116 protein-coding genes, 2 tRNA genes, 7 pseudogenes and 1 CRISPR repeat array (1 of these 126 only partly in view) are annotated in these 114,093 nt (G+C 53.2%); of the genes and pseudogenes, 76 read left to right on the top strand and 49 right to left on the bottom strand.

Going from position 1 to position 114,093, the window contains the following annotated elements; all coding sequences use genetic code 11:
* On the top strand, positions 1–696 hold the 3' portion of the coding sequence (locus tag Q9J80_RS00615) for a YicC/YloC family endoribonuclease (protein WP_101122177.1). Its footprint begins 189 nt before the window's first position; 696 of the gene's 885 nt are visible here — the last part of the coding sequence; its start codon lies beyond the left edge, outside the window; the stop codon is at positions 694–696.
* An 83-nt stretch (positions 697–779) separates the two neighbouring features.
* On the opposite strand, the gene Q9J80_RS00610 is transcribed toward Q9J80_RS00615, so the two are convergent.
* From Q9J80_RS00610 to pgeF, 5 genes are all read right to left on the bottom strand, one after another.
* Positions 780–1,295 carry an RDD family protein gene (locus Q9J80_RS00610; protein WP_012221432.1) on the bottom strand — a complete coding sequence of 172 codons (516 nt, stop codon included), beginning with the start codon at positions 1,293–1,295 and terminating at the stop codon, positions 780–782.
* Positions 1,296–1,370: 75 nt separating this feature from the next.
* Positions 1,371–1,790, bottom strand: a complete 420-nt coding sequence (locus tag Q9J80_RS00605) for a hypothetical protein (protein ID WP_300906125.1) — start codon at positions 1,788–1,790, stop codon at positions 1,371–1,373.
* Positions 1,791–1,910: 120 nt separating this feature from the next.
* Positions 1,911–2,909, bottom strand: coding sequence for a DNA polymerase III subunit delta (holA, locus tag Q9J80_RS00600; protein WP_301673537.1), 999 nt, complete (start codon positions 2,907–2,909; stop codon positions 1,911–1,913).
* A gap of 1 nt (position 2,910) precedes the next feature.
* The gene (locus Q9J80_RS00595; RefSeq protein WP_061693184.1) at positions 2,911–3,390 is read right to left on the bottom strand and encodes an LPS-assembly lipoprotein LptE; all 480 of its coding nucleotides are present in this window, start codon (positions 3,388–3,390) and stop codon (positions 2,911–2,913) included.
* A 51-nt stretch (positions 3,391–3,441) separates the two neighbouring features.
* Positions 3,442–4,218 (bottom strand): peptidoglycan editing factor PgeF, encoded by a 777-nt coding sequence (gene pgeF / locus Q9J80_RS00590; RefSeq protein WP_301673536.1) that lies wholly within the window; start codon positions 4,216–4,218, stop codon positions 3,442–3,444.
* A gap of 173 nt (positions 4,219–4,391) precedes the next feature.
* Between pgeF and Q9J80_RS10945 the strand changes: the two are divergent.
* Positions 4,392–4,615, top strand: a pseudogene (locus Q9J80_RS10945) (hypothetical protein); the annotation flags it as partial.
* Between the two features lie 218 nt (positions 4,616–4,833).
* Positions 4,834–5,799 carry a bile acid:sodium symporter family protein gene (locus Q9J80_RS00585; protein WP_301673535.1) on the top strand — a complete coding sequence of 322 codons (966 nt, stop codon included), beginning with the start codon at positions 4,834–4,836 and terminating at the stop codon, positions 5,797–5,799.
* A 136-nt stretch (positions 5,800–5,935) separates the two neighbouring features.
* Here the strand turns inward: Q9J80_RS00585 and rluD are convergent, their stop codons facing one another.
* A complete protein-coding gene (rluD, locus tag Q9J80_RS00580; RefSeq protein ID WP_301673534.1) occupies positions 5,936–7,060 on the bottom strand; it encodes a 23S rRNA pseudouridine(1911/1915/1917) synthase RluD in 1,125 nt (374 codons plus the stop codon).
* On the opposite strand from rluD, the gene Q9J80_RS00575 reads away from it, so the two are divergent.
* Entirely contained in the window at positions 7,059–7,862 is an 804-nt protein-coding gene (locus Q9J80_RS00575) for an outer membrane protein assembly factor BamD (protein WP_301669000.1), read from the top strand. The two genes, rluD and Q9J80_RS00575, sit on opposite strands and share 2 nt — an antisense overlap.
* Positions 7,863–7,931: 69 nt before the next feature.
* On the opposite strand, the gene Q9J80_RS00570 is transcribed toward Q9J80_RS00575, so the two are convergent.
* From Q9J80_RS00570 to Q9J80_RS00560, 3 genes are all read right to left on the bottom strand, one after another.
* Complete coding sequence (locus Q9J80_RS00570; protein ID WP_304671325.1) at positions 7,932–10,151, bottom strand: DNA internalization-related competence protein ComEC/Rec2; 2,220 nt, start codon at positions 10,149–10,151, stop codon at positions 7,932–7,934.
* Between the two features lie 139 nt (positions 10,152–10,290).
* Positions 10,291–11,493, bottom strand: coding sequence for a tryptophan synthase subunit beta (gene trpB, locus Q9J80_RS00565; protein ID WP_304672663.1), 1,203 nt, complete (start codon positions 11,491–11,493; stop codon positions 10,291–10,293).
* Between the two features lie 183 nt (positions 11,494–11,676).
* On the bottom strand, positions 11,677–12,237 hold the full coding sequence (locus Q9J80_RS00560) for a uracil-DNA glycosylase family protein (RefSeq protein WP_304672695.1): 561 nt from the start codon (positions 12,235–12,237) through the stop codon (positions 11,677–11,679).
* Between the two features lie 345 nt (positions 12,238–12,582).
* Here Q9J80_RS00560 and rsmA point away from each other — a divergent pair, with 345 nt between their 5' ends.
* From rsmA to Q9J80_RS00495, 13 genes are all read left to right on the top strand, one after another.
* Positions 12,583–13,362: a 16S rRNA (adenine(1518)-N(6)/adenine(1519)-N(6))-dimethyltransferase RsmA gene (rsmA, locus tag Q9J80_RS00555; protein WP_118782910.1), complete on the top strand. Its 780-nt coding sequence runs from the start codon at positions 12,583–12,585 to the stop codon at positions 13,360–13,362.
* 15 nt (positions 13,363–13,377) lie between these two features.
* Positions 13,378–13,947, top strand: a complete 570-nt coding sequence (locus Q9J80_RS00550; RefSeq protein ID WP_304672666.1) for a RelA/SpoT-related domain-containing protein — start codon at positions 13,378–13,380, stop codon at positions 13,945–13,947.
* Between the two features lie 112 nt (positions 13,948–14,059).
* Positions 14,060–14,515 carry a hypothetical protein gene (locus Q9J80_RS00545; protein WP_301673527.1) on the top strand — a complete coding sequence of 152 codons (456 nt, stop codon included), beginning with the start codon at positions 14,060–14,062 and terminating at the stop codon, positions 14,513–14,515.
* Positions 14,516–14,556: 41 nt separating this feature from the next.
* Positions 14,557–15,285 carry an amino acid ABC transporter ATP-binding protein gene (locus Q9J80_RS00540; RefSeq protein WP_107859268.1) on the top strand — a complete coding sequence of 243 codons (729 nt, stop codon included), beginning with the start codon at positions 14,557–14,559 and terminating at the stop codon, positions 15,283–15,285.
* 72 nt (positions 15,286–15,357) lie between these two features.
* Positions 15,358–15,717, top strand: a complete 360-nt coding sequence (locus Q9J80_RS00535; protein WP_301673526.1) for a hypothetical protein — start codon at positions 15,358–15,360, stop codon at positions 15,715–15,717.
* 4 nt (positions 15,718–15,721) lie between these two features.
* Complete coding sequence (locus Q9J80_RS00530; RefSeq protein ID WP_304672667.1) at positions 15,722–16,162, top strand: protein YgfX; 441 nt, start codon at positions 15,722–15,724, stop codon at positions 16,160–16,162.
* 29 nt (positions 16,163–16,191) lie between these two features.
* Positions 16,192–17,466, top strand: a complete 1,275-nt coding sequence (gene folC, locus Q9J80_RS00525) for a bifunctional tetrahydrofolate synthase/dihydrofolate synthase (protein ID WP_304672669.1) — start codon at positions 16,192–16,194, stop codon at positions 17,464–17,466.
* A 12-nt stretch (positions 17,467–17,478) separates the two neighbouring features.
* Positions 17,479–18,513, top strand: coding sequence for a cell division protein FtsN (gene ftsN, locus Q9J80_RS00520; RefSeq protein ID WP_304672671.1), 1,035 nt, complete (start codon positions 17,479–17,481; stop codon positions 18,511–18,513).
* Positions 18,506–19,003 carry a CvpA family protein gene (locus tag Q9J80_RS00515; protein ID WP_304672673.1) on the top strand — a complete coding sequence of 166 codons (498 nt, stop codon included), beginning with the start codon at positions 18,506–18,508 and terminating at the stop codon, positions 19,001–19,003. Before ftsN ends, Q9J80_RS00515 begins: the two co-directional genes overlap by 8 nt.
* A complete protein-coding gene (locus Q9J80_RS00510) occupies positions 19,004–19,249 on the top strand; it encodes a hypothetical protein (RefSeq protein ID WP_301673521.1) in 246 nt (81 codons plus the stop codon).
* Between the two features lie 207 nt (positions 19,250–19,456).
* The gene (purF, locus tag Q9J80_RS00505) at positions 19,457–21,001 is read left to right on the top strand and encodes an amidophosphoribosyltransferase (protein ID WP_301673520.1); all 1,545 of its coding nucleotides are present in this window, start codon (positions 19,457–19,459) and stop codon (positions 20,999–21,001) included.
* A 99-nt stretch (positions 21,002–21,100) separates the two neighbouring features.
* Positions 21,101–21,592 carry a transcription elongation factor GreB gene (gene greB / locus Q9J80_RS00500; RefSeq protein WP_301673519.1) on the top strand — a complete coding sequence of 164 codons (492 nt, stop codon included), beginning with the start codon at positions 21,101–21,103 and terminating at the stop codon, positions 21,590–21,592.
* 58 nt (positions 21,593–21,650) lie between these two features.
* Positions 21,651–22,277, top strand: a complete 627-nt coding sequence (locus Q9J80_RS00495; protein ID WP_301673518.1) for a phosphoribosylanthranilate isomerase — start codon at positions 21,651–21,653, stop codon at positions 22,275–22,277.
* Positions 22,278–23,064: 787 nt separating this feature from the next.
* Here the strand turns inward: Q9J80_RS00495 and Q9J80_RS00490 are convergent.
* From Q9J80_RS00490 to cas1c, 4 genes and pseudogenes are all read right to left on the bottom strand, one after another.
* Positions 23,065–25,890, bottom strand: a complete 2,826-nt coding sequence (locus Q9J80_RS00490) for a lactoferrin/transferrin family TonB-dependent receptor (protein ID WP_301673516.1) — start codon at positions 25,888–25,890, stop codon at positions 23,065–23,067.
* Positions 25,887–28,101 (bottom strand): annotated as a pseudogene (locus Q9J80_RS00485) (transferrin-binding protein-like solute binding protein). Before Q9J80_RS00485 ends, Q9J80_RS00490 begins: the two are co-directional and overlap by 4 nt.
* A gap of 233 nt (positions 28,102–28,334) precedes the next feature.
* A CRISPR array of direct repeats spans positions 28,335–29,897; the repeat unit is 32 nt; unit sequence GTTTCAACACACAGCCGCCTGAAGGCGGCTGA.
* Between the two features lie 189 nt (positions 29,898–30,086).
* The gene (gene cas2 / locus Q9J80_RS00480) at positions 30,087–30,380 is read right to left on the bottom strand and encodes a CRISPR-associated endonuclease Cas2 (protein WP_196428457.1); all 294 of its coding nucleotides are present in this window, start codon (positions 30,378–30,380) and stop codon (positions 30,087–30,089) included.
* Positions 30,381–30,434: 54 nt separating this feature from the next.
* Positions 30,435–31,448, bottom strand: a complete 1,014-nt coding sequence (gene cas1c, locus Q9J80_RS00475) for a type I-C CRISPR-associated endonuclease Cas1c (protein WP_304674131.1) — start codon at positions 31,446–31,448, stop codon at positions 30,435–30,437.
* A 433-nt stretch (positions 31,449–31,881) separates the two neighbouring features.
* On the opposite strand from cas1c, the pseudogene Q9J80_RS00470 reads away from it, so the two are divergent.
* Positions 31,882–32,274 (top strand): annotated as a pseudogene (locus Q9J80_RS00470) (heme anaerobic degradation radical SAM methyltransferase ChuW/HutW); the annotation flags it as partial.
* A gap of 224 nt (positions 32,275–32,498) precedes the next feature.
* On the opposite strand, the gene era reads toward Q9J80_RS00470, so the two are convergent.
* Positions 32,499–33,422, bottom strand: coding sequence for a GTPase Era (gene era, locus Q9J80_RS00465; protein WP_002235591.1), 924 nt, complete (start codon positions 33,420–33,422; stop codon positions 32,499–32,501).
* Between the two features lie 46 nt (positions 33,423–33,468).
* On the bottom strand, positions 33,469–34,188 hold the full coding sequence (gene rnc / locus Q9J80_RS00460; protein ID WP_019272792.1) for a ribonuclease III: 720 nt from the start codon (positions 34,186–34,188) through the stop codon (positions 33,469–33,471).
* Between the two features lie 166 nt (positions 34,189–34,354).
* Here rnc and Q9J80_RS00455 point away from each other — a divergent pair, with 166 nt between their 5' ends.
* From Q9J80_RS00455 to nusB, 3 genes are all read left to right on the top strand, one after another.
* On the top strand, positions 34,355–34,678 hold the full coding sequence (locus Q9J80_RS00455; RefSeq protein ID WP_304671330.1) for a DUF2185 domain-containing protein: 324 nt from the start codon (positions 34,355–34,357) through the stop codon (positions 34,676–34,678).
* Positions 34,679–34,724: 46 nt separating this feature from the next.
* Complete coding sequence (ribH, locus tag Q9J80_RS00450; protein WP_003714718.1) at positions 34,725–35,201, top strand: 6,7-dimethyl-8-ribityllumazine synthase; 477 nt, start codon at positions 34,725–34,727, stop codon at positions 35,199–35,201.
* A 77-nt stretch (positions 35,202–35,278) separates the two neighbouring features.
* Positions 35,279–35,704, top strand: coding sequence for a transcription antitermination factor NusB (gene nusB, locus Q9J80_RS00445; protein WP_002229182.1), 426 nt, complete (start codon positions 35,279–35,281; stop codon positions 35,702–35,704).
* Positions 35,705–35,779: 75 nt separating this feature from the next.
* Here the strand turns inward: nusB and pyrC are convergent, their stop codons facing one another.
* Genes pyrC through Q9J80_RS00430 form a run of 3 tightly spaced genes read right to left on the bottom strand, consistent with a single transcriptional unit; the run spans position 35,780 to position 37,704 of the window.
* On the bottom strand, positions 35,780–36,814 hold the full coding sequence (gene pyrC / locus Q9J80_RS00440; protein ID WP_301673512.1) for a dihydroorotase: 1,035 nt from the start codon (positions 36,812–36,814) through the stop codon (positions 35,780–35,782).
* A 59-nt stretch (positions 36,815–36,873) separates the two neighbouring features.
* A complete protein-coding gene (locus Q9J80_RS00435; protein WP_439652346.1) occupies positions 36,874–37,467 on the bottom strand; it encodes an NMCC_0638 family (lipo)protein in 594 nt (197 codons plus the stop codon).
* Between the two features lie 12 nt (positions 37,468–37,479).
* On the bottom strand, positions 37,480–37,704 hold the full coding sequence (locus tag Q9J80_RS00430) for a sulfurtransferase TusA family protein (protein WP_107818588.1): 225 nt from the start codon (positions 37,702–37,704) through the stop codon (positions 37,480–37,482).
* A 107-nt stretch (positions 37,705–37,811) separates the two neighbouring features.
* On the opposite strand from Q9J80_RS00430, the gene Q9J80_RS00425 reads away from it, so the two are divergent.
* Positions 37,812–38,423, top strand: coding sequence for a CNP1-like family protein (locus Q9J80_RS00425; protein WP_301673510.1), 612 nt, complete (start codon positions 37,812–37,814; stop codon positions 38,421–38,423).
* A 59-nt stretch (positions 38,424–38,482) separates the two neighbouring features.
* On the opposite strand, the gene accD is transcribed toward Q9J80_RS00425, so the two are convergent.
* The 13 genes from accD to mltG form a co-directional block, all read right to left on the bottom strand.
* Entirely contained in the window at positions 38,483–39,355 is an 873-nt protein-coding gene (gene accD, locus Q9J80_RS00420) for an acetyl-CoA carboxylase, carboxyltransferase subunit beta (protein WP_107818586.1), read from the bottom strand.
* 36 nt (positions 39,356–39,391) lie between these two features.
* Entirely contained in the window at positions 39,392–40,177 is a 786-nt protein-coding gene (trpA, locus tag Q9J80_RS00415) for a tryptophan synthase subunit alpha (RefSeq protein ID WP_301673509.1), read from the bottom strand.
* 397 nt (positions 40,178–40,574) lie between these two features.
* Complete coding sequence (locus Q9J80_RS00410) at positions 40,575–41,078, bottom strand: c-type cytochrome (RefSeq protein ID WP_301673508.1); 504 nt, start codon at positions 41,076–41,078, stop codon at positions 40,575–40,577.
* Between the two features lie 494 nt (positions 41,079–41,572).
* Positions 41,573–41,665 (bottom strand) — tRNA-Ser (locus Q9J80_RS00405).
* 156 nt (positions 41,666–41,821) lie between these two features.
* Positions 41,822–42,337: a 3-deoxy-manno-octulosonate cytidylyltransferase gene (locus Q9J80_RS00400; protein WP_301673507.1), complete on the bottom strand. Its 516-nt coding sequence runs from the start codon at positions 42,335–42,337 to the stop codon at positions 41,822–41,824.
* Between the two features lie 22 nt (positions 42,338–42,359).
* A complete protein-coding gene (gene kdsB, locus Q9J80_RS00395) occupies positions 42,360–43,121 on the bottom strand; it encodes a 3-deoxy-manno-octulosonate cytidylyltransferase (RefSeq protein ID WP_301673506.1) in 762 nt (253 codons plus the stop codon).
* Entirely contained in the window at positions 43,118–43,300 is a 183-nt protein-coding gene (locus tag Q9J80_RS00390) for a Trm112 family protein (protein WP_002238882.1), read from the bottom strand. The genes kdsB and Q9J80_RS00390 overlap by 4 nt, the downstream gene beginning before the upstream one ends.
* Positions 43,301–43,456: 156 nt before the next feature.
* A complete protein-coding gene (locus Q9J80_RS00385; protein WP_301673505.1) occupies positions 43,457–44,038 on the bottom strand; it encodes a DUF2059 domain-containing protein in 582 nt (193 codons plus the stop codon).
* A 194-nt stretch (positions 44,039–44,232) separates the two neighbouring features.
* The gene (gene lpxK, locus Q9J80_RS00380) at positions 44,233–45,267 is read right to left on the bottom strand and encodes a tetraacyldisaccharide 4'-kinase (RefSeq protein WP_304671331.1); all 1,035 of its coding nucleotides are present in this window, start codon (positions 45,265–45,267) and stop codon (positions 44,233–44,235) included.
* Between the two features lie 85 nt (positions 45,268–45,352).
* Positions 45,353–45,649: a hypothetical protein gene (locus tag Q9J80_RS00375; RefSeq protein WP_301673503.1), complete on the bottom strand. Its 297-nt coding sequence runs from the start codon at positions 45,647–45,649 to the stop codon at positions 45,353–45,355.
* A gap of 16 nt (positions 45,650–45,665) precedes the next feature.
* Positions 45,666–46,946, bottom strand: a complete 1,281-nt coding sequence (locus tag Q9J80_RS00370; protein WP_304672676.1) for a malic enzyme-like NAD(P)-binding protein — start codon at positions 46,944–46,946, stop codon at positions 45,666–45,668.
* A gap of 221 nt (positions 46,947–47,167) precedes the next feature.
* The gene (tmk, locus tag Q9J80_RS00365; protein WP_127231218.1) at positions 47,168–47,788 is read right to left on the bottom strand and encodes a dTMP kinase; all 621 of its coding nucleotides are present in this window, start codon (positions 47,786–47,788) and stop codon (positions 47,168–47,170) included.
* A gap of 59 nt (positions 47,789–47,847) precedes the next feature.
* Entirely contained in the window at positions 47,848–48,843 is a 996-nt protein-coding gene (mltG, locus tag Q9J80_RS00360) for an endolytic transglycosylase MltG (protein ID WP_304672678.1), read from the bottom strand.
* Positions 48,844–48,927: 84 nt separating this feature from the next.
* Here mltG and ampD point away from each other — a divergent pair, with 84 nt between their 5' ends.
* From ampD to Q9J80_RS00315, 9 genes are all read left to right on the top strand, one after another.
* Positions 48,928–49,500 carry a 1,6-anhydro-N-acetylmuramyl-L-alanine amidase AmpD gene (ampD, locus tag Q9J80_RS00355; protein WP_304671333.1) on the top strand — a complete coding sequence of 191 codons (573 nt, stop codon included), beginning with the start codon at positions 48,928–48,930 and terminating at the stop codon, positions 49,498–49,500.
* Between the two features lie 193 nt (positions 49,501–49,693).
* On the top strand, positions 49,694–50,980 hold the full coding sequence (locus Q9J80_RS00350) for a cell division protein ZipA C-terminal FtsZ-binding domain-containing protein (RefSeq protein ID WP_304671334.1): 1,287 nt from the start codon (positions 49,694–49,696) through the stop codon (positions 50,978–50,980).
* Between the two features lie 133 nt (positions 50,981–51,113).
* On the top strand, positions 51,114–53,609 hold the full coding sequence (gene ligA, locus Q9J80_RS00345; RefSeq protein ID WP_301673743.1) for an NAD-dependent DNA ligase LigA: 2,496 nt from the start codon (positions 51,114–51,116) through the stop codon (positions 53,607–53,609).
* A gap of 56 nt (positions 53,610–53,665) precedes the next feature.
* On the top strand, positions 53,666–54,841 hold the full coding sequence (hemW, locus tag Q9J80_RS00340) for a radical SAM family heme chaperone HemW (protein WP_301673498.1): 1,176 nt from the start codon (positions 53,666–53,668) through the stop codon (positions 54,839–54,841).
* Between the two features lie 596 nt (positions 54,842–55,437).
* Positions 55,438–55,962: an outer membrane beta-barrel protein NspA gene (gene nspA / locus Q9J80_RS00335; RefSeq protein WP_301673497.1), complete on the top strand. Its 525-nt coding sequence runs from the start codon at positions 55,438–55,440 to the stop codon at positions 55,960–55,962.
* Positions 55,963–56,108: 146 nt separating this feature from the next.
* On the top strand, positions 56,109–56,498 hold the full coding sequence (locus tag Q9J80_RS00330; RefSeq protein WP_301673496.1) for a RidA family protein: 390 nt from the start codon (positions 56,109–56,111) through the stop codon (positions 56,496–56,498).
* Between the two features lie 76 nt (positions 56,499–56,574).
* Entirely contained in the window at positions 56,575–57,405 is an 831-nt protein-coding gene (locus Q9J80_RS00325; RefSeq protein ID WP_301673495.1) for a symmetrical bis(5'-nucleosyl)-tetraphosphatase, read from the top strand.
* Positions 57,406–57,419: 14 nt separating this feature from the next.
* On the top strand, positions 57,420–58,877 hold the full coding sequence (locus Q9J80_RS00320) for a TrkH family potassium uptake protein (RefSeq protein WP_301673494.1): 1,458 nt from the start codon (positions 57,420–57,422) through the stop codon (positions 58,875–58,877).
* 3 nt (positions 58,878–58,880) lie between these two features.
* A complete protein-coding gene (locus tag Q9J80_RS00315; protein WP_301668351.1) occupies positions 58,881–59,006 on the top strand; it encodes a hypothetical protein in 126 nt (41 codons plus the stop codon).
* Positions 59,007–59,185: 179 nt separating this feature from the next.
* On the opposite strand, the gene mafI is transcribed toward Q9J80_RS00315, so the two are convergent.
* The 3 genes and pseudogenes from mafI to Q9J80_RS00300 form a co-directional block, all read right to left on the bottom strand.
* Entirely contained in the window at positions 59,186–59,605 is a 420-nt protein-coding gene (mafI, locus tag Q9J80_RS00310; protein WP_002214231.1) for a protein MafI, read from the bottom strand.
* A gap of 26 nt (positions 59,606–59,631) precedes the next feature.
* Positions 59,632–60,042: pseudogene (locus Q9J80_RS00305) on the bottom strand (EndoU domain-containing protein); the annotation flags it as partial.
* A gap of 441 nt (positions 60,043–60,483) precedes the next feature.
* Positions 60,484–60,560 (bottom strand) — tRNA-Pro (locus Q9J80_RS00300).
* A gap of 208 nt (positions 60,561–60,768) precedes the next feature.
* Here Q9J80_RS00300 and nudB point away from each other — a divergent pair.
* The 17 genes from nudB to copM all read left to right on the top strand — a co-directional run bounded on the left by nudB (position 60,769) and on the right by copM (position 76,343).
* The gene (gene nudB, locus Q9J80_RS00295; RefSeq protein WP_002248263.1) at positions 60,769–61,227 is read left to right on the top strand and encodes a dihydroneopterin triphosphate diphosphatase; all 459 of its coding nucleotides are present in this window, start codon (positions 60,769–60,771) and stop codon (positions 61,225–61,227) included.
* 101 nt (positions 61,228–61,328) lie between these two features.
* Complete coding sequence (locus tag Q9J80_RS00290; RefSeq protein ID WP_002248262.1) at positions 61,329–61,862, top strand: inorganic diphosphatase; 534 nt, start codon at positions 61,329–61,331, stop codon at positions 61,860–61,862.
* A gap of 107 nt (positions 61,863–61,969) precedes the next feature.
* A complete protein-coding gene (locus Q9J80_RS00285) occupies positions 61,970–62,203 on the top strand; it encodes an NGO_0222 family membrane protein (protein WP_002248261.1) in 234 nt (77 codons plus the stop codon).
* Positions 62,196–62,795 carry an RdgB/HAM1 family non-canonical purine NTP pyrophosphatase gene (gene rdgB / locus Q9J80_RS00280; RefSeq protein ID WP_002248260.1) on the top strand — a complete coding sequence of 200 codons (600 nt, stop codon included), beginning with the start codon at positions 62,196–62,198 and terminating at the stop codon, positions 62,793–62,795. The genes Q9J80_RS00285 and rdgB overlap by 8 nt, the downstream gene beginning before the upstream one ends.
* Before the next feature lie 27 nt (positions 62,796–62,822).
* Entirely contained in the window at positions 62,823–63,692 is an 870-nt protein-coding gene (gene galU, locus Q9J80_RS00275) for a UTP--glucose-1-phosphate uridylyltransferase GalU (protein ID WP_002217750.1), read from the top strand.
* An 18-nt stretch (positions 63,693–63,710) separates the two neighbouring features.
* Entirely contained in the window at positions 63,711–65,087 is a 1,377-nt protein-coding gene (gene argH / locus Q9J80_RS00270) for an argininosuccinate lyase (RefSeq protein WP_301673493.1), read from the top strand.
* 56 nt (positions 65,088–65,143) lie between these two features.
* Complete coding sequence (locus Q9J80_RS00265) at positions 65,144–65,614, top strand: DMP19 family protein (RefSeq protein WP_301673492.1); 471 nt, start codon at positions 65,144–65,146, stop codon at positions 65,612–65,614.
* Between the two features lie 251 nt (positions 65,615–65,865).
* Positions 65,866–66,861: an iron ABC transporter substrate-binding protein gene (locus Q9J80_RS00260; protein ID WP_301673491.1), complete on the top strand. Its 996-nt coding sequence runs from the start codon at positions 65,866–65,868 to the stop codon at positions 66,859–66,861.
* A gap of 64 nt (positions 66,862–66,925) precedes the next feature.
* Positions 66,926–68,443, top strand: a complete 1,518-nt coding sequence (locus Q9J80_RS00255; RefSeq protein WP_301673490.1) for an ABC transporter permease — start codon at positions 66,926–66,928, stop codon at positions 68,441–68,443.
* Between the two features lie 21 nt (positions 68,444–68,464).
* Positions 68,465–69,529 (top strand): ABC transporter ATP-binding protein, encoded by a 1,065-nt coding sequence (locus Q9J80_RS00250; protein ID WP_301668359.1) that lies wholly within the window; start codon positions 68,465–68,467, stop codon positions 69,527–69,529.
* Between the two features lie 240 nt (positions 69,530–69,769).
* Positions 69,770–71,272 (top strand): phosphate acetyltransferase, encoded by a 1,503-nt coding sequence (pta, locus tag Q9J80_RS00245; protein ID WP_301673489.1) that lies wholly within the window; start codon positions 69,770–69,772, stop codon positions 71,270–71,272.
* A gap of 129 nt (positions 71,273–71,401) precedes the next feature.
* The gene (hisH, locus tag Q9J80_RS00240) at positions 71,402–72,040 is read left to right on the top strand and encodes an imidazole glycerol phosphate synthase subunit HisH (protein WP_301673488.1); all 639 of its coding nucleotides are present in this window, start codon (positions 71,402–71,404) and stop codon (positions 72,038–72,040) included.
* A gap of 32 nt (positions 72,041–72,072) precedes the next feature.
* On the top strand, positions 72,073–72,810 hold the full coding sequence (gene hisA, locus Q9J80_RS00235; protein ID WP_301673487.1) for a 1-(5-phosphoribosyl)-5-[(5-phosphoribosylamino)methylideneamino]imidazole-4-carboxamide isomerase: 738 nt from the start codon (positions 72,073–72,075) through the stop codon (positions 72,808–72,810).
* A 12-nt stretch (positions 72,811–72,822) separates the two neighbouring features.
* The gene (gene hisF, locus Q9J80_RS00230) at positions 72,823–73,590 is read left to right on the top strand and encodes an imidazole glycerol phosphate synthase subunit HisF (RefSeq protein ID WP_301673486.1); all 768 of its coding nucleotides are present in this window, start codon (positions 72,823–72,825) and stop codon (positions 73,588–73,590) included.
* 30 nt (positions 73,591–73,620) lie between these two features.
* On the top strand, positions 73,621–74,016 hold the full coding sequence (gene hisI, locus Q9J80_RS00225) for a phosphoribosyl-AMP cyclohydrolase (protein WP_301673485.1): 396 nt from the start codon (positions 73,621–73,623) through the stop codon (positions 74,014–74,016).
* A gap of 106 nt (positions 74,017–74,122) precedes the next feature.
* Complete coding sequence (locus Q9J80_RS00220) at positions 74,123–75,718, top strand: peptide chain release factor 3 (RefSeq protein ID WP_301673484.1); 1,596 nt, start codon at positions 74,123–74,125, stop codon at positions 75,716–75,718.
* A 241-nt stretch (positions 75,719–75,959) separates the two neighbouring features.
* Positions 75,960–76,343 (top strand): CopM family metallochaperone, encoded by a 384-nt coding sequence (gene copM, locus Q9J80_RS00215; protein WP_003754005.1) that lies wholly within the window; start codon positions 75,960–75,962, stop codon positions 76,341–76,343.
* A 24-nt stretch (positions 76,344–76,367) separates the two neighbouring features.
* Here the strand turns inward: copM and Q9J80_RS00210 are convergent.
* Positions 76,368–76,559 (bottom strand): annotated as a pseudogene (locus tag Q9J80_RS00210) (IS3 family transposase); the annotation flags it as partial.
* A 159-nt stretch (positions 76,560–76,718) separates the two neighbouring features.
* Between Q9J80_RS00210 and Q9J80_RS00205 the strand changes: the two are divergent.
* Both Q9J80_RS00205 and Q9J80_RS10940 read left to right on the top strand, forming a co-directional pair.
* Positions 76,719–76,904 (top strand): annotated as a pseudogene (locus Q9J80_RS00205) (gamma carbonic anhydrase family protein); the annotation flags it as partial.
* Between the two features lie 3 nt (positions 76,905–76,907).
* Positions 76,908–77,006: pseudogene (locus Q9J80_RS10940) on the top strand (gamma carbonic anhydrase family protein); the annotation flags it as partial.
* A gap of 69 nt (positions 77,007–77,075) precedes the next feature.
* On the opposite strand, the gene Q9J80_RS00200 reads toward Q9J80_RS10940, so the two are convergent.
* From Q9J80_RS00200 to lolA, 3 genes are all read right to left on the bottom strand, one after another.
* Positions 77,076–77,612, bottom strand: coding sequence for a gamma carbonic anhydrase family protein (locus tag Q9J80_RS00200; protein WP_301673483.1), 537 nt, complete (start codon positions 77,610–77,612; stop codon positions 77,076–77,078).
* Positions 77,613–77,683: 71 nt separating this feature from the next.
* A complete protein-coding gene (locus Q9J80_RS00195; RefSeq protein WP_301673482.1) occupies positions 77,684–78,823 on the bottom strand; it encodes a polyamine ABC transporter substrate-binding protein in 1,140 nt (379 codons plus the stop codon).
* A gap of 278 nt (positions 78,824–79,101) precedes the next feature.
* Positions 79,102–79,725, bottom strand: a complete 624-nt coding sequence (gene lolA, locus Q9J80_RS00190) for an outer membrane lipoprotein periplasmic chaperone LolA (RefSeq protein ID WP_301673481.1) — start codon at positions 79,723–79,725, stop codon at positions 79,102–79,104.
* A gap of 430 nt (positions 79,726–80,155) precedes the next feature.
* On the opposite strand from lolA, the gene Q9J80_RS00185 reads away from it, so the two are divergent.
* Genes Q9J80_RS00185 through Q9J80_RS00175 form a run of 3 tightly spaced genes read left to right on the top strand, consistent with a single transcriptional unit; the run spans position 80,156 to position 81,881 of the window.
* Complete coding sequence (locus Q9J80_RS00185; RefSeq protein WP_301673480.1) at positions 80,156–80,983, top strand: ferritin-like domain-containing protein; 828 nt, start codon at positions 80,156–80,158, stop codon at positions 80,981–80,983.
* A gap of 37 nt (positions 80,984–81,020) precedes the next feature.
* On the top strand, positions 81,021–81,683 hold the full coding sequence (locus Q9J80_RS00180; protein WP_301673742.1) for an HAD family hydrolase: 663 nt from the start codon (positions 81,021–81,023) through the stop codon (positions 81,681–81,683).
* A 3-nt stretch (positions 81,684–81,686) separates the two neighbouring features.
* Positions 81,687–81,881 carry a hypothetical protein gene (locus Q9J80_RS00175; protein ID WP_301673479.1) on the top strand — a complete coding sequence of 65 codons (195 nt, stop codon included), beginning with the start codon at positions 81,687–81,689 and terminating at the stop codon, positions 81,879–81,881.
* Positions 81,882–81,998: 117 nt separating this feature from the next.
* Here the strand turns inward: Q9J80_RS00175 and Q9J80_RS00170 are convergent, their stop codons facing one another.
* Entirely contained in the window at positions 81,999–82,304 is a 306-nt protein-coding gene (locus Q9J80_RS00170) for a hypothetical protein (RefSeq protein ID WP_301673478.1), read from the bottom strand.
* Positions 82,305–82,618: 314 nt separating this feature from the next.
* On the bottom strand, positions 82,619–83,440 hold the full coding sequence (gene ppsR, locus Q9J80_RS00165; protein WP_118997682.1) for a posphoenolpyruvate synthetase regulatory kinase/phosphorylase PpsR: 822 nt from the start codon (positions 83,438–83,440) through the stop codon (positions 82,619–82,621).
* A gap of 411 nt (positions 83,441–83,851) precedes the next feature.
* On the opposite strand from ppsR, the gene ppsA reads away from it, so the two are divergent.
* A complete protein-coding gene (gene ppsA / locus Q9J80_RS00160) occupies positions 83,852–86,236 on the top strand; it encodes a phosphoenolpyruvate synthase (protein ID WP_301673477.1) in 2,385 nt (794 codons plus the stop codon).
* A 219-nt stretch (positions 86,237–86,455) separates the two neighbouring features.
* The gene (gene rho, locus Q9J80_RS00155; protein ID WP_002221329.1) at positions 86,456–87,715 is read left to right on the top strand and encodes a transcription termination factor Rho; all 1,260 of its coding nucleotides are present in this window, start codon (positions 86,456–86,458) and stop codon (positions 87,713–87,715) included.
* Positions 87,716–87,804: 89 nt separating this feature from the next.
* Here rho and Q9J80_RS00150 read toward each other — a convergent pair whose 3' ends face one another.
* The 9 genes from Q9J80_RS00150 to yajC form a co-directional block, all read right to left on the bottom strand.
* Positions 87,805–89,100 (bottom strand): NAD(P)/FAD-dependent oxidoreductase, encoded by a 1,296-nt coding sequence (locus Q9J80_RS00150; protein ID WP_301673741.1) that lies wholly within the window; start codon positions 89,098–89,100, stop codon positions 87,805–87,807.
* Positions 89,101–89,225: 125 nt separating this feature from the next.
* On the bottom strand, positions 89,226–90,113 hold the full coding sequence (locus tag Q9J80_RS00145; protein WP_025457917.1) for an ABC transporter permease subunit: 888 nt from the start codon (positions 90,111–90,113) through the stop codon (positions 89,226–89,228).
* Positions 90,113–91,078, bottom strand: coding sequence for an ABC transporter permease subunit (locus tag Q9J80_RS00140; RefSeq protein WP_301673476.1), 966 nt, complete (start codon positions 91,076–91,078; stop codon positions 90,113–90,115). Before Q9J80_RS00140 ends, Q9J80_RS00145 begins: the two co-directional genes overlap by 1 nt.
* A gap of 15 nt (positions 91,079–91,093) precedes the next feature.
* Positions 91,094–92,218, bottom strand: coding sequence for an ABC transporter ATP-binding protein (locus tag Q9J80_RS00135; RefSeq protein WP_304671336.1), 1,125 nt, complete (start codon positions 92,216–92,218; stop codon positions 91,094–91,096).
* A 276-nt stretch (positions 92,219–92,494) separates the two neighbouring features.
* A complete protein-coding gene (rpsO, locus tag Q9J80_RS00130) occupies positions 92,495–92,764 on the bottom strand; it encodes a 30S ribosomal protein S15 (RefSeq protein ID WP_002217790.1) in 270 nt (89 codons plus the stop codon).
* Positions 92,727–92,981, bottom strand: a complete 255-nt coding sequence (locus tag Q9J80_RS00125) for a hypothetical protein (RefSeq protein WP_304671337.1) — start codon at positions 92,979–92,981, stop codon at positions 92,727–92,729. Before Q9J80_RS00125 ends, rpsO begins: the two co-directional genes overlap by 38 nt.
* Before the next feature lie 7 nt (positions 92,982–92,988).
* The gene (gene secF, locus Q9J80_RS00120) at positions 92,989–93,924 is read right to left on the bottom strand and encodes a protein translocase subunit SecF (protein WP_304671338.1); all 936 of its coding nucleotides are present in this window, start codon (positions 93,922–93,924) and stop codon (positions 92,989–92,991) included.
* Between the two features lie 3 nt (positions 93,925–93,927).
* Positions 93,928–95,781, bottom strand: coding sequence for a protein translocase subunit SecD (secD, locus tag Q9J80_RS00115; protein WP_301673473.1), 1,854 nt, complete (start codon positions 95,779–95,781; stop codon positions 93,928–93,930).
* Positions 95,782–95,992: 211 nt separating this feature from the next.
* Positions 95,993–96,259 carry a preprotein translocase subunit YajC gene (gene yajC, locus Q9J80_RS00110; protein ID WP_003687494.1) on the bottom strand — a complete coding sequence of 89 codons (267 nt, stop codon included), beginning with the start codon at positions 96,257–96,259 and terminating at the stop codon, positions 95,993–95,995.
* A 130-nt stretch (positions 96,260–96,389) separates the two neighbouring features.
* On the opposite strand from yajC, the gene Q9J80_RS00105 reads away from it, so the two are divergent.
* From Q9J80_RS00105 to Q9J80_RS00005, 21 genes are all read left to right on the top strand, one after another.
* Entirely contained in the window at positions 96,390–97,508 is a 1,119-nt protein-coding gene (locus tag Q9J80_RS00105) for a histone deacetylase family protein (RefSeq protein ID WP_301673472.1), read from the top strand.
* Between the two features lie 204 nt (positions 97,509–97,712).
* Complete coding sequence (locus tag Q9J80_RS00100) at positions 97,713–98,777, top strand: 2,3-butanediol dehydrogenase (protein WP_301669191.1); 1,065 nt, start codon at positions 97,713–97,715, stop codon at positions 98,775–98,777.
* 141 nt (positions 98,778–98,918) lie between these two features.
* On the top strand, positions 98,919–99,242 hold the full coding sequence (locus Q9J80_RS00095) for a phosphoribosyl-ATP diphosphatase (protein WP_304671339.1): 324 nt from the start codon (positions 98,919–98,921) through the stop codon (positions 99,240–99,242).
* Positions 99,243–99,313: 71 nt separating this feature from the next.
* Complete coding sequence (locus tag Q9J80_RS00090; RefSeq protein WP_003753957.1) at positions 99,314–99,637, top strand: histidine triad nucleotide-binding protein; 324 nt, start codon at positions 99,314–99,316, stop codon at positions 99,635–99,637.
* Between the two features lie 46 nt (positions 99,638–99,683).
* Complete coding sequence (tatA, locus tag Q9J80_RS00085) at positions 99,684–99,887, top strand: Sec-independent protein translocase subunit TatA (protein ID WP_304671340.1); 204 nt, start codon at positions 99,684–99,686, stop codon at positions 99,885–99,887.
* A gap of 3 nt (positions 99,888–99,890) precedes the next feature.
* Positions 99,891–100,577, top strand: coding sequence for a Sec-independent protein translocase protein TatB (tatB, locus tag Q9J80_RS00080; protein WP_304672680.1), 687 nt, complete (start codon positions 99,891–99,893; stop codon positions 100,575–100,577).
* Between the two features lie 13 nt (positions 100,578–100,590).
* The gene (tatC, locus tag Q9J80_RS00075; RefSeq protein WP_304672682.1) at positions 100,591–101,361 is read left to right on the top strand and encodes a twin-arginine translocase subunit TatC; all 771 of its coding nucleotides are present in this window, start codon (positions 100,591–100,593) and stop codon (positions 101,359–101,361) included.
* 43 nt (positions 101,362–101,404) lie between these two features.
* Complete coding sequence (locus tag Q9J80_RS00070) at positions 101,405–102,013, top strand: Maf family nucleotide pyrophosphatase (RefSeq protein WP_301818658.1); 609 nt, start codon at positions 101,405–101,407, stop codon at positions 102,011–102,013.
* Positions 102,014–102,021: 8 nt separating this feature from the next.
* Positions 102,022–102,375, top strand: a complete 354-nt coding sequence (locus Q9J80_RS00065) for a DUF2069 domain-containing protein (protein WP_107818535.1) — start codon at positions 102,022–102,024, stop codon at positions 102,373–102,375.
* Complete coding sequence (locus Q9J80_RS00060; protein WP_304672685.1) at positions 102,365–104,179, top strand: PglL family O-oligosaccharyltransferase; 1,815 nt, start codon at positions 102,365–102,367, stop codon at positions 104,177–104,179. Before Q9J80_RS00065 ends, Q9J80_RS00060 begins: the two co-directional genes overlap by 11 nt.
* Before the next feature lie 189 nt (positions 104,180–104,368).
* Positions 104,369–105,046 (top strand): two-component system response regulator MisR, encoded by a 678-nt coding sequence (gene misR, locus Q9J80_RS00055; protein WP_304672687.1) that lies wholly within the window; start codon positions 104,369–104,371, stop codon positions 105,044–105,046.
* A 12-nt stretch (positions 105,047–105,058) separates the two neighbouring features.
* Positions 105,059–106,465: a two-component system sensor histidine kinase MisS gene (gene misS / locus Q9J80_RS00050; RefSeq protein ID WP_304672689.1), complete on the top strand. Its 1,407-nt coding sequence runs from the start codon at positions 105,059–105,061 to the stop codon at positions 106,463–106,465.
* A 117-nt stretch (positions 106,466–106,582) separates the two neighbouring features.
* Entirely contained in the window at positions 106,583–109,012 is a 2,430-nt protein-coding gene (locus Q9J80_RS00045) for a bifunctional acetate--CoA ligase family protein/GNAT family N-acetyltransferase (protein ID WP_304672690.1), read from the top strand.
* A 45-nt stretch (positions 109,013–109,057) separates the two neighbouring features.
* The gene (rpsP, locus tag Q9J80_RS00040; protein WP_301673468.1) at positions 109,058–109,303 is read left to right on the top strand and encodes a 30S ribosomal protein S16; all 246 of its coding nucleotides are present in this window, start codon (positions 109,058–109,060) and stop codon (positions 109,301–109,303) included.
* 15 nt (positions 109,304–109,318) lie between these two features.
* Positions 109,319–109,828 (top strand): ribosome maturation factor RimM, encoded by a 510-nt coding sequence (gene rimM / locus Q9J80_RS00035; protein WP_301673467.1) that lies wholly within the window; start codon positions 109,319–109,321, stop codon positions 109,826–109,828.
* Positions 109,828–110,577, top strand: a complete 750-nt coding sequence (trmD, locus tag Q9J80_RS00030; RefSeq protein ID WP_301673466.1) for a tRNA (guanosine(37)-N1)-methyltransferase TrmD — start codon at positions 109,828–109,830, stop codon at positions 110,575–110,577. Before rimM ends, trmD begins: the two co-directional genes overlap by 1 nt.
* Positions 110,578–110,592: 15 nt before the next feature.
* Positions 110,593–110,958, top strand: a complete 366-nt coding sequence (rplS, locus tag Q9J80_RS00025; RefSeq protein WP_002217809.1) for a 50S ribosomal protein L19 — start codon at positions 110,593–110,595, stop codon at positions 110,956–110,958.
* 19 nt (positions 110,959–110,977) lie between these two features.
* Complete coding sequence (locus Q9J80_RS00020) at positions 110,978–111,283, top strand: hypothetical protein (protein WP_304671346.1); 306 nt, start codon at positions 110,978–110,980, stop codon at positions 111,281–111,283.
* A complete protein-coding gene (locus Q9J80_RS00015; RefSeq protein WP_304671347.1) occupies positions 111,280–112,005 on the top strand; it encodes a metal ABC transporter ATP-binding protein in 726 nt (241 codons plus the stop codon). Before Q9J80_RS00020 ends, Q9J80_RS00015 begins: the two co-directional genes overlap by 4 nt.
* 23 nt (positions 112,006–112,028) lie before the next feature.
* A complete protein-coding gene (locus Q9J80_RS00010) occupies positions 112,029–112,904 on the top strand; it encodes a metal ABC transporter permease (protein ID WP_002219667.1) in 876 nt (291 codons plus the stop codon).
* Between the two features lie 76 nt (positions 112,905–112,980).
* On the top strand, positions 112,981–113,901 hold the full coding sequence (locus Q9J80_RS00005) for a metal ABC transporter substrate-binding protein (protein WP_304672692.1): 921 nt from the start codon (positions 112,981–112,983) through the stop codon (positions 113,899–113,901).
* The last annotated feature ends 192 nt before the right edge of the window (positions 113,902–114,093 follow it).

The following is a 114,093-nucleotide window of genomic DNA, read 5'->3' as shown; positions in this document are numbered from 1 at the left end:
GCGCGCGGCAAAGTCGAATGCAAAATCCAAATTCAAGATACGGAAAACAGAAACCAATCTTTGGAACTGAATCACGACTTGGTCGGACAACTTGCAGAAATCAACCAAACCCTCCGTAAACATCATGACCTGGCAAAATTGGGGGTTGCCGATATTTTACGTTTTCCTGGCGTATTGGCAAGCCAAAGGGAAAGTACGGAAGAATTGGCAAAAAGCATTACCGAACTGACCGAAAAAGCGTTAAAAGACTTCACTGCCGCACGCAAGCGGGAAGGTAAGAAATTAGGCGAACACCTGTTACAACGCCTCGAAAGCATGGAAGAAATCATCGGGGCATTGAGCGAAATCTTCCCCGCGCTGGTGGAAGCGCATAAAGAAAAAATCCGTGCCCGCCTTGCCGAAGCGGTCGGCAGCATCGACAACGACCGCCTGCAACAGGAATTTGCCCTCTTTATCCAAAAATCCGACATCGACGAAGAGTTCAGCCGCCTACGCACCCACATTGCCGAAGTGCGCCGTATCGTTACCGAACACAAAGGCAGCAGCGGCAAACGGCTGGACTTCCTGATGCAGGAATTAAACCGCGAAGCCAACACTTTGGGCAGCAAATCCATCGCTACCGAATGCACCCAAGCCTCGGTCGAGCTGAAAGTCCTGATCGAACAGATGCGCGAACAGGTGCAGAATATCGAATAATCGGTTTCCCCGATAAGCAAATACCGTCTGAAAGCCCTTTCAGACGGCATTTTTTCAGGTTGAAACCTTTGCGGTATAAAGGCTTAAGGCTTTCCTTTGACCGCCACCAATCTTGTTCCTGCAAGAAAATCATACAGAAACTGCCGATCGGGATTCAGCAGTGCGAACCCCCACGGTAAAATCAGCCAAATCAATGCCGCACCGGCCGCGCCCTTGGGCGGAATGCCGAGGAAGTGGCGCAATCCGGCATAAGCAAGCATAGGAATGAAGACGATGAATATGCACGCCCAAATAAAGCGCAGGCGCAGCAGGTGCAAAGACGGCTGTATGCCGTTAAGGTCGCACAAGCCGATTTTCCATGTCCTCATCGCCAAGGTCTGCCCCTGACCGTGCCAGTTGGCGCGGAAATAAAGCCACCATGCTCCCATTATCAGGATACTCGTTACCAATGCAGAAACCGCGATAGAAACGGGATTCAGAAAAATGGCGGCGATACCGGCAATCAATGCTGCCAAACAGGTTGCCGCACCGACCAGCAGCATTTCGTACAGCATGGCGGCAAAGCGGCGTTTGAGCGGGGCGGTTTTCAGTGTCATCATCTTTTCAATCGGAATATGCCATCTGAAACGCCAACAGGCTTCAGACGGCATTTGTGCAAAGATGCCTTGCGGCGGTTAACGGTGCGGACGTTTCTGACCGCGCGACTGTTTTGCCGCCATTTGATTGATTTCCTGACGTGTCGGGCGTTTTTTGAACATGGCGTGCGCCTCGTCCACCGAACATTTTTGCGACAGGCAGATTAGGGTAATCGCATCTTTCTGGTGTTGTCCGCCGCTGTGGTACATACGGCGCAGGTTTGCCTCGTTGATTCTGCCTTTTTCGGGATCGATGTCGAATTTTTTCAGACGTTCGATAAACTGGCGTTGCTGTCGGCGGGATGTCCAAACAAAGCCGCCCGCAGCGGCGGCGACGATGACGGTGGCAAGCAGGATGGCAAGCGGCCAGGAATCGACAATCAATACGATAATGAGGCTTAAAACGGCGGTGGTCAGTAAAATCAGGCCGCCCAAGCGCAGTTTGGTCTTATTGTCCATAGGGTTAATGTTCCTTTATTGAGGTGGTCGTGCCGTCTGAAATGTTTTCGGACGGATTGGTGAATACTTTTCAGGATTAACGGTATTTTACAGTATTTTCGGATTTTGGGGATTACCGCTTTATTCCGCCAGCGACACGACAAGCCGTTTGAATACCGTCCATGCGTCGCCGTCTTCCGCACCTTTGATGATTCGGTCGATTTGGGCGCAGGTTTTGAGCGCGTCAAGCAGGCGGACGACGGAAATCCGCTTGACCGCAAGCGGTGCGAGCGTCTGCTTGTCGCCCCAAAGCCTGAGGCTGTTGCGGACGGATTGGATGCTCTGCCCCTGCTTCAGGGCGGCGGCAAGCCGGATCAGCGTCCGCACGTCTTCGGCAACCGCCCACAGAAGCAGCACCGGTTCTTCGCCTTCCTCCTGCAATCCGTCCAACAATCTGCATACGCGGGGGACATCGCCCTTCATCCACGCGCCTGCCAGTTGGAACGCGTCAAAGCGGGCAACATTGGCAACGGCGGTTTGCGCCTCATCGATATTGACGGTATGCCCTTTCGGATACAGTAACGCGAGCTTGTCGATTTCCTGACGCGCCGCCAACAGATTGCCTTCCACGCGCTCGGCAAACAGTGCCAATGCGTCTGCCTCGATACCCAAACCGATTTTGTCCAGCCGTCCGCGTATCCATTGGGGCAAAGCCGCCGCGCCGACCGGTTTGGCTTCCCACACTTCCCCCTTTGCCGCCAATGCGGCAAACCATTTGGACTGGAGCTGGGTTTTCTCCAGTTTGGGCAGCAAAACCAGCGTTACCGTATCTTCCGGCAGGTGGGCGGCAAAATCCTGCAACGCCTCGCCGCCGGTTTTGCCGGGCTTGCCGTTAGGGATATGCAGTTCCAACAGCTTCAAATCGGCAAACAGACCCGCACTGCCTGCGGTTTGCAGCAGTTCGTTCCAATCGAAAGACGCGTCGGCGGTATAGGCTTCGCGGTTGAGATAACCCTGCTTCTTCGCCGCCGCCCTCAATGCGTCCAATGCCTCGATACGCAACAGTTCTTCCTCGCCGTGGATGACGTACAGAGATTTCAAAGGCGCGTCCGTATCGATGCGTCCGATATGTGCCGCCACGTCATTCCGCCTTCAGAAAGGTCAGGCGGCGGACAATTTGTTCGGCGGCATCCTGCCGCATTTCCGCCCACAGGGTTTCTTCTTCTTCCTGTTTGCCCAAAATTTCGTTGTCGGCATAAGCAAGAACGCGGCGGACGGACACGGTCATCGGTTTACCGACCGGCTCGCCGCGTTTCAATACCTGCGCTTCAACCGTCAATATCAAAAGATATTCGTTGATGACTGCCGCACGGGTAATGGTATAGGTTTCCTTGTTTTGGGAAACGCTGTCTATACGCAGGGTCATCTGCGCGCCGGCAGCATCGTCCACCCTGCCCGAAGCCTGATACAGCGCGGTTTCCAAAGGAAACTGCAATGCCTGTCCGCCTTCGATGTGCCAGCTCCGGTAGGTCAGCGGCGGAGAAATGCCGTCTGCACCTTTCAGGTGGAAACCGCACGCGCCCAGCATCAGCACTGCGGCAGTAAGAAACAGTTTGTTCATGGCTTGCCTTTCTCAAAAGCACAAAGTCGGTAGATTATATCAGCGGCGTGTTCAGACAGCATTGCCGTCCAGCCAAATCAGGCTCGCCATACGCCCTGTCGCTCCGTCGCGGCGGTAGGAAAAGAAAGTATCCCGTTCCAAAACCGTACAATGCGTGCCGCCGTACACGCCGCCCACGCCTTCGCGCTTCAGAATCAGGCGTGCCAGCGCGTAAAGGTCGGCAAGGAATTTGCCGCCGCCTATGCCTTCAAATGCGGCGGCTTCGGGCATGGGCGTGCAGAACGCATCAAACACGTCCTGCCCGACTTCAAACGCATCCGCACTGATGGCGGGGCCGAGATACGCCATGATTTCAACAGGCGGAACCTTCATCGCGGCAATGGTGTTTTGCAATACGCCGCCCGCCAAACCGCGCCAGCCCGCGTGTGCGGCGGCAACCGCCGTACCTGCCCTGTCGCAAAATAGAACGGGCAGACAGTCTGCGGTCATCACGGCACAGGCAGCCTTGCCCGTGTCGTCCACGGAAGCGTCGGCATCGGGCGTGCCGTCCAATGCTTCGGCAGCGTTGACGACGACGGTACTGTGGATTTGATTGAGGTAGGCAACGGGCAATCCGACCTGCTGTTGCACGATTTCGCGGTTGCGGCGCACGGCTTCAGGGTCGTCGCCGACGTGCGTACCGAGGTTCAAACTCTGATACGCACCTTGGCTCACGCCGCCGTTGCGCGTGGTAATCAGGGTTTTCACATTGGCGGGCGCGGGCCAATCGGCGGTCAGGAAGTTTTTGCCTTTCGGGGCAAGATTTAGGGTTTCTGTGATGGTTTTCATTGGATATTGAATAGGTGTGTGGCGGAAAGGGTTGATTAACTGCCTTCGGGGCAAATGGATGCTTGTTTTTTCGTCATTCCCGCACAGGCGGGAATCCGGAGATTCGGGATTGCTTTCAATTGTTCAAACGTTCGGATTCGGATTCTTGCCGGTGCGGGAATGATGCCCTTATATATAGTGGATTAAATTTAAATCAGGACAAGACGACGAAGCCGCAGACAGTACAAATAGTACGGAACCGATTCACTTGGTGCTTCAGCACCTTAGAGAATCGTTCTCTTTGAGCTAAGGCGAGGCAACGCCGTACTGGTTTAAATTTAATCCACTATACTTTCTCCAAGCTTTATATGTTTCAACAGAGGACGGCACATCAAGCACCGCACTGCGTGTTGCCCGAACGAGGCTGCCCTCCGATTAGATTCTATCGCTATAAACAGACGGGTTTCAACCGAAAAGGAATGGGGATAAAGTCCGTTTCCGACACCTCTCGGGCGATGCCGTCTGAAAACCAATCTCTATTTTCAGGCAGCATTGTTTAGGCGCGGTCATTTTGCAAATTAAGGTTAAGGCGTGTATGCTTGCCTTCCCTTAAAAACAAACACGCAACACATTATTATGAATATCCTCAGTAAAATCAGCAGCTTTATCGGAAAAACATTTTCCCTCTGGGCCGCGCTCTTTGCCGCCGCCGCTTTTTTCGCGCCCGACACCTTCAAATGGGCGGGGCCTTATATTCCTTGGCTGCTGGGCATTATTATGTTCGGTATGGGTTTGACGCTCAAACCTTCCGACTTCGATATTTTGTTCAAACATCCCAAAGCCGTCATCATCGGCGTAATCGCACAATTCGCCATTATGCCGGCAACCGCCTGGCTGCTGGCCAAACTGTTGAACCTGCCTGCCGAAATCGCGGTCGGCGTGATTTTGGTCGGCTGCTGCCCGGGCGGTACGGCTTCCAATGTGATGACCTATCTGGCGCGTGGCAATGTGGCTTTGTCGGTTGCCGTTACGTCTGTTTCCACCCTGATTTCCCCATTGCTGACTCCCGCCATCTTCCTGATGCTTGCCGGTGAAATGCTGGAAATCCAAGCGGCCGGTATGTTGATGTCCATCGTCAAAATGGTTTTGCTCCCCATTGTTTTGGGTTTGATTGTCCATAAGGTTTTGGGCAGTAAAACCGAAAAGCTGACCGATGCGCTACCGCTGGTTTCCGTTGCCGCCATCGTGCTGATTATCGGCGCGGTTGTCGGGGCAAGCAAAGGCAAGATTATGGAAAGCGGCCTGCTGATTTTTGCCGTTGTCGCACTCCACAACGGCATCGGCTACCTGCTCGGCTTCTTTGCCGCCAAATGGACCGGTCTGCCTTATGATGCACAAAAAACGCTGGCCATCGAAGTCGGTATGCAAAACTCGGGCCTGGCCGCCGCGCTTGCCGCCGCACACTTTGCCGCCGCGCCGGTCGTTGCCGTTCCGGGCGCATTGTTCAGCGTGTGGCACAATATCTCCGGCTCGCTGCTGGCAACTTATTGGGCGGCCAAAGCCGGTAAACATAAAAAAACCCCTAAACGCCTTTCATCATAATGCCGTCTGAACGGGGCAAACGAAACCGGCGGTTTCTGCCCGGCCCCTTCAGACAGCCTTTGTTTGAAATCGGCGGGGACGATTGCCCTGCTGCTCCGATTCGGCTGCCTGCGTTCGCCCCGCCTTTCAAGCCGCCTCACTCCCTTACATAAACCACTTCGACATCATAGTCGTCTTCGTTCCAATCATCGTCGTCATCCGCGCCGAATTTGTCCTGCCATTCCTCTTCATTGCTCAAAGACGAATCCAAACCGGCTTCAAGACGGAGGACGGATAACAAATGATATATGTCGTCCGGAATCGGTGCTTCAAACGAAACGGTTTCGCCGCTTTCCGGATGGGTGAAACTCAAGCGGTAGGCATGCAATGCCTGACGCGCCCCCAAACTTTTAACGGCTTCTTTCACCGTGTCGCCGCACGGGTGGCGCAGGTTGCCGTACACGGGATCGCCGGCAAGCGGATGGTTGGCTTCGCGCATATGTACGCGGATTTGGTGCGTCCTGCCCGTTTCGAGCGAACACTCGATATAGCTGTGGGCAAGATAGCGTTCCAACACTTTGACGTGGGTAACGGCTGGTTTGCCGCCGAATTTGACGACTGCCATTTTCAGGCGGTTGTGCGGATCGCGTCCGATTTGGGTTTCGATTTTACCGTCAAAGGGAACGATGCCGTTGGCGACGGCGCGGTAAATGCGTTTGACCGTGCGCTCTTGAAGCTGTTGCACAAGGGAATTTTGCGCGGGCAGGGTTTTGGCAACCACCATCAGCCCGCTGGTTTCCTTGTCGAGGCGGTGGACGATGCCCGCGCGCGGTACTTGGCTCAATTCGGGGCAATGCGCCAAGAGGCCGTTGAGCAGCGTCCCCGTCCAGTTGCCCGCCGCCGGATGCACCACCAGTCCGGCCGGTTTGTTGACAACAATGACGGTATCGTCTTCGTAAACAATATCCAAAGCCATAGGCTCCGGCATGAATGCCAGATTCTCCTCACTCGGACGGACGGTTACACAAATTTGCTCGCCGCCTATCATTTTGTCTTTGGGTTGCGAAGGTTTATCGTTTACAATAACCGCGCCTTCTTTAATCCATGATGTCAGGCGGCTGCGCGAGTAGTCGGGCAAAAGTTTCGCCAACACCGCATCCAGCCGCCCGCCGGCAAGCTCGAGCGGAACGGTCAGACCGATACGGTTTTCAGTTTCGGAAGCTGACGCAAAGTCTGAATCGTCGCTATAATCGGATTCATTATCAAAGGAAGTATTCTGCATGAAAAAAATTCTTTTAACGGTTTCATTAGGTTTGGCACTGAGTGCCTGTGCCACCAAAGGTACGGTCGATAAAGATGCCCAGATTACCCAAGACTGGAGTGTGGAAAAACTCTATGCCGAAGCCCAGGACGAATTGAACAGTAGCAATTATACGCGGGCTGTCAAGTTATACGAAATCTTGGAATCGCGCTTCCCCACCAGCCGACATGCCCGGCAGTCGCAACTGGATACCGCATACGCCTACTATAAAGATGATGAGAAGGATAAGGCACTGGCCGCCATTGACCGCTTCCGCCGACTTCACCCTCAACACCCGAATATGGACTACGCGCTGTACCTGCGCGGCTTGGTGCTGTTCAACGAAGACCAGTCCTTCTTGAACAAACTGGCCTCGCAAGACTGGTCCGACCGCGACCCGAAAGCCAACCGCGAAGCGTATCAGGCCTTTGCAGAACTCGTCCAACGCTTCCCCAACAGCAAATACGCCGCCGATGCGACCGCACGCATGATCAAACTGGTCGATGCTTTGGGCGGCAATGAAATGTCGGTAGCGCGTTACTACATGAAACGCGGCGCATATATCGCCGCCGCCAACCGCGCCCAAAAAATCATCGGCAGCTATCAAAATACACGCTATGTCGAAGAATCACTGGCCATATTGGAACTTGCCTACAAGAAGTTGGACAAGCCCCAGCTTGCCGCCGACACACACCGCGTTTTGGAAGCCAACTTTCCAAAAAGCCCGTTTTTGACGCACGCTTGGCAGCCCGACGATATGCCCTGGTGGCGTTACTGGCATTAAGCCCATCTTCGTAATGCCGTCTGAAGCCCTTTCAGACGGCATTTTCCGTTCCGGCGCAAGCCTTTTCGTTCACTCAAACGGTTTTTTCTGCCAATAGAATTTATACCCTCTCAAACGTTGAGCCTTCACGCCGCCGCGCCCCAAGCCGAATTGCAGTGCGCCCGACAAATCGGTACGCAGCAGTTTGATGCCGTGTGCGCGGACACGGTTCTGCACCGCCTCGGTCGGATGTTTGTAGGCGTTGGCATAACCGCTTGAAGCAACGGCATATTCGGGCGAGACGGCATTGAGGAACACGCCCGACGAGGACGTATTGCTGCCGTGATGCCCCAACACCAACACCTGGCTGTACAGGTTGCCTCCATACTTGCCGACCAGGCTTTCCTCGCCCTTCGTATCCAAATCGCCCGTTACCAGTAGTGCCGCACCACCAGCCACAACACGCAAAACACAACTTTTCCCATTATCATCGATGTTTTTGCGTTCAGACGGCATCAAAAACTCGAAATCTACGCCGTCCCATTGCCAACGCTGTTCCGCACAATGCCGCGCCCCCTCATAAAATTCCGGCTGTCCGGCATAAATCCCGCCGTTCGGTATCTTGCCGACTGCCTGAAAACCGCCGTCGTGGTCGCTGTCGTGATGCGACAGAACCAGCTTGTCCAAACGGCGGACACCCGCCGCATTCAAACTCGGCACAATCCCCGTCTGTGCCGCCGATGCAGTTCCGGTGTCAAACAAAAGATGATGATTTGCCGTCTGAACCGACACCGACAAACCCTGCCCCGCATCCCAAACCGTAACCGCAGCCTCATTTTCCGGCACGCTGGGCGGACGGTAAAACACAAACCCTGCCAACAGCAACACCGCCCACGGACGCAAACCCAAGCCGCGCGGCAGCAACAACAGCAAAGCGGAACACACCGCCAACACCAGCAGCGGCAAAGGTGCGGAAGCAACGGCAAACTCGGGCGACACATCGGCAAGCCACACCAAAAACCGCAAAGTGTATTCCGCCAAAAATGCCCCCAACTGTTGCAAAGGCGCAAACGGCACGACCGAACCCAGCAACGCCAGCGGCGTCAATACCCAAGAAAACCACGGAATCGCCACCGCATTGACCAAAGGGCTGATTAAAGGCAGCGAAGCAAACAGATAACCGAGCAAAACCAACGACAACACCGAAGCCGCCCACTGCCCGCGCAAAGCGGTTTGCCGTTTCCCTTCGTGCAAACGCCCTGCACACGCCCATATCAGGGCCGCCACCAAACCAAAAGACAGCCAAGTTCCCACACCCAAGACCGCCAAAGGGTCGAACAGCAGCACCGCCGCCAACGCCTGCCACCACGTTGCCCACGCCGACAGTCTTCCCCTGCGCCACGCCCACGCAAACGCCGCCAACATCAAAACACTGCGCTGCGTCGGCACGGAAAAACCGGCAAGCAGCGCGTAAAACAGCGCGCCTGCACACCCCGCCGCCAAAACCCACACGCGCGGCTGGGTGGGAAGGCTCGGGGAACAGGCAAGCAGCCGCTTCGCCAGCCACGCAAACAACACCGCCACCATCGTAACGTGCAAACCCGAAATACTGACCAAATGCGTCAGCCCCAACGGTCGGAACGCCTGCCACAATTCGGGGCGCAATGCCGACTGTTCGCCCACGCTCAACGCGCGCATCAGCCCGATGCCGTCTGAAAGCCCGCCGTCCTCATCCGCCTGCCGCCAATTACGACTGATACGGCTGCGCCAAACCGCAATCCCCCAACCGCTTCCGTCATGCAGCAAAACCCTGTCCGCACCGACCGTCCCCGCGCCGCCTATCCCGTTGGATAATGCCCACGCCTCACGGTTCAAACCGCGCAGGTTCAACTCCCCGACGACGGGGTGCACACGTGCCGTTATCCGCCACCTGCTCCCGACCGCCCATTCGCGCCGTTTGTAGTCCGACAGCAGCAAATCAAACGTCCGACCACTGCTGTCCACAGCCTTTGCCGCAAACTGCACGCGCCGCCCGTCCGACCTCTGCATATCCGCCACTTCCACCGTCAACGGCACGCCTGAAACCGCCTCCGCCCGCCATTGCGAAGACAGTGCCGCTTCCGTTCTGAATACGCCGTAAGCCGCACCCGCCAACACGCACAGCATCAGACCGGCAAACGCAAACCGCCTTGCAAACACAGCAAAAACCGCAAAAGCCGCCAGCCAAAACAGCCAATGCGGCACGACCGGCAGCGCAAACGAAGCCGCCACGCCGACGACCCAACACGGCAAAAACCAACGACGGAACACGTCTCCCCACTCCCGATATTTCAAAAATAAACAGATAATAAAGCAAATCCGAAAAGCCGTCATAAAGGAAAGTTCGTAAAAATGCCGTCTGAACTCAGGCTTCAGACGGCATTTTTATCAGACGACCTTCACATCATCCCTACAACTCAATCCCTTTGAGCTTCGCCACGGTGTTGATGTCTTTGTCGCCGCGGCCGGACAGGTTGACCAAAATCACCTGGTCTTTGCCCATTTTCGGCGCATTTTTCACCGCCCAAGCAACGGCGTGGCTGGATTCGAGCGCGGGGATGATGCCCTCGAAGCGGCAGAGCAAGTCAAAGGCTTCGAGTGCTTCGTCGTCTTTGGCGGCGGTGTATTCGACGCGGTTGATGTCGTTCAAATGGCTGTGTTCCGGGCCGATGCCGGGATAGTCCAAGCCTGCGGAAACAGAATGCGTACCCAAGACTTGACCGTTTTCGTCCTGCATCAGGTAGCTGCGGAAGCCGTGCAGTACGCCAATCGGTGCGCCCGAAGTAATCGGTGCGGCGTGGTCAGGCGTATCCACACCCAAACCGCCTGCTTCTACGCCGACCAAACGTACGTTTTCTTCTTCGATATAAGGGTAGAACAAACCAATGGCGTTCGAGCCGCCGCCCACACAGGCAACGGCAACATCAGGCTGGCGGCCGATGGCTTCCTGCATCTGCGCTTTGGCTTCGTTGCCGATAACGCATTGGAAATCGCGCACCATTTCGGGATACGGCGCGGGGCCGGCGGCGGTGCCGATGATGTAGAACGTGTCGTCCACGCGGGCGACCCATTCGCGCATCGCTTCGTTCATCGCGTCTTTCAGCGTGCGGCTGCCGCTTTCTACGCTAACCACGTTCGCGCCCAACAATTTCATGCGGAACACGTTGGGCATTTGGCGTTGGATGTCGTCCGCACCCATATACACGTCGCAAGTCATTCCGAAGCGTGCGGCAACGGTGGCACTCGCCACGCCGTGCTGACCCGCGCCGGTTTCGGCAATCACGCGTTTTTTACCCATACGGCGGGCGAGCAATGCCTGACCGATGGTGTTGTTGACTTTGTGCGCGCCGGTGTGGTTCAAATCTTCGCGTTTCAACCAGATTTGCGCGCCGCCCAGATGTTCGGACAACCGCGCGGCGTGATAAACGGGACTGGGCCTGCCGACATAATGTTTCAAATCGCGGTGGAACTCTTCCCAAAATGAAGGATCTTCTTTCGCTGCCTTATAGGCATCCGCCAGCTCTTGCAAGGCGGGAATCAGGGTCTCGGAGACATAAAGCCCGCCGTGTTCGCCGAAAAAGCCCTTCTCGTCGGGCGCGTGGTAGTTTTTCATCGGATTTCTTCCTTGTGCTTCAAATTTTCAGACGGCAATTTATAGTGGATTAACAAAAACCAGTACGGCGTTGTCTCGCCTTGCCGTACTATTTGTACTGTCTGCGGCTTCGTCGCCTTGTCCTTATTTTTGTTAATCCACTATATTTTTCAAAATGCCGTCTGAACGGGAAATTGTCGGCAATTATAACTGTTTTTCACACAAACCCGCCATTTCGAAAAACGCCCGATACGCCGCCGCCTTTTTCGCCAAACTCAAAGGATAAGCGCGCGAAGTCGAAGGCAGGCGGGTCAGGGTCAAATCCCGTCCGGCAAACGGAAACGGCACGGTTTCGCCCGTTTTCGGCATTTTGATACCGCCGCCCTGAATATCGAGCAGGATTTCCGTCGCCTTGCCGCCTGTCGTACAAATATGGCGGCACTCGGGTATTTTTGCCAACACCGCCGCCAAATCGACGGTTTCAACTACCTTTAAAAACTTGTCGGACGCATTGCCGTGCTGACGTACCGCCTTCAACACGGTCGGACAGGACGCAATCCCCCGTTCGTGCAAAAACGCCTTAATTTTCTCCGCGTCAAACGCCTTTTCAGAGTGCGCAGCCTCCCCGTGGGACGGCATCCGGAAATGCGCCGCATCGTTAAAAAACACCAGCCCGTAAACGCGCCACATATCGTTTTGGAAATTCGGATAATGAAACTGCATCGCGCGTTTGTCTTCCTTGGGTGGAAACGTCCCCATCATCATGACCGCAGCCTTCGGCGGCAACACGGGATCGAAGGGATGGGTTTCGATTTCAAGCAGATTTTCAGACACGTTCAATCCTCCGACAGGCAAACGGCAGACAGCCGGTTTTTGCACCAAACCGCCAAACACGGCAAGCCTTCAAACAGCATTATCACGCCCTGCCGTTTTCGGTTACAATGCCGACATCAAACAGATACTGTAAACACATTTATGTTCCAACACACAGGACGACACATAAAGCACCGCCCTATGTGCCGTCCTGATTTGGAAAGGGTTACGCCCCTCCCAAATAGGGTCTGATTCTACCGCCCTAAAGGGTGTGGTTTCAACCGAAAAGGAAACCCGATGAAAGAACACAAAGCCCGCAAGCGTTTCGGGCAGAATTTTTTGCAGGACACGCGGATTATCGGCGATATCGTCAACGCCGTGCGCCCGCAGGCGGATGATGTCGTGATTGAAATCGGTCCGGGTTTGGCGGCGATTACCGAACCTTTGGCGAAAAAACTGAACTGCCTGCACGTTGTCGAAATCGACCGCGACATCGTATGCCGTCTGAAAACGCTGCCGTTTGCGGATAAGCTGGTGATTCACGAAGGCGATGTGTTGCAGTTTGATTTCAACAGTATCGCAGGCAAAAAGAAAATCGTCGGCAACCTGCCGTACAATATTTCCACCCCGCTTTTGTTCAAGCTGGCGGAGGTGGCGGACGATGTCGTCGATATGCACTTTATGCTGCAAAAAGAAGTGGTCGAGCGTATGGTTGCCGCGCCGAAAAGCAACGACTACGGGCGTTTGGGCGTGATGCTGCAATATTTTTTCGATATGGAGCTGCTGATCGACGTGCCGCCCGAATCGTTCGACCCCGCGCCGAAAGTGGATTCGGCAGTGGTGCGCATGATTCCGGTAAAACACCGTATCGGCAAGGCGGACGATTTCGAGCATTTTGCCAAACTCGTGAAACTCGCCTTCCACCAACGCCGCAAAACCATACGCAACAATCTGAAAGAACTGGCAACAGACGAAGATTTGCAGGCAGCCGGCATCAATCCGCAAGACCGCGCCGAACATATCGAGCCGGAGAAATACGTGGCGTTGAGCAATTATTTGGCGGGCAAGGCCGTCTGAAAAAAGAGGGCGGCAATGGAAGGCAACCTGCAAAAAACCGAACGTTTAATCCGCGAAATCAACCGCCTGCATGCACAATATTCGCAGGATTATTTTGAAACCGGCAAAGTGCGGAAAATCAATTTGAGCCACACGCTCAAAAACGTTCCAACCGAACATATTTTGTCTTACCGCCTTAATTTGCACGAAGCGGTTAACGATTACCTAGCCTTTGCCGACACACGCGGCATAGACTTTTTCTACCGCGTGAAAACCGCAGAAAGCATACATGATAAAATCAGCCGCTATCTGGCGCGCGACAACCAATATCCGGCTAACAACATCCTGAACGATATTTTCGGCGCGCGGCTGATTTGGCCGTCTGAAACAGTTGTCGGAATTTTGGAAAAACTTGACGGCTGGAAAACAGAACACGGCTTGAAAAACCGGTATTTGCGCGATGCCGGCGGCTATATCGGCATACACGTTTATTTCAAAAACAGCAGCAATTTCTACTATCCGTGGGAATTACAAATTTGGGATGAAAAAGATGCCAAAGCCAATATTGAAAACCATATGATGTACAAACGGAATTTCGTGCGTTGAATTACCGGCAAGCCGCCTTGAAACCGTTTATAACTGTTTATAAGAAAATAAACCATAAAATATACACAGCCGCACTCCTGACTTTTCTTTTAACTGCCTGAAGGAATAAACCATGAAATACACAGCCGCACTCCTGACTTTTCTTTTAACTGCCTGCATGAACCCGAACGATGCGTTTTTCCAAAACCGGCGTTATCAAATGCTGGAGGCGCAATTAAACGGTTCAAATGCCATTTTCCATTACGGTTATTCCCAAAATCCCGATCATGATTTATTTGTCGACCAAGTCCGCGTGCCAGACGCGTACAGGGCTTCATTTGAGCGGGATTGGATAGCGAAGGAGCAAGGCTACCGCAAAAACGACTGCGTACTGGAAAAAGCGGAAAGCGGGGGTGTGACGTACTACACCTGCGATGCAGAAAAAGGATTCAACGGCACACGTTTCGTCATCTATGTCGTGAATATGAAAAACGACAAAGGCTACGTCAAAGTTTACCGGAGCATGAATAAGCCGAATCAGGAAGAGTTAACCAAATTGGTTGCCGATTTGAATAAGTTTTACCCTTAATCAGTCAGACAGATTCAGACTGCCTGAAAAGAATGGACACTATGATCAAATTCAAAAACGTACACAAACATTTCAAAGACCTGCACGTCATCAACGGCGTGAACTTGGAAATCAAAAAAGGCGAAGTGGTCGTCGTCTGCGGGCCTTCGGGCAGCGGCAAATCCACACTCATCCGCACCGTCAACCAGCTTGAAAGCATCGAAAGCGGCGAGATTTGGGTGGACGGTGTCAACGTTGCCGACCCCAAAACCGATTTGAACAAAATCCGCGAAGAAGTCGGCTTCGTATTCCAAGGCTTCAACCTCTACCCCCACCTGACCGTATTGGAAAACATCATCCTCGCACCGATGAAGGTTAAAGGTCAAAATGCGGAACAGGCGGAGAAAAAAGCGATGGAACTTTTGGAACGCGTCGGACTGGCACACAAAAAAGACGCCTTCCCGTCCCAACTTTCCGGCGGCCAGCAGCAACGCGTGGCGATTGCGCGCGGGTTGGCGATGGAACCGCGCGTGATGCTGTTTGACGAACCGACCTCCGCACTCGACCCCGAAATGGTCGGCGAGGTATTAAAAGTCATGAAAGACTTGGCAGAAAGCGGCATGACCATGATGTGCGTAACCCACGAAATGGGTTTTGCCCGCGAAGTTGCCGACCGGGTGCTTTTTGTCGATAAAGGGCAAATCCTCGAAGACGAAACGCCCGAAGCGTTTTTTACCAACCCAAAACACGAACGCGCCAAGCAGTTCCTGCAACAGGTCATGACCCATTGATGCTATGCCGTCTGAAAACCGAACGTTCAGACGGCATAGCCCGACACCGTAAGATGATTGAGAAAGAAAACCATGTATTTTGTTGACCGCACCGCCGTCGTCCTCAAGCCGACCGCGCACTTTTTGGAATGGCTCAAAAGCACCGACGAAAATATGCCCGACCTAACCATAGAGCAGCTTCGTGCCAACTGTTCCGTCTTCCTCGTTCCGCAGTTCGACGAACCGGAAGCCGTCGTTTCCTACTTCGACGAACGCTACCGCCAGATTTTTGAAGCGGAGCTGGCAGGTTGGGACATCGATAAAGACAAATGGCCGCAAGACATGAGCCTGAAAGCGTTTTGGGAGTTTTTCGATACCGAAATCCACGATATGGTGTTGGACATGGAAGAAGCGGATTTGAACATTACCCCCGTGTTCGACAATATGATGTAACGCCATGCGCGCCTTTCAGACGGCATTAAAGCCGTCCCGCATTCTGAACATCCTGACCATATTGCTCCACTCGGCTTCCATTGCCGTCTGCCTGACCTGGTTTTACGGCCGGATGATGTGGTTCGGTTTGGCGGCTTTGGCGGCAAGTTACGCATACTCGCTCAGGATAACGAACCTGAAACACCGCCATGCCATAACCGCCATTACCATAGACCGCGACGGACAGGCGGAAATCGTATCCGGCAAAGACAAAACAGCGGCAACACTTGCGGGCAGCAGTATGGTTACGCCTTATGCCTTATTCTTACAATGGGACACCGGCGGCAAAACCGTCAGCCAATGCATCATGCCCGACATGACGGACAAAGAATCCTACCGGCGACTGAAAGTCTGGGTGCTTTGGCGGCAGCCGAAAAAAACCGCCGAAACCGATACGCCAAACTGATTTCAGACGGCATTTAAAACGGAACACACATGAAAACATTACAAGACTGGCTCTCGCATTTGGAAACCGCCCACAGCGGCGGTTTGATCGACATGGGTTTGGAGCGCGTAGGCGAAGTGAAAAAGCGCATGAACCTGACACCGCAATGCCCCGTCGTCGTCGTCGCGGGAACAAACGGCAAAGGTTCGGTCTGCGCCTACCTGACACAGATTTACAAACAGGCAGGCTTCAAAGTCGGTACGCTGACCAGCCCGCATTTATTGCGTTACAACGAACGCATCGCCGTCAACGCCGAACCCGTTTCGGACGATACAATCACCGCTTCCTTCGAACGCATCGAAACCGCGCGCGGTGAAATATCACTAACTTATTTTGAATTCAATGCCTTGGCGGCTGTCGACATCTTCATGCGCGAACAGGTTGACGTGATGATATTGGAAGTCGGCTTGGGCGGACGCTTGGACGCGGTCAACGTGTTCGACTGCGATTGCGCGGTAGTTACCAGCGTGGATTTGGACCATCAGGCGTTTTTGGGCGATACGGTCGAGCAGGTCGGCTTTGAAAAAGCAGGCGTGTTCCGCAGCGGCAAACCCGCCATCTACGGTCAAAACCCCGCACCCGAATCGTTGCTTTCACACGCCGAATCCATAGGCGCGAAACTGCTGATGGTGCAGCGCGATTTCGAGTTTCACGCGATGGAAAACATCCAATGGAACTACCGCTTCCGGCCGCAGCATTCAGACGGTCCCGCACGCAACCGCAATGCCCTGCCTTTCCCCGCATTGCGCGGCGCATACCAACTTTCCAATGCCGCCTGCGCGCTGACCGTGTTGGAATGTTTGAACGACAAATTGCCGGTGGACATCGGCGCCATCAAGCGCGGTTTGTTGCTGGTTGAAAACCCCGGCCGCTTCCAAGTCCTGCCCGGCCGTCCGCTGACCGTGTTGGATGTCGGACACAATCCCCACGCCGCCCGCGCCCTGCGCCGCAGCCTGATGAATCTGGCGTTTGCGCAAAAGCGCACCGCCGTGTTCAGTATGCTGTCCGACAAAGACATAGACGGCGTGTTGGAAATTGTCAAAGACCAGTTTGACGAATGGTATATCGCACCTTTGGACGTGCCGCGCGGAATGACGCTCGAGAGCCTGCAAGACAAACTGCACGAACACGGCATCGAAAACATACAGACATTCGCCGCCGTCCGCGAAGCATACCGGGCGGCAGCCTCAAAAGCGGGCGAAAACGACAGAATCGTCGTATTCGGCTCATTTCATACCGTTGCCGATGTCATGTCGGTACTGTAAAAGGAATCTTCCATGTCCGAAAACAAACAAAACGAAGTCCTGAGCGGTTACGAACAACTCAAACGGCGAAACCGCCGCCGCCTCGTAACGGCAAGCTGCCTGGTTGCCGCCTCCTGCATCCTGCTGGCAGCCGCACTCAGTTCCGGTCCTGCCGAAAATGATCCTGCCGAACAGACTGCCGGCGAAACAAGCAGCGTAGAAAACAAAGCGACAGGTGCGGCACAAACCCCTGCCTTGAAATCCGCCGCCAAAAACGGGGAAACCGCCGCCGACAAACCGCAGGACTTGGCAGGCGAAGACAAGCCTTCTGCCGCCGACAGCGAAATCAGCGAGCCTGAAAACGTAGGCGCGCCGCTGGTGCTGATTAACGACCGCCTCGAAGACAGCAACATCAAAGGTTTGGAAGCATCCGAGAAACTGCAACAGGCAGAAACTGCCCAAACCGCACCGAAGCAGGCAAAACAACGCGCTGCCGAAAAAGTGCCGGCAACTGCCGACAGTACGGATACGGTAGCGGTTGAAAAACCGAAACGCACTGCCGAAACAAAACCGCAAAAAGCGGAACGCACTGCCGAAGCCAAGCCCAAAGCCAAAGAAACCAAAACCGCCGAAAAAGTTGCCGACAAACCGAAAACTGCCGCCGAAAAAACCAAACCGGATACGGCAAAATCCGACAGCGCGGTAAAAGAAGCGAAAAAAGCCGACAAGGCTGAAAGCAAAAAAACAGCCGAAAAAGACCGTTCGGACGGCAAAAAACACGAAACGGCACAAAAAACCGACAAAGCGGACAAGACCAAAACCGCCGAGAAGGAAAAATCCGGTAAAAAAGCCGCCATTCAGGCAGGTTATGCCGAAAAAGAACGCGCCTTGAGCCTCCAGCGCAAAATGAAGGCGGCGGGTATCGATTCGACCATCACCGAAATTATGACCGACAACGGCAAAGTTTACCGCGTCAAATCAAGCAACTATAAAAACGCAAGGGATGCCGAGCGCGATTTGAACAAATTGCGCGTACACGGCATCGCCGGTCAGGTAACGAATGAATAACCTCCCCGTTGCCGACATCCTCATCTTCGCCATCATCGCCGCCTGCATCGTGCTATCCGCGATGCGCGGCGTGATTGCGGAGGCAGGCTCAATGGCGGCATGGGTGGTTTCCTTTTTTTTTGCCAAACTCTTTGCCGCACCCTTCGCCGACATCGCCTTTGCATCGTTCCAACCCCGCCTGTTTGCATTGGCTCTGTCGTTCATTTCCCTGTTCGTCATTGCCTGTCTGATCCAGAAAATGCTCCGTTCGCTGCTGACCGGCGCAGTTTCGGCGGTCGGTTTGGGCTTTGCCAACCGCATTTTGGGCGGTATATTCGGTGCATTGGAAGGCGTTTTGATTGTTACCCTGCTGGTCATGCTTGCTTCAAAAACCGACCTGCCCGATACGGACGAATGGCGGCAGTCCTATACCGTACCGTTTTTCGTTTCGCTTTCCGAAGCAGTGTTAAACCATAGCGGCAGCACAGCGGAAACTCCGGAAGGCGATTGATTGCCCTGCGGGCGTTTCAGACGGCATCAAGCCGATTCCGATTTCCAAGGGCATCGCCGAAAACGGGGTTTTAAACATCAAAAACGTTACCGCCCAAGATATGCCACAGTACACAGCATCCCGCCCGCCCTGACGGGGGTCGTGCCGACGGCGGCAGGCGGTTTGGGCGACGCGCACACGGCGGCGGAAGCGTCCCGCTTCAATCCCTACGCGTTGTCGGAGGAATACGCGCAAAATCGGTTGTGAGGCAAATGCCGTCTGAAGCCTTCAGACGGCATTTTTGTGGGAAATATTTTCCCCTGCCGCACACGCCGCCCGCATAACCGGCCCGGCTTTATCCGCCATACCGCGCCTGCCCGCCCCTCATCGGGCATTGTCAACAATTCGGGCAAAAAGCCGCCGTTTGCTTTATAATTCCGTTTTACCCTTAAACCTCGAATCGGAGAAGACGATATGTGCGGCGTATTAGGTTTGGTCAGTCATGAACCCGTGAACCAGCTTCTGTACGACGGTTTGCAGATGTTGCAGCACAGGGGGCAGGATGCGGCGGGCATTGCAACGGCGGAAGGCGGCACGTTCCATATGCACAAAGGCAAAGGCATGGTGCGCGAAGTGTTCCGTACACGCAATATGCGCGATTTGACCGGCAATGCCGGCATCGCCCACGTCCGTTATCCCACGGCGGGCAACGCGGGCAGCAGCGCGGAGGCGCAGCCTTTCTACGTCAGCTCGCCGTTCGGCATCGTTTTGGCGCACAACGGCAACCTCACCAACACTGCCGAACTGTATGAAAACGTGTGCAACAAACACCTGCGCCACATCAACACCGGCTCCGATTCCGAAGTCTTGCTCAACGTATTCGCGCACGAATTGCGCCGCGAAGTCTCTAAAAACGCCGACCCGCACCGGCTCAATGCCGACAATATTTTCAACGCCGTTGCCGAAGTCCACCGCCTGGTGCGCGGCGCATACGGCGTGGTTGCCATGATTGCGGGCTACGGTATGCTCGCCTTCCGCGACCCTTACGGCATCCGCCCGCTGGTATTGGGTTCGCAAACCGACGAATCAGGCAGGAAATCCTATGCCGTCGCCTCCGAATCCGTCGCCTTCAACGCGCTTGCCTACGATTTGGAACGCGACATCCGGCCGGGCGAAGCAGTGTTCGTCGGCTTTGACGGCACAATCATCGCCCGACAATGCAGCGACCGCGCCAAACTCAGCCCCTGCCTTTTTGAATATGTTTATTTTGCCCGCCCCGACTCCGTGATTGACGGCGTATCGGTTTACCAATCGCGCTTGGATATGGGCGTGTCCTTGGCGGAAAAAATCAAACGCGAGCTGCCCGTGGACGACATCGACGTCGTGATGCCCATCCCCGACACCAGCCGCCCCAGCGCGATGGAGCTTGCCGTCCACCTCAAAAAGCCCTACCGCGAAGGCTTGATTAAAAACCGCTATATCGGCCGCACCTTTATCATGCCCGGTCAGGCGACGCGCAAAAAATCCGTGCGCCAAAAACTCAGCCCGATGGAAACCGAATTTGCAGGCAAAAACGTGTTGCTGGTGGACGACTCCATCGTGCGCGGGACGACCAGCCGCGAAATCGTCGAAATGGTACGCGCGGCGGGCGCGCGCAAAGTCTATATCGCCTCCGCCGCGCCCGAAGTGCGCTATCCCAATGTGTACGGCATCGATATGCCCACGCGCGAAGAGTTGATTGCCAACGGGCGCAGCGCGGCGGAAATCGCCGCCGAAATCGGCGCGGACGGCATCGTGTTTCAAGACTTGGGCGATTTGGAAATCGTCGTCAAAGCACTCAATCCGAAAATCGAATCCTTCGATTCGTCCTGTTTCAACGGCATTTATCAAACCGGCGACATCGATGATGCCTACCTCGACCGCCTGTCCGCCGAGAAATCCGGCTGCGGCGGCCTGAAAATCCACCCGAGCAGGATGGAACACAGCATCAGCATCAGCGATGCGGGCGACGAAGAATAAGACTTCCCAAACCGCGATGCCGTCTGAAATCCGAACGCCGGGTTTTCAGACGGCATTTCCCATATCGGCATCACATTTCCCGTTTCATCCGCACGCAATATGAGTACCGAAACCAAAAACTACATCACGCCCGCCGGCTGGCAGGCATTGAAAGACGAGCTTTATCAACTAGTCAATAAAGAACGCCCCGAAATCGTCCAAATCGTCAACTGGGCGGCAGGCAACGGCGACCGCAGCGAAAACGGCGACTATCTTTACGGCAAACGCCGTATGCGCGAAATCGACCGCCGCATCCGTTTCCTGACCAAACGTTTGGAAGCCGCCGTCGTCGTCGATCCCGAATTGCGCGAAGCGACCGACCAAGTGTTTTTCGGCGCAACCGTCGATCTGTTGCGCGGCGATGGGCGCGAGCAAACCGTCAAAATCGTCGGCATCGATGAAATCGATACCGCGCAAAACAAAATTTCTTGGATTTCGCCGCTGGCTCGTTGCCTGATTAAAGCGCACGAAGGCGACGAAGTGGTTTTGAACACGCCGGAAGGGCGTGAGGAAATTGAAATCCTTTCTGTCGAATACATCAAAATCGACTGATCGGGAATGCCGTCTGAAACGGCACAAACGCACCGTTTCCCAAATAAAGGAATACCGAATGAGGAAAATCCGCACCAAAATCTGCGGCATCACCACACCGGAAGACGCATCGAACGCCGCAGCGGCAGGTGCAGATGCCGTCGGGCTGGTCTTTTTCCAAGGCAGCAGCCGGGCCGTCGATATTGCCCGCGCAAAAGAAATCGCCGCCGCACTGCCGCCGTTTGTCAGCGTTGTCGCCCTTTTCGTCAACGAAAGCGCGCAAAACATCCGCCGCATCCTTGCCGAAGTGCCGATACACATCATCCAATTCCACGGCGACGAAGACGACGCATTCTGCCGCCAGTTCCACCGCCCCTATATCAAGGCCATTCGTGTTCAGACGGCATCAGACATCCGAAACGCCGCCGACCGCTTCCCCGACGCTCAGGCACTGCTGTTCGATGCCTATCACCCTTCGGAATACGGCGGCACCGGACACCGCTTCGACTGGACGCTGTTGGCGGAATATTCGGGCAAACCGTGGGTGCTTGCCGGCGGGCTGACCCCTGAAAACGTCGGCGAAGCCGTCCGCATCACCGGAGCGGAAGCGGTCGATGTATCCGGCGGCGTGGAAGCGTCTAAAGGCAAAAAAGACCCCGCCAAAGTTGCCGTCTTTATCGCAACCGCCAACCGCCTATTCCGTTAAAGCAACAAAAATTGCCGCCGGAATGACTTATAGTGGATTAACAAAAACCAGTACGGCGTTGCCTCGCCTTAGCTCAAAGAGAACGATTCTCTAAGGTGCTGAAGCACCAAGTGAATCGGTTCCGTACTATCTGTACTGTCTGCAGCTTCGTCGCCTTGTCCTGATTTTTGTTAATCCACTATAATCTAAAAAATTTATGTTATTAAATCAGTAATTTCTGATGAATTTTGAAAACTTAATCCCGTCATTCCCGCGCAAGCGGGAATCCGGTTCGTTCGGTTTCGCTTGTTTTAAGTTTCGGGTAACTTCCACTTCGTCATTCCCACGAAAGTGGGAATCCGGTTCGTTCGGTCTCGCTTGTTTTAAGTTTCGGGTAACTTCCACTTCGTCATTCCCGCGCAGGCGGGAATCCAGTGCGTTGAGCTTCAGCTATTTAGAATAAATTTTGAAGCTCTAATCGCATCATTCCCACGAAAGTGGGAATCCAGTTTTTTGAGTTTCAGTCATTTCCGATAAATTGCCTTAGCATTGAATGTCTAGATTCCCTCCTTCGCGGGAATGACGGGATTTGAGGTTTCTGTTTTTGATTTTCCGCTTTCGAGGAAATGACGGTTTAGAGTTAACCGAAACCTCAAAAAGCCGAAACCGAACGGCCTAGATTCCCACCTGCGCGGGAATGATGGCGGAAATCTTGTTTATATTGAATCAAAAAAACCTGCACCTTAATCAGTTGGTGGTTTAGTCCGACTTTTGGGGTGCAGATCAAGCTTTCAGACGGCATTTTTCTCTAAAACTTCATTTCGAGCGCGAGGCTGAAGTTTCTGCCCGGTGCGGCATACCTTCCATAGTTGCTGTCTTCGCTGCGTCGGTTTGCCGTGCTTTCCGCAGTCTGGCGCAAGGATTCCCAAGTAACGTAGCGGTAGTTGCCGATATTGTAGATAGCCGCCCTCAAGGTCAGCCGTTTTTTCAGATTCAGATAAGCGGAAACATCTGCCGTTTTCCAAGAAGACGTAACCCTTCCTGCCGAATATCGTTTTTGATCGCCTGCCAGATAAGCAAGTTCATCAGGGTTTTTCCCTTTGGAATAGGTCAGCATAATATTTGCCCCCCATTTCCCCTCGGGCTGGTCGTATCCGAACCCCAAAACATAACGCGATGGCTGTACCGCATCCAAAGCATAGCTGCGGAGGGACAGTCCCTGCCGGTTGGATACCGATTTCGGTTTGATGCGGTTGTACGCCAAAGTCGTGTACAAACCTTCGGGCAGTTTCTGATACACGCCGTTCCAGTCGATTTTTCCCAAGATGTTGATGCCTTGAAGCGACATATTTTGGGCATTGTAATAATCGCGTATATCAATCTCCGTCAATCGTCCTGTTGAATCCGGCAATTTGGTTTTTTGATCGGCAACGGCAATCATATCGGTATAACGGTTGCGGAAGCTGCTGATTTCCAAAAAGCCGAAGTCGCCCTTCCACTGCAAACCGATTTCGCGGTTGGCTGCCTTTTCCGATTTCAGGGCGGGACGCTGCCAGCCTTTCGGATAATCGTGATAAATGTCTATCCCGAAAAGTTCTTGGAAGGAGGGCGTTCTGAAGCCGCTGGAGGCGCGGTAAGACAAAGAAAAATGCCGGTTCGGTTTGAACACGATGCCGCTGTTCCACGAACGGTCAACATATCGCCCGCTGCGGACGAGTTCTTCCGACGTGGTGAAGTTTTGCCGGTCATACCTGCCGCCCAAGCTGAAATCGAAATATTTGCCGATTGAAAAACGATCGTTCAAAGAAATGTGGATATTGCTGCCGTTGATTTTTCTTGGCACGCATTTGCGGGAACGCAGGGTTTCGATGTAGCCGCAGACCGACCCTTCGACGACTTCGGGCTTACCCAAACGGTACTTGTCTTTGCCGTCGTCGGTGTACTCCCCCGTGTGTTCCGAAATCCTTGCCGCATTGTGGGAAAGCTGTTCGGGGCGGGAGATCGCTTTGGAAGCATCGTAACCGAAGCCCAAAGTCAGATGGTGTTTCGTCCATTTGTTTTTCAGCGATTTCTCAAACGAGGCATTCAAAACATTGTGCTGTTCGCGGTAGTGGAAACGGTCGCTGCTGTCGTAGGAATACGGTTTGTCCGCCGACGCGCGGCAGGATTTGTCCACGGCAGGATACACGGCACAATTCAGCTTCAGCGTGTTGTTGTCGGTTGCCACGCCCTGTTTGTCAAACGACAACACCGCCTTGTCCGCCCAGTTGTCAGAATACGCTTCGTTTTCATAACGGTACAGCAAACCCATACGGCGGCGGCGGTGATGTTCGTCAATAAATTTGGTGCGGGAATATTTCAAACCTATGCCCTTGACCAAATTTTTATCGCCCTTCCACTCTTCTATATTCGGCACAAAATACAAGCCGTCGCGGAAATCGTTGCCGTCGTACACCCCGCTCTTGTCACTAAACTTTTTCGCCTCATCCGTACCGTAATACTGTTTTTCCGTCATATCGCGGATATCGTAACGCTGTTTGGTATCCTCAAACACGCCGCCGACATAATGCCTGCCACCGAAGCGGTAGCCCAGCTTGGCAAGCCACGAACCGCTGCGGTAATCCATCGGATCGGGCAATATCCTGCCGCCGCCCGTGTACGATTGGGCGGACAGGTTTTCGTGGCGCGCCTGCGCCTCCCGCACCATCACTTCTTCTTCGGCACTTAAAGGCTGATTGTTTTTCTTACGTTCTTCCACCCAGCGGTTGAGCTGGTTTTTCAAATAGTTTCCGTTACCCGCCAATTTTGCCACGGGCTTGGGTTCACTCTCGCCCTCCGCCAGGAAATATTCCGCCTTTTTATTCGGATTCTGAATATCGTATGTCTGGCGGAACGCGTCCAAACGGTCTATGCCGTATTCCACCCCGTCCGCAATATCGCCGTGCGGGCGCGTTTCCCGCCCTTGGCGTTCGGTTCGGATTAGCAGCCCTTCCCAACCGTCCTTACTGAAACCCGCGCCGAGCGACTTCATAAATTGGCGGTTTTTACTGCCGTAGGCGGTTTTTGCCTGTATCCCCCAGCTTTTGCCGTCTGAAATCAAATCCGCCGCCTCTTTGGTGCGGAAAGCGACCGCGCCGCCGAGCGCGCCGCTGCCGTGATCGGACGAACCGGCACCTTTGTCGATTTCCACCGTGCTGATGTTTTCATATTCGATTTCGTTGATTGCACCGCTGCCGCCGCGTCCGCCGTATCCGCTCAACGATCCCTGCACGGTAAACGCCTGTATTTGGGCAACGCCGTCAACCGAAACCGCCACACGGTTTTTATCCACGCCGCGTATCGAATAACCGCCGCTCGCGCCGTTGCCCTGTTCGACAACCGCCACGCCCGGATCGTAGCGCGTCAGGTCGCGGATACCGAGTACCTGTTCTTTGTTCAACGTTTCCGACGTTTTGACGATTTTGCCCAAACCGGTCGCCTCTTTCGATCGCCGTCCCACTTTGGCGGCACGGACGGTAACCTCTTTTAGGGATTGGGTCTGCGCCGCCGTTTCGGAGTTTGCCGCATATGACGGAAAAGCGGTTGCAATGGCCAAGGCAGTCAGGGTAAGCGGAAAACCGTGTTTCTTATTCATTTTTCCACCTCTTTATTATCTTTCTTCGCACCGAATACCACGCCGAATTGGGGTTTAGCTTCAGGTTTTAACGGTTCGCCAACACCAGCTTCAGCTTCATTTTCAACTTCAGCTTCATGTTCAGTATCTTCAGTTATATCAAGAGATTTCCCATCCTTATTGAAAATAGTACCGCCCAATTCCTCCGCCTGCGGGCCGTAAAAGCCGCCTGTTACAAGAAGATTATTGGCTTTGAAACTTTGAGGATTAGTCGAATCATTTCCCGAAAGATTGATGCCGTTATCCCGAGTGCGCGCTGTCGCGTGGAAACCGTTGCCATCAATCACACCTTTTTCAATATGGAAAGCAGGTTCTACACCGTTTTTCTCCGTCAGCTTTCCGGAAATCGATTTCCCGCCGAAATCAACGGTAAATTCTGCTTTTGCCGCTTTATCCGCCTGATTGTCCCATTGAATGGGTTTGCTGATACGCGCTTCCCAAGTGCCGGTATAATGCGCCGTTCCGGTTTTTGGAATGTCGGCTTCCACCGTGCGGATACCTTTCAGGAAAAGGTCGATGTCCCTGCCTTTAGGGGCTTCCGGAGCGGGCGAGATGCCGTCTGAACCGCCACCGCCGCCTTCTTCCGGCGATTCTTCTTCGGGTTCTTCAGGTTCTTCAGCTTCGTCTTCTTCGCCGCCTTCGTTTTCTGCGGCTTCGTTTTCTTCGCTGCCTTCATCTCCTACGGCTTCATCTCCCGTGCCTTCTCCATCGCCGATTTCGTCTTCGCCTTCTTCGCCGTTATCAACGCCTGTATCCTCTTCATCCTTCCCTTTATCTTCCGCCTTTGGTTTACTTGCCGGGCGTTCGGTTTGCATCCGTCCGAGTTTCACATAGGTCAGAAAATCGCAACAAGCACGGACGGTCATTTTCCTGCCGTCGGCAAGATCGATGGTTTGTTCTTGGTTTACCAAAGGAATTTCACGCCCTTCGACAAGAAGTTTGTCGGGATGACCAAGATCGGGCATAGAGGAAATGGCAAACTGGCGGGCATTGTTATCACTTGCCTCGTCAACGGAAATTTTCAGAGAATCCAAGATTTTGGTGTGTTTTCCAGACGGCATAGCAGGATTTGTGCCTGATGCGTCTGTTTTTTGTTTGCCTGCGAATACGCCAAATACGCTGTTGTCGTTACTGATAAACCGTCCGGCAAGCTCTTCTCCGTTATCGCCGAAAAAACCACCCTCAAGCCGCTGATCAGCATCGGTATGGAAAAACAAATGCTCCTTCTTGGCATGGTTTTTCGCTAAATCAGGATTGACCCTGGCACTGCCGGTAAAGCGGTTGCCGTCCAATGTTGCAGTAATGTTGTAAATGGTCAGTGGTTTCTTTTCATCGGTTTTCTTTTGCACATACTGATTTTTAATTAATTGACCTGTCAAAGTTTTCTTATCGAAATCAACCGTATATTCGGCAGGATGTTTTTCCTCCCGGTCGTCAGCAGTCGCAGCATAAGAAGTTGCTCCGACATTTTGACCGTAATAAACGAGATAACCCAAATCTTCGCTAGGATCTCCTGCTTTTCCTGTTCGATGACGTATGGCATCGGTCATATATTGCCAGTTACCGGAATATTTCACCGTTCCCGCGCTCGGTAAAGATTGGGAAGGATGTTCTCCGGAATAATATACAAAACCGTCATGACCAAACCGGTAGGTAAACTGCTTGTGATTTGAAGTCCACTCAATTTCATCTTTTCCGTTTTTAGTATATACATAACCTGCATCTACAAATTTATAATCATATTTTTTATTTTTCTTTTCCGATGTGGTAATGCTTGCCGTAGGATTTGGTTGACGAATTTTATCTTCAAGCTGCTGACGTTGATCTTTTTTGGAACCGTATAAAAACAGGATATCTTCCTCTTTAAACGACAGCTTTTCTTCTGCTTGTTTGCTATTTGGAAAATCATTGCCATCCTTATCAGAAGTTGCAATATTCCGTCTCAACAGCCGCATTGCCGCACCAACGGCGGGTCGGTTGACCGGCGTGATTTCTATAGAAGGTTTGGCAGGGGGCGGAGTGGGAACGTCCTCAGGTTTGGACGGTTTGGAATCTGACGGGGGTTTGCGCGGTCGGCGTTGGTTTGGCAACAGGCTGCACGCCGAAATTACCGCCACAGGCTGCCAGCATCAACGGCAGCAAGGCAATACCGAAATAATTCAGTTTACGCATCCCTACTTTCCCCCTATTTGATTAATAATAATTATCATTATATTAATATGTGCAGATAATATCAACCCGTTTTTTAACAAAGATATTCCCGATTAAAACAAAATGCCGTCTGAAACCTGTTCAGACGGCATTTTTGCGTCGGCTCCGACAGGATTTGAAGCTGTCGGGGAATCGGATTGTCCTTTAAGGGTTTACAAACCCGGTTCGCGCAGGAAGCGGATATCGTCCGCGCCGTTTCAACACACAGCCGCCTGAAGGCGGCTGAGCCGACTACCAAAGCGAAAACATCTGCTACGTCGTGGTTTCAACACACAGCCGCCTGAAGGCGGCTGACAACGGCCGCTATTACGAGCCGCCCGTCAATCAGGTTTCAACACACAGCCGCCTGAAGGCGGCTGAAGCGGTACGCGCCTGAAAAACCCAATCAGAAATAGTTTCAACACACAGCCGCCTGAAGGCGGCTGATCGTGTTCTTTGATACTACTCAATTTCACAAACAAGTTTCAACACACAGCCGCCTGAAGGCGGCTGAGGGAATGGCGGTAATAACGCTTCAACGGCACAAGGTTTCAACACACAGCCGCCTGAAGGCGGCTGATCCGTCGGCGGGGGAAGCACCGCCACCCAGTGTTGTTTCAACACACAGCCGCCTGAAGGCGGCTGAGATGCCATATTGAAATATTTTCAAAACGCCTATGGGTTTCAACACACAGCCGCCTGAAGGCGGCTGATTCATCGGTAAGCGCACCTTCCAGCCACACCGCCATGTTTCAACACACAGCCGCCTGAAGGCGGCTGAGCCTGATGATTTTTCCGTCCTGGGTAACGGTAGGGGTTTCAACACACAGCCGCCTGAAGGCGGCTGAATAATTAACTTTTTTAAACTTTTTGTTATAATAATAGTTTCAACACACAGCCGCCTGAAGGCGGCTGAACACGCCGTAGGTATAACAGTAAATATGCTATATAGTTTCAACACACAGCCGCCTGAAGGCGGCTGAATTATTTCTTTGCAGTTTTTGCCCCATAGTAATCGTTTCAACACACAGCCGCCTGAAGGCGGCTGACATTTCTTCTTTGTATTTTGGATTTCTACTAAGGGTTTCAACACACAGCCGCCTGAAGGCGGCTGAACCTTTTTAATTTTTATAAATAACCTTATGAAATGTTTCAACACACAGCCGCCTGAAGGCGGCTGAGTGATTTACGTTTTCCATCTGTTCCTCCTTGGTTCGTTTCAACACACAGCCGCCTGAAGGCGGCTGACTTTCTTTGCCTTCTAAAATGCAGTTAATTCCATGTTTCAACACACAGCCGCCTGAAGGCGGCTGATCGACAGGAATATTGTATGTTGCTGAATATTCAGTTTCAACACACAGCCGCCTGAAGGCGGCTGAGTTCTTGATATTTTTCATTTATGCTTAATACAAAAGTTTCAACACACAGCCGCCTGAAGGCGGCTGACTTCATCGCTAAACCAACATTCAGCATCATCAAAGGTTTCAACACACAGCCGCCTGAAGGCGGCTGATTGTTCGGGTTTGTCAAGCATTTTTTGACAAGCTAGTTTCAACACACAGCCGCCTGAAGGCGGCTGAGGCTACAAGCTATTATTGGGGCTGGGTAATAACGGTTTCAACACACAGCCGCCTGAAGGCGGCTGACAAAACTAGGCACAAGAGCGGTTCCCTATGTCGGGTTTCAACACACAGCCGCCTGAAGGCGGCTGACTTTATCCGTCGTTTCAGATTTGGCGAAAAAAATGTTTCAACACACAGCCGCCTGAAGGCGGCTGAAGCTCCTTCCGAAAGCCTTACTACATCAGGCTTTGCAGCCCCGACTTCGCCAAACTCCCGAAAAAAGCACAAGCATGAGTATAGCACAGCCTTATCCGCCATATCCACATTTGCAATATCCTGATTGTTAAAGAACAATCCAAATTCGCCAACCCTGCCGCATTTTTATGGGAACAACAGGTTGGCGATTCACACAATCAGCGTGTCCTTGAATATATCGACCGCAGGTTTTGCGCCGTGATGTTCCACTTTGCGCCGCCATTTGCTGCCCAAGTGGTAAAAGCGCAGGCTGTCTGTTTCGGGGTTGTAGGTTTTTAAAAGTTTGTCTTTTAAAACTACCCATTGGTCGGGTGAGATGTCGCATTCGAACACGGAATACTGCACGCGCACGCCGTAGTCTTGGCACAGTTTCGCTACGCGCCGCAGCCTTGCCTGCCCTTCGGCATTTTCCAGCGAAATATCATAAGTTATCAACATCAGCATTTTCTTGTCTCTCCATGCCGTCTGAAGCCGGTTGCGTTCAGACGGCATACCCGGCTACCTCATCAAAAACGGCGGATATGCCGCCAAATCTCCGCGCAGATGCCGCGCCAAAAGCATAGCCTGAATATAAGGCAGCAAACCGATTTCCACTTCTTCACCCAAAAACGGATGGGTGATTTTTTCCTGCTTTTTCGCCTGCAAAGACTGGAACAAAAGTTTGCGCGCATCGGCTTTTAAGCTCACCGCCCCGCTTGCCCCGACGACAAAATCCTGCGGCTTGATTTGCCTACGGTTAATCAGCGACAGCACCAGCCTGTCCGCCCACCACGCGCGGAACTCTTCCAAAATATCCTGTGCCAGGCTGTCTCGCCCGGGTCGGTCGGCGTGCAGAAAACCCACCTGCGGATCCAGCCCCACGCCTTGCAACGCACCGCTGATGTCCTTGCCCAAAATACTGTATAGAAAAGAAAGCAGCGCATTGACACTGTCTCTTGGCGGGCGACGGTTTCTTCCGTCAAAAGCAAACCCGCTTTCCGCCTTAACCAACTGCCCGAACACGCCGAAATAACGCGCCGCCGCATCTCCTTCAATCCCGCGTATCAAATCCAAACTGTCTGCCCGTTTCAACTGCTGCAAAGAGAAATTCAGCGCGGCAACCGCCGTCTGAATGTCCGCATTGTCGCCGTGGTTGCGAACCTGCCGCTGAAGCACCCGTCTGCCTGCCTGAATCTTTGCCGCGATGATATTGCGCGCAATCGGCACGGGATTTTGTTCCGACATCCGATACTGCGCCCGACGCAGCAGCACATTGCCGCTTTGCCGCCCCTGCAACCGCCCCAAGAAACGTCTGTTTTCGGTAAAAAACGCCAGATTCACATTATTCTCGCCGCAAAACCCCAGCAAAAACGGCGACACCAGCACGTTGCCGAAACAGAAAATATGCCCGATGGAATGCACCGGCAATTGCGCCACCTTCTTACGTTCCTGCTCCACCACCAGCGTTTCCCGCTCCTTATGCAGATAGCTGCCTTGCGTGGTGATATACAGCGTGTTTTGCAGTTTGCGCATAAGGTACTCCTTCGTTTTTATTGCATTTTTGAACAGGCGGTTTGGGACGGGTGAAATCTATTGGTGCAATATTGAAGCACCGACAACTGATAATATTTTATTGAAACCGATAAGGAAAGCACCTTCGAACTGCATTTTAAGAAAATCTGAAGGACAACAAAATCCCATTATAGGCAAAACATCTTTCAGAAGGCTGATTATGATCAGGCCTGATTGTTTTTATCAACAAGACATCAAAATACGGAATATATGGGAAGTACGATTTGCCTTATTCCTGTCCTTGTATGAACAGAAATAACGGCGGCTTTGTATTTCCTATTCCGGATTGACCACCCGATTGACAACCGTATCCGCCCCCCATCCCGTCAAACGTAATGTTTATTTGAAAATAAAATTTTCACTCAATCAATATGAATTAGAAATTAATCTAGGGATGAAGCTGAACGTCAGCCAAGCCGTACCGGATATTTTTCCCGAACGCCGGACGTTGATGCCGATATGGGGCGGATTGCCCGTGCCCTCCGTGCATTGGCAGCAGCTTTGGCCGGAACAGGCGGAAACGGTTTTGCGGGAAGCTGCTTCAGCTTATCCGCATATTCCGTTTTGCGCCAACCACCGCGTATTCTGCGGCTTCTGCCGCAATGCTTGGAAAGGCGGCTACAGCCGGGTTTGCACCGACAAAATCATTGCGGAGCCGGAACAGGAAGCCGAAATCCGTCAAGGAAGCGGCAAAATCCGTGCCGTCTATTTCGGCGGCGGTACGCCTACCGCTTTGCCGACCGGAGATTTGGTGCGCCTGATACGCGCGTGTTACCGCCATCTGCCGACGTTTGGGACGGAGGCGCGGCGGCAGCGACACCCTGCACACTGCCGTCGATGAAATCCCGCGCGACCATATGGACAGGAAGGACTTGCCGCCGCCGTTTTGATTTCCGACCGGAACACGCCGTCAAAACAGATATTTTCCGTAACCGGCCGAACCCGTCCCAATACGCAGATGCCGTCTGAAACCTGTTCGGACGGCATTTGCGTAAAGTTCAGCAAGAAAAACTACAAACCCAGCTCGCGCAGGAAGCGGATGTCGTCCGCCCAACCGGATTTGACTTTAACCCATACCTTCAAAAATACTTTGGTATCAAACAGTTTTTCCATATCCAACCGCGCTTCGGTGGAAATTTTCTTCAAACGTTCTCCGCCTTTACCGATCAAAATCGCCTTTTGGCTTTCCTTATCGACCAAAACCGCGATATAGATGCGGTTCAAACCGTCTTCCTCTTCAAACTGCTCCACTTCGACATTCATCGCATAAGGCAATTCCTCGCCCAAATAGCGGAACAATTTTTCACGCACGATTTCCATCGCTAAAAAACGCGCCGATTTGTCCGTAACCATGTCTTCGGGATACATCGGCACGCTTTCGGGCAGATACGGCTTAATCAGCTCCAACAGGTTGGCAATCCGCAAACCGTGTTTCGCGCTGACCGCCTCCGCCGCCGCAAATTCAAATTCGGCGCGCACTTGGGCAACAAACGCCTCCAACGCGTAACGGTCTTTCGCCTTGTCCTTGTCGATTTTGTTGACCACTAAAATGACCGGCGTGTGCTTGGGCAATTGTTTCAACACGACACGGTCGGCATCGGTAAAACGCATCGCTTCCACGACGAAAACCACCACATCCACGCCGCCGAGTGCCTCGGTAACATTTTGATTCAGCCTATCGTTGAGCGCGTTGCGGTGGTCGGTTTGAAAGCCCGGCGTATCGACAAACACGAACTGCGCGGTATCGTCGGTATAAATCCCCGTTACGCGGTTGCGCGTCGTCTGCGCCTTTTTGCTGGTGATGCTGATTTTCTGACCGATGAGATGGTTCATCAGCGTTGATTTGCCCACGTTCGGACGGCCGACAATCGCTACGAAGCCGCAACGGTATCCGTCGGCGGCGCGTTCCCCTGCAAGGAAGGTTTCAATATCCATATTCGCTTTCATATCCATATTTCAGACGGCATATTCACGCGCCGCCTCATTTCTTTTTCTTCTTCAGCGGCAGCTTCTCTTCCAGCCATTTCAAAGCCTCTTTCGCCGCCTCCTGTTCCGCCGCCTTGCGGCTCGTCCCTTTGGCACGGCACACGAAACCCAGTTCGCCCAAATCGCAGGAAACCACAAACATACTGTCGTTGGCATAACCGATTTGCTCTTCGATACGGTATTTCGGCAAGGCGAAACGGCGCGCCTGCAACGCCTCCTGCAAAGCAGTTTTGCCGTCTTTTGCCTGATTTTGGAAATCGGCTCGCCGGACGCGATCGGCAAACAAATGGCGCACCACCTTTTCCGCTGTGTTGAAATCGGCATCGAAGCTGACCGCCGCAAACATCGCCTCCATCGCGTCCGCCAGTATCGAAGGCCGTCTGAAGCCGCCGCTTTTCAACTCGCCCGCCCCCAAGTACAGGCCGTCGCCGACATTCATTTCCGCCGCCATTTCCGCCAGCACGCCCTCATTGACCAGACTTGCCCGCAACCGCGACAACTCGCCCTCGGTCAACTTCGGAAACGCGTCAAACAGCATCCGCGCTACCGTATAATTCAAAATCGAATCGCCGACAAACTCAAACCGCTCGTTGTGCTTCGCATGATGGCTTCTGTGCGTCAAAGCCTGCCGCAAAAGCGAAATATCGCGGAACGCGTAGCCCAGTCTCTTCTGTATCGCCGCGTGTGCCTGCTGTTTCAAAACATCGTCTTTCATTACCGTCTTCCGCAAAAAACAGCCCGAATGCGTTTCCATACTTCAAAAATACAGAAACACCTTAAGGCTGCAAACGGCGCACATTGTACCACCAAACCGCCGCCGTCTGCCGACAACGCAAGAATCGTGGTAAAATCCGTAAGTTTCCCCCCAACGTATTCCCGCAATGAACGCATTTGCACAAGCACTTTCCTCGGCACTCGACCGCTGTATCGCCACCAACACCGTCACCAAACAAAACCAGCCCGTCGGCTTCCTCTACCGCGAAGCCCCCGTTTTCGAAAATGACAGCGGCTGGCGTTTCTTCAGCGGCGACGAGACCGACGAATATACCGACGATCCGGACAACTTCAGCATCCTCAGCATTGCCGAAATCACCAAAACCAACCCTGAAACCGCCGCACTGCTTTCCCAACCCGAAGGCAGCGCGTGGGAATTGGCAGAAGACGGCACATTCCAAACCGTTGCCGACTGGCAGCCGCAAGACTGAAACCTTCAGACGGCATTCCGAAACCCCGAATACCAAAGGACACCCAATGAACACCATCGCCCCCAACCTTGACGGAAAACACCTCCGCATCGGCATCGTACAGGCACGCTTCACCAACGAAATCGGCAGCGAAATGCTCAAAGTCTGCTGCCGCACCCTCCAAGAATTGGGCGTGGCAGACGAAAACATCACCGTCGCCACCGTACCCGGCGCACTTGAAATCCCCATCGCGCTGATGAACTTTGCCTCTTCCGAAAAGTTTGACGCACTGATTGCCATCGGCGTCGTCATCCGTGGCGAAACCTACCATTTCGAGCTGGTTTCCAACGAATCCGGAGCAGGGATCGGCCGCGTCGCACTCGACTACAACATCCCGATTGCCAATGCCGTCCTGACCACCGAAAACGACGCGCAGGCAATCGAACGGATTGAAGAAAAAGCCTCGGATGCCGCCAAAGTTGCCGTCGAATGCGCCAACCTCGTCAACCTGCTGCTCGAAGAACAGTTTGAAGACGAAGAATAACAAACAGGGCGTACACCAATACGCCCTTTCCGTTTCAGACGGCATACCGTGCCGCCCAACCGTTTCAAGGAAAAATCATGAAAACAGCCCGCCGCCGTTCCCGCGAGCTTGCCGTACAAGCCGTTTACCAATCCCTTATCAACCGCACCGCCGCGCCCGAGATTGCTAAAAACATCCGCGAAATGCCCGACTTTGCCAAAGCGGACGAAGAATTGTTCAACAAACTCTTCTTCGGCACGCAAACCAATGCGGCAGAGTACATCCGACAAATCCGCCCCCTGCTCGACCGCGACGAAAAAGACCTCAACCCCATCGAACGCGCCGTTTTGCTGACCGCCTGCCACGAGCTTTCCGCCATGCCCGAAACACCCTACCCCGTCATTATCAACGAAGCCATCGAAGTTACCAAAACCTTCGGCGGCACGGACGGGCACAAATTCGTCAACGGCATCCTCGACAAACTCGCCGCTCAAATCCGCCCCGACGAGCCCAAACGCCGTTGATATGTCGGATTAAAATCAGAAATACACAAATGCCGTCTGAAAGCCCTTCAGACGGCATTTTGCTTGACCGTTCAATCAATACTGCACCGTCCAGCCGATTTCGCCGCCCGCGCACATCGGGACAAGTTCGCCGTCTCCGTAGGGGACGCTTGCGGGGACGGTTTGGTTTTGTTTGACAAGGGTGATCGTGTCGGTGTTTTCCGGAATGCCGTAAAACCTTGCGCCGTTTTTCGAGGCGAAGGCTTCGAGTTTGTCCAACGCGCCTGCTTTCTCAAACACTTCGGCGTAAAGCTCGATGGCGGTCATCGCGCTGAACATACCGGCGCAGCCGCAGGCGTTTTCTTTGGCGGACTTGGCGTGCGGCGCGGAATCTGTGCCGAGGAAGAATTTGTGCGCCTTCTCGCCGGTAACGGCGGCAACCAGAGCCTGACGGTGGATTTCGCGTTTGAGTACGGGCAGGCAGAAATGATGGGGGCGCACGCCGCCGACCAAGAGGTCGTTGCGGTTGAGCAGAAGGTGTTGCGGGGTAACGGTGGCGGCAACGTTGTCGCCTGCTTCCAAAACCAGGCGTGCGGCTTCGGCGGTGGTGATGTGTTCAAACACGACTTTGAGATTCGGCACTTGCGCCAAAACGGGTTTCATCACGCGCCCGATAAAGGCGGCTTCGCGGTCGAAGATGTCGATTTCGGGGTCGGTTACTTCGCCGTGAACGAGGAACAGGATGTCCTGTTTTGCCATTTCTTCCAACACGGGGATGAGCTTGAATAGGTCGGTTACGCCGGAATCAGAATTGGTCGTCGCGCCAGCGGGGTAGAGTTTGAAGGCGACGATGCCGGCGGCTTTGGCTTCGCGCACCAGCTCGGGCGTGGCTTGGTCGGTGAGATAAAGCGTCATCAGCGGCTCAAACGCGCTGCCTTCGGGCAATGCCGCCATGATGCGCGCCTTGTAGGCAAGCGCGTCGGCTACACTGACGACGGGCGGCTTGAGGTTGGGCATAATGACGGCGCGCCCCATTTGGCGGGCGGTATAAGGGGCAACGGCTTTAAGCGCGTCGCCGTCGCGCAGGTGCAGGTGCATATCGTCGGGGCGGATAATGATCAGGGTTTGCATGGTTTTCCTTTGTTTTATTTGAATGTTCGGACGGCATGCCGACTTTATGCCGTCTGAAGTCAGGGGAGAATTAGGGGTTTCCCGTTGTGGGAACGATGCGTCAGGTTCAATACTGCCTGTACGGGTAAATACGGGGAATCGGCGGTTTGTGCGGTCAATACGGTTTCTTCAGGGCTGCCCGCTTCCCGCCAGGCATAGCTGACTTGGCGGATTTCAAACGGTGCCTGCACCGACTGTTCTGCCCTTAATTCCAAATTTTTATTTTGCGGCGGATGTCGGACAAGTCCGTCAAAATGTTCCAAAAGTGCGGCACTGTCTGCCCGCTCGGCTTTCACACTGCAACTGTCGCGCGTCAGGCTCAAATAATAAATGCCGCCATCGCGTTCAAGCGTCCACAACGCCTGTACATCGGGTTCCGCAACAGCGGGCGGCAGACGGGACAGGTCTTCCTTTCCGACAGGGACAAAATGTCCGACAGTGGCAAACTTGGAAACCGGTTCGAAACTGCCTTGAGTCAGGACGCAGGCATTCCGAAACAAATCGACGGCTACGCGTGCGAAATCCTGATGCCGTACACCGGATTGCCGGTTTTGGGCATGACACGCAGCAAGCACAAATGCCGGCAGCAATAACATCAATCGGGACATCCGTATTTCAGACGGCATTTATTTGTGCTTGACGACCAGCGTGAACACGCCGTCCTGTTCGGAAGAATCCAACAGCACATGACCGGTTTGGCGGCAAAAAGCCTCAAAGTCCCCCGGCGCGCCACCGTCGGTTGCCAGAACGGTCAACACGTCGCCCTGCCGCATTTGCGCCAAAGCCTTTTTTGCCCGCAAAATCGGCAGGGGACATTTCAATCCGGTTACGTCTAAAGTTTCGCTGTTCATCGTTTATACCGTTTAAAAATGGGAATCGGGGGGAGATTATACCCCAGTTGCTTGCAGCCCCCTTTGCCAACCCATAAAATAATGCCGTTTTCAATTTGGAGAAACTTATGCGCCGTACCGCCCTCCTGCTGCTCGCACTCGCCGCCGGCACATCCCTTGCTGCCGGCTTCAGCCAAAAAGACACGCCGATCAACACCCGCTACCGCGAAACGCCCGAAGAAGCCGCCGCCCGCGAATTTAAAGAACATACCGCCGAACTGCCGCCGCTGCCCGATGCGCACTCGGACAGCTGGTTTGACATTTATGTGGATGAAAATTACGGCAAACAGCCGAAAATCCTGCTCGACAGCCTGCAAATCATGCCCGCGCCCGACGGCAGCATCCGCTACATTCTCAATATCCGTTCCGACAAAGGCTACGACAACCTGACTGCCGAAGGCATATTCTGCGCCCGCTCCTCCATCGGGTTCGGTAACGGCAAACTTTCCTCCTACAAAATGTTCGGCTACGGGGACACGGTCAACCGCCGCTGGATACAGCCCCGAAACGCCGAATGGAAACCGATAGGCGGTGCATTAAGCCGCAACGACGCACTGCGCGCCGTCCTATATCAGGCATTCTGCGAAGGCGGCGTACCCGCCGACACGCAAGGTTTGGTACAACGCCTGAAAGAACGTGCCGGACGCTATACCCCATCAATGAAGCCGCACGACAAATAACCAGACACAAAAATGCCGTCTGAAACATCGGTTTCAGACGGCATTCGATTCATCAGCCATCAGGCGGCGGAAACTTTGTCCTGACGACACAACAGCGTAATCAAATCACTGATGCGCCGCTTCATATCGCGGCGGTCGACAATCTGGTCGATTGCGCCTTTTTCCAGCAGGAACTCGGCACGCTGGAAGCCTTCCGGCAGCGTTTCGCGCACCGTCTGCTCAATCACGCGCGGGCCGGCAAAACCGATCAGCGCGTTCGGTTCGGCAAGCACGACATCGCCCAAAAATGCAAAACTGGCAGATACGCCGCCCATAGTCGGATCGGTCAATACTGATATAAACGGCAGGCGTTTTTCCGTCAACAAGTGCAGCGCGGCACTGGTTTTCGTCATCTGCATCAATGAGTTCACACCCTCCTGCATACGCGCACCGCCGGAAGCCGCCACACAGACGAACGGACAATTGTCGGCAACCGCACGGCGGACACCCTGTACGAAACGCTCGCCCACAACCGAACCCATCGAACCGCCGATAAAGCGGAATTCAAACGCGGCAACGACGACGGGCAGGCCGTTCATCATCCCCTTCATCACCACCAGCGCGTCATCTTCCCCGGTCAGCTTGCGTGCCGCCCCCAAACGGTCGGGATATTTTTTACTGTCTTTAAATTTCAAAGGATCGGTCGGTTTGACATTACCCGCAACTTCCTCCCTGCCTTCCTCATCCAAAAGCAGGCTCAAACGCTGGCGCGCCGATAACGGGTTGTGGTGGTTGCATTTCGGGCAGACCTGATTGTTCTGCTGCAACTCGGTCGAATAGATGGTTGCCGAACAAGACGGGCATTTGTGCCACAAACCCTCGGGAACATTGGAAGAACCGTCTTTACCACGATTCTTGATTTTGGGTGGCAGGATTTTATCTAACCAGCTCATGGACAACTCCTAAAACATTTAGAATGCGCGACAGAATCAGCGCACGGCATCCTTCAACTCTTTGACCAAAGCACCGACGGCCGCAGCCTCGTTGCCCGCATTGTTTTCAATCTCTTTCACAATCCGGCTGCCGACAATGACCGCATCGGCAACCCGGCCGATTTTGCGCGCGCTTTCGGCATTGCCGATGCCGAAGCCGACACCGATGGGAATATCGATATACTGACGCAAATACTCTATTTTACGCGAAACCTCATCCGTATCCAAACTTGCCGCGCCCGTTACGCCCTTGAGAGAAACATAATAGACAAATCCGCCTGCCAGCTCGGCAATGGTTTTAATACGGTCTTCCGTCGTCGTCGGCGCAATCAGGAAAATACAGTCGACCCCGTTGCCCTTCAGCTCGCGATAGAGCGAATCGATGGTTTCAATGGGGGAATCCACCGTCAACACACCATCCACCCCCGCCTTTGCGGCTTCCTGAGCAAACTCCCGATAACCCATCTTATGTATGGGATTCAAATACCCCATCAAAACAACCGGCGTTTGCGTGTCGGTTTCACGAAACTTTCCGACGACATCCAAGACATCGCGCAGCGAAACCCCGTTTGCCAACGCCCGCCCTACCGCACGCTGAATAGTCGGACCGTCCGCCATCGGGTCGGAAAAAGGCACACCCAACTCTAAAATATCCGCACCATTTTCCACCATACTGTGCATTATTGCCAAAGTCGCCCCAATGTCCGGGTCTCCAACCGTAATATAAGGAATCAATGCCTTCTTATTACCCAATGCGGCAAAAGTCTGTTGGATTCTACTCATTTCTCTTACACTCCCAATACCGGCGAGGCTCCGGCAAACAATCGATAAATCTTTTTAAGTATAACATCTGACGCGCAGATAGGCGAATAGGCATACCACTCCGATTGTGCGACAGATTGCCGTAACCTTCTCACCGGAAACGGGCCGTTTTCCAACTGACGGTTTTTATGAACCAATACCAAACAAACCATCAGAGCAATCCGCAAAAGGGGAAAGGTATTGGGCTGATTGGCCAGCCGTAAAAAATCTTGAATGCGCAACCGTGCATATAGACTGGCGCACCCTTAAATAGCTTAGTTTGGAATTAAAAAAACCGGATTCCATATATTGCATGGAATCCGGTTTCATCAAATATCCGAACAGGCTTTATCACAATATCGTAGATATTGTAAATAATTCAGAATGTTGCACCGGACTGATTAGCCATGTAATCGACTGCGGCCTTCACTTCATCATCACTCAAACTGGCATTGCCGCCCTTGGCAGGCATCGCATTAAAACCTTCGATTGCATGTTTGTGCAAGGTTTCCTTGCCTTTTGCGATACGTGGTGCCCAATCGTCTTTTTTACCCACTGCAGGTGCCCCGGGAATGGTGCCGCCATGACACATTTTACAGCTGGCTTCAAATACTTTCTGACCATCGACAGCAACGGAAGCTTCTGCTTTTGCTTCCGGTTTAGCTTCCGCCGCGGGGGCTTCCGCCTTCTCATCAGGTTTAGCTTCGGCTGAAGCCGCTTCTGCAGACGGAGCAGCCTCCTGTGCGGCCGCCTGAACCGAAGATGCCTCGGTCTGAACTTCAGAAGCAACGGCTGGAGCCGCCTCTTGCGCCTCTTGTTTGCTTTCTTGCGAACAAGCTGCCAAACCTGCCGCCATCATTAAAGTAATCAGTAGTTTGTTCATATTGTGTCTTTCTAGAATTTTATCTTTAGATTACCGCTTTATCCAAACGGTTGGGGAATTCTAACATATGATTCCAATAATCTAGTTCTTTATAATTAGAGTTTTTAGCATAAGTCATATTTTGTGCAAAAAATATGGCAGATAACCATAATCAAACACTTTCACAAAATATATCTCATTGTTTTATAATTATAATTCATATATCTAAATACCTTAAACGAAGTTATCCCATCTGAAAATTTATCAAGCCCGTCTTTCAACTTTGCATTTTTAACCCAATCCGCCGTATTAGGAATAATAACTTTAGTCATTATGGTAAGTTGCCATTCAAAATTACCACACACTATCATAATGACTTATTGATAAAAGTTTTTATAGGATTATATTTATGGCGTAAATTACACAAAACAAAATGAATATAATTCAATGATTCTTAATGTATATTCAGTTTTTACGCAAAAAATAACGCCCCATTTCGGGGCGTTTGTATTCTGTGGCGGAGTAAGAGGGATTCGAACCCTCGATGCAGGTTGACCCCACATGCTTCCTTAGCAGGGAAGTGCCTTCAGCCTCTCAGCCATTACTCCTAAGGAAGCCGTAACTATAATCAACTTTTCCGATACCGTCAAGGAGAAACAGAAAACAAATATTAATCTTTTGAAATAAAATAAGATTTACCCTGATTATACCCAATCAGGCACTTCTTTTCTTCCTGAATGGAAATATTCCTGACCGCCACGTCCTCAAGCAAAATGCTTTTGTGCATCCTGTTTGATTTCCTGAAACCACGCGTCTTCAGGAAAACGTGCAAGTGCGGCATCCAATGTTGACAGCAGGTTTTGCGACAGGGCTTTGGTCAGGTATTCCTCCTCGTTGGCTTCTGCCGCTTTGTCGGGCTGTTGTGCCAAACCGTCGGCACGGGCTTTGTGTCCGTGTGCCAAATAGTTGAGGGCGGTAATTTTTTGCGCCCAAAGCTGCGGTATGTCGGGATTGTCCTCAATCATCACCGATAGGATGGATACGGCGGTCGCCAGCCTGCCGCCGTTCATTCTAAGGTCGAGGGAACGGTTGGGCGGCAGGGTGCTGAGTGTTTCTGCCATTCTGAACCAAAACTCACCGCTGGCTTCGTCGGGTGCATTCAATTTGAGCATTTCATAGTGAACCTCCTGATCGTCGTTTTGCACGAGACCCCATACTTCGGCAAGGATTTTCTGTTCTTCCCGGCTCAGGTGCTGCCATTGTCCGGCTTGCTGCTGCATATTGTTTTCCTTTGCGAATGTGTTATGCCGTCTGAAATACGGCGTGGACCCTGTCCAAATCTTCCTGCGTGTCCACACCGGCGGCGGGGGCTTCTTTGGCGATTTCGACGGCGATGGGATAACCGTGCCACAGGACGCGCAGTTGTTCCAGCGATTCGATGGTTTCCAACGGCGAAACGCTCATTTCGGCGTAGCGTTGCAGGAAGCCGGCACGGTAGGCGTAGATGCCGATATGGCGCAGGACGGCGGTTTCAGACGGCATTTCGCGTTTTCCGGCACGCATCGCATCACGCGGATAGGGAATCGGGGCGCGGCTGAAGTAGATGGCGTTGCGGTTTTTGTCGAGGACAACTTTGACAGCATTGGGATTCATCAATTCGTCAAAATCGTGCAATTCGTGGGCGGCGGTCGCCATTTGGACGTTGTTTTCCACCAAGACTTCGGCGGTGCGGTTGATGAGTTCGGGGGCAATCAGCGGCTCGTCGCCCTGTACGTTGACAACGACCAGATGTTGCGGCAGCTTCAGCGCGGCGGCGGCTTCGGCAAGGCGGGTCGTGCCGCTTTCGTGCCGGTTTGAAGTCATGACGACTTCGACGCCGTGCGCCTGACAGGCCGTCTGAATATCGGGATGGTCGGTGGCAACAACGACGCGCGCGGCTTTGCTTTTTGCCGCCTGTTCGGCAACGCGCACGACCATCGGTTTGCCGTGGATGTCCGCCAAGGCTTTTCCGGGCAGGCGCGATGAATCCAGCCGCGCCGGAATCAATACGACGAATTCGGTCATGCTTTGAGTTCCTCTTCGCTCAACGGACGCGCTTCGTTTTCCAGCATATAGGGAATGCCGTCTTTAATCGGATACGCCAGCTTCGCCTGACGGCTCCACAATTCCTGTTTGTCCTGATGATATTCCAGCCTGCCTTTGGTAACGGGGCAGACGAGGATGTCTAAGAATTTTTTTTCCATAGGGTCTCTTTCGAGTTTATAGTGGATTAACAAAAATCAGGACAAGGCGACGAAGCCGCAGACAGTACAAATAGCAACGCCGTACTGGTTTTTGTTAATCCACTATAATAGTTTAATCAATCGGATGCCCTCTGCAACATTTCAGACGGCTATCATTTATTTCTGATGCCTTTTCCCAAGCTGTCCGGCCTGCTTGCAGCCTGCATCGGGATTTTTACCGCCGCAGATGATGCGTCGCAACTCTTCCGTAAACTCGGGCAGATGATGTCGCGCGATTTTCCCTGACAATGCAGTCCAAGATACTGCTATTTCACTCATCGATTTCTTGATTAAGCGCGGATTTTTGGCAACGACGGACTGACCGACAGGCGAACCGTAAAAGGCAATCATGCCGTCAATTTCTTCTTGCGTGTATATCTCACGGGCATTCTTCAATAAAGTATTGCGGACAGCCTGTTTCACTTCGGGCGTGATCAAATCTTTCAAAACATTCTCACGATAGTGGTTAAAGGCTTTTGCCGCCTGATCTTTTTTCTCTTCCGGCATTTCGGCAAGGGCTTTGTCCGCATACGGTTTAAATCCGGCATTAAAGCCCTCAATCATATTTTTTTCTATATCCCGGTCAAAATTCTGCGTATCCAGCCAACGCTCCAACGACGCGTCGCTGGGCGGGGCGGCAAATGCGTCGGCGCACAATGCCAGCGCGGCGAAGGGCAATAACAAGGTTTTCAGCTTCATATCCGCTCCTTTGGCGAATGATTAATACAGATAAAAAATACAACCGGCTTCCGTCATTCCTGCTCAGGTGGAAATCCAGGGATTTGGGATTTCTGAAGCCTCCTAGTCATTCCTGAAAATTCGAGACTTAGATTCCCGCCTGCGCGGGAATGACGGCGTGAGGCGTTTTTAATAATTTCGCCCAAACCGTGCTTTCAGACGGCCTTTAGCACTCCTTCCAGCCGCTCAAACACAAACGCCGCCAAATCAGGTTCGATTATCGCACAAACCGGCAGCACCCAAACATTATCGGCGCAAATGCCGTCTGAAAACTTGACCGCATCTTTTTCAGTTACCAGCACCACATCGGCAGGCGGCAAATCCCGATTGGAAATATCGGCATGGTCGGGCAGAGCAACCGTTTGGTCAAGGAGGATGCCCATGTGTGTCAGAGTATCGAAGAAACGCTGAGGTCTGGCGATACCGGCAACCGCTGCGACGCGCTTCCCTGACAATGTCGAAATATCCAGTTTTTCAGATGGACGGTTCAAGCGGTAAACCGCACCCGCCTCAATACGGCTGCCGAACAAATGTTCAGACGGCATAAACGACGTATCCGCCTTGCCGCCGCTGACGACAACCGCATCCGCCGAATCCAGCCGCGACAAAGGTTCGCGCAAATTGCCGTTGGGCAGCAAGTCCAAATCCGTACGCCCCGTATCCGCCGCCGGAAACACCGCGATTTCCACATCCCGCCGCAGGGCGTAATGCTGCAAACCGTCGTCCGCCACAATCAGCCCGATGTCGGGATGCGCCGACAGCAACGCCCTGCCCGCTTCCGCTCGGCTGCTGCCCACAGCCGTCGGCGCACCGGTTTTGCGGAACAGCAGCAAAGGCTCATCGCCCGCATCTTCCGCTCGGCTCTCAGCATTCAATACATGAACCGCCTTGCTCTTGCGCCCGTAGCCTCGGCTGATGATGCCGACCTTGACGCCCTTTTCCTGCAAACCCGACACCAGCGCGGCAACAATCGGCGTTTTCCCCGTCCCACCCGCGTGAATATTGCCGACCACAACCACAGGCACGGGCAGCTTTTCGCTTTGCCGTTTTCCCGATAAAAAATCCGCACGCCGTTTCGCCGCAATTTTGGCAAACAGCCCGGAGAGCGGCTTGAGCAGAAAAGACAAAACCGGATAAGGTTTTTGCCAATGCCGTTCGATAACGGTATGAAATTTGAAACAATTTGGCATATTCGATACAAATCTTCGAAGCAGAATCAGCCGACACATTAATAATGCGTACCCGATGCAGACCCACCTATAAGCAATATGAAAATCAAACCGATAAGTGAACCAACAAGGTAAATAAGAACAGTGCTTTACAGAAATTGGCACGGTTCGGGTTGCCTCTGCCGAATGCCCAAACAAAAAGCATAATGATGTTGACCAAAGGAATCATGAAAACAATCATCGTCAACACCCATTGTCCTGTCGTCATGACGGGGGCGTTGTCGTTTTGGATTTCAGGCGTGTTGTTGATGTTGTAACGGACGGATTCCATATTTTTCCTTTTTGGGACAGGTTTCAAATCGTCGGACAACAAAATACCGCCTGAAAACAGTTCAGACGGCATTTTTACACTCAGCGTATTACAGCTTCCATTCGCCCAGCTTGGCGGCGTAGGCTTCCAAGTCTGCAATCGGACGGGTTGCCACGCCGCTTTCCATCGCTGCTTTGGCGGCAGCCGTAGCGACGCGCGGCAGCAAGCGGGAGTCGAACGGGGTCGGAATCAGGTATTCCGCGCCGAATTCGAATTTCTTACCGTAAGCAGCAACCACTTCTTCGGTTACTTCTTCCATCGCCAAATCTGCCAAAGCATACACGCAAGCGCGTTTCATTTCTTCGTTGATGGTGGTCGCGCCGACATCCAACGCACCGCGGAAGATGAACGGGAAGCACAATACGTTGTTGACTTGGTTCGGGAAGTCGGATCGGCCGGTGCCGATAACCACGTCCGAACGAGTTTCTTTCGCCAGCGGCGGCAGGATTTCCGGATTCGGGTTGGCCATAGCGAACACGATGGGTTTGGCATTCATGGTGTTCAACATTTCAGGAGTCAGCAGATTTGCACCGGACAGACCCAAGAAGATGTCTTTACCTTTAACGGCATCGGCAAGCACGCGTTGACCGTTGTCTTCAATGGCGTAGAACTGTTTGGACTCATCCATGCGGTCTTTGTCTTCACGGGTTTGGTAAATCACGCCTTTGGAGTCGCAAACGGTTACGTTTTCACGTTTCAAGCCCAAATCCAGCAGTTGGTTCAGGCAGGCAATCGCGGCGGCACCCGCACCGGAGCAAACCAAGGTCGCTTCTTCGATTTTACGGCCGATAAAACGCAGGGCGTTCAATACGGCGGCGGCGGTAATGATAGCCGTGCCGTGCTGGTCGTCGTGGAATACGGGGATTTTGCAGCGTTTGCGTAATTCGCGTTCGATGTAGAAACACTCGGGTGCTTTGATGTCTTCGAGGTTGATGCCGCCGAAGGTCGGCTCTAAAGCGGCGATGATGTCCACGAGTTTTTGCGGGTCTTTTTCATCGATTTCGATGTCGAACACGTCCACACCGGCGAATTTTTTGAACAATACGCCTTTGCCTTCCATCACGGGTTTGCCCGCCAGCGCGCCGATGTCGCCCAAGCCCAAAACGGCCGTACCGTTAGAAATGACGGCGACCAAGTTGCCTTTGGCGGTGTATTTGTAGGCATTTTGCGGATCGGCATGGATTTCCATACAAGGAGCGGCTACGCCAGGAGAGTACGCCAACGCCAAATCTTTAGAAGTGGCCAGAGATTTGGTTGGGGTAACGGAGATTTTGCCCGGCACGGGGAATTCGTGGAACTGCAGGGCGGCTTCTTTCAATGAGTTTTCCATGTGTCAATCCTGTTGCGAGAAAAAGATTTGAATCGAACTGTCCGAAACACTTTCGAGACATTGGGTTACGGGCGGTTCGTTAATATTGCCGACGCATCCTGCCTTGTAACTGAACGTAATTCTATCATGCCGAAAGTTTGGCGCATACCGCCATTTTCACCTGCGGCACTGCCGTTTGATTTTCGGCGCGGGCGGATGCGCTTATTTCAATATTTGCCGCATCAACAGCCAAAATGTCCATCCAACACTTTTTCTATGCTGTTTCTGACTTCATCCAAGCCGAGGTTACTGTCGATAACGGCGTAACGTTCCGGACAGGCGGCGGCACGGTTCAGATAAACGCTGCGCACACGCATGAAGAAATCCGCCTGCTCCTGCTCGAAACGGTCTTTCTCGCGCGACTGTCCGATACGCGCCATCGATACTTCCAGCGGCACATCCAACAGCAGGGTCAAATCGGGGCGCAAACCGCCCTGCACCCAATGTTCCAAAATTTCAATGTCTTCAGACGGCATCCCCCGCCCGCCGCCCTGATAGGCGAAGGTCGCATCGGTAAAACGGTCGGACACGACATGGATGCCGTCTGAAAGCGCGGGCAATATCACGTCTTCAATATGCTGCATTCTGGCGGCGAACATCATCAGTGTTTCCGCACGCAAACCTGCTTTGGTTTCAGGGTTGAGCAGGATTTCGCGCAAGGCCTCACCGACCGGCGTTCCGCCCGGCTCGCGCGTGAACAGCACGGGCAGCCCCCTCCGTTCAAACCATGCCTTGATGACGGCAAGGTTGGTGGATTTGCCGGCGCCGTCTATGCCGTCCAAAGTGATGAATTGCGGTTTCATGCTTGTAGTTCCGGTAAGGGTATGCCGTCTGAAAACACAAACTTTTCAGACGGCATGGTTTATTTTTTCAAAATATATTTGCGGACGGCGGCATTGTGTTCGGTCAAATCATGGCTGAACTGGCTCAAGCCCGTGCCGTCCATTTTGGACACGAAATACAGGTATTTTTCGCCGGACGGATGGGCGGCGGCATCAAGCGCGGCCTTGCCGGGCAGCGCAATCGGGGTTGGCGGCAGACCGCCGCGCGTGTAGGTGTTGTACGGCGTGTCGCGGCGCAGGTCGACTTTACGGATTTTGCCCTTGTATGCCGTACCCATGCCGTAAATCACGGACGGGTCGGTTTGCAGGCGCATACCGATTTTCAGGCGGTTGACGAAGACGGAAGCGACATGGTCGCGGTCGGCTTCATGCCCTGTTTCCTTTTCGATCAGGCTCGCCATAATCAGCATTTCATAAGGGTTTTTATAAGGCAGCCCGTCCTGCCTGCCTGCCCATGCCTCATTCAGACGGCGTTGCATCGCCTTGTAGGCGGTTTGGTAAATCTGCAAATCGCTGCCGCCCGCATCAATTTCGTAGCTGTCAGGAAAAAACTGCCCTTCAGGATTGCCGCTGAAGGCATCGGGCGCAACTTCCGCCATCAGTTTTTCATTGCTCCAGCCTTTGGTGTCGTGTCCGATGTCGGGCGTTGCGTCGATGACTTTCCTCATATGCGAAAAACGCGACCCTTCAATAATCTGTACAGTAACCAAATCCGGCCTGCCGCCGCGCATTTTCTGCAAGATATCCCAAGCAGACACTTCCGAAGGCAGTCTGTACGTACCTGTGTGCAACCTGTTATGCACACCCAAGGCATAGGCTGCCGCCGTCAAAACATGTCTGCTGTACACGATGCGGTCTTCGGCAAGTTTCCTGCCGACCGACGAAATACCCTGATTTTTGGCAATTTTGATTCGGTATGCCCTGCCGTTGTCTTTAGGGACAAAAAGCAGCGCGGCGAAAATGGCTGCCGACACGGTCAAAAAAACGGCAGACCATTTCAACAATTTTCTCAACATGGTAGGATTCCCAGCATTCGGAATACATCTTAAAATTCGGGCGACAGTATAACCCAAATTACCCCATAAGACAGGAAGGACATCATGGACAATCACGCCGAAGCACACTGGCAAAACGGCTGGCTTCAAAGCATACGCCATACCCCGTCGCCCAATTTCAGCCCGAGGGAAACGGGGGAAACGGTTTCCCTGATCGTGTTGCACAATATCTCGCTGCCGCCATTCGAATATGGTACGGATGCGGTTGAGAAGCTTTTTACCAACCGCCTAGACCCGAACGACCACCCGTTTTTCGGATTGATACACACTTTGCGCGTATCCAGCCATTTCCTGATTGCACGCGACGGAGAAACGGTGCAGTTCGTATCATGCGGTGATATGGCGTACCACGCGGGCGTATCCTCGTTTCGCGGACGGGAAAAATGCAACGCGTTTTCCATCGGCATCGAAATGGAAGGCTGCGATTTCGAACCCTTTACCGAAGCGCAATACCGTTCGCTCGAAGCCTTGTTGGACGCAATCTGCCGCCGCTACCCCATCACGGCGGTAACGGGGCACCAAGACATCGCGCCCGGACGCAAAACCGACCCCGGCCATTTTTTCGACTGGCAAAGAATCCGGCAAAAAGGATTTCCCGTAAACAGAAATGCCGTCTGAAGACCACAGATTTCAGACGGCATTTCGGAAAATTTCCGCTTATTTCGACACACTGCTGTCAGACCCTGCAATTTTCGTTATAATTCAAACGTTATAACCGGCCGTTCCGTCAGACTGCCGGAAACGCAAGCCCGATTTAACCGCAGTACCCGCACTTCGCGCATCCTGCATCCCGAAATTTAAAGTGATTGCCATGATTTACATCGTACTGTTCCTCGCCGCCGTCCTCGCCGTTGTCGCCTACAACATGTATCAGGAAAACCAATACCGCAAAAAAGTACGCGACCAGTTCGGACACTCCGACAAAGATGCCCTGCTCAACAGCAAAACCAGCCATGTCCGCGACGGCAAACCGTCCGGCGGGCCGGTCATGATGCCGAAACCCCAACCGGCGGTCAGAAAAACGGCAAAACCCCAAGACCCCGCCATGCGCAACCTGCAAGAACAGGATGCCGTCTACATTGCCAAGCAGAAACAGACAAAAGCCTCCCCGTTCAAAACCGAAATCGAAACCGTCTTGGAAGAAAGCGGCATTATCGGCAACTCCGCCCACACCGTTTCCGAACCCCAAACCAGACATTCCGCACCGAAACCTGCCGACGCGCCGGCAAAACCCGTTCCCGTTCCGCAAACGCCGGTAAAACCGCTGATTACGCTCCAAGAATTGTCAAAAGTCGAACTGCCGTGGTTTGACGTGCGCTTCGATTTCATCTCCTATATCGCGCTGACCGAAGCCAAAGAACTGCACGCACTGCCGCGCCTTTCCAACCGCTGCCGCTACCAGATTGTCGGCTGCACCATGGACGACCATTTCCAGATTGCCGAACCCATCCCGGGCATCCGCTATCAGGCATTTATCGTGGGTATTCAGGCAGTCAGCCGCAACGGACTTGCCTCGCAGGAAGAACTCTCCGCATTCAACCGCCAGGTGGACGCATTCGCACAAAGCATGGGCGGTCAGACGCTGCACACCGACATCGCCGCCTTTATCGAAGTGGCTTCCGCACTGGACGCATTCTGCGCGCGCGTCGACCAGACCATTGCCATCCATTTGGTTTCCCCGACCAGCATCAGCGGCGTAGAACTGCGTTCCGCCGTAACGGGCGTAGGTTTCGTCTTGGAAGACGACGGCGCGTTCCACTATACCGACACGTCGGGTTCGACCATGTTCTCCATCTGCACGCTCAACAACGAGCCGTTTACCAACGCCCTTTTGGACAACCAGTCCTACAAAGGCTTCAGTATGCTGCTCGACATCCCGCACTCTCCGGCAGGCGAAAAAACCTTCGACGACCTCTTTATGGATTTGGCGGTGCGCCTGTCCGGCCAGTTGAACCTGAATCTGGTCAACGACAAAATGGAAGAAGTTTCGACCCAATGGCTCAAAGACGTACGCACTTATGTATTGGCGCGTCAGTCCGAGATGCTCAAAGTCGGTATCGAACCGGGCGGCAAAACCGCATTGCGCCTGTTCTCATAAATCCGAAACCTCAAAGGCGGATGCATCGGCAACGGTGTATCCGCCTTTTGTTTTCAGGTAAAATCTGACCGTTTCCAACCTGTTTCCCGTTCAGACGGCATCTTTAAAAATGCCGTCTGAAAACCTATCCGCCATGAATCCGACCGCACAACACATCCGCCGCCTCACCGACCTGCTCAACCGCTACGCCTACGAATACTACACCCTCGACGCACCCGGCGTACCCGATGCCGAATACGACAAATTATTCCGCGAACTCGAAGCATTGGAGCTGAACCATCCCGAACTCAAACTGCCCGACAGCCCGACCCAGCGCGTCGGCGGCGAACCTTTGGCAGGCTTTGCCGAAGTACGCCACGAAGTGCCGATGCTGTCGCTGACCAACGCCTTCTCCCCGCAAGATGAAAACGGCGTGTTCGACCATGCCGAAATGTACGCTTTCGACCAACGCGTGCACGACGGTTTGAACGGCAGCCATCCCGAATACGTTATCGAACCCAAATTCGACGGACTCGCCATCAGCCTGCTCTACCGCGACGGCGTATTGATTCAAGCAGCAACGCGCGGCGACGGCGCGACGGGCGAAGACGTTACCCAAAACGTCAAAACCGTCGCCAACATCCCCCTTCGGCTGCACGGCGAAAACGCGCCCGAACTCATCGAAGTGCGCGGCGAAGTGCTGATGCTCAAAGCCGATTTTGCCGCTTTAAACCAACGTCAAGCCGAAAACGGGCAAAAACCCTTTGCCAACCCGCGCAACGCCGCCGCCGGCAGCCTGCGCCAACTCGATTCGCGCATCACCGCGCAACGCAAACTACATTTCTTCCCCTACTCCATCGCCCGTCAGCAAGGCGGTTTCGTCGCGGAAGAACACATCCAAGAACTCACCTATTTCCAAGAACTCGGCTTCAGCCTGCCCGACGGCAATTTCGGCTGTTTCAAAAATATCGACGAAGTATTGGCGTTTTACGAACAAATGCAACAAAAACGCCCCTCCCTGCCCTACGAAATCGACGGCATGGTCGTCAAAGTCAACAGCTTGGCACAACAGCGCGAACTCGGCTTCATCTCCCGTGCGCCGCGCTGGGCGATTGCCCACAAATTCCCCGCCGAAGAAGCCCTGACCATCGTCGAAGCCATAGACGTACAAATCGGGCGCACCGGCGCGGTTACCCCCGTCGCCCGCCTACAACCCGTATTCGTCGGCGGCGTAACCGTAACCAACGCCACCCTGCACAATCAGGACGAAGTATCGCGCAAAGACGTGCGCGTCGGCGATACCGTCGTCGTGCGCCGCGCCGGAGACGTGATTCCCGAAGTCGTGCGCGTGATTTTCGAACGCCGCCCGATGCAGGAAACCGCCGTTACGGGACTTTCAGACGGCATCAAATACCAACAAGACGACCTGTTTGCCGAAACACCGTCCGCCAAGCAAACCCAATCCGTTCCGCTCAACAAGCCCTACCGCCTGCCGACCCACTGCCCCATCTGCCGCAGCGAAATCGAACGCGAAGAAGGCGAAGCCGTCGCCCGATGCAGCGGCGGCATGCTTTGTCAGGCGCAACGCGCGCAAGGCTTAATCCACTTCGCCTCGCGCAAAGCCATGGACATCGACGGCTTGGGTGAAAAACAAATCGAACAGCTTGTCGCCCAAGACCTCGTCCGCCACTTCGCCGACCTCTACCGCCTCGATATTCCGACCCTGCAAAAAATGAAGGAAACGGCAGATAAAGCATCGTCTGAAAACGAAGACGGCGACACAGAAACGGTTTCAGGCGACCTGTCTGAACGCAACACCCAAAACGGCAAAAAACAGCCGACCAAGTGGGCGGAAAACATCCTCGCAGGCATAGAAGCCAGCAAAACACCCGAACTCGCCCGCTTCCTGTTCGCGCTCGGCATCCGCCACGTCGGCGAACGCACCGCCAAAACGCTGGCGCAGGCATTCGGCACGTTGGAACACGTCCGCCGCACACCCGAACCCATCCTTGCCTGCCTGCCCGACATCGGCACCGTCGTCGCCCACTCCATCACCCACTTCTTCGCCCAAGCCGAACAGCAGGCGATGATAGACGAGCTGCTCGCCGCAGGCGTTACCCCGCAAGCCCAAGCCGTCAGCCTGCCTGCCGCACAATATGCCGAACCGCAACGCTGGATCGCCCGCCTGCCCAGTTTCAAAATCAGCGAAAACAAAGCCCAAGCCTTATGGGAACTCGCCGGCAAAAACATAGAAGGCCTGCAAAACGACAAAGCCCTCCCTGCCGACTGGCAGGCATGGCGCGGCAAAGCGCAAAACGCCGCCCTGCTCGAAAACCTAAAAACCTTCTTCGCGCAAATGCCGTCTGAAAACCAAGAAGCAACGGTTTCAGAGTGCGCAGCCTCCCCGTGGGACGGCATCAACGAAGCCGTAGCAGGCAAAACCTTCGTGTTAACCGGCACGCTGCCCACGCTTAAACGTGAACAAGCCCAAGCCCTAATCGAAGCCGCAGGCGGCAAAGTTTCCGGCAGCGTTTCCAAAAAAACCGACTACGTCGTCGCCGGAGAAGCTGCGGGCAGCAAGCTGGAAAAAGCCAATGCCTTGGGCGTTTCCGTCCTCAGCGAAGCCGACCTGCTTACCCTGCTCGGCTGAACCCATGCCGTCTGAACCGCCTTCAGACGGCATTGTCCACTTTTCCGAACCACACCATGCACACCATTTCCTTTCCAAACCGCACCCGGCTCACCGCCCTGCCGCCCCTGTCGCTCTACATCCACATCCCGTGGTGCATCAAAAAATGCCCGTATTGCGACTTCAATTCCCACAGCCTGAAAAACGGATTGCCCGAAGCCGCCTATATCGACGCGCTGCTGACCGACTTGCAGCTTGAATTGCCCAATATTTGGGGCAGGCCGGTGGAAACGGTATTTTTCGGCGGCGGTACGCCCAGCCTGTTTCAGGCGGAATCGATTGACCGTTTGTTGAGCGGCGTGCGTTCGCTGTTGCGCTTGCAGCCGGAAGCGGAAATTACCTTGGAAGCCAATCCGGGTACGTTTGAAATCGAGAAGTTTCAAGGATTTAAAGACGCAGGTATTACGCGGCTTTCTATTGGCGTGCAGAGTTTCAACGACGATATGCTCTCAAGGCTGGGGCGCGTCCACAACGGTAAAGAAGCCTTAACCGCTATCGATACTGCCCTGAAATTATTTGATAAAGTCAATATTGACTTGATGTATGCCCTGCCGAACCAGACTGTTCAGACGGCATTGGACGACGTACAAACCGCTATCGCTACGGGCGCGACCCACATCAGCGCGTATCATCTGACGATGGAGCCGAACACGCCCTTCGGTCATACGCCGCCGAAAGGTTTGCCGCAAGACGAAGCCGCATTGGACATCGAAGACGCGGTACACGGCGCGCTGGAAGGCGCGGGTTTTATCCACTACGAAACATCGGCTTTTGCAAAACCCGCCATGCAGTGCCGCCACAATTTAAACTACTGGCAGTTCGGCGATTATTTGGGCATCGGCGCGGGCGCGCACGGTAAAATTTCCTACCCCGACCGCATCGAGCGCACCGTCCGCCGCCGCCATCCCAACGACTACCTCGCCTTAATGCAAAACCGACCGAGCGAAGCCGTCGAACGCAAAACCGTCGCCGCCGAAGATTTGCCGTTCGAATTCATGATGAACGTCCTGCGCCTGACCGACGGCGTACCCGCCGCGATGTTGCAGGAGCGCACGGGCGTACCCGCCGCCAAAATCATGGTGCAAATCGAAACGGCAAGGCAAAAAGGCCTGCTGGAAACCGACCCGACCGTGTTCCGCCCGACCGAGCAGGGACGGTTGTTTTTAAACGATTTGTTGCAATGTTTTTTATAGTGGATTAACAAAAACCAGTACGGCGTTGCCTCGCCTTAGCTCAAAGAGAACGATTCTCTAAGGTGCTGAAGCACCAAGTGAATCGGTTCCGTACTATTTGTACTGTCTGCGGCTTCGTTGCCTTGTCCTGATTTTTGTTAATCCACTATACTAAGCGCAAACAAATCGGCGGCCGCCCGGGCAAAACCCGCCCCGAACGCGGCCGGCAAATATGCTTATCGATGGAAAACGCAGCCGCATCCCCCGCCGGGCGTTTCAGACGGCACAACCGCCGCCGGAAATGTCCGACGCTTAAGGCAACGCCGCACACAAAAAACCGTACGCCTGCGCCTGCAACAATCCGACAGATACCGCCGCCGCGCCTTTGCGGTTTTTTCCAAACCGTTTGCAAGTTTCACCCGTCCGCCGCATGATGCCGCCGTTTAAGGGCAACGCGCGGGTTAACGGCTTTGCCGTCGGCAGAGCAGCCGGATGCCGCCGCGTATCTTGAGGCATTGAAAATATTACTATGCAAAAAGAAAATTTCAGTATAATACGGCAGGATTCTTTAACGGATTCTTAACAATTTTTCTCCCTAACCATAAAGGAACCAAAATATGAAAAAAGCACTTGCCGCACTGATTGCCCTCGCACTCCCGGCCGCCGCACTGGCAGAAGGCGCATCCGGCTTTTACGTCCAAGCCGATGCCGCACACGCCAAAGCCTCAAGCTCTTTAGGTTCTGCCAAAGGCTTCAGCCCGCGCATCTCCGCAGGCTACCGCATCAACGACCTCCGCTTCGCCGTCGATTACACGCGCTACAAAAACTATAAAGCCACATCCACCGATGTCAAACTTTACAGCATCGGCGCGTCCGCCATTTACGACTTCGACACCCAATCACCCGTCAAACCGTATCTGGGCGCGCGCTTGAGCCTCAACCGCGCCTCCGTCGACTTGGGCGGCAGCGACAGCTTCAGCCAAACCTCCACCGGCCTCGGCGTATTGGCGGGCGTAAGCTATGCCGTTACCCCGAATGTCGATTTGGATGCCGGCTACCGCTACAACTACATCGGCAAAGTCAACACTGTCAAAAACGTCCGTTCCGGCGAACTGTCCGCCGGTGTGCGCGTCAAATTCTGATATACGCCTTATTCCGCAAACCGCCGAGCCTTTCGGCGGTTTTTGTTTTCAACATCTATGCCGTCTGAAACTACACAAGCAGACGGTTTTGTACGATAATCCCGAACGCTGCGGCTTCTGCCGCCCTATTTTTTAAGGAATCCGAAATGTCCAAAACCGTCATCCATACCGACAAAGCCCCTGCCGCCATCGGCGCGTACAGCCAAGCCGTTCGCGCGGGCGACACCGTTTACATGAGCGGTCAAATCCCACTCGATCCCGCCACCATGACCGTCGTCGGCAACGGCGATTTCCGCGCCGAAGCGCGCCAGGTCTTTAAAAACCTGCAGGCCGTCGCCGAAGCGGCAGGCGGTTCGCTGGACGACATCGTCAAACTCAACGCCTACCTGACCGACTTGGGCAACTTCGCCGTCTTCAACGAAGTGATGGCGGAATTTATCGCCGAGCCGTTCCCCGCCCGCGCCGCCGTCGGCGTTGCCTCGCTGCCCAAAGGCGTGCAGGTCGAAGCCGAAGCCGTCCTCGTTTTGAACGCATAATTCCACGTTCGGACGGCATAAGATTTCCAACCGTGCCGTCTGAACCGCAACACTTTCCCACTTCACAACACCCGCAATGGCACATTACGCAATCGGCGACATCCAAGGCTGTTTCGACGAACTGACCGCGCTGCTCGGCAAAATCGGCTTCAACCACGGTACAGACACCCTCTGGCTGACGGGCGACATCGTCAACCGCGGCCCAAAATCCCTCGAAACGCTGCAATTCTGCATCCGGCACGAAAACAGCGTGCAAATCGTCCTCGGCAACCACGACCTGCACCTGCTCGCCGTCGGCTGCGGCGAAGGCGCACCCAAACGCAGCGACACAATCGAACCCATACTCAAACACACCGACGGGAAAAAAATGCTCGACTGGCTGCGTGCGCAACCGCTGTTGATACGCGAGGGCGGCCGCGTGATGGTACACGCAGGCATCCTGCCGCAATGGCGCATAACCAAAGCCGAATCGCTCGCCGGAGAAGCCGAAGCCGAACTGCGCGGCAAAAAATACGTCAAATTCTTCTCCAAAATGTACGGCAACAAACCGGCCGCGTGGGACGAAGGTTTGGAAGGCTATGCCCGCCTGCGCTTCATCGTCAACGCCTTCACGCGGATGCGCGCCCTGACCTTTAAAAACGAACTGGATTTCGACTACAAATCCACAGTGAAAAAAATGCCGCTTTACCTGCGCCCGTGGTTCAAAGCCCCCGACCGGCAAAACCTCGACCACACCATCATCTTCGGACACTGGTCTTCCTTGGGCTACACGAATGCCGACAACGTCATCTCGCTGGACACCGGCGCGCTGTGGGGCGGACAGCTGACCGCCGTCAACCTCGAAACGGAAGAAATTACCCAAGTCCAAGCCGCCGGCGGCATAGACTGGAAAAGCTTCGCAAAATAACGGACCGCCCCACTATGCACAAAATCCTGCCCATCGCCCACGTCCTCTCCCGACTGGGTATGCTGTTTTCCTTTATCCTGCTGATACCCGCCGCCCTCTCCTACGCCTTTTCGGACGGCGCGTACACCGCCTTCGCCACCACCGCGACCGTTACCCTTTCCGGCTCGTGCATCGTCCGGCTCGCCACCCTCCGGTTCAGGCGCGAACTGCGCCCGCGCGACGGCTTCACCCTCGTCCTGATGTTGTGGCTGGCGTTTGCCGCTATGGCTGCGATGCCGATGTACCTGTATTTCCCGAATATGGGCTTTACCGACGCATTTTTTGAATCGATGTCGGGACTGACCACCACCGGCGCAACCGTCATCTCCCACGTCGACGGACTCGCCCCCTCCGTCAACTTTTGGCGGCATATGCTCAACTGGCTGGGCGGGATGGGCATCATCGTCCTTGCCGTCGCCATCCTGCCTATGCTCGGCGTAGGCGGCACGCAATTATTCAAAGCCGAAATCCCCGGCATTGACAAAGAAAGCAAAATGTCGCCGCGCATTTCCCAAGTGGCGAAAAAACTCTGGTTCGGCTACACCCTGATTACCATCCTTGCGACAGCCTGCCTGCATTTTGCCGGGATGGGCTGGTTCGATGCCGTCTGTCACGCAATGGCGACCCTCTCGCTGGGCGGGTTTTCCACCCACGATGCCAGCATAGCTTATTACAACTCCCCCCTCATCGAAGCAGTCATTATCGTTTTCACTATTTTCGGCGGCATCAATTTTGCCAGCCATTTCGCCGCCCTCAACAGCCGCAGCCTCAAAACCTATTGGAAAGACGAAGAATGCCGGACAATGCTGCTGCTGCTCTCCGGCAGCATCCTTGCCGCCGCCCTGTACCTGTGGCACACCGGCCATTACGCCGGCTTCATCGAATCCCTGCGCTACACCGCCTTCAACTTCGTCTCCATCGGACTGGCAAACGGGCTGGCCAACACCGACTTCGCACAATGGCCGCTCCTGATTTCCCTATGGATGTTTTTCCTCGCCAACATCCTCGCCAACTCCGGCTCGACCGGCGGCGGCATCAAAACCATACGCGCCCTCGTCCTGTTCAAATTCAGCCTGCGCGAAATGATGGTGCTGCTGCACCCCAAAGCCGTCCGCACCGTCAAAATCAGCGGCAAGGCCATACCCGACCGCCTCGCGCTGACCGTTATGTCCTTCATCTTCATCTACTTTATGACCGTCGTCCTCTTCAGCTTCCTGCTGATGGCGAGCGGTATGGAATTTACCACCGCCTTCACCGCCGTCATCGCCTGCATTACCAACGCCGGCCCCGGCCTGGGCGAAGTCGGACCCACCGGCAATTACGCCGGTTTGGACGTGATGCAGAAATGGATCTGCGTTACCGCAATGCTCTTGGGCAGGCTGGAAATCTTCACCGTCTTCATCCTCTTCACTCCCGCCTACTGGAAGAAATAAAAAATGCCGTCTGAAAACTTTTCAGACGGCATTTCAAGAAAGTTTGTACATGTAGAAATAAGTGGTATGTTGAAATGGGATATTTGGATTTGGAATGGAAGAAGTAAGAGATATGAGAAAATTAGATGACAAAGAAAAAGCAATGTATATTGCAAAAAAATTTCAAAAAAGAATGTTAATTCCTAAGATTTTTTTTATTTCCGTAGCCTGTATATCTGGTGCGGCAACCCTCCAAGAAATTGTTACAAACAATAATTTCTTAAAGAAAGATATTTTTTTTTATTATATTTACTATAAGCTAATTATGCTTATTCCTCAATCACAGTCTCCACCACCGAATGAATACTTTTAGGCAATTGCAAAAAAGCATTCCAAGCAATTAAAGCAGTTTTAAAAGTATGCAGCGAACAGCTTAAATCAGGCCAGCCGTCTTCTTCATCAAATTCGTTGTGATAGAAAACTACTTTTTCAGCAGAAATATCCCAGCAAAAACCTTGTCCACCTCCTGAATAAACTTCATTGGGATTATTTTCTGCTTGATGGATAAATTCTAAATTTTCATCTATGTCTTTTTGTAGATAAAGGTCTCCTGTTAAAACATAAATAATATATTGATACACTGTTCCTCGTGTATTTATCTTTTGATTAGAAGAATTATCTAAAAACTGGCAGTAGTTAAATAATTCACCAGAACTAAACTGATCATAAAAACATTTTATTTTATACATTTAAAAACACCTTTTTAATCAATACTTCATTTACTATTATAAAGTGGATAAGCTGTTCGATTAGGTTCCGTAAATCCTTCTATTTCAACACCAGATTTACTTGTACCTCTCCATTTTTGACCTTCTAATTCCTTTCTTTTCTCCCAAGCCGAAGTAACTTCAGCCCTAATTCTAGCCTCATCCCAATCTTTTGGGAACATAGAATGATTTGTCATAGGTTTTCCGCCCCTTCCTTTTTTCATTTCCCAACTTCCATCAGGCTTTTTAATTTCCACTGTCGCTTGATAAACCCCATGTTTATCAGGTGCCGAGGTTTGTTGTATCACCCGTACATCACCACGGGTTAGACTATGCCCTCCTGTTACTGTGCCTTTCTTATTGATATCACCACCTATAAAATGATTAAAATCTAACCCTGTTTTATTTTCCCATTCTCGTTATATTGGGTTGTTGGATTACTTTTTTGTATTATTTATATTCCGATTGCCGGCATATGTCCATATTGCCATTCTTTTCAAAAATTTAATGGCAAATCATTTGAGATTGATGCTAATAATTTAACTTATTCAAGAGGAATTTCCCCATTTAATAAAGATTATTGCACCGAGTGTAAAGCACCACTATCACCCAAGTCTGTGGAGCATATGTATTCCAAAATAGCTAATGAATAAGTATTAACAAGCACAGCCTGTGCAACTAGCAAGCCATAGCCCATATGAAACCTAAACTCAACAAGCAGCATGTGTGCGGAACGCACGCATGCGGTTCTCAAAGTTTGAGCTAAGAGGTTGTCTTAAACAATAAATACGGTTTCAAACGACCTTTCTTTATACAGACAAAAAAGCAGCCGTTTCAAAAACGGCTGCCTTATGTTTTTTTGGTCGGAGTGAAAGGATTCGAACCTTCGACCCCTTGCACCCCATGCAAGTGCGCTACCAGACTGCGCCACACTCCGACTCGATAAGTTTCGGATTATAGTTTCCGCCCGACGCTTTGGCAAGCATTAAAATCACAACCGACCTTATCTTTTTGACACAACGGAAAATTTACCGGCAAACACCGGCGCGTCCCGCCCGGGCGGGAAAGGATGCGGAAAAGGATAAACGCCATAACGTGCGGCGTTTGCTATAATCCGCCCCTTCATTACCTCAGCCCGCCGAAAGATGCCGATGGCAAAACCGCTCAAATACCCCGTCTCCGCACTGGTCGTACTCCATGACGGGGACGGCAGTATCCTCCTCATCGAACGCACGCATCCGCAAGGGTTTTGGCAGTCGGTAACCGGCAGCCTCGAACCGGGCGAAACCGTCGCACAAACGGCAAGGCGCGAAGTTTGGGAAGAAACCGGCATCCTGCTGGCGGACGGGCAGCTCCAAGACCGGCACGACAGCACGGTTTACGAAATCTACCACCACTGGCGGCACCGCTACCCCAAAGGCGTGTTTGAAAACCGCGAACACGTCTTCTGGGCCGAAATCCCGCGTGATACGCCCGTCGTCCTGCAACCCGAGGAACACGTCTCCTACGGCTGGTTCGGCTTGGAAGAAGCGGCGGAAAAAGTGTTTTCCCCGTCCAACAGGCGCGCGATTCTGGAACTGGGCAGGTTTTTGGGCAAACGGTAACACGCGCCCGGACACCCTTTCAGACGGCATCGGGCGCATTTTCAGCCGGACGTTTGTGCTATACTTTCAAACTTCAAACTTTCCCAAATAAAGGAAACCAAATGGCAGACTTCAACCAAATCCTGACCCCCGGCGACGTGGACGGCGGCATCATCAACGTTGTCAACGAAATCCCCGCCGGCAGCAACCACAAAATCGAGTGGAACCGCAAACTCGCCGCATTCCAACTCGACCGCGTCGAACCCGCCATCTTCGCCAAACCGACCAACTACGGCTTCATTCCCCAAACATTAGACGAAGACGGTGACGAATTGGACGTATTGCTCGTTACCGAACAGCCTCTGGCAACCGGCGTATTCTTGGAAGCGCGCGTTATCGGCGTGATGAAATTCGTCGATGACGGCGAAGTGGACGACAAAATCGTCTGCGTACCTGCCGACGACCGCAACAACGGCAACGCCTACAAAACTTTGTCCGACCTGCCGCAACAGCTCATCAAACAAATCGAGTTCCACTTCAACCACTACAAAGACCTGAAAAAAGCAGGTACGACCAAAGTCGAATCCTGGGGCGGTGTGGAAGAAGCGAAAAAAGTCATCAAAGAATCCATCGAACGTTGGAACAAACAGGCATAACGCCCTCCCTGCCGTTTGAACGCCGCTTCAGACGGCATTTTTCCAAGCCCTAGGGAATACCGTCCCAATCGGATATAATCCGAACATACCGCTTCCGACCGAACGCCATGAACCGCCGAAAAATCTATCTATTGTCTGTTGCCCTCTTCACACTGGCATTTATGCTGCTCGTCCTCTTGGGTGCTTATCTGCTGACCGTCGGCAGCAAAGCCTTCGCCATCGCCTCCTTTCTTTTCGCATTCGGCGCGCTGTTCGGGCAAATCGGCGCACTCGCCCTCTACCTGCGGCACAAATCCCTACGCGCCGCCCAATCCGCCGCACAGGAAAACCGCTATGTCTGAAAAACCGGAAAAAATCGTTTTGGCAAGCGGCAATGCAGGTAAACTCAAAGAATTCGGCAACCTATTCGAACCATACGGCATTACCGTATTGCCGCAATCCGAATTCGGCATACCCGAATGTCCGGAGCCCTATCCCACCTTTGTCGAAAACGCGCTGGCAAAAGCACGCCATGCCGCCGAATACAGCGGACTGCCCGCGCTTGCCGACGACAGCGGCATCTGTGCCGCCGCCTTAAACGGCGCGCCGGGCATCCATTCCGCACGTTACGCGGGCAGCAATCCCAAATCCGATACCGCCAACAACCTGAAACTTGCCGCCGAACTTGCCGGCAAAGCCGACAAAAGCTGTTCTTATGTCTGCGTATTGGTTTTTGTCCGCCATAAAGACGACCCGCGCCCGATTATTGCCGAAGGCGTATGGCACGGGCAGTGGAACGGCGTTCCCGCCGGTGAAAACGGTTTCGGTTACGACCCGTATTTTTACCTGCCCGAACACGGCAAAACCGCCGCCGAATTGGATGCGGAGGTCAAAAACCGCGAAAGCCACCGCGCGCAGGCACTCGCCGATTTAATCCGCAAACTCGCCCTTTAAACATCAAAACAATACAAAGGAAAAAGAATGAAACCGATAAAAAAAGCCGTTTTCCCCGTCGCAGGGATGGGAACCCGCTTCCTGCCCGCCACCAAGGCCAGCCCGAAAGAAATGCTGCCCATCGTCGACAAGCCGCTGATCCAATACGCCGTAGAAGAAGCCGTGGAAGCCGGCTGCACGGAAATGGTGTTTGTAACCGGACGCAACAAACGCAGCATCGAAGACCATTTCGACAAGGCATACGAACTCGAAACCGAGTTGGAAATGCGCCATAAAGACAAACTTCTGGAACACGTCCGCAACATCCTGCCGCCGAACATTACCTGCCTCTACATCCGTCAGGCGGAAGCACTGGGCTTGGGACACGCCGTCTTGTGCGCCCGCGCCGCCATCGGAGACGAACCCTTTGCCGTGATTTTGGCTGACGACTTAATCGATGCCCCCAAAGGCGCGCTCAAACAAATGGTCGAAGTGTACGAACGCAGCGGCAACAGCATTTTGGGCGTAGAAACCGTCGAACCGTCGCAAACCGGCTCATACGGCATCGTCGAAACCGAACAGCTCAAACAGTTCCAACGCATTACCGGCATTGTCGAAAAACCCAAGCCCGAAGACGCGCCCTCCAACCTTGCCGTCGTCGGACGCTACATCCTTACCCCGCGCATTTTCGACCTCTTAACCGGCCTGCCGCGCGGCGCGGGCAACGAAATCCAGCTTACAGACGGCATCGCCAAGCTGCTCGATCACGAATTTGTCTTAGCGCACCCCTTTGAAGGCACGCGCTACGACTGCGGCAGCAAACTGGGCTACCTCGAAGCCACCGTCGCCTACGGCCTGAAACACCCCGAAACCGGCGAACCCTTCCGCCGCCTTTTGGAAAAATACCGTACCGAATAACCCCATCAAGGAATCCTTATGCACGACAAAACCTGGTCCGGACGTTTCAACGAACCCGTTTCTGAACTCGTCAAACAATACACCGCCTCCATCGGTTTCGACCAACGCCTTGCCGAATGGGATATCCAAGGCTCGCTCGCCCACGCGCAAATGTTGAAAGAAACCGGCGTGTTGGACGAAGGCGATTTGGCGGACATCCGCCGGGGTATGGCGGAAATCCTTGAAGAAATCCGCAGCGGCAAAATCGAATGGTCGCTCGATTTGGAAGATGTCCACATGAACATCGAACGCCGCCTGACCGACAAAATCGGCGACGCGGGCAAACGCCTGCACACCGGTCGCAGTCGCAACGACCAAGTCGCTACCGACATCCGCCTGTGGCTGCGCGATCAAATTACCGTTATCCAAAACCTGATTCAAAACCTTCAGACGGCATTACTGGATTTGGCGGAACAAAACGCCGAAACCGTCATGCCCGGCTTTACCCACCTGCAAGTCGCCCAGCCTGTCAGCTTCGGACACCACATGCTCGCCTACGTCGAAATGCTCGGCCGCGATAACGAACGGATGGCTGACTGCCGCCGCCGCGTCAACCGTATGCCGCTCGGCGCAGCCGCACTGGCGGGGACGACCTATCCGATTCGGCGCGAAATTACCGCCGAACTGCTTGGCTTTGAACAAATCTGCCAAAACTCGCTCGATGCCGTATCCGACCGCGATTTTGCCATCGAGTTCACCGCCGCCGCCTCGCTGGTTATGGTTCACCTGAGCCGCCTGTCTGAAGAATTGATTTTGTGGATGAGCCCGCGTTTCGGCTTTATCGACATTGCCGACCGTTTCTGCACCGGCTCGTCCATCATGCCGCAAAAGAAAAACCCCGACGTACCCGAACTCGTGCGCGGCAAATCCGGCCGCGTCATCGGACACCTTATCGGCTTGGTTACCCTGATGAAATCGCAACCTTTGGCATACAACAAAGACAATCAGGAAGACAAAGAGCCGCTGTTTGACACTGCCGACACGCTTATCGACACGCTGCGGATTTACGCCGACATGATGCGCGGCGTAACCGTCAAACCCGACAATATGCGTGCCGCCGTCATGCAGGGTTTTGCAACGGCTACCGACTTGGCGGACTACTTGGTGAAAAAAGGCATGCCCTTCCGCGATGCCCACGAAGTCGTCGCCCAAGCCGTGCGACACGCCGATGAAGCCGGCGTCGATTTGAGCGAATTGCCGCTCGAAGTCCTGCAAGGTTTCAGCGATTTGATTGCCGACGATGTTTACAGCGTGCTGACACCCGAGGGCAGCTTAAACGCGCGCAACCACTTGGGCGGCACCGCGCCTGAACAAGTCCGTTTCCAAGTCAAACGCTGGCGTGAAGTGTCAGCTTAACCCCCGATGCCGTCTGAAGAAATGTTCAGACGGCATTCTTAAAAGGCAAGAACACTATGACCGATACGGATACCCAAGCCGACCGCTTCGAACAGATGATGTGGCAGGCGGTGGACAAACTTTTTAAACAGCATGACGGCAAACTCGAAAGCATGAACGGACGAGAACAGGAGCTGGTTTTAATTTGGCGGGCGGAAGCCGACATCGGCAACGGCGGCATACTGCAATTTGTCTGCAACTGGGGTTTTCCCGCCGCCGAAAAGACTTGTTCCGTTCTGAAAAAAATCGGCGCGGTACACAGCGCAATGCTGATCCATCGGGCGGCAGACGCATTGGACAAAGAAATCCGCCACCTCCAATCGGAAGGTAAAAACCTGAAAGAAATGTGGGATATAACGCAACACCTCGACAACAAAACCGCCTCACTGCTGAACAGTCTGGATGAACAATATTGGCAAGACCCCGACAAACTGTATCTGCTGGGATGGCAATACTATTCCGGCAACCCTGTTCAGACGGCATTTTAAAGGGAAGGGGTCTCAAGTATTCCGGCAAATCAAGATGCCGCCTTTACCCACATTCCGACACGTATTACCCGCCGCTTCCGCCTTACGGGCACGATGCACGGAAAAAAATACAAGTCAGAACAAACAATAACCGGATTGGACAACAACAAATTTAAAAAATAATTATTTGCATTTATAAAAAAGAAGGAATACACTACACCCCGTTATGTCTTAACAAGATATACACCCTCATTCATTAGGAGAAAATCGATATGAAAACATCTATCCGATACGCATTGCTTGCCGCAGCCCTGACCGCCGCAACCCCCGCGCTGGCAGACATTACCGTGTACAACGGCCAACACAAAGAAGCCACGCAGGCACTTGCCGATGCCTTTACCCAAGCCACCGGCATCAAAGTAAAAATTAACAGCGGCAAAAGCGACCAGCTTGCCGGACAAATCAAAGAAGAAGGCAGCCGAAGCCCCGCCGACGTATTCTATTCCGAACAAATCCCCCCGCTGGTTACGCTTTCCGCAGCCAACCTCTTAGAAACCCTCCCCGCAAAAACGATTAACGACACACGCCGCAAAGGCGTGCCGGTTGCCGTCAAAAAAGACTGGGTGGCACTGAGTGGCCGTTCGCGCGTCGTCGTTTACGACACCCGCAAACTGTCTGAAAAAGATTTGGAAAAATCCGTCCTGAATTACGCCACGCCGAAATGGAAAGACCGTATCGGTTATGTGCCGACTTCAGGCGCGTTCTTGGAACAGGTTGTCGCCATCGTCAAACTGAAAGGCGAAGCAGCCGCCCTGAAATGGCTCAAAGGCTTAAAAGAAAACGGCAAACTGTATGCTAAAAACACTGTCGCGCTCCAAGCCGTCGAAAACGGCGAAGTGCCGGCCGCCCTCATCAACAACTACTACTGGTATGCGTTTGCCAAAGAAAAAGGCGTGAACAACATCCATTCCCGCCTGAACTTCGTCCGCCACAAAGACCCCGGCGCACTCGTTACCTATTCCGGCGCGGCTGTGCTGAAATCTTCCCCGAACAAAGCTGAAGCACAAAAATTCGTCGCCTTCCTCGCAGGCAAACAAGGACAGCAGGTCTTGACTTCCGTCCGCGCAGAATATCCGCTGCACGCCGGCGTATCTTCCCCGTTCAATATGGAACCTTATGCCAAATTGGAAGCACCTGAAGTATCTGCAACCACCATTGCCGACAAAGAAAATGCCACCCGCCTCCTCGAACAGGCAGGTCTGAAATAAACTTTTTCCGTTCAAACGGTCGGACAACCCTGCTGTCCGACCGTTTTCTATCCGAATCCGATTTATGTCCCGCAACAAAATACCCTCATGGCTGACCACCATCATCCTGCTTATCGCCTTGCCGCTGACCCTTCCTTTCCTTTATGTCGCCATGCGTTCGTGGCAGGTCGGTGCAACACGCGCCTACGAACTGCTGTTCCGCCCACGCATGTTTGATTTGCTGGGAAACACCCTGATGCTGATGTTCGGCGTTACCCTGATTTCTATCGTTTTGGGCATTACCTGCGCCGTCCTGTTCCAACGTTACCGCTTTTTCGGCAAAACCTTTTTTCAGACGGCAATTACTCTACCCTTATGCATACCCGCATTTGTCAGTTGCTTTACATGGATCAGCCTGACTTTCCGCGTGGAGGGATTTTGGGGAACCGTTATGATTATGAGCCTATCGTCTTTTCCCCTCGCCTACCTGCCGGTCGAGGCAGCCCTCAAACGCATCAGCCTGTCGTTTGAAGAAGTCAGCCTTTCCTTGGGTAAAAGCCGCCTGCAAACTTTCTTTTCTGCCATACTTCCCCAACTCAAACCTGCCATCGGCAGCAGCATCCTGCTGATTGCCCTGCATATGCTGGTCGAATTTGGCGCGGTATCGATACTCAACTACCAAACCTTTACCACCGCCATTTTCCAAGAATACGAAATGTCGTTCGACAACAACACCGCCGCGCTGCTGTCCGCCGTTTTAATGGCAGTGTGCGGCATCGTCGTATTTGGAGAAAGCATTTTCCGTGGAAAAACCAAGCTCTATCACAGCGGCAAAGGCGTTGCCCGCCCCTACCCGGTCAAAACGATGAAGCTGCCCGCGCAAATCTGCACAGTATTTTTTCTTGGCTCGCTGCTGGTTTTAAGCATCGTCATCCCATTCGGCATCCTTATCCGCTGGATGATGGTCGGCTCGTCCGGCACATTTGAACTCGTATCCGTATTCGATGCATTTGCCCGATCGATGGGCGTATCCGCCGCCGGCGCATTATTGACCATATTGTGTGCACTGCCGCTCGTTTGGGCATCCATACGCTACCGCAACCTGCTGACCGTATGGATAGACAGGCTGCCCTTCCTGCTGCACGCCGTACCCGGCCTGGTGATCGCCTTGTCGCTGATTTATTTCAGCATCAACTATGCACCATCCGTTTACCAAACCTTTATCGTCGTCGTCCTTGCCTATTTCATGCTTTACCTGCCGATGGCGCAAACCACCCTGAGGACTTCCTTGGAACAATTCCCCAAAGGCATGGAACAGGTCGGCGCAACATTGGGGCGCGGACACTTCTTTATTTTCAGGACGTTGGTGCTGCCGTCCATCCTGCCCGGCATTACCGCCGCATTCGCACTCGTCTTCCTCAACCTGATGAAAGAGCTGACCGCCACCCTGCTGCTAACCGCAGATGATGTCCACACGCTCTCCACCGCCGTTTGGGAATACACGTCAGACGCACAATATGCCGCCGCCACCCCGTATGCTCTTATGCTGGTACTGTTTTCAGGCCTGCCCGTATTCATACTGAAAAAATACGCCTTCAAATAACACTGCTGCGAAAGACCGACTATGACCGCGCCCGCACTCCAAATCCGCCAACTGACCAAAAACTTCCAGAACCATGCCGTTCTGCAAAATATCTCGCTCACACTCGGCAAAGGGGAAATCCTCTTCGTCATCGGTGCATCAGGTTGCGGCAAAACCACGCTGCTGCGCTGCCTTGCCGGTTTTGAACAGCCCGATTCCGGAGAAATCTCGCTTTACGGAAGAACAATCTATTCAGAAAATACCAACCTTCCCGTCCGCGAACGCCGTTTGGGTTACGTCGTACAAGAAGGCGTACTGTTCCCCCACCTGACCGTTTACCGCAACATCGCCTACGGACTGGGCAACGGCAAAGGCAAGACGGCGCAGGAGCGGCAACGCATCGAAGCCATGATGACCCTGACCGGCATTTCCGAACTCTCAAACCGTCATCCGCACGAACTTTCGGGCGGACAGCAACAGCGCGTCGCCCTCGCCCGCGCCCTCGCCCCCGATCCCGAACTGATTTTGTTGGACGAACCCTTCAGCGCACTGGACGAACAGTTGCGCCGCCAGATTCGCGAAGACATGATTGCTGCCCTGCGCGCCAACGGCAAATCTGCCGTTTTCGTCAGCCACGACCGGGAAGAAGCCCTGCAATACGCCGACCGGATTGCCGTCATGAAACAGGGGCGTATCCTCCAGACTGCAGCCCCCCACGAACTGTACCGACAACCTGCCGACCTTGAAACAGCCCTGTTTATCGGCGAAGGTATCTCCCTGCCCGCCACACTCAACGCCGACGGTACGGCAGACTCCGAATTAGGCAGGCTCCCCGTCGGAAACACCTTACCCGCAGGCACACGCGGCACACTGCTCATCCGTCCGGAACAATTCAGCTTCAACTGCCCGAACACCCATGCTGCCGAATTATCCGCCACCATCCTCAACGCCATACCCAAAGCACGCCACATCCAAATCCGCCTGAAAATCGAGCAAACCATCCTGACGCTGAATACCCCCTACGCACCCGATTTTTCAGACGGCACACAGACACGCATCTACTTGAATTCAGAAGCACTGTTTTTCCCGGAACAACCTGCCCCGTAAGTTTGGAAACACCATGCCGTCTGAAAGGCGTGCCAATGTCTGGCGATATTCATCTTGTTGAAAACATAATTTATTTGTTAATATAGAAACACGCGGCAGCGTAAGACCGACTGCCGCCCAAAAACAGAAAATACCTGTTTCCGCAAACCGGACGGGAAATAGCCTATCCCGACATTTCCCCTCAAATCACAACACTTCCAACATACATGCCGCACACCGCAGCATACGAAAGGATATATCATGGCAAAAGTACTCATCGTACCCGTATCTGCCGGACTTGACGCATCCGCCGCCGCCCGATCATTTGCAAAAGCCTTGAACGCACAAATTTTCCAAGCCTTTGACGCACAAGCAGAAGCCCTGTTGGCGCAAGGCAAAAGCGACGACTGGTTTGACGCGACGGTCGGTAAAGTCGCCGCACTCGATGCCGACAACCTCATTATCGAAGGCATCGCACCCGATGCCGACAAAATCTACCTTGCAGGCAAAAACGTCGAACTGGCGCTCTCTTTGGATGCCGCCGCCGTATTTGCCGTCCGCTCCGACAACACCGATGCAGACGAACTGGCGCACCGGCTGAACCTTGCCAAACAGTTCTTTGCCACCGCGCCGGGCGTATTGGAAGGTTTTATTGTCGACGGTGCGGCAGCCTCCGTTGCCGAAGCGGCTGCCGAAAAAACCGGTTTGACGTTCTTCGGCTCAAGCAGCGCGCCCAAAGACCTGTCCGTACTGGCAAACCGACAAACCAAACGCCTTTCGCCCGCCCAATTCCGCTACAACCTGATCGACTTCGCCCGCAAAGCCGACAAACGCATCGTCCTGCCGGAAGGTGCCGAACCGCGTACCGTCCAAGCCGCCGCCATCTGTCACGAAAAAGGCATTGCCCGCTGCGTCCTGCTTGCCAAACGCGAAGAAGTTGAAGCCGTTGCCAAAGAACGTGGCATCAGCCTGCCGAACTCTTTGGAAATCGTCGATCCCGCCTCATTGGTCGAACAATACGTCGAGCCGATGTGCGAACTGCGCAAATCCAAAGGCCTGACACCCGAAGACGCGCGCAAACAACTGCAAGACACCGTGGTACTCGGTACAATGATGATGGCGCAAAACGATGTGGATGGCCTGGTATCCGGTGCCGTTCATACGACCGCCAACACCATCCGCCCTGCTTTGCAACTGATTAAAACCGCACCGGGTGCAAGCCTCGTATCCAGCGTATTCTTTATGCTGCTACCCAACCAAGTCCTCGTCTTCGGCGACTGCGCGGTTAATCCGAACCCGACTGCGCAACAGCTTGCCGACATCGCCATCCAGTCTGCCGATTCCGCAAAAGCCTTCGGCATCGACCCGAAAGTGGCCATGATTTCCTACTCTACGGTCAACTCCGGCAGCGGTCCCGATGTCGATACCGTCATCGAAGCAACCAAACTTGCCCAAGAAAAACGCCCCGACCTCGCCATCGACGGCCCGCTGCAATATGACGCGGCAACCGTACCGGGCGTGGGCAAATCCAAAGCCCCGGGCAGCCCGGTCGCAGGACAGGCAACCGTTTTGGTCTTCCCAGACCTGAACACCGGCAACTGCACCTATAAAGCCGTCCAACGCAGTGCCAACGTCTTAAGCGTCGGCCCGCTGCTGCAAGGCCTGCGCAAACCGGTCAACGACCTCTCCCGCGGCGCACTGGTAGAAGACATCGTGTTTACCATCGCCCTGACTGCCGTTCAGGCAAAACAAATGGAAGGCTGACAAACGGCTTTCCGGGTTTGAACCCTATGCCGTCTGAAGACAGATTCCCGTTTTCAGACGGCATTTTTATCAGCCCGGCACATTTGTTTGTTAAAATCACAGCCATATTGCAAAAAAGAGGAGGAAGCCATGCAAACCGCCATTATCGATTACGGTATGGGCAACCTGCATTCCGTATTGAAATCCGTCCGGACGGCGGGGCAGCTTGCCGGAAAAAATACCGAAATCTTTTTAAGCGGCGACCCCGACCGCGTGTCCCGCGCCGACAAAGTCATTTTTCCCGGGCAGGGCGCGATGCCCGACTGTATGGCGGCACTGAAGCGCGGCGGCTTGGACGAGGCAGTCAAAGATGCCTTAAAAAACAAACCCTTTTTCGGAATCTGCGTCGGCGCGCAACTTTTATTCGACCACAGCGAAGAAGGAAACACCGACGGCTTGGGCTGGTTCGACGGCAAAGTCAGACGCTTTGCCCGCGACCTCCACGACCGGCAGGGATGCCGTCTGAAAGTCCCGCATATGGGCTGGAACACCGTGCGCCAAACCCAAAACCACCCGCTTTTTCAAGGCATCCCCCAAGACACGCGTTTTTACTTCGTCCACAGCTACTATTTCGACCCCGAAAATCCCGAAACCATATTGGGCGAAAGCGACTACCCGTCCCCGTTTGCCTGCATCGTCGGCAAAGACAACGTATTCGCCACGCAATTTCACACCGAAAAAAGCCACGATGCCGGGCTGACGATGTTGAAAAACTTTTTAAACTGGTAAGCCGGACACACCCCCGAACAAGGAGAAAAATTATGCTGCTGATACCCGCCATCGATTTAAAAGAAGGACGCTGCGTCCGCCTGAAACAAGGGCTGATGGAAGAGGCGACCGTCTTTTCCGATTCGCCCTCCGAAACCGCGCTGCACTGGTTCAAACAGGGCGCGCGCCGCCTGCATCTGGTAGATTTGAACGGCGCGTTTGCCGGCGTTCCGCAAAACCTGCCCGCCATCAAAGACATCCTCGCCGCCGTCGCCAAAGACATCCCCGTACAGCTCGGCGGCGGCATACGCGATTTGAAAACCATCGGACAATATTTGGATTTGGGCCTGAACGACGTGATTATCGGCACGGCGGCAGTCAAAAACCCCGACTTCGTGTGCGAGGCGTGCAAAGCCTTCCCCGGCAGGATTATCGTCGGGCTGGATGCCAAAGACGGTATGGCCGCCATCGACGGCTGGGCAACCGTAACCGGGCATCATGTAATTGATTTGGCAAAACGCTTTGAAGACGACGGTGTCAACAGCATCATCTACACCGACATCGGGCGCGACGGTATGATGAGCGGCGTGAACATCGACGCGACGGTCAAACTCGCCCAATCCGTCCGCATTCCCGTCATCGCCTCCGGCGGACTGACCGGTTTGGACGACATCCGCGCCCTGTGTGCCGCCGAAAAACGTGGCGTAGCAGGCGCGATTACCGGCCGCGCGATTTACGAGGGCAGCATCGATTTTGCCCAAGCGCAGCAACTGGCAGATTCCCTCGACTAAAGGCATCCGATTATGGCACTGGCAAAACGCATCATCCCCTGTCTCGACGTAAAAGACGGGCGCGTCGTCAAAGGCGTGAACTTCATCGGTTTGCGCGACGCGGGCGACCCCGTCGAAGCCGCCAAACGCTACAACGGCGAAGGCGCGGACGAATTGACCTTCCTCGACATCACCGCCTCATCCGACAACCGCGACACCATCCTGCACATCATCGAAGAAGTTGCCGGACAAGTCTTCATCCCGCTGACCGTCGGCGGCGGCGTACGCACCATTGCCGACATCCGCCGCCTGCTCAATGCCGGCGCGGACAAAGTCAGCATCAACACCGCCGCCGTTACCCGTCCCGACCTGATTGACGATGCCGCCGGATTTTTCGGTTCGCAAGCCATCGTCGCCGCCGTCGATGCCAAAGCCGTCAACCCCGAAAACACACGCTGGGAAATCTTTACCCACGGCGGGCGAAATCCGACCGGTTTGGATGCGGTGGAATGGGCGGTCGAAATGCAAAAACGCGGCGCGGGCGAAATCCTGCTCACCGGTATGGACAGGGACGGGACGAAACAGGGTTTCAACCTGCCGCTGACCCGCGCCGTTGCCGAAGCCGTCGACATCCCCGTCATCGCCTCCGGAGGGGTCGGCAATGTCCGGCACCTGATTGAAGGCATAACCGAAGGCAAAGCCGATGCCGTACTTGCCGCCGGCATTTTCCATTTCGGGGAAATCGCCATCCGCGAAGCCAAACGCGCTATGCGCGAAGCCGGCATCGAAGTCCGCCTCTGACCGCCCCGACTATGCCGTCTGAAAGGAAATATGGATAAAAACCTGCTTGAAGCCGTCAAATTTGACGAAAAAGGTTTGGTTTGCGCCATCGCCCAAGATGCCGAAACCAAACGTGTTTTAATGGTGGCGTGGATGAACGCCGAAGCCCTGCAAAAAACCGTCGAAACCGGCTTTGCCCACTATTACAGCCGTTCGCGCCAAAAACAATGGATGAAGGGCGAAGAGTCGGGACACACGCAAAAAGTCCGCGAACTGTGCCTCGACTGCGACGGCGACGCCATTGTGATGCTCATCGCCCAAAACGGCGGCATCGCCTGCCACACCGGGCGCGAAAGCTGCTTTTACAAAGTCTGGAACGGCAGCGCGTGGGAAACCGCCGATGCCGTCCTGAAAGACGAAAAAGAGATTTACAGCAGCACGCACTGACCGCCTCCGACATTGAATTATCAGGCATTTTTTTGTACAATTTCGCCGTCTCAAACACTGTCCGGGCCGTCTGAAAAACGGCCTGAACCTTTTTGCAAAGAAAACCATGTCCCAAGAAATCCTCGACCAAGTGCGCCGCCGCCGCACATTTGCCATCATCTCCCACCCCGACGCGGGTAAAACCACGCTGACCGAAAAGCTGTTGCTGTTTTCGGGCGCGATTCAGAGTGCGGGTACGGTAAAAGGTAAGAAAACCGGCAAATTCGCCACCTCCGACTGGATGGACATCGAAAAGCAGCGCGGCATTTCCGTGGCATCAAGCGTGATGCAGTTCGACTATAAAGACCACACCGTCAACCTCTTGGACACGCCGGGACACCAAGACTTCTCCGAAGACACCTACCGCGTTTTGACCGCCGTGGACAGCGCATTGATGGTTATCGACGCAGCAAAAGGCGTGGAAGCGCAAACCATCAAGCTCTTGAACGTCTGCCGCCTGCGCGATACGCCGATTGTTACGTTTATGAACAAATACGACCGAGAAGTGCGCGATTCTTTGGAATTGCTGGACGAAGTGGAAAACATCCTACAAATCCGCTGCGCACCCGTTACCTGGCCGATCGGTATGGGCAAAAACTTCAAGGGCGTGTACCACATCCTGAACGACGAAATCTATCTCTTTGAAGCGGGCGGCGAACGCCTGCCGCACGAGTTCGACATCATCAAAGGCATCGACAATCCCGAACTGGAACAACGCTTTCCGCTGGAAATCCAGCAGTTGCGCGACGAAATCGAATTGGTGCAGGCGGCTTCCAACGAGTTCAATCTCGACGAATTCCTTGCCGGCGAACTCACGCCCGTGTTCTTCGGCTCGGCGATTAACAACTTCGGTATTCAGGAAATCCTCAATTCATTGATTGACTGGGCACCCGCACCGAAACCGCGCGACGCGACCGTACGCATGGTCGAGCCGGACGAGCCGAAATTCTCCGGATTTATCTTTAAAATCCAAGCCAATATGGATCCGAAACACCGCGACCGTATCGCCTTCTTGCGCGTCTGCTCCGGCAAATTCGAGCGCGGCATGAAGATGAAACACCTGCGCATCAACCGCGAAATCGCCGCCTCCAGCGTGGTAACCTTTATGTCGCACGACCGCGAACTGGTGGAAGAAGCCTACGCGGGCGACATCATCGGCATCCCGAACCACGGCAACATCCAAATCGGCGACAGCTTCTCCGAAGGCGAACAACTGGCATTTACCGGCATCCCTTTCTTCGCGCCAGAACTGTTCCGCAGCGTCCGCATCAAAAATCCACTGAAAATCAAGCAACTGCAAAAAGGTTTGCAACAACTCGGCGAAGAAGGCGCGGTACAGGTGTTCAAACCGATGAGCGGCGCGGATTTGATTTTGGGCGCGGTCGGCGTGTTGCAGTTTGAGGTCGTAACCTCGCGCCTCGCCAACGAATACGGCGTGGAAGCCGTGTTCGACAGCGCATCCATCTGGTCGGCGCGCTGGGTATCGTGCGACGACAAGAAAAAACTGGCGGAATTTGAAAAAGCCAACGCAGGCAACCTCGCCATCGACGCGGGCGGCAACCTCGCCTACCTCGCCCCCAACCGCGTGAATTTGGGGCTGACGCAAGAACGTTGGCCGGACATCGTGTTCCACGAAACGCGCGAACATTCGGTCAAACTGTAAAACACAAAGGCCGTCTGAAACATTCAGACGGCCTTTTTTTCATTCGATATCAACCCAATAAATCCCAAGCAAACTTTCCAATGGTCAGGCACAGCAGCAACATAAATCCGTAACGCAGCTCAAATATTGTCTTATTTTAGCTTTTAGCACCTCACCAAACATTTTCGGAACAAATGTTGACCTTAACCTTAGGTCAAGGTTTATAATTTGTACTTATTCAGCTATTACATAGGCGAAAAACATGAAAAAACTTATGACTTTTATCACACTTAGCGCTGCTGCAGTTTCAATTCATGCCCACGCTAATGAACAACCGCATCAAGCACACATGAATATGCAAATGTCGACAGGTTCTGCAATGCAACAAGAATTAATGCAAGGTATGAATCAAATGCATCAAGACATGATGGCAGCTGCGCAATATAAAGATCCTGATGTTGCTTTTGCAGCAGGTATGCTGCCACACCATATTGGCGCAGTAAAAATGGCGGAAGTTGAATTAAAATATGGAAAGGATCCTGAGATGCGTAAGCTTGCTGAGGATATTATTAACGCACAACAAGCGGAAATTGAACAAATGCAAAAATGGCTTAAAGCACACAACAAAAAAAGCTCCGTAAAATGATCTGACCCCAAAAGTTAGACTGATTTAGTTCAAGGACTGAGTTCTGTAATTCACAGAGCTCAGTCCTTTTAGTTTCCCCTGAATGCGCTCATGGTTGTAATAATGAATGTACTCATGAATCGTTTTTTCCAGTTGTTAGAACGTCTCAAATCATTTACCGTAATAACATTCCATTTTTAATCGTCCAAAGAAGCTTTCCATCGCACTATTATCTAATAAGGTTTATGCTGTTAAGGTCCAATAAGTTGATATATAAACTGATATTCCCGATAATCACATTATTCGGAGTCGGTATTACAGGCAGAATTTTAAAAGTAATCAGAGGGAATGTTTAATAAATCCTTTAACAATATATACCTTACCGAAGAAGGAAAAATGAACGCAATCCGAACTTTCCAAAACCGCACGCCCGAAATCCACGAAACCTGTATGATAGACGGAACGTGCGTCATTATCGGCGAAGTGTCGCTTGCCGAAGATATTTCCGTGTGGCCGTGTGCCGTGTTGCGCGGCGACGTGAACAGCATTACCGTCGGCGCGCGCAGCAATATACAGGACGGCTTCGCCTACCTCGCGCCTAACCGCGTGAATCTGGGACTCACGCAAGAACGTTGGCCGGACATCGTGTTCCACGAAACGCGCGAGCATTCGGTGAAGCTGTAAGGTAACAGAAAACAAACATGCCGTCTGAAACCCAAAATTTCAGACGGCATGTTTATTCAACCCAAAATCTTATTCCGCTTGTCGGTATTGTTGCGACAGCCTTACATAATGCGCGGCGGAATACTTCAAAAAGGCTTTTTCCTCATCGGTCAACACGCGCACCTGTTTGACTGGCGAACCGACATAAAGATAGCCGCCCTCCAAACGTTTGCGCGGAGGCACGAGGCTGCCCGCCCCAATCATCACGTCATCTTCAATAACGGCATCGTCCAGAACCGTCGTCCCCATGCCGACCAAGACTCGGTTGCCGATACGGCAGCCGTGCAACATGGCCTTGTGTCCGACAGTTACATCTTCTCCGATAATGAGCGGCGACCCTTCGGGTTTGGCAGCGGTTTTATGGGAAACGTGCAAAACGCTGCCATCCTGTATATTGCTGCGCGCACCGACGGTAATGCTGTTCACATCGCCGCGCAATACGGCATACGGCCATACGGAAACATCATCGGCAAGCGACACCTCTCCGATAATGACGCACGTTCCGTCTATCATGCAGGTTTCGTGGATTTCGGGAGTGTGGTTTTGGAAAGTTCGGATTGCGTTCATTTTTTCTCCTTTACTGCCGTTGTCCGGCTTATTCTCTAGATGCCGTCTGAAACAGGCTCAAACGGCTCGGCTCATTTTCCAGCCTTAAGCGACTGCCACAGTCTGACACTGAGACGGCTGACATCGCTGGATTTCGGCGATACGATGAAACTTTTCTGCATCAGTTCTTTAGTCGGAAAAATCGATGCGTCGGATGTATATTTCGCATCCATCAGTTCTTGGGCAGGCAGACTGGCCGGTGCATAGGTTACGAAACTGCCGTTTTGCGCGGCAACTTTCGGATCCAGGGTGTGATTGATATATTTATGGGCATTGGCGACATTTTGCGCATCACGAGGAATCATCAGCGAATCCACCCATACACCCACGCCGGTTGCCGGTACCAATACCTTGATGTCTACACCGTTTGCCGATTCCCGGGCACGTGTTTTGGCAATATTCAAATCACCGCCGTAACCGATAGCGACACACAGGTTTCCGGTCGCCATATCGTCGATATAGCCTGAAGAAGTGAAGCGTTTGATGTCCGGACGGACGGTTTTCATCATATCGACTGCGGCTTTGATGTCTTCGGGATTTTCACTGTTGGGATCTCTGCCCAAATAGTGCAATGCTAGGGGAATCTGCTCGATAGCGCTGTCAAAATAACTGATACCGCAGGATTTCAGCTTGCGCGTATATGCGGGATTAAATACCAAATCCCATTCGTTTTCGGGCAATTTGTCCGTACCCAAGGCCTTTTTCACCTGCTGCGTATTGATTGCCAAGGTATTAATGCCCCAAAAATAAGGGATGGCATATTCGTTGCCCGGATCGACTTCCGCCATCATTGCCAGCAGGGAGGCATCGATGTTGGCGTAATTGGGTATCAGGCTTTTATCGATTTTCCGGTATGCGCCGGCTTTAATCTGCCTGCCGACATTGGCGACGGAAGGTACGACCAAATCATAACCGGACTTTCCGGTCAGCAGCTTGGCTTCAAGTGCCTCGTTGCTGTCATAATAGTCGTACCGGATATTGAGACGGGTATCTTTTTCAAAATCGGAGAGGGTTTGGGGATCGACGTAATCCGACCAGTTATAGATATTGAGTTTGTCGGAAACAGTATGTTGCACTTGGGATGCTTCGGGTTCTGCGGTGGTTTGGCTGCCACCGCCGCATGCAGTCAAGACGAGGCCGAAAACTGCCGCCGCCATCAAGATTTTTCTCATGGATACAGTCCTTTTGTGAAAAAGAAAACATTGCAGTGGTCCGATACCACATACAAAAGGGAAACTGTGGGGGCGGCCGGCTTGCTTCCTTGTGCCCTTGATTCAGCTGGACTGAATTAAACGGCAAAAGACGCGGCAGTGCAATACTTAATTTTAATGCCGGAAAAAATATATGTGCAACCGTTTATTTTCAAACAATGCACCTGCTCCGCCATCTTAAACGAATATGCCGTCTGAACGTGCCATACGTTCAGACGGCATAATGCCAAACAAACAAGTCAGTTGCTCAATACGTCCACACCCTGCGGGGGCGTAAATTTGAATGTGCCGCGCGAAAGGCCGGGCTTGGTGTTCAGGCTGCCGAAGCTGACGGAGGTTTGGTTGCCGAAGCTGTCTTTAAGCTGCATGGCGGCGAGGTTGCCGCCTTTGAAGCCGATGCGGATATATTGGTAGCCGGCGTTGTTGCGTTTGGGCGTTGCCAGCACATAATCGATGCCGTTGGACGAACCGTCTTCTTTGAGGGAGTAGCTGCTTTCGAGGGCGGTTTTGTTCGACAGGATGGCGGCAGGGCTGCCGCCTATGATCTGGTCTTGGGACGACTTGGTTACTTGTGCCAAATCGACATCATAAAGCCAGACGGTTTGACCGTCGCCGACAATAGTCTGTTTGTAGGGCGAAGTGTATTCCCATTTGAAGAGGCCCGGGCGCAGGATTTTGAACGTGCCGTGCGCGGTTTGGGTTTTCTTTTTGCTTTGGACGGTTTGGGTGAAGCTGCCGCTGATACCGTCGGCATCGTTGTTGAATTGCTTGAGCGCGTCCACCGCGCCCGCCTGTGCGGAAGCGACGGCGACGGTCAGGGAGCAAACGGCGAGGAATTGGAACAGGTTGTGCGGTTTCATCATTATTTTTCCTTGTCGGGATGGGTGTGGCGCAAAGTATCGGCGCGGCAAAACAATCATACGGGCGGCGGGACGGGCGGTTTGCATTTTGCAAACCGCGTTTTCCGAGGGCTGATTTTTTTGACCGCTCGGAAAAGGCAGGCGCGCCACGCCGCCCTTTAATTGTGTGCCGCGTTATAGTGGATTAACAAAAATCAGGACAAGGCGACGAAGCCGCAGACAGTACAGATAGTACGGAACCGATTCACTTGGTGCTTCAGCACCTTAGAGAATCGTTCTCTTTGAGCTAAGGCGAGGCAACGCCGTACTGGTTTTTGTTAATCCACTATATTTGACGGTTTGGGCGCGGAATGCCGAATCGCGGAGATTATATGCCTCATCTTGTTTTTTTTAAACGCTATAATATTTGTTTTCCGAACACGGCGGACTTGAGATGAAACCCGATATTTATGCTTTGCTTGAACGCGCCCTGCTTTCGGGCGACCCAGATGAAAAAGGACGGCTGACGGATGAGGCGTTTGCCGCCGTTCAAAATGCGGACGGGGCGGAGGCAAACGCGCCGCCGGCGGACTTCCCCCGCGCGGGACGGCCGGACAAGCCTGTTTTGGTCGCGCCGTCGCAACTGACCCCGCGCAAAATGAACACGATCGAAGGCTATGCGGCGATGCTGCACGCGATTGCTCATATCGAGTTCAATGCCGTCAATCTGGCTTTGGACGCGGCATACCGTTTCCGCACGCTGCCGTTTCAGTTTGTCCGCGACTGGGTGAAAGTGGCGAAGGAAGAGGTGTGCCACTTCCGCCTGATGCGCGAAAGGTTGCGCGCTTTCGGCTTCGATTACGGCGATTTCGAGGCACACAACCATTTGTGGGATATGGCGTACAAAACCGCCTACGACCCGCTGTTGCGCATGGCGTTGGTGCCGCGCGTGTTGGAAGCGCGCGGGCTGGACGTTACACCCGGCATACGCGCGAAGGTGGAACAGCGCGGCGATTCGGCAACCTGCGGCGTGTTAGACATCATCTACCGCGACGAAGTGGGCCATGTCGCCATCGGCAACCATTGGTATCAACACCTTTGCCGCGAACGCGGTTTGGAACCTGTCGCCCTGTTCCGCAGTCTGATTGCCCGTTACGATATGTTTATCTTCCGCGGCTATGTGAACATCGAAGCGCGCGAAAAAGCGGGCTTCAGCCGCTTCGAATTGGATATGTTGGAAGATTTCGAGAAGAGTTTGAAACAAAATAAACATGCCGTCTGAAACCCTTCGTCCCGCACTTTATAAAAAAGGAAAACACATGATACAAGCCGTATTGTTCGACCTCGACGGCACACTTGCCGACACCGCCCTAGACCTCGGCGGCGCACTCAACACCCTGCTCGCCCGCCACGGACTGCCCGCAAAAAGCATGGACGAAATCCGCACCCAAGCCAGCCACGGCGCAGCAGGACTGCTCAAACTCGGCGCAGGCATCACCCCCGACCACCCCGACTATGCCCGATGGTGCACCGAATACCTTGACGAATACGACAGCCGCTACGCCCAAGACACCACCCTCTTCGGCGGCGTAAACGAACTCATCGCCGAACTCGGAAAACGCGGCATCAAATGGGGCATCATCACCAACAAACCCATGCGCTTCACCGACAAACTCGTCCCCAAACTCGGCTTCATCATCCCACCCGCCGTCGTCGTCAGCGGCGACACCTGCGGCGAGCCCAAGCCCAGCGTCAAACCCATGCTGTATGCGTGCGGACAAATCCACGCCGACCCGCAACACACACTCTACGTCGGCGACGCGGAACGCGATATACAGGCGGGGCGCAACGCCGGTATGACGACCGTCCTCGCCGAATGGGGCTATATTTCCGATGAAGACGACACCGCCTCTTGGCAGGTGGACATCCGCATCCCCACACCGATCGGGCTACTCGGGACGCTAAACAAAATCCGTCCTTGAAAAATGCCGTCTGAAACCCTTCACCTTCAGACGGCATTTCCCGCATTCTGGCACCGACCGATGCCTTCGTTAATCAACCGAAAGAATCGGCCGGAAGTTATCGGCTTTTATTGTGCTGCCCGCTTTCAATCTTCTTTTTCTCTTGGCTCGCCTGCTGCCGTCAATCGTGCGCCTGTCTATTTTTTTTCTCTGTTGTAAGAACCTAGTTTCAGGCTGCCTAAAAGTGAGTTATAATGGTTACCCATTGTATTCAATGGTAAAGTTTACAAGTTACTCAAAATTAAAGCCCTTGCACTCGTGCAAGGGCTTTTTTCTTTATCGTCTGTTGCGTTCTTCGTTCATGTGCTGAATGCGGATATGCTCCACTAACTCGCGGTGCTTGTCGGCTTCTGTCCGCTCTCCCCAATCAAAGCCGCCTTTCTCTTCTGTTGTGCCTGTGCCTATGCTCGCCCAAAAGTCGGGAATGAATGGTAAAAACAGCCTGAAAAAACTGTAAACAATGCCAACGACGTAGGTTATGAACAAAATGGGCAACCCAATAAAAACATATACACTAATGCCCGCAATGGCAACAGCCACAATCCAAGCGAAGCAAACGAAAATTGTATGTAACCAGTCCATAATACTAACTCCAATCTAAAAACGCTCTGTAAGCCGTCTATTTTCGTTTTATAGCGCGTTCATTATATGGCTGCTTAAGTTTTTAGCAGCCCTGAAATCCGACGGGCTGTACGATATGGGCAGGACATCAGATGTCGGCAGGTAAACCAGCTTGATATGCCGCCCGCCCCGACTGTGGAAACACCCATCGGGATTGGACTTGAGCAGGCGGGTTACCAGCCTTTGGACATCTTTGTTTGACGAATATTTAATGGCGGAACTCCCGTGTAAGGTGTCAATAAACGGAATTTTGCCTGAATTTCAGGCAGGAAACATCAAAACCTACGCTTCAACTTGCACGCCTGAAGGATGTGCACGGCAAGCTCTTCCACCGATTTATCCGTCGTATTCGCAAACGGAATCCCATGCCGTCTGAACATACTCTGCGCGTCCGCCACCTCACTGCGGCAGGTGTCGATGCGCGCATAAGCCGAATTCGGGCGGCGTTCCTGACGGATTGCCTGCAAACGTTCCGGCTGGATGGTCAACCCGAACAGCTTGTCTTTATACGGCTTGACCATACGCGGCAGATCGGTCGATTCCAAATCGTCGGGAATCAGCGGATAGTTTGCCGCACGGATGCCGTATTGCAGGGCGAGGTAAAGGCAGGTCGGCGTTTTGCCCGAACGCGATACACCCATCAAGATTACATCCGCTTCCTGAAGGTTCTTATCGCTAACCCCGTCATCGTGGTTCAAAGAAAAATTGACCGCCTCCATACGCGCATCGTAACGCTTCGTATTGCCGATACTGTGATGCCCCTGTTCGGCGGCAACCGCCTCGGTGTTGAGTTCCTTTTCCAAAAGCCCGAGGAAGGTTTCAAAAAAATTGATGTGGAAAGCGTCTGCCTGTTTGATGATTTCACGGATTTCGTCATTGACCACGCTGACAAACGCAATCGGACGCTGACCGTTTTCCTGCCGGCTCCGATTGACCTTCTCCACCACCGCGCGCGCCTTTTCCGGCGTATCGACAAACGGATGCGTATGGCGTTTGAACGACAGATTGCCAAACTGGTTCAGCAAAGCCTCGCCGATATTCTCGGCAGTCAGACCGGTACGGTCGGAAATGTAAAACACATGGCGCGGACTGCTCATCTTCCATCCTTAAAACACAGGTTTAAAATCCCATCATAACAGCAGCAGCAGACACAAGGAAAGCACCCGCAGCACACCTACCTCGGATTACACCCAAACAGACACAATATTATTTTGAAATAAAATTATTTAGATAAAGTGTTTTTTGGCAGAAAATTTTAAAAAAATAAACAAAAAATCAAACAGAAAAAACATTAACCTATTCAAACCATCTGTTTTACAAAGAAAATACCCAAAAAAAGAAACATACCGGCTGCAAGTTTCAAACCGCTACACACGCCGAAACCGCAATTTTTCAGACGGCATCATGATTTTAAAACGGATAAAACACATGACAGCGGCGGAACGAATCGCTTAAAATAAGCACGCGGATTTGTTTCTTTTTTAACATATTTTGGATTGGACACACAAATGGCCGACAACTACGTAATCTGGTTTGAAAACCTGCGTATGACAGATGTTGAACGCGTGGGCGGTAAAAACGCCTCGCTGGGCGAAATGATCAGTCAGCTGACCGAAAAAGGCGTTCGCGTCCCCGGCGGCTTTGCCACCACAGCCGATGCCTACCGCGCATTCCTCGCACACAACGGTCTGAGCGAACGCATTTCCGCCGCACTGGCAAAATTGGATGTCGAAGACGTTGCCGAACTGGCACGCGTCGGCAAAGAAATCCGCCAATGGATTTTGGACACGCCTTTCCCCGAACAGCTCGATGCCGAAATCGAAGCGGCATGGAACAAAATGGTTGCCGATGCCGGCGGCGCGGACATTTCCGTTGCCGTACGCTCTTCCGCAACCGCCGAAGACCTGCCGGACGCTTCATTTGCCGGCCAACAGGAAACCTTCTTGAACATCAACGGCTTGGAAAACGTTAAAGAAGCGATGCGCCATGTATTCGCCTCCCTGTACAACGACCGCGCCATTTCCTACCGCGTCCACAAAGGCTTCGAACACGACATCGTCGCCCTTTCCGCCGGCGTTCAACGCATGGTGCGTTCCGACAGTGGCGCATCAGGTGTGATGTTCACCCTCGACACCGAATCCGGCTACGATCAAGTCGTCTTTGTTACCTCCTCTTACGGTCTGGGCGAAAACGTCGTACAAGGCGCGGTCAACCCGGACGAATTTTATGTGTTCAAACCTACGCTCAAAGCGGGCAAGCCCGCCATCCTGCGCAAGACCATGGGTTCGAAACACATCAAAATGATTTTTACCGACAAAGCCGAAGCCGGCAAATCGGTAACCAACGTCGATGTCCCCGAAGAAGACCGCAACCGCTTCTCCATTACCGACGAAGAAATCACCGAGTTGGCACACTACGCGCTGACCATCGAAAAACACTACGGCCGCCCGATGGACATTGAGTGGGGTCGCGACGGCTTGGACGGCAAACTCTACATCCTGCAAGCCCGTCCCGAAACCGTAAAATCCCAAGAAGAGGGCAACCGCAACCTGCGCCGCTTCGACATCAACGGCGACAAAACCGTATTATGCGAAGGCCGTGCCATCGGTCAAAAAGTCGGACAGGGTAAAGTACGCCTGATTAAAGATGCTTCCGAGATGGATTCCGTTGAAGCCGGCGACGTACTGGTTACCGACATGACCGATCCGGATTGGGAACCCGTGATGAAACGTGCTTCCGCCATCGTTACCAACCGCGGCGGACGCACCTGCCACGCGGCGATTATCGCGCGCGAACTGGGCATTCCTGCCGTTGTCGGCTGCGGCAATGCGACTGAACTCTTGGAAAACGGTCAGGAAGTGACCGTATCCTGCGCCGAAGGCGATACCGGCTTTATCTATGCCGGCCTGTTGGACGTACAGATTACCGATGTCGCCTTGGACAATATGCCCAAAGCACCCGTCAAAGTCATGATGAACGTCGGCAATCCCGAACTCGCATTCAGCTTCGCCAATCTGCCCAGCGAAGGCATCGGCTTGGCGCGTATGGAATTTATCATCAACCGCCAAATCGGTATCCACCCCAAAGCCTTGTTGGAATTTGACAAACAAGACGACGAATTGAAAGCGGAAATTACCCGCCGCATCGTCGGCTATGCGTCCCCTGTCGACTTCTACGTCGATAAAATCGCAGAAGGCGTGGCAACATTGGCCGCATCGGTTTACCCGCGTAAAACCATCGTCCGTATGTCCGACTTCAAATCCAACGAGTACGCCAACTTGGTGGGTGGCAGCATCTACGAACCGCATGAAGAAAACCCGATGTTGGGCTTCCGTGGTGCGGCGCGTTATGTTGCCGAGAGCTTCAAAGACTGTTTCGCCTTGGAATGCAAAGCATTAAAACGCGTCCGCGATGAAATGGGGCTGACCAACGTCGAAATCATGATTCCGTTCGTACGCACCTTGGGCGAAGCCGAAGCCGTCGTTAAGGCATTGAAAGAAAACGGTTTGGAACGCGGCAAAAACGGCCTGCGCCTGATCATGATGTGCGAGCTGCCGAGCAACGCGGTATTGGCGGAACAATTCCTGCAATACTTCGACGGCTTCTCCATCGGCTCGAACGACATGACCCAACTGACCCTCGGTCTCGACCGCGACAGCGGCTTGGTGTCCGAATCGTTTGACGAACGCAACCCTGCCGTCAAAGTGATGCTGCACCTTGCCATCTCCGCCTGCCGCAAGCAGAACAAATATGTCGGCATCTGCGGTCAAGGTCCGTCCGACCATCCGGACTTTGCCAAATGGCTGGTTGAGGAAGGTATCGAAAGCGTTTCCCTGAACCCGGATACCGTCATCGAAACTTGGCTGTATTTGGCGAATGAATTGAACAAATAATCAATGCCCATACCCCCGAGCCTGAAAAGCGCGGGGGTATTTTTTTCCAAGCAGCTCCGTTCAGACGGCATTTCCTGCCGATGCCCCGTCCGCGATAATATTTGACACCCACGCGCCGACTGCCTACAATTCCCCCTTCTCCGAGCAACCGGCAACGGTCAGCTTCTTCTTTCAGACGGCATCTGCCTGTCTTTTTCCTCTTCAAAATACATCATTATTATGCACGTCTCCGAATTACAAACCCTGCACATTTCCAAACTCTTAGAATTGGCGGAAGAACACGGCATCGAAAACGCCAACCGATTCCGCAAACAAGACCTCGTATTTGCCATCGTCCGCCAGATGATGAAAAAAGGCGAGGGTTTCACCTGCTCCGGCACGCTTGAAATCCTGCCCGACGGTTTCGGCTTCCTCCGCAGCGCGGACACCTCCTATCTTGCCGGACCCGACGACATCTATGTCTCGCCCACCCAAATCCGCCGCTTCAACCTGCATACGGGCGACACCATCGAAGGAAGCGTCCGCGTCCCCAAAGACAACGAACGCTATTTTGCCCTAGTCAGGCTTGATACCATCAACGGCGACCACCCGGAAGTATGCCGCCATAAAATCCTGTTTGAAAACCTGACCCCGCTGTTTCCGACCGAACAGTTGAAGCTGGAACGCGACTTAAAGTCCGAAGAAAACCTTACCGGACGCGCCATCGACCTGATTTCGCCCATCGGTAAAGGTCAGCGCGCCCTCTTGGTTGCCCCGCCCAAAAGCGGTAAAACCGTGATGCTGCAAAACATTGCCCACGCCGTTACCGCAAACTATCCCGAAGTCGAACTCATCGTCCTCTTGATTGACGAGCGTCCCGAAGAAGTTACCGAAATGAGCCGCTCCGTCCGTGGCGAAGTAGTCTCCTCCACCTTTGACGAGCCGGCTCAACGCCACGTCCAAGTTGCCGAAATGGTGCTTGAAAAAGCCAAGCGTATGGTAGAACACAAAAAAGATGTGGTCATCCTGCTTGATTCGATTACCCGCCTTGCCCGCGCCTACAATACCGTCGTGCCTACCTCGGGCAAAATCCTGACCGGCGGTGTCGATGCCAACGCACTGCATCGTCCCAAACGTTTCTTCGGCGCGGCGCGCAACGTGGAAGAAGGCGGTTCGCTGACCATCATCGCCACCGCATTGGTTGAAACCGGCAGCCGTATGGACGATGTGATTTACGAAGAATTCAAAGGCACCGGCAATATGGAATTGCACCTTGACCGCCGTATGGCGGAAAAACGCCTCTTCCCCGCCATCAACATCAACAAATCCGGCACGCGCCGCGAAGAGCTGCTTGTCCCGAACGACCAGTTGCAACGTATGTGGTTACTGCGCAAGTTCCTGCACCCGATGGATGAAATCGAAGCCACCGAGTTCTTAAACGGGAAAATCAAAGCATCTAAAAATAATGATGACTTCTTTGAACTGATGCGCGGAAAATAAACACATCATTGACATTAGGCGAAATGCCGTCTGAAATCTGAAAATCGGGTTTCAGACGGCATTTTTATGCATTTGCCGTTCCCTAATACTCAACGGCTGTCTTTCCACTGATAATATTTCGAGCCGAGGAAGGAACCGAGCTTTCTCAAAAACGGTTGGAGGATGATATTCGGCTGGCACAACTGCTCAAACGGCTTCAGACGGCATTCGTCCCCTAAAATTGCTTCTGCAACCGCCAAACCTGCAATACCCGTTATTGCCATACCATGGCCGGAATAACCTTGTGCATAAAAAATATTTTCGGCCAAACGTCCGAAATGCGGGACAAGGTTGGCGGTAATATCGCACTCCCCGCCCCACGAATACTCGATTCCGACATCGGCAAGCTGCGGAAAAACTTTAAGCATATCTTGGCGGACAAGCTCGGTCATACGCGCGGGATCGTCGATAAATTCATGGTCTTTACCGCCGAAAAGCAATCTGCCATCCGCACTAAGGCGGTAATAGTCCAAAATATGGCGGTTGTCGCACACAGCCATATTGTTGCGGATAAGCCCTTTTGCGCGCGCCCCCAAGGGTTCGGTGGCAATAATAAAGGTGCTGACGGCAATCGCCTTGCGTTCCAAAGGCTTGAATATCGGATTCAAACCGGCATAAGTATTGACGGCATATACCACATTTTTGCATTCGACACTGCCTTCGGGCGTGTAAACCAGCCAACCGTTTTGATGCGGTTCGATGCGTATCATGGGAGAATGCTCAAAAATCTGCGTACCGGCTTCGGCAACGGCACCGGCAACACCCAACGTGTAATTGAGCGGATGAAGGTGTCCGGACAAGGGATCGAACTGTGCGCCTTGGTACATATCGCTGTCGAGTTGCTGCTTCAGTTCAGTATTATCCCAAAGTTGATAATGAGTTGCACCGTAATATTTTTGGGCGTGTTCATGCCACTGCTGCAACTCTTCCCAATGCTGCGGACGGACGGCAACCGTGGCATAACCGCGCTGCCAATCGCAATCGATGGCATGTTTGCGGACGCGTTCGTCCACCAGTTCGACCGCCTGCAAAGACTGTTGCCAAAACCATTGCGCCTGCTCCAAACCGACCTGTTTTTCAATTTCCTCCATACCGCAGGCGTAATCGCTGATAACCTGCCCGCCACTCCGTCCCGATGCGCCGAAACCGATACGCGCGGCTTCCAAAACGACGGCTTCATGTCCGTGTTCCGCCAGCGGCAATGCTGTACACAAACCGCTCAAACCGCCGCCGATAATGCAGGTTTCGGTTTTCAGACGGCATTGAAGTTTCGGATAAACAGTATAAGGATTAACCGAACTAAAATAATAAGAAGGCAAATATTCTTGAAAATCAGGACGAATCATTATGTTTACTTTATCAGGTGTATTTTCAGACGGCATGATATGGTTTGCCGTACCATGCCGTCTGAACGGGAAATTACTTTAAGAAAACAGGCTGACCCATTCATGCGGTCAGCCTGCCTTGTTAGTTAATTTGCTTTCTCGGCAGCCAATTTTTCCTGACGGTAGGCTTCTGCCGCTTCTCGGTCACGCCTGGTTGCCTGCCTCATCATCCAATAATTGACGATGATGACCAATGTTCCAATGATGCCGATCAGGATGGTTGCCAAAACGTTCATCTGCGGATCGAGACCCAACTTGATCTTGGAAAAAATCACCTGCGGCAATGTAGAAGAACCGGGACCGGAGAGGAATGAGGTAATCACCAAGTCGTCCAGCGACAGGGTAATACCAAGCAGGAAGCCGGAGGCAATCGCGGGCGCAATCAGCGGCAGGGTAATCACAAAAAAGATTTTCAGCGGACGCGCGCCCAAGTCCATTGCAGCTTCTTCGAGCGATTGGTCAAGCTCAACCAGACGCGAACGGATAACAACGGTAATGTATGCCATGCAAAGCGTGGTATGTCCTAAGAAAATAGTGAAAAAGCCTCGATCAAAATAAAGCGATTGCAGTAATTCGCTACCTTGCAGGAACATCTGCACCTGAATAATCAGGAGCAGCATGGACAAACCGGTAATCACGTCAGGCATAACCATAGGTGCGGAAATCATACCGGCGAACAAGGTACTGCCACGGAAACGTTTGATACGCGCCATCGCATAGCCCGCCAGCGTGCCCAAAACGACGGCGGCAAGCGAAGATACAACGGCAATCCGCAGCGACAGCCAAGCGGCTTCCAAAATGGTGTCGTTTTCCATCAGTGCGGCATACCATTTGGTCGAAAAGCCGCCCCAAACGGTAACAAGTTTGGATTCGTTAAACGAATACACCACCAGCACAACCAGCGGGATATACAGAAACGCCAGCGACAGTGCCAACATCAGTTTCAAGAACCAAGATAATTTGGATTTCTGCATTATTTGGCTCCTTCTTCCAATTCGCGGTTTTCATAATGCTGGAACAGCGCAATCGGCACAACCAGCAGCGCGACCATCACGACGGCGACGGCGGAAGCCAACGGCCAGTTGTTTTGATCAAAGAATGCCTGCCACAAGACTTTACCAATCATCAAGTTTTCCGAACCTCCGACCAGCTCGGGAATGACGAACTCGCCGACAGCGGGGACGAAAACCAGCATCGAACCTGCAATAATGCCGGTTTTAGACAGAGGCAGTGTAATCGTCAAGAACGACTTGACCGGTCCAGCACCCAAGTCGGAAGCCGCTTCGAGCAGGCGGCTGTCCAGTTTTACCAGCTGCGTGTAAAGCGGCAGAATCATAAACGGCAGATAGGCATAAACCATCACCAAGTTCAATGAGAACGCATTGTAGAACAAATCTAATGGCTCACTGATAATACCCATCTTAATCAATAAGTTGTTTATGATGCCGTTATGCCCGAGCAAACCCATCCACGCATAGACGCGTAACAGGAACGATGTCCAAAAGGGCAGCATAATGGCAAGCAGCAAACCATTACGGACAGAAGGATTGGCACGGGAAATCGCATATGCTGTCGGATAACCGACCAACAGACAAATTACCGTCGTAGTCAGTGCAGTTTTTATTGAAGACCAATAGGTCATCAGATAGATATTGCTGTTTTCACCGTCGCCGAAGGGATTCAGGGTATTCCAGAAATTTTGGAAAATATCGGTATAGTTTTGATAACTGATGGCGATATTCAGACGACCTAAATCTTCATCGATGCTGGTCAACGGCGTAAACGGCGGAATGGCGATTTCTTGTTCGGCAAAGCTAATTTTCAGCACGATGGCGAACGGAATCAGAAACAGCACCAAAAGCCAAATATACGGCACGGCAATCACCGCACGCTGCCCCGGGCGGCGGAACAGTTTGTTTTTCAGTTTTTTAAGGTTCATCTCACTCCCCTTAAATCAACGGAACAACGGAGTCGGTTGGTTTTCCGGCCAGCTGATATACACGGTTTCGTCCCAAGTTGGCGGTGTAATGTTACGCACATACCAGTAAGGGGCAGGGACTTGGCTTTTGACGACGCGCCCGTTGGCGAGTTTGATATGGTATATGGCGAAGCTGCCCAAATAGGCAATTTCTTTTACCGTACCTTTCGCCCAGTTATAATCGCCCAAATGATCAGGTTTTTCTTTATACAAATCGATGTCTTCCGGACGGATGCTGACCCACAGGTCCTGTTCGCTCGGGCCGCCCAAACCATGATCGATACGGACGTGGTTTTCCAAACCTTCGCATTCGATGACGGCATAATCCGCATGATCTTCAATCACGACACCGTCAAAAATATTGGTTTCGCCGATAAACTCGGCAGTGAAGCGGCTGTTGGGATAGTCATACACATCGCTGGGTGTACCGACCTGCTGCAACTGACCGTCGGACATAATGGCGATGCGGGTCGCCATCGTCATCGCCTCTTCTTGGTCGTGCGTAACCATAATACAGGTTACGCCGACTTGTTCCAGCGTGTTGACCAACTCAAGCTGGGTTTGTTGGCGCAATTTTTTGTCCAACGCGCCGAGGGGCTCATCCAGCAGCAGAATTTTCGGACGTTTTGCCAGACTGCGTGCCAAAGCGATGCGCTGCTGCTGACCACCGGACAATTGATGAGGCTTGCGCTTGGCATACTTGGTCATCTGAACCAGGCGCAGCATTTCTTCCACGCGCGCGGCGATTTCGTCCTTAGGCATTTTGTCCTGTTTCAGACCGAAGGCAATGTTTTGTTCTACGGTCATATGCGGAAAAAGCGCGTAACTTTGGAACATCATATTGATGGGACGTTCGTAGGGTGCAAGCTTAGTAATATCCTGACCGTCAAGGATGATTTTGCCCTGATTGGGGCTTTCCATACCCGCCAGCATACGCAGCAGCGTGGATTTACCGCTGCCGGAGCTGCCCAAAAGGGCAAAGATTTCGTGTTGATAAATGTCCAAGTCGATGTTATCGACAGCGTAATTGTCACCAAACTTTTTCACCAAGCCTTGGATTTGCAGATAAGGTTTGGCTGAAGACGCAGTGGTTGCGGTCATAATGGCAATACTCCAATAAAAAGACGAGTACCGGCAAAACGGATTTTCGAATGGGTGATAAAAAGCTGTTTGATTGCTGGCGGGAGTCGCAACGTCTGATGCCGTCTGAAACTCTTGTGAAGCGCACGGGCAGCATGAAATGGAACAGGATTCCAAAGAACTTTGTATTATATTAGTTTATGCGGTTTTCGGGCAATAAATATGGATTTGAACTTGTCGGAAAGCAACAGAAAAGAAAACACCGCCCATTTTTCTGGGCGGTGTCGGAAAGCGCAATTATTTACGCAGACCCAAGCGGGTAATCAACGCACGATACGTATCAGGTTGGGTACGGCGCAAGTAGGCCAACAAGCGGCGGCGTTGGCTGACCATTTTCAACAGGCCGCGACGGCTGTGGTGGTCTTTGGGGTTGGCTTTGAAGTGGGGGGTCAGGTCGTTGATGCGGAAAGTCAACAGGGCGACTTGTACTTCAGAAGAGCCGGTGTCGCCTTCTTTACGTTGGAAATCTTTAACGATTTGTGCTTTTTGTTCTACGGTCAGTGCCATAATGGAAAAACTCCGAAAAATAAAAAGAACCCCAAATGGGATTCGGACAAGTTTGCCAAGCCTCGACAACGGCAAACTCCCTATGCCCAAGATAGGGCAATGCGGCATTATGACACAGTTCCTGCATTTCTGCACAATATTTTAAGACCGTGAAAACAACTGTTAAAAATGCCGTCTGAAGCATTGTCTGCTTGAGACGGCAATGTTCAGACGGCATATGCGCTTCAGACCACGATTTCTTCTTTCTTCTTCGGTTCTTTACCGATATTTTCACGGCTCAAGCCAAACATCAGCAAGAGCGGGCTGGCAACCAATACGGAAGAATAAATGCCGAACACGATGCCAATGGTCAACGCCATAGAAAAGCCGTGCAAGGCCGCACCGCCGAACACCAGCATGGATACGACCATCGCCTCGGTCGAACCGTGGGTAATGATGGTGCGGCTCATCGTTGCGGTAATCGCGTTGTCGATAACTTCCGGCACGGTATGTCCGCGCATCGCCGGCTTGCGGAAGTTTTCACGGATACGGTCGAAGACGACGACGGATTCGTTCACAGAATAGCCCAATACGGCAAGAATGCCCGCCAAGACGGTCAGCGAAAATTCCCATTGGAAGAAGGCAAAGCAGCCGAGAATAATCACGATGTCGTGCATATTGGCGATAATGGCAGATACGGCAAAACGCCATTCGAAACGCATCGACAGGTAAATAATGATGCCGATAACGACAAAACCTAAAGCCATCAATCCATTACTTACCAATTCCTCACCGACTTGCGGGCCGATAAATTCGACTTGGCGCAAAGTAACGTCGGGACTGTCTTTTTTCAGCAAATCCATCACACGGTTGGACAACTGTGCGGAAGTAACGCCTTCTTTGTTCGGCAGGCGAATCATGATGTGTTTGTTCGTACCCAATGCCTGAACCTGTACATCACCCATTTTCAGCGTATCGAGGCGTTCGCGCATCTTATTGACATCCGCACCCTGCTGATATTGGACTTCCATTACCGTACCACCGGTAAATTCGACAGAGAAATTCAGGCCTTTGGTCACCAAAAAGAATACGGCGGCAACAAAGGTAACCAACGAAATAAAAGTCGTCAGTTTGCCGTAGCTCATAAACGGAATATCGCGTTTGATTTTAAATAATTCCATGTTTTACTCCTTGCCTTCTGCCATTTCGGCTTTCGGCTTCCATACCGAACCGATGGAAATATTTTGCAATTTGCGACGGCGGCCGTACCACAGGTTGACCAACGCACGGAATACGACGACGGACGAATACATCGAAGTCAGAATACCCAAGCAGTGTACGACGGCAAAACCGCGTACCGGACCGGAACCGAATACCAAAAGCGCGATACCGGCAATCAGCGAAGTCAGGTTCGAATCGACAATGGTCGCCCATGCGTGTTGGAAACCGAGATTAATTGCCTGCTGCGGCGGCACACCGGCACGCAATTCTTCGCGGATACGTTCGTTAATCAAGACGTTGGAGTCAATCGCCATACCCAATGTCAATGCCAACGCAGCAATACCCGGCAGGGTTAACGTTGCCTGCATGGCAGACAAAATACCGATTAGGAACAGTATGTTGGTACTCAATGCAATGGTGGAAAAGAAACCCATCAGACGATAGTAAACCACCATGAATGCAGCAACGATGGCAAAACCCCATAAAGTCGAATGGAAGCCTTTTTCGATGTTCTCCTTACCCAAAGACGGACCGATGGTACGTTCTTCGACAATCTGCATCGGCGCGGCAAGGGATCCGGAGCGCAGCAGCAAAGACGTATCGTTGGCTTCGGCTGTCGTCATGCTTCCGGAAATTTCCACGCGTCCGCCGGTAATGGCAGTACGGATAACCGGCGCGGTTACAACCTCAGATTTTCCTTGGTCGATCAAAACCATCGCCATGCGTTTGCCGACATTTGCGGCAGTCAGTTCGCCGAAAATGCTGCCGCCCGCGCTGTCCAGGCTCAGACTGACGGCAGGTGCGCCCATTTGGTCGAAACTCGGTTGCGCGTCGTTGATATTGTCGCCGGTCAGCTCGACCTGCTTGCTGATCAGCAGGGTTTCCGGATGATCCCCGCCGCTTGAAAGCAGCTCATAACCTGCGGGTACATTACCTTCCGAAGCCTCGCGTAACTTAACAGGATCATCCTCCACCATGCGCACTTCCAAAGTCGCAGTACGGCCGATAATGTCTTTTGCCTTGGCAGTATCTTGCACGCCGGGGAGCTGTACGACAATACGGTCCAAACCTGACTGTTGGATAATCGGCTCTGCCACACCCAATTCGTTTACACGGTTATGCAGTGTAGTGATGTTTTGCTTCACCGCATCTGAGCGTACTTTATTAACCGCCTCTTCCGAAAGCGTCAATACAATATTGCTACCTTCCGAATTTAACGTTGCCTCAGGAAACAGCTTGCGTAACTGAGGCAGCGCCTTTTGCACATCACCGGCATCCTGCAAAGGAACAGTCAGACTGTTTTCAGTCTGACGCACCGTGCCGCTGCGGATTTTTTCGCGGCGCAATTCGCGGCGGATATCGCCGGAATAACGTTCAAATGTTTTCTGCATGGCGGCTTTCATATCGACCTGCATGGTGAAATGTACGCCGCCGCGCAGGTCCAAACCCAAAAACATCGGATTGGCTTTGATTTTCGCCATCCATTCGGGGCTGTCCGCCAACAGGTTGAGCGCGGTAATATACCCTTCGCCCAAAGTGTTTTCAATGACGTCGCGCGCTTTAAGCTGCGTTTCGGTGTCTTTGAAACGCACTTTCAGTGAATTGTCCACAACAAACATCCCGTCGGTCTGAATACCCGCGTTTTGCAGCGCGGCATCCACTTTGGATTGAGTCTGTTCGTTGATGATGATGGCTTGTCGGTTGGTCGATACCTGCACGGCGGGTGTTTCGCCGAATAGGTTGGGCAGCGAATACACTGCGGCAACCGCAATCGTGAACACAATCAGCAGATATTTCCATAAAGGATAACGGTTCATCATTGTTCCTTAATGGTTGGAACCCCACCCTTTCGGTGGTGTCGGAATCGGGCTATTTCAGAAGAGGCAAAAACCCTTCCCTGCCAGGCAAGACCGGAAAGCGGCATCTTGAATATGCCGCCCTGCGTGTCGGAACATGGTCAAGCCTTCGGTTGGAATTCAAAACAAAGTGCCGCATTCGGGCTTTCCAGATGCGGCTTGTCGGCACAAATCAATCGACTTTTGCGGCAATCGCATTGCGTTCTACTTCGACCTCGATTTTTGTACCCTGTCCGATATCCACGGTAAAAAACTGTTCGCCGACTCTGGTTACCTTACCCTTGAAACCTGCCGCCAAGACCACTTTATCGCCGGCTTTCAAGGCGGCAAGCATTGCCTGATGCGCTTTGAATTTCTTTTGTTGGGGGCGCATGATCAGGAAGTAGAACACCACCATAATCAACACCAAAGGAGCAAATTGTGCAACAGCTTGATTCATAATTTATCCGTTCTTTCTAAATATGATTGAAAATCGAGCGGGGTATATAATAGCATAAGACCGTAAACAATATATCGGGTTTGCTGCCCATACCCAACCGTATGCCGTCTGCAACCCCTTTCCCGAACCCATGCCGCTGACCCGCCTGTTCCTGAAACTCTACGCCCTGCTGCACCTTTTTTTGGGCAAAAACGCCCAGACCGCCTGGCTTTTCCACCCCGCCTGCACCGGACACGAACCCGGAGCAAACCATCCCGATTCGCCCGACCGCATCCTCTGCATCGAGCAGGCATTGCGCCGCGCCGGTATTTGGCAGCACCTCCAAACCGTAGAGGCGGAAGAAATCAGCGATACGCGCCTTGCACTTGTCCACTCGAGCAAATATCTGAACCGTTTGGAATCTTGCCTACCCGAAGACGGCAAGATTTGTCGTTTGGACGACGACACCGTTATCAGCAAAAACTCCCTGTCCGCCGCCCGTTTTTCCGCCGGTTCGGCAGTTCAGGCAGTCGATATGGTCATGAAACGCAAAGCATGGCATGCCTTTTGCGCCGCCCGCCCGCCGGGGCATCACGCGAAAAGCGGCAAAGCCGGCGGATTCTGCCTGCTGAACAACGTTGCCGCCGGCGTCATGCATGCCATTGCCGAATACCGCCTGAAACGCATTGCCGTCATCGATTTCGATGTCCACTACGGCGACGGTACGGCAGAAATATTCAAAGACGATCCGCGCATCCTGTTTTTCAACCTGTTTGAAACCGACCTTTTCCCCTTCCCCGAAAACAACGATATGCCCGGCGGCGGCAATATGGTGCACCTGCCCTTGCCGCCGGGAACGGGCAGCCGCACATTCCGCGAAGCCGTCCGCAGACAGTGGCTGCCCCGGCTTGCCGCATTCAAACCCGAACTGGTGCTGCTGTCGGCAGGATTCGACGCACACCGTCTGGACGAATCGGGCAGGCTCAACCTGCACGAGGCGGATTTTGCCTGGCTGACACACAAAATCATTCAGACGGCATCGGGCTGCCCCGGCAAAATCGTATCCGTACTCGAAGGCGGCTACACCCTTGAACCTCTGGCACAATCTGCTGCCGAGCATATCCGCGTGCTGGCAGGGCTGGGCAAATCCGATGCCGCAACCGCCTATCAGAAAACACTGAACCCGACAAAAAAACGGTTTGCCAAACCGAAAACCGGACAGGTGCGCCAACCTACCCAATCCGACCGTTACGATATAAATGCCGTCTGAAGCCGATTCGGTTTTCAGACGGCATCATTATTTGACCTGACGCAAACAGAAAGCCTTCCGCGTGCTTAAACACGTCTCTTGTAGTAAAATAACATCTAAACAGATTCAACCGGAAACGGTCAGGCTTCTTCACGCCATTCCCATTTCAACCGCCGTCCGACATTTTTCAGACGGCATTCCTACTTGAAAACAAGGAGCGTTACAATGAAAGCAGCACGTTTTTACGATAAAGGCGACATCCGCATCGAAGACATCCCCGAACCGGCCGTCGCCCCCGGCACCGTCGGCATCAATGTCGCCTGGTGCGGCATCTGCGGCACCGACCTGCACGAATTTATGGAAGGCCCGATTTTCATCCCGCCCTGCGGTCATCCGCACCCGATTTCCGGCGAGTCCGCACCCGTCACGATGGGACACGAGTTCTCCGGCGTGGTCTATGCCGTCGGCGAAGGCGTAGACGACATCAAAGTCGGTCAACACGTTGTTGTCGAGCCTTACATCGTACACGATAACGTACCGACCGGCCCCGGCAGCAACTACCACCTCTCCAAAGACATGAACTTCATCGGCTTGGGCGGCTGCGGCGGCGGCCTGTCCGAAAAAATCGCCGTCAAACGCCGTTGGGTGCATCCGATTTCCGACAAAATCCCGTTGGATCAAGCCGCTTTGATCGAGCCTCTGTCCGTCGGCCACCACGCTTATGTACGCAGCGGCGCGAAAGAAGGCGATGTCGCATTGGTCGGCGGCGCAGGTCCGATTGGTTTGCTGTTGGCCGCCGTGTTGAAAGCCAAAGGCATCAAAGTCATCATCACCGAATTGAGCAAAGCGCGCAAAGACAAAGCCCGCGAATCCGGCGTTGCCGACTACATCCTCGACCCGTCCGAAGTCGATGTCGTCGAAGAAGTGAAAAAACTGACCAACGGCGAAGGCGTGGACGTGGCATTCGAATGTACCAGCGTGAACAAAGTGTTGGATACTTTGGTCGAAGCCTGCAAACCCGCCGCCAACTTGGTTATCGTATCCATCTGGAGCCACCCCGCCACCGTCAACGTCCACAGCGTCGTGATGAAAGAACTGGATGTGCGCGGCACGATTGCCTACTGCAACGACCACGCGGAAACCATCAAACTGGTCGAAGAAGGCAAAATCAACCTCGAGCCTTTCATCACCCAGCGCATCAAGCTGGACGAACTGGTTTCCGAAGGCTTTGAGCGTCTGATTCACAACAACGAATCCGCCGTTAAAATTATTGTGAATCCAAACCTGTAAGCAAATTACATTTGCAACAGCACAAATGCCGTCTGAAACGCTCAGACGGCATTTTTCCAACGAAACGCAACAGGCGTATTGCCCGAAAGCAGCCGTTTAGCCTATCATTCCGAACAAACAGAAACAAACAGAGGGAAAATCATGGGAGATTCCGTACTATCCGCCATCCAACAAACCATCATCCAGCGCAAATCTGCCGACCCGTCCGAATCTTACGTCGCACAGCTCCTGCACAAGGGCGAGGACAAAATCCTAAAAAAAGTGATTGAAGAAGCGGGCGAAGTGTTGATGGCATCCAAAGACAAAGACCCGTCCCACCTGGTTTACGAAGTTGCCGACTTATGGTTTCACACCATGATTCTTCTGACACACCACGACCTGAAGGCGGAAGACGTACTGGACGAACTTGCGCTCCGTCAAGGTTTGTCGGGCTTGGCCGAAAAAGCTGCTCGCACAGAATCTTGAATTTATATTACAATCCGCACTTTCCCACATTCAATCCGTCTGACCGCTTTTCAGACGGCATCGGAGCCGTTATGGACAACTGTATTTTCTGTAAAATTGCCGCCAAAGAGATTCCGGCGCAAACCGTCTATGAAGACGGCGAAATGGTTTGTTTCAAAGACATCAACCCCGCCGCTCCGGTTCATCTGCTGCTGATTCCCAAAGTCCATTTCGATTCGTTGGCACACGCCGCTCCCGAACATCAGCCCCTTTTGGGAAAAATGATGCTGAAAGTTCCCGAAATCGCCAAAGCGGCAGGACTGGCAGACGGCTTCAAAACCCTGATCAACACTGGCAAAGGCGGCGGACAAGAGGTCTTCCACCTGCATATACACATCATGGGCACACCCGTATAAACCGTTATTTCACAATCAACCCCTAATACTTACTTAAGGATACATCATGGGCAGTTTTTCTCTGACGCACTGGATTATCGTATTAATCATCGTCGTTTTGATATTTGGCACCAAAAAACTGCGCAACGTCGGCAAAGACCTCGGCGGCGCAGTTCATGACTTCAAACAGGGGCTGAACGAAGGCACCGATGGCAAAGATGCCAAAAAAGACGATGTAATCGAACACAAAAAAGACGAAGACAAAGCGTAATTTATGTTTGATTTCGGTTTGGGCGAGCTGATTTTGGTCGGCGTTATCGCCCTGATTGTCCTTGGTCCAGAACGCCTGCCCGAAGCCGCCCGCACTGCCGGACGGCTCATCGGCAGGCTGCAACGCTTTGTCGGAAGCGTCAAACAGGAATTTGACACTCAAATCGAACTGGAAGAACTGAGGAAGGCAAAGCAGGAATTTGAAGCCGCCGCCGCGCAAGTCCGTGACAGCCTCAAAAAAACCGGTACGGATATGGAGGGTAATCTGCACGACATTTCCGACGGTCTGAAGCCCTGGGACAAACTGCCCGAACAGCGCACGCCTGCCGATTTCGGTGTCGATGAAAACGGCAATCCGCTTCCCGATGCGGACAATGGCGGTTCAGACGGCATTTCCGACGTTATGCCGCCCGAACATTCCGACGCTTCCGCCAAAACCCTTGGGGACGACGGGCAAACCGGCGGCACAGCTGAACCTTCAGAAACCGATAAAGACCGCGCATGGCGCGAATACCTGACCGCACCTTCTTCGCCTGCCGCACAGACCGTGGAAGTCAGCTATATCGATACCGCTGCTGTTGAAAACCCTGTTCCGCATACCACTTCGCTGCGCAAACAGGCAATAAGCCGCAAACGCGATTTGCGTCCTAAATCCCGCGCCAAACCTAAATTGCGCGTCCGTAAATCATAAAGAGGGCAATCCGGTGTCCGAAGCACAAAACGAACAAACCGTCCAACCGCTTGTCGAGCATCTCATCGAGCTGCGCCGCCGCCTGATGTGGATGGTTGTCGGCATTCTCGTCTGCTTTTTCGGCATGATGCCGTTTGCCCAGCAGCTCTATACTTTTATCGCCGACCCGCTGATGGCAAACCTGCCAAAAGACACCAGCATGATTGCCACCGACGTCATCGCACCATTTTTCGTGCCGGTCAAAGTTACCCTGATGGCGGCATTTTTAATTTCGCTGCCGCATACGCTCTACCAAATCTGGGCATTCGTCGCACCCGCCCTCTACCAAAACGAAAAACGCCTGATTACGCCGCTCGTCCTCTCCAGCGTCAGCCTGTTTTTCATCGGCATGGCGTTTGCCTACTTTCTGGTTTTCCCCGTCATTTTCAAATTCCTTGCCGGCGTTACCCCTGTCGGGGTCAATATGGCGACCGACATCGACAAATACCTGTCCTTCATCTTGGGGATGTTTGTCGCATTCGGCACAACGTTTGAAGTCCCCATTGTCGTTATCCTGCTGACCAAAATAGGTGTGGTAACAACCGGACAGCTCAAACACGCCCGCCCCTATGTGATTGTCGGCGCGTTTGTCATTGCCGCCATCATCACGCCGCCCGACATTATTTCTCAGATCCTGCTCGCCATTCCGCTGATTCTCTTATACGAAGCAGGTATTTGGTTCGGACGCTTCTTCACTCCACGTTCAGAACAGGATGGCGACATACAGCCGCCTGCAAAAACCTGACACTATGCCGTCTGAAGCCCCGTCGCACATTAAGGAGCACACCGTGAACACCCTTTACTTAGGTTCGGGCAGCCCACGCAGAATGGAAATCCTGACGCAGTTGGGCTATCGGGTCGTCAAGCTGCCTGCCGAGATCGACGAAACGGTCAGACAGAACGAAGACCCTGCCCGTTACGTTCAAAGGATGGCAGAAGAAAAAAACCGAACCGCCCTGACCCTCTTTTGCGAAACCAACGGCGCAATGCCTGACTTTCCCTTGATTACAGCGGATACCTGCGTTGTTTCAGACGGCATTATATTAGGCAAACCCCGCTCCCAAGCCGAAGCAGTCAAATTCTTAAAACTGCTGTCGGGAACCGGGCATACCGTCCTGACTGCCGTCTGCATCCGTTATCGCGGCAAAACGACAAGCCGCGTCCAAACCAACAACGTCGTTTTCAAACCCCTGAGTTCGGAAGAAATTTCCGCCTATGTGCAAAGCGGCGAACCGATGGACAAAGCCGGCGCCTACGCCGTACAAGGCATAGGCGGCATCTTTATCCAATCTATCGAAGGCAGCTTCAGCGGCATTATGGGGCTGCCCGTTTATGAAACCGTTTCGATGTTGCAGGATTTGGGATACCGCTCCCCCTTGTCCGCCCTTAAACCGTAAAGACTGCCGTGAACAGACAAACCGCTTACCTCCTTGCCTCTTTCAGCCTGATTGCACTGATAATCCTGTCCCTTTCCTGGGAACTGTGGATTGCACCGTTGCGCCCGGGCGGTTCGTGGCTCGCGCTCAAAGCCCTCCCCCTCTGTCTGCCGCTTTCAGGTATTCTGAAGAAAAAAATCTATACCTACCAATACAGCTCTATGCTGGTTCTGATTTATTTTGCCGAAGCCGTCATGCGCCTGTTCGACGCTTATCCGGCAGAACAGATTTGCGCCGCGCTTTCCGCAGTATTCAGCATCATCTTCTTCATCTCCTGCCTGTCGTTCGTCAAACAATACAAGGAAACAAACAATGTCCGCTGAAACGACCGTATCCGGCGCGCGCCCCGCCGCCAAACTGCCGATTTACATCCTGCCCTGCTTCCTTTGGATAGGCATCGTCCCCTTTACCTTCGCGCTCAGGCTGGAACCGTCGCCCGACTTTTACCACGATGCCGCCGCCGCAGCCGGCCTGATTGTCCTGTTGTTCTTCACGGCAGGAAAAAAGCTGTTTGATGTCAAAATCCCCGCCATCAGCTTCCTTCTGTTTGCAATGGCGGCGTTTTGGTATCTTCAGGCGCGCCTAATGAACCTGATTTACCCCGGAATGAACGACATCGCCTCTTGGGTTTTCATCTTGCTCGCCGTCAGCGCGTGGGCCTGCAAGAGTTTGGTCGCACACTTCGGGCAAGAACGCATCGTTACCCTGTTTGCCTGGTCGCTGCTTATCGGCTCCCTGCTTCAATCCTGCATCGTCGTCATCCAGTTTGCCGGCTGGGAAGACACCCCCCTGCTTCAAAACATCATCGTTTACAGCGGGCAAGGCGTAATCGGACACATCGGGCAGCGCAACAACCTCGGACACTACCTCATGTGGGGCATACTCGCCGCCGCCTACCTCAACGGACAACGAAAAATCCCCGCCGCCCTCGGCGCAATCTGCCTGATTATGCAGACCGCCGTTTTAGGCCTGGTCAATTCGCGCACCATCTTGACCTACATAGCCGCCATCGCCCTCATCCTTCCCTTCTGGTATTTCCGTTCGGACAAATCCAACAGGCGGACGATACTCGGCATAGCCGCAGCCGTATTCCTTACCGCGCTGTTCCAATTTTCCATGAACACCATTCTGGAAACCTTTACAGGCATCCGCTACGAAACTGCCGTCGAACGCGTCGCCAACGGCGGTTTCACAGACTTGCCGCGCCAAATCGAATGGAATAAAGCCCTTGCCGCCTTCCAGTCCGCCCCGATATTCGGGCACGGCTGGAACAGTTTTGCCCAACAAACCTTCCTCATCAATGCCGAACAGCACAACATACACGACAACCTCCTCAGCAACTTGTTCACCCATTCCCACAACATCGTCCTCCAACTCCTTGCAGAGATGGGAATCAGCGGCACGCTTCTGGTTGCCGCAACCCTGCTGACCGGCATTGCCGGGCTGCTTAAACGCCCTCTGACCCCCGCATCGCTTTTCCTGATCTGCGCCCTTGCCGTCAGCATGTGCCACAGTATGCTCGAATATCCTTTGTGGTATGTCTATTTCCTCATCCCCTTCGGACTGATGCTCTTCCTGTCCCCCGCAGAGGCTTCAGACGGCATCGCCTTCAAAAAAGCCGCCAACCTCGGCATACTGACCGCCTCCGCCGCCATATTCGCAGGATTGCTGCACTTGGACTGGACATACACCCGGCTGGTTAACGCCTTTTCCCCCGCCACTGACGACAGTGCCAAAACCCTCAACCGGAAAATCAACAAACTGCGCTATATTTCCGCAAACAGTCCGATGCTGTCCTTTTATGCCGACTTCTCCCTCGTAAACTTCGCCCTGCCGGAATACCCCGAAACCCAGACTTGGGCGGAAGAAGCAACCCTCAAAGCACTAAAATACCGCCCCTACTCCGCCACCTACCGCATCGCCCTCTACCTGATGCGGCAAGGCAAAGTTGCAGAAGCAAAACAATGGATGCGGGCGACACAGTCCTATTACCCCTACCTGATGCCCCGATACGCCGACGAAATCCGCAAACTGCCCGTATGGGCGCCGCTGTTGCCCGAACTGCTCAAAGACTGCAAAGCCTTCGCCGCCGCGCCCGACCATCCGGAAGCAAAACCCTGCAAATGACCCGCGCCGGCGGATGTGTATGCCGTCTGAAATATAAAAACCCTTGCAAAGCATTGCAAAAAACAGCAAACACGCAGAAAAATACGCTATCAAAAAACATTGCAGCCGTGTTAAGATAAACCGTTAAACACCTGTTTCATGCCCGTCCCAAACCTAGCGGGCGCATACCACCACGGAAAAGGAAACACCATGAGCCGCGTATTACTCGTAGATGACGACGCCCTGCTGACCGAACTGCTGACCGAATACCTGAGTGCCGAAGGTCTGAACGTCCACAGCGTTCCCGACGGCGAAGCAGGCGTACAGGAAATCCTGAGCGGGCAATACGATGTAGTCGTATTGGATTCTATGATGCCCAAAATGAACGGATTGGATGTCTTGAAAAACGTACGCGCCCAAAGCACCGTCCCCATCATCATGCTGACCGCCAAAGGCGACGACATCGACCGAATCATCGGCTTGGAAATGGGTGCGGACGACTATGTGCCCAAACCCTGCACGCCGCGCGAACTCTTGGCACGCATCAATGCCATCCTCCGCCGCGCGCAACACGGCGGCGAACAGAACAACGCACCCAACAGCATCTCCGTCAGCGATGTCGTCCTGTACCCCGCCAAACGCCAGGCATCCGTCAAAGACACGCCGCTCGAACTGACCAGCACCGAATTCAACCTGCTCGAAGTCCTGATGCGCCATGCCGGACAGGTAGTCAGCAAAGAAACCCTGTCCGTCGAAGCACTCGACCGCAAGCTGGCAAAATTCGACCGCAGCATCGACGTGCACATTTCCAGCATCCGGCACAAGCTGGGCGATGCCTCCCTGATTCAAACCGTACGCGGCTTGGGCTACCTGTTTGTCAAAAACTGAAGCAGCGGGCAAATGAAACTGTTCCAACGCATTTTCGCCACATTTTGCGCGGTTATCGTCTGCGCAATCTTTGTGGCGAGTTTTTCTTTTTGGCTGGTGCAGAACACCCTTGCCGAAAACCAATTCAACCAACGCCGCACCATCGAAACCACATTGATGGGCAGCATTATTTCCGCATTCAAGACACGGGGCGACAACGGCGCACGCGAAATCCTGACCGAATGGAAAGACAGCCCCGTCTCATCCGCCGTTTACGTCATACAGGGCGACGAGAAAAAAGACATCTTAAACCGCTATATCGACAATTACACCATAGAACGCGCCCGGCTGTTTGCCGCCAACAACCCCCATTCCAACCTTGTCCGCATCGAATACGACCGTTTCGGCGAAGAATACCTGTTCTTCATTAAAGGCTGGGACAACCGCCAGGCACAACGCCTGCCCAGCCCGCTGTTTATCCCGGGCCTGCCGCTTGCCCCGATTTGGCACGAATTCATCATCCTCTCCTTCATCATCATCGTCGGACTGCTGATGGCATATATCCTTGCCGGCAACATTGCCAAACCCATCAGAATCTTAGGCAACGGCATGGACAGGGTGGCAAACGGAGAACTTGAAACCCGCATCTCCCAACAGGTCGACGACCGCGACGACGAATTGTCCCATCTTGCCATCCAATTCGACAAAATGGCGGAAAAACTCGAAAAACTCGTTGCCAAAGAACGCCACCTGCTCCACCACGTTTCCCACGAAATGCGCTCCCCGCTTGCCCGTATGCAGGCAATTGTCGGATTAATTCAGGCACAACCCCAAAAACAGGAACAATACCTAAAACGACTCGAAGGCGAGTTGACCCGCATGGATACGTTGGTCGGCGAACTCTTAACCTTGTCCCGCCTCGAAACCTCCAATATGGCTTTGGAAAAAGAAAAACTGAAACTCCTACCCTTCCTAAGCAACCTTGTAGAAGACAATCAAAGCATTGCCCAGAAAAACGGACAAACGGTTACCCTGTCTGCCGACGGGAAAATTCCCGAAAACGCCACCCTATATGCCAATGAAAGTTACCTGTACCGCGCCTTCGACAACGTTATCCGCAACGCTGTCAATTACAGCCCGGAAGGCAGCACCATCCTGATCAACATCGGACAAGACCACAAACACTGGATTATCGACGTTACCGACAACGGACCGGGTGTAGACGAAATGCAGCTTCCCCACATATTTACCGCCTTCTACCGTGCCGACTCCAGTGCCAACAAGCCCGGAACGGGACTGGGGCTTGCATTGACCCAACATATTATTGAACAGCACTGCGGAAAAATCATCGCCGAAAACATCAAACCAAACGGGCTGCGGATGCGCTTCATCCTACCCAAGAAAAAAATCGGTTCCAAAACAGAAAAAAGTGCGAACTGACCATAATGCCGTCTGAACCCACTTCAGACGGCATTGCACAAACAGTTACCCCAAAACAAACACACAGTGAGTGCATCTCCAACAATCACGCACATACCGTCCGCAAAGGAATATATCATGCCGACACAAACCGATCCCGGCTACTTCTTCATGCCCAACCACATCATCCTGATAGGCGCGAGCGAACAACCGTACAGCCTAGGCGAACGTGTACTCAGCAACCTGCTGAGTACGCCCTTTCAAGGAAAAATCACCCCCGTAAACCCGCGCCACCACACCATAGCCGGACTGCCCGCCTACACCAGCCTCAACAAAATCCCCGGCAGTGCCGACCTGATTATTGCCGTTACCCTACCCGACAGTTACGACACCCTCTTCAAAACCTGCCGCAAAAAGCAGCTCCGACACATCATCCTCATACAGGACTGGGACAGCCTGTCTGCCGCAGAACTGCACACCGCCGAAACTGCCATACGCAAACACCACGGAGACCATATCAACATTACCGCCTGCACCACAGCAGGCATTCAGATTCCTTCGCTCGGACTCAACATCAGCACCCATGACGAATACGCCGCAGGCTATACCGCCATACTGACCGGAGATGCCGCCGTCAGCCGCCAAATCGATACCGTCCTCAAAAAACTCCATCAAGGCATATCCCGCCACATCAGCCTGAACTACGGCATCAGCCCCATCACTTCCTCAGACTGGCTCAACCGCTTCGGACACAGCCTGCACACCAAAACCGCCGTCCTACACCACAACCCTGAAGAGGATCAGCGCAAACTGTTCAGCGCAATCCGCCAATTTACCCGCCATACGCCGCTGATTCTCCACATCACCTGCCGCACGACAGAAACCGACCGTGCCGTACTGCACTGCCTCGCCCGACACTGCAACTTCCTCATCAGTTTCAACGACGACGACCTCGAAGCCGCACTGCGCGCCCAACTGTCCGACCTTCCACCCCTGTCCCGACTCGACATCCTGTCCGACACGCCTGCCGAATGGCTGAACGCGCACGCGCCAAAAAACCTCGCCCTCCACTTTCCCAACCTTCCCCACCACATCCGCAACGGACACCTGACCGGCACACCCACACCCTCAATCTGCCACGACATCGCCTCACGTCAGCTTGCCCGCCCCGACACCCAAGCCGTCCTAACCATCCTCAGTCCCTCCGGACACGAGGATTACAAAAAAACAGCACGCGCCCTTATCCGACTGTCCGAACAGACCGCCAAACCCCTGCTCGTCAGCAGCCCCTTTTCAGACGGCATAACACATTTCGACACCCCCACTCAGGCAATCCGCACCCTTTCCTACCGCAACACCGCCGCCGCCCTGAAACAGGCACAGCTCGACATTGCACCGCCGCAACCGTGCCGTCTGAAAACACCGCAATCCCAAAACATCAAAAAAGCCCTTGCAGCGGCAAATTCCTCCCTGCTCGCCGAAGCCCTGCACCTCCCCCCCTACCGGCACACCACCCATAACGCCGTCCAATTCCAATTCGGCAGCCACCCCCTCTATGGCGACATCCTGACCGCACGCTGCAACGGACAAACCACTGCCGTACTCCCGCCGTTTACCACGCTCGACAGCCGCCACCTTGCCCACTTTGCCGAACTCGACGGCACACAAACCCTCGACCAGTTCCTGCACACACTGACCGTCATTCCCGAATACCGCCAACACATTCTCGGCATCACCCTCAACCTCAACGGCGGACAATACAGCAGCGATTTCCTCTTAAAGACACCCGAAACACACGACACGCCCAAACGCAAGAACACAGGCAAAGCCGCCCAAACCCTCGAACATGCCGCCGCAAAAATGCAGAGTGCCGCCGCATACCTAAAACACAAAAACCCGACAGCCGCCGAATTTCTCCGCCACACAAGCGAAGCCGCCGCAGAACTGCTCGGCAGCAAAACCGAAACCGGAGCAGCCGTACCCAACGTACTTACCCCCTATCCCGCAGCACACCCCAAAACACTGTCCCTAAAAAACAACACGACCGTTACCATTACCCCCCTTTTGCCCGAAGACGCAGAAGCAAAACAGCAGTTCGTCCGCAGCCTCGGCCCCGAAGCACGGTACACACGCTTCATGACCCACACCAACGAACTGCCCGCAGCCACGTTGGCACGCCTGTGCAACCCCGATTACCACTGTGAAGCCGCATGGACAGCAAGGGATGCCGACAGCAACATCGTCGCCGTCGTCCGCCACAGCCGCTTGAACCGCAACGAATGCGAGTTCGGCATCACATTGGCAGAAAATATGCGCGGCAGCGGGCTGGCACAGCAAATGATGAACCTCGCCATCCATACCGCAACACAACAAGGCTACCTGAGCATGAGTGCCGACATCCTCAAAACCAATACCCCCATGATCAAACTTGCTGAAAAATCAGGATTTACCCTCAAAGAATCAGACACCGAAAAAAACCTATACCGTGCATACCTTCACCTCGTGCCCGACAAAACAACAACAACAAAAACAAATAAAAACTTGCGCACCAACCACAAAATACCCTAAAATTAGCAGTTTCCATATATCCGATTTTCTCAAAAGGACCTAAAGATGGTAGTTATCCGTTTGGCACGCGGCGGCTCAAAACACCGCCCTTTCTACAACGTCATCGTTACTGACTCACGCAACCGCCGCGATGGCCGCTTCATTGAACGCGTAGGCTTCTACAATCCCGTAGCCAACGAAAAACAAGAGCACGTACGCCTCAACGCAGACCGCCTGAACCACTGGATTGCACAAGGTGCGCAGGTTAGCGACTCTGTTGCAAAACTGATTAAAGAACAAAAAGCCGCCTAATCCGTATTTTCCGACATGACAGACACTCAAAACCGGGTAGCCATGGGCTACATCAAAGGTGTATTCGGCATAAAAGGCTGGCTAAAAATTGCTGCCAATACCGAGTATTCCGACAGCCTTTTGGATTACCCCGAGTGGCAATTGGTTAAAGACGGAAAAACTGTCGTCGTTACCCTTGAGGAGGGTAAAGTTGTCAACGGTGAGCTCCAAGTCAAATTTGAAGGCATAAACGACCGCGACTTGGCATTCTCATTGCGCGGTTACACCATCGAAATCCCCCGTGAAGCATTCGCACCGACGGAAGAAGGAGAATACTACTGGGCCGACTTGGTGGGCATGACCGTTACCAATAAAGACAATACCATCCTGGGTAAAGTCAGCAACCTGATGGAAACAGGTGCAAACGACGTATTAGTGGTTAATGGAAAATACGGGCAAATCCTGATTCCGTTCGTTTCCCAATATATCGAAACCGTCGATACCGGCAGCAAGACCATTACTGCCGACTGGGGTTTGGACTACTGATGCTTATCCAGGCAGTTACCATTTTCCCCGAAATGTTCGACAGCATTACCCACTACGGCGTAACGGGACGCGCAAACAGACAGGGAATCTGGCAGTTTGAAGCAGTCAATCCCCGAAAGTTTGCCGACAACAGATTGGGCTACATCGACGACCGCCCGTTCGGCGGCGGTCCGGGAATGATTATGATGGCTCCGCCGCTTCATGCGGCGATAGAACACGCCAAAGCACAATCTTCCCAAACCGCAAAAGTCATCTACCTCAGCCCGCAAGGGAAACCGCTGACACATAAAAAAGCGGTAGAACTGGCCAAGCTCCCGCATATGATTTTATTGTGCGGACGCTATGAGGGAATAGACGAAAGACTGCTGCAAAGCAGCGTCGATGAAGAAATCAGCATCGGAGATTTTGTTGTTTCCGGCGGAGAGCTTCCCGCCATGATGCTGATAGATGCAGTATTGAGGCTCGTACCCGGCGTATTGGGCGACATTCAGTCTGCCGAACAGGATTCGTTCTCAAGCGGCATTTTGGACTGCCCCCACTACACCAAACCCTTAGAATTTCAAGGCATGGCTGTTCCGGAAGTATTGCGTTCCGGCAATCATGGCTTGATAGCGGAATGGCGGTTGGAACAATCGCTGCGCCGCACCTTGGAGCGCAGACCCGATCTTTTGGAAAAGCGCGTTTTAATCCCAAAGGAATCCCGCCTCTTGGAAACCATCCGGCAAGAGCAACGGGAAATCCAATCATAATTTAGGAAAAAAACAATGAACCTGATTCAACAGCTCGAGCAAGAAGAAATTGCCCGCCTGAACAAAGAAATCCCCGAATTCGCACCGGGCGACACCGTAGTCGTATCCGTACGCGTCGTGGAGGGTACCCGCAGCCGTCTGCAAGCCTACGAAGGCGTGGTCATTGCACGCCGCAACCGCGGTCTGAACAGCAACTTCATCGTCCGTAAAATCTCCAGCGGCGAAGGTGTTGAACGTACTTTCCAACTGTACTCTCCTACCGTCGAAAAAATCGAAGTCAAACGCCGTGGCGACGTACGCCGTGCCAAACTGTACTACCTGCGCGGTCTGACCGGCAAAGCTGCACGCATCAAAGAAAAACTGCCTGCACGCAAAGGTTGATTCAAACCGTTTTCCCCCAATGCCGTCTGAACCTTCAGACGGCATTTCTTATTGCCGCAACATCCGCAACGGAACAGCACCAAGAAGCACACCCCTTCCGGCACATCCCGAATCCCCGTCCGAACCGAACAAAATTTACAGACCAAACGTTATACAGTATCATATCAGCCATATAACGATAAACGCTTTACCGCCTTCCCTTTCAAAACCGCAAATCATCATGACACCTTCCCTTTTACTATCAGGATTGACCTTCCGCCTCGTCCTTGCCCTGATTGCCGTATCCCTTTTATGGGGCGTTTACTTTTGGGCAGTATCCGCATGAGCATCATCGTTGAAAACCTGACCGTCAGCTACCGCCGCCGACCTGCCGTGCACCATGTGGACATTACTTTTGAAGAACATAGTATGTGGGCGGTTTTCGGTCCCAACGGCGCGGGGAAATCCACCTTTCTCAAATCCTTAATGGGATTGCAGCCTATCGATACGGGCAGCATCCGGCTGGACGGATTGACCCGTCAGAACATTGCCTACCTTCCCCAGCAGTCCGACATCGACCGCTCCCAACCTATGACCGTTTTCGACTTGGCGGCAATGGGGCTTTGGTATGAAATCGGCTTTTTCAAAGGGATAAATGCCGCTCAAAGACAACGCGTCCACGAAGCCTTGGAACGTGTAGGAATGCGGCAGTTTGCCCACCGCCAGATTGCCCACCTTTCCAACGGACAGTTCCAACGCGTCCTGTTTGCACGGATGCTTGTCCAAAACGCCAAATTCCTGCTGCTTGACGAACCTTTCAATGCCGTTGACGCACGGACGACCTACGAACTTCTCGACGTATTGCAAAAATGCCATTGCGGCGGACACGCTATCATTGCCGTTTTGCACGATTACGAACAAGTCCGTGCCTACTTTCCCAATACCCTGCTGCTTGCCCGCGAAAAAATTGCGGCAGGCGCAACCGAGACCATTCTGACAGAACCCTACCTCGCCCAAGCCAACGCCAAAATGCAGCAACAGGAAAGCCCCGAGTGGTGCGCGTCATAAATGCCGTCTGAAACCGAAAAACCATGAACCTCTACGACCTGCTCCTTGCCCCCTTTGCAGAATTCGACTTTATGCGCTACGCCCTCGCATCCGTCTTCTGCCTGTCCCTCAGTGCCGCACCCGTCGGCGTATTCCTCGTCATGCGCCGTATGAGCCTGATAGGCGACGCATTGAGCCACGCCGTCCTGCCCGGTGCCGCCGTCGGCTACATGTTTGCCGGCTTAAGCCTGCCCGCCATGGGTTTGGGCGGCGTAGCCGCAGGCATGCTGATGGCACTGCTTGCCGGACTCGTCAGCCGCTTCACCACCCTGAAAGAAGATGCCAACTTTGCCGCCTTTTATCTCAGCAGCCTCGCCATCGGCGTAGTCCTCGTCAGCAAAAACGGTAGCAGCGTCGATCTGCTGCATCTGCTTTTCGGCTCTGTACTTGCCGTCGATATTCCTGCCCTGCAACTCATCGCCGCCGTATCCACCCTCACACTGCTTACCCTTGCCGTCATCTACCGCCCGCTCGTACTCGAAAGCATCGACCCCCTGTTCCTCAAATCCGTCGGCGGCAAAGGCGGGCTTTGGCACGTCCTCTTTCTCGTCCTGGTCGTCATGAACCTCGTATCCGGCTTTCAAGCCCTCGGCACACTCATGTCCGTCGGACTCATGATGCTGCCAGCCATTACCGCCCGCCTGTGGGCGAAGCATATGGGCGCACTCATCCTCCTATCCGTTCTGACAGCCCTGCTGTGCGGCTTGAGCGGACTGCTCATTTCCTACCACATCGAAATTCCTTCCGGTCCCGCCATCATCCTCTGTTGCAGCGTCCTTTATCTCTTTTCCGTCATACTCGGCAAAGAAGGCGGCATTCTGACCAAATGGCTCAAAAACCACCGCCACCACACCACCTGACCCCGCAAGCCGCTTGAACAAACAGGCGGCTTGTTTTACCATAACAGATGTTACGTTATATCACAGGAGAACAGTTATGAAACACCTCAAACTCACCCTTATTGCCGCATTGCTAACCACCGCCGCAACTGCCGCCCCCCTGCCCGTCGTAACCAGCTTCAGCATTTTAGGCGACGTTGCCAAACAAATCGGCGGAGAGCGCGTATCCATACAAAGTTTGGTCGGAGCCAACCAAGATACGCACGCCTATCATATGACCAGTGGCGACATTAAAAAAATCCGCAGTGCGAAACTCGTCCTGATTAACGGCTTGGGACTTGAAGCTGCCGACGTGCAACGCGCCGTCAAACAAAGCAAAGTATCCTATGCCGAAGCGACCAAAGGCATCCAACCCCTCAAAGCCGAAGAAGAAGGCGGACACCATCACGACCACGATCATGACCATGACCACGAAGGACACCACCACGACCACGGCGAATTCGACCCCCACGTTTGGAACGACCCCGTCCTTATGTCCGCCTATGCCCAAAACGTTGCCGAAGCCCTGATAAAGGCCGACCCCGAAGGCAAAGTTTATTATCAACAACGCTTGGGCAACTACCAAATGCAGCTCAAAAAACTGCACAGCGACGCACAAGCCGCATTTAACGCCGTCCCTGCCGCCAAACGCAAAGTCCTGACCGGGCACGATGCCTTTTCCTATATGGGCAAACGTTACCATATCGAATTCATCGCCCCGCAAGGCGTGAGCAGCGAAGCCGAGCCTTCAGCCAAACAAGTCGCCGCCATCATCCGACAAATCAAACGCGAAGGCATCAAAGCCGTCTTTACCGAAAACATCAAAGACACCCGCATGGTTGACCGCATCGCCAAAGAAACCGGTGTCAACGTCAGCGGCAAACTCTACTCTGACGCACTCGGCAACGCACCCGCAGACACCTACATCGGAATGTACCGCCACAACATCAAGGCAATGAGCGAAGCGATGAAAAAATAAACTCTAAACACACAATGCCGTCTGAAACCTTTTTCAGACGGCATTCTCATACCCGTGCACAAAAGGCAGCCCCACAACGCACAAATATATAGAGGATTAACAAAAACCGGTACGGCGTTGCCCCGCCTTGTCCTGATTTTTGTTAACCCACTATACAACGACCAACATAAATCATTGAAAAAAAAAAAAAAA

This window comes from Neisseria blantyrii, assembly GCF_962747855.1.
GTDB classification, from domain to species: domain Bacteria; phylum Pseudomonadota; class Gammaproteobacteria; order Burkholderiales; family Neisseriaceae; genus Neisseria; species Neisseria viridiae.
This window is presented reverse-complemented; position numbering and strand designations above follow the sequence as displayed.

Excerpts from the sequence above, each read along its gene's own strand:
- Q9J80_RS00610 (WP_012221432.1), bottom strand. The coding sequence starts at position 1,295 with ATGATGACACTGAAAACCGCCCCGCTCAAACGCCGCTTTGCCGCCATG.
- Q9J80_RS00605 (WP_300906125.1), bottom strand. The coding sequence starts at position 1,790 with ATGGACAATAAGACCAAACTGCGCTTGGGCGGCCTGATTTTACTGACC.
- Q9J80_RS00595 (WP_061693184.1), bottom strand. The coding sequence starts at position 3,390 with ATGAACAAACTGTTTCTTACTGCCGCAGTGCTGATGCTGGGCGCGTGC.
- pgeF (WP_301673536.1), bottom strand. The coding sequence starts at position 4,218 with ATGAAAACCATCACAGAAACCCTAAATCTTGCCCCGAAAGGCAAAAAC.
- Q9J80_RS00585 (WP_301673535.1), top strand. The coding sequence starts at position 4,834 with ATGAATATCCTCAGTAAAATCAGCAGCTTTATCGGAAAAACATTTTCC.
- Q9J80_RS00575 (WP_301669000.1), top strand. The coding sequence starts at position 7,059 with ATGAAAAAAATTCTTTTAACGGTTTCATTAGGTTTGGCACTGAGTGCC.
- rluD (WP_301673534.1), bottom strand. The coding sequence starts at position 7,060 with ATGCAGAATACTTCCTTTGATAATGAATCCGATTATAGCGACGATTCA.
- trpB (WP_304672663.1), bottom strand. The coding sequence starts at position 11,493 with ATGAAAAACTACCACGCGCCCGACGAGAAGGGCTTTTTCGGCGAACAC.
- Q9J80_RS00560 (WP_304672695.1), bottom strand. The coding sequence starts at position 12,237 with ATGATGATGGGGACGTTTCCACCCAAGGAAGACAAACGCGCGATGCAG.
- rsmA (WP_118782910.1), top strand. The coding sequence starts at position 12,583 with ATGAAAGAACACAAAGCCCGCAAGCGTTTCGGGCAGAATTTTTTGCAG.
- Q9J80_RS00550 (WP_304672666.1), top strand. The coding sequence starts at position 13,378 with ATGGAAGGCAACCTGCAAAAAACCGAACGTTTAATCCGCGAAATCAAC.
- Q9J80_RS00545 (WP_301673527.1), top strand. The coding sequence starts at position 14,060 with ATGAAATACACAGCCGCACTCCTGACTTTTCTTTTAACTGCCTGCATG.
- Q9J80_RS00540 (WP_107859268.1), top strand. The coding sequence starts at position 14,557 with ATGATCAAATTCAAAAACGTACACAAACATTTCAAAGACCTGCACGTC.
- Q9J80_RS00535 (WP_301673526.1), top strand. The coding sequence starts at position 15,358 with ATGTATTTTGTTGACCGCACCGCCGTCGTCCTCAAGCCGACCGCGCAC.
- Q9J80_RS00530 (WP_304672667.1), top strand. The coding sequence starts at position 15,722 with ATGCGCGCCTTTCAGACGGCATTAAAGCCGTCCCGCATTCTGAACATC.
- folC (WP_304672669.1), top strand. The coding sequence starts at position 16,192 with ATGAAAACATTACAAGACTGGCTCTCGCATTTGGAAACCGCCCACAGC.
- ftsN (WP_304672671.1), top strand. The coding sequence starts at position 17,479 with ATGTCCGAAAACAAACAAAACGAAGTCCTGAGCGGTTACGAACAACTC.
- Q9J80_RS00515 (WP_304672673.1), top strand. The coding sequence starts at position 18,506 with ATGAATAACCTCCCCGTTGCCGACATCCTCATCTTCGCCATCATCGCC.
- purF (WP_301673520.1), top strand. The coding sequence starts at position 19,457 with ATGTGCGGCGTATTAGGTTTGGTCAGTCATGAACCCGTGAACCAGCTT.
- greB (WP_301673519.1), top strand. The coding sequence starts at position 21,101 with ATGAGTACCGAAACCAAAAACTACATCACGCCCGCCGGCTGGCAGGCA.
- Q9J80_RS00495 (WP_301673518.1), top strand. The coding sequence starts at position 21,651 with ATGAGGAAAATCCGCACCAAAATCTGCGGCATCACCACACCGGAAGAC.
- Q9J80_RS00490 (WP_301673516.1), bottom strand. The coding sequence starts at position 25,890 with ATGAATAAGAAACACGGTTTTCCGCTTACCCTGACTGCCTTGGCCATT.
- cas2 (WP_196428457.1), bottom strand. The coding sequence starts at position 30,380 with ATGCTGATGTTGATAACTTATGATATTTCGCTGGAAAATGCCGAAGGG.
- cas1c (WP_304674131.1), bottom strand. The coding sequence starts at position 31,448 with ATGCGCAAACTGCAAAACACGCTGTATATCACCACGCAAGGCAGCTAT.
- era (WP_002235591.1), bottom strand. The coding sequence starts at position 33,422 with ATGGATATTGAAACCTTCCTTGCAGGGGAACGCGCCGCCGACGGATAC.
- rnc (WP_019272792.1), bottom strand. The coding sequence starts at position 34,188 with ATGAAAGACGATGTTTTGAAACAGCAGGCACACGCGGCGATACAGAAG.
- Q9J80_RS00455 (WP_304671330.1), top strand. The coding sequence starts at position 34,355 with ATGAACGCATTTGCACAAGCACTTTCCTCGGCACTCGACCGCTGTATC.
- ribH (WP_003714718.1), top strand. The coding sequence starts at position 34,725 with ATGAACACCATCGCCCCCAACCTTGACGGAAAACACCTCCGCATCGGC.
- nusB (WP_002229182.1), top strand. The coding sequence starts at position 35,279 with ATGAAAACAGCCCGCCGCCGTTCCCGCGAGCTTGCCGTACAAGCCGTT.
- pyrC (WP_301673512.1), bottom strand. The coding sequence starts at position 36,814 with ATGCAAACCCTGATCATTATCCGCCCCGACGATATGCACCTGCACCTG.
- Q9J80_RS00430 (WP_107818588.1), bottom strand. The coding sequence starts at position 37,704 with ATGAACAGCGAAACTTTAGACGTAACCGGATTGAAATGTCCCCTGCCG.
- Q9J80_RS00425 (WP_301673510.1), top strand. The coding sequence starts at position 37,812 with ATGCGCCGTACCGCCCTCCTGCTGCTCGCACTCGCCGCCGGCACATCC.
- accD (WP_107818586.1), bottom strand. The coding sequence starts at position 39,355 with ATGAGCTGGTTAGATAAAATCCTGCCACCCAAAATCAAGAATCGTGGT.
- trpA (WP_301673509.1), bottom strand. The coding sequence starts at position 40,177 with ATGAGTAGAATCCAACAGACTTTTGCCGCATTGGGTAATAAGAAGGCA.
- Q9J80_RS00410 (WP_301673508.1), bottom strand. The coding sequence starts at position 41,078 with ATGAACAAACTACTGATTACTTTAATGATGGCGGCAGGTTTGGCAGCT.
- Q9J80_RS00400 (WP_301673507.1), bottom strand. The coding sequence starts at position 42,337 with ATGCAGCAGCAAGCCGGACAATGGCAGCACCTGAGCCGGGAAGAACAG.
- kdsB (WP_301673506.1), bottom strand. The coding sequence starts at position 43,121 with ATGACCGAATTCGTCGTATTGATTCCGGCGCGGCTGGATTCATCGCGC.
- Q9J80_RS00390 (WP_002238882.1), bottom strand. The coding sequence starts at position 43,300 with ATGGAAAAAAAATTCTTAGACATCCTCGTCTGCCCCGTTACCAAAGGC.
- Q9J80_RS00385 (WP_301673505.1), bottom strand. The coding sequence starts at position 44,038 with ATGAAGCTGAAAACCTTGTTATTGCCCTTCGCCGCGCTGGCATTGTGC.
- lpxK (WP_304671331.1), bottom strand. The coding sequence starts at position 45,267 with ATGCCAAATTGTTTCAAATTTCATACCGTTATCGAACGGCATTGGCAA.
- Q9J80_RS00375 (WP_301673503.1), bottom strand. The coding sequence starts at position 45,649 with ATGCCGTCTGAACTGTTTTCAGGCGGTATTTTGTTGTCCGACGATTTG.
- Q9J80_RS00370 (WP_304672676.1), bottom strand. The coding sequence starts at position 46,946 with ATGGAAAACTCATTGAAAGAAGCCGCCCTGCAGTTCCACGAATTCCCC.
- tmk (WP_127231218.1), bottom strand. The coding sequence starts at position 47,788 with ATGAAACCGCAATTCATCACTTTGGACGGCATAGACGGCGCCGGCAAA.
- mltG (WP_304672678.1), bottom strand. The coding sequence starts at position 48,843 with ATGTTGAGAAAATTGTTGAAATGGTCTGCCGTTTTTTTGACCGTGTCG.
- ampD (WP_304671333.1), top strand. The coding sequence starts at position 48,928 with ATGGACAATCACGCCGAAGCACACTGGCAAAACGGCTGGCTTCAAAGC.
- Q9J80_RS00350 (WP_304671334.1), top strand. The coding sequence starts at position 49,694 with ATGATTTACATCGTACTGTTCCTCGCCGCCGTCCTCGCCGTTGTCGCC.
- ligA (WP_301673743.1), top strand. The coding sequence starts at position 51,114 with ATGAATCCGACCGCACAACACATCCGCCGCCTCACCGACCTGCTCAAC.
- hemW (WP_301673498.1), top strand. The coding sequence starts at position 53,666 with ATGCACACCATTTCCTTTCCAAACCGCACCCGGCTCACCGCCCTGCCG.
- nspA (WP_301673497.1), top strand. The coding sequence starts at position 55,438 with ATGAAAAAAGCACTTGCCGCACTGATTGCCCTCGCACTCCCGGCCGCC.
- Q9J80_RS00330 (WP_301673496.1), top strand. The coding sequence starts at position 56,109 with ATGTCCAAAACCGTCATCCATACCGACAAAGCCCCTGCCGCCATCGGC.
- Q9J80_RS00325 (WP_301673495.1), top strand. The coding sequence starts at position 56,575 with ATGGCACATTACGCAATCGGCGACATCCAAGGCTGTTTCGACGAACTG.
- Q9J80_RS00320 (WP_301673494.1), top strand. The coding sequence starts at position 57,420 with ATGCACAAAATCCTGCCCATCGCCCACGTCCTCTCCCGACTGGGTATG.
- Q9J80_RS00315 (WP_301668351.1), top strand. The coding sequence starts at position 58,881 with ATGCCGTCTGAAAACTTTTCAGACGGCATTTCAAGAAAGTTTGTACAT.
- mafI (WP_002214231.1), bottom strand. The coding sequence starts at position 59,605 with ATGTATAAAATAAAATGTTTTTATGATCAGTTTAGTTCTGGTGAATTA.
- nudB (WP_002248263.1), top strand. The coding sequence starts at position 60,769 with ATGCCGATGGCAAAACCGCTCAAATACCCCGTCTCCGCACTGGTCGTA.
- Q9J80_RS00290 (WP_002248262.1), top strand. The coding sequence starts at position 61,329 with ATGGCAGACTTCAACCAAATCCTGACCCCCGGCGACGTGGACGGCGGC.
- Q9J80_RS00285 (WP_002248261.1), top strand. The coding sequence starts at position 61,970 with ATGAACCGCCGAAAAATCTATCTATTGTCTGTTGCCCTCTTCACACTG.
- rdgB (WP_002248260.1), top strand. The coding sequence starts at position 62,196 with ATGTCTGAAAAACCGGAAAAAATCGTTTTGGCAAGCGGCAATGCAGGT.
- galU (WP_002217750.1), top strand. The coding sequence starts at position 62,823 with ATGAAACCGATAAAAAAAGCCGTTTTCCCCGTCGCAGGGATGGGAACC.
- argH (WP_301673493.1), top strand. The coding sequence starts at position 63,711 with ATGCACGACAAAACCTGGTCCGGACGTTTCAACGAACCCGTTTCTGAA.
- Q9J80_RS00265 (WP_301673492.1), top strand. The coding sequence starts at position 65,144 with ATGACCGATACGGATACCCAAGCCGACCGCTTCGAACAGATGATGTGG.
- Q9J80_RS00260 (WP_301673491.1), top strand. The coding sequence starts at position 65,866 with ATGAAAACATCTATCCGATACGCATTGCTTGCCGCAGCCCTGACCGCC.
- Q9J80_RS00255 (WP_301673490.1), top strand. The coding sequence starts at position 66,926 with ATGTCCCGCAACAAAATACCCTCATGGCTGACCACCATCATCCTGCTT.
- Q9J80_RS00250 (WP_301668359.1), top strand. The coding sequence starts at position 68,465 with ATGACCGCGCCCGCACTCCAAATCCGCCAACTGACCAAAAACTTCCAG.
- pta (WP_301673489.1), top strand. The coding sequence starts at position 69,770 with ATGGCAAAAGTACTCATCGTACCCGTATCTGCCGGACTTGACGCATCC.
- hisH (WP_301673488.1), top strand. The coding sequence starts at position 71,402 with ATGCAAACCGCCATTATCGATTACGGTATGGGCAACCTGCATTCCGTA.
- hisA (WP_301673487.1), top strand. The coding sequence starts at position 72,073 with ATGCTGCTGATACCCGCCATCGATTTAAAAGAAGGACGCTGCGTCCGC.
- hisF (WP_301673486.1), top strand. The coding sequence starts at position 72,823 with ATGGCACTGGCAAAACGCATCATCCCCTGTCTCGACGTAAAAGACGGG.
- hisI (WP_301673485.1), top strand. The coding sequence starts at position 73,621 with ATGGATAAAAACCTGCTTGAAGCCGTCAAATTTGACGAAAAAGGTTTG.
- Q9J80_RS00220 (WP_301673484.1), top strand. The coding sequence starts at position 74,123 with ATGTCCCAAGAAATCCTCGACCAAGTGCGCCGCCGCCGCACATTTGCC.
- copM (WP_003754005.1), top strand. The coding sequence starts at position 75,960 with ATGAAAAAACTTATGACTTTTATCACACTTAGCGCTGCTGCAGTTTCA.
- Q9J80_RS00200 (WP_301673483.1), bottom strand. The coding sequence starts at position 77,612 with ATGAACGCAATCCGAACTTTCCAAAACCACACTCCCGAAATCCACGAA.
- Q9J80_RS00195 (WP_301673482.1), bottom strand. The coding sequence starts at position 78,823 with ATGAGAAAAATCTTGATGGCGGCGGCAGTTTTCGGCCTCGTCTTGACT.
- lolA (WP_301673481.1), bottom strand. The coding sequence starts at position 79,725 with ATGATGAAACCGCACAACCTGTTCCAATTCCTCGCCGTTTGCTCCCTG.
- Q9J80_RS00185 (WP_301673480.1), top strand. The coding sequence starts at position 80,156 with ATGAAACCCGATATTTATGCTTTGCTTGAACGCGCCCTGCTTTCGGGC.
- Q9J80_RS00180 (WP_301673742.1), top strand. The coding sequence starts at position 81,021 with ATGATACAAGCCGTATTGTTCGACCTCGACGGCACACTTGCCGACACC.
- Q9J80_RS00175 (WP_301673479.1), top strand. The coding sequence starts at position 81,687 with ATGCCGTCTGAAACCCTTCACCTTCAGACGGCATTTCCCGCATTCTGG.
- Q9J80_RS00170 (WP_301673478.1), bottom strand. The coding sequence starts at position 82,304 with ATGGACTGGTTACATACAATTTTCGTTTGCTTCGCTTGGATTGTGGCT.
- ppsR (WP_118997682.1), bottom strand. The coding sequence starts at position 83,440 with ATGAGCAGTCCGCGCCATGTGTTTTACATTTCCGACCGTACCGGTCTG.
- ppsA (WP_301673477.1), top strand. The coding sequence starts at position 83,852 with ATGGCCGACAACTACGTAATCTGGTTTGAAAACCTGCGTATGACAGAT.
- rho (WP_002221329.1), top strand. The coding sequence starts at position 86,456 with ATGCACGTCTCCGAATTACAAACCCTGCACATTTCCAAACTCTTAGAA.
- Q9J80_RS00150 (WP_301673741.1), bottom strand. The coding sequence starts at position 89,100 with ATGATTCGTCCTGATTTTCAAGAATATTTGCCTTCTTATTATTTTAGT.
- Q9J80_RS00145 (WP_025457917.1), bottom strand. The coding sequence starts at position 90,113 with ATGCAGAAATCCAAATTATCTTGGTTCTTGAAACTGATGTTGGCACTG.
- Q9J80_RS00140 (WP_301673476.1), bottom strand. The coding sequence starts at position 91,078 with ATGAACCTTAAAAAACTGAAAAACAAACTGTTCCGCCGCCCGGGGCAG.
- Q9J80_RS00135 (WP_304671336.1), bottom strand. The coding sequence starts at position 92,218 with ATGACCGCAACCACTGCGTCTTCAGCCAAACCTTATCTGCAAATCCAA.
- rpsO (WP_002217790.1), bottom strand. The coding sequence starts at position 92,764 with ATGGCACTGACCGTAGAACAAAAAGCACAAATCGTTAAAGATTTCCAA.
- Q9J80_RS00125 (WP_304671337.1), bottom strand. The coding sequence starts at position 92,981 with ATGCCGTCTGAACATTGCCGTCTCAAGCAGACAATGCTTCAGACGGCA.
- secF (WP_304671338.1), bottom strand. The coding sequence starts at position 93,924 with ATGGAATTATTTAAAATCAAACGCGATATTCCGTTTATGAGCTACGGC.
- secD (WP_301673473.1), bottom strand. The coding sequence starts at position 95,781 with ATGAACCGTTATCCTTTATGGAAATATCTGCTGATTGTGTTCACGATT.
- yajC (WP_003687494.1), bottom strand. The coding sequence starts at position 96,259 with ATGAATCAAGCTGTTGCACAATTTGCTCCTTTGGTGTTGATTATGGTG.
- Q9J80_RS00105 (WP_301673472.1), top strand. The coding sequence starts at position 96,390 with ATGCCGCTGACCCGCCTGTTCCTGAAACTCTACGCCCTGCTGCACCTT.
- Q9J80_RS00100 (WP_301669191.1), top strand. The coding sequence starts at position 97,713 with ATGAAAGCAGCACGTTTTTACGATAAAGGCGACATCCGCATCGAAGAC.
- Q9J80_RS00095 (WP_304671339.1), top strand. The coding sequence starts at position 98,919 with ATGGGAGATTCCGTACTATCCGCCATCCAACAAACCATCATCCAGCGC.
- Q9J80_RS00090 (WP_003753957.1), top strand. The coding sequence starts at position 99,314 with ATGGACAACTGTATTTTCTGTAAAATTGCCGCCAAAGAGATTCCGGCG.
- tatA (WP_304671340.1), top strand. The coding sequence starts at position 99,684 with ATGGGCAGTTTTTCTCTGACGCACTGGATTATCGTATTAATCATCGTC.
- tatB (WP_304672680.1), top strand. The coding sequence starts at position 99,891 with ATGTTTGATTTCGGTTTGGGCGAGCTGATTTTGGTCGGCGTTATCGCC.
- Q9J80_RS00060 (WP_304672685.1), top strand. The coding sequence starts at position 102,365 with ATGTCCGCTGAAACGACCGTATCCGGCGCGCGCCCCGCCGCCAAACTG.
- misR (WP_304672687.1), top strand. The coding sequence starts at position 104,369 with ATGAGCCGCGTATTACTCGTAGATGACGACGCCCTGCTGACCGAACTG.
- misS (WP_304672689.1), top strand. The coding sequence starts at position 105,059 with ATGAAACTGTTCCAACGCATTTTCGCCACATTTTGCGCGGTTATCGTC.
- Q9J80_RS00045 (WP_304672690.1), top strand. The coding sequence starts at position 106,583 with ATGCCGACACAAACCGATCCCGGCTACTTCTTCATGCCCAACCACATC.
- rpsP (WP_301673468.1), top strand. The coding sequence starts at position 109,058 with ATGGTAGTTATCCGTTTGGCACGCGGCGGCTCAAAACACCGCCCTTTC.
- rimM (WP_301673467.1), top strand. The coding sequence starts at position 109,319 with ATGACAGACACTCAAAACCGGGTAGCCATGGGCTACATCAAAGGTGTA.
- trmD (WP_301673466.1), top strand. The coding sequence starts at position 109,828 with ATGCTTATCCAGGCAGTTACCATTTTCCCCGAAATGTTCGACAGCATT.
- rplS (WP_002217809.1), top strand. The coding sequence starts at position 110,593 with ATGAACCTGATTCAACAGCTCGAGCAAGAAGAAATTGCCCGCCTGAAC.
- Q9J80_RS00020 (WP_304671346.1), top strand. The coding sequence starts at position 110,978 with ATGCCGTCTGAACCTTCAGACGGCATTTCTTATTGCCGCAACATCCGC.
- Q9J80_RS00015 (WP_304671347.1), top strand. The coding sequence starts at position 111,280 with ATGAGCATCATCGTTGAAAACCTGACCGTCAGCTACCGCCGCCGACCT.
- Q9J80_RS00010 (WP_002219667.1), top strand. The coding sequence starts at position 112,029 with ATGAACCTCTACGACCTGCTCCTTGCCCCCTTTGCAGAATTCGACTTT.
- Q9J80_RS00005 (WP_304672692.1), top strand. The coding sequence starts at position 112,981 with ATGAAACACCTCAAACTCACCCTTATTGCCGCATTGCTAACCACCGCC.